Source organism: Pseudomonas sp. B8(2017), from assembly GCF_002113575.1.
Taxonomy (GTDB): domain Bacteria; phylum Pseudomonadota; class Gammaproteobacteria; order Pseudomonadales; family Pseudomonadaceae; genus Aquipseudomonas; species Aquipseudomonas putida_Z.
On the sequence record NZ_NEIO01000004.1, the window covers coordinates 112,206 to 225,076 of the forward strand.

The following is a 112,871-nucleotide window of genomic DNA, read 5'->3' on the forward strand; positions in this document are numbered from 1 at the left end:
GCCTGGCGGTGGCTGTTGTCCATGGCCCCGACCACTTCGCGGGTGCCGCTCTGCAAAGCCTCGATCACCTGGCGGGTTTCTTCCACCGATTCCTGGGTACGCTGGGCCAGGTTGCGCACCTCGTCCGCGACCACGGCAAAGCCACGGCCGGCTTCACCGGCACGGGCCGCCTCGATGGCGGCATTGAGCGCCAGCAGGTTGGTCTGCTCGGCGATCGAGCGGATCACCTCCAGCACCGAACCGATCTTCTCGCTGTTCTGCGCCAGGCCCTCCACCTCGGCCATGGCGTTGCTCATGTCGGCGGCCAGGGCATCGATGCTGTGGGTGGTGCGGTCGATCACCGCCAGGCCTTCGCGGGTGGCCTGGTCGGCGTCGCGGGCGGCCTGCGCGGCCTGGGCGGCGCTGCGGGCGACGTCCTGGGCGGTGGCACTCATCTCGTGCGAGGCAGTGGCCACCTGGTCGACCTGGCGGTACTGCTGCTCCATGCCGGCGCTGGTCTGGGTGGCAATTGCCGAAGACTGGTCGGCGGTGCCACGGGCAGCCTGCACCGAGCGTTTGACCTCGGCGATGGTCGGCTGCAGTTTGTCGAGGAAGCGGTTGAACCAGCCGGCCAGTTCGCCCAGTTCGTCCTGCTTCTGGTAGGTCAGGCGGCGGGTCAGGTCACCTTCGCCGCTGGCGATGTCCTTGAGCATGCTTGCCACGCCGAGGATCGGCCGGGTAACGCCGCGGGCCATCAGCCACACCATCAGCAGGCCGGCAATCGCCGCCGCCAGGCCCAGGCCAAGCTCCAGCAGGGTGCCGCTGGTGTTCAGCGCGTCCAGTTCCTGTTTCAGCGCTTCGGCCGGCCCGGTCAGGGCGTTTTCCGGCACATCCAGCAGCACGCCCCAGGGCTGGGCATCCGGAATCGGCCGGAACGCGGCCAGCACTTTCAGGCGCTGCTGGTCGTGCACGATGGTCATCTTGCCGTCGGCCAGCTTGCGCACCAGTTCGGCACCTTTGGCGGTATCGACCTGGTCGAAGCGCTGGGCCAGCTTGCTGGCGTCGGCGCTGTAGCCGGCCAGCAGGCCGACCGGGCTGAGGATGCCGACCGTGGTGCGGCCTTCGTACAGGCTGCGGCTGGCCTCCTGGCTCAGGGCCTGCAGGCTGTTGAGGTTGATGTCGATGGACAGGGTGGCGATCACTTTGCCGTCGACTGCCAGCGGGAAGACGATGCTGGTCATCAGCACCTGCTGGCCATCGATGTCGTAGAAGTAGGGCTCCACCACGCACACCTTGCCGGATGTGCGCGGGCACACCCACCAGGTATTGGCTGGCTGGCCGCTGGGGCCGATCTCGGTGTTGGCCATGTCATGCTCGGGCAGGGCCATGGCCGTCAGCTGGCCGACACGCGGCTGCGACCAGTACAGGGCGAAGCGCCCGGTTTCGTTGCTGCCCAGTTCCGGCTTGCCGGCGAACAGGCTGTCCTTGTTGTCCAGGGCGTTGGGCTCGAACACCAGCGACAGGCCGAGCAGCTCAGGGTTGGCCTGCAGGGCGGCGCGCACCTGGCGGGTCATGTCCTCGCGCAGGTCGAAGGCATCGAGAAAGCGCTTTTCCGCCTGCTCGCGCAGGAACAGCACCTGGCGGGCGAAACCGGCGCCGTACTGGTAGGCGTCCATGAACTGGCGGCGGATGTTCAGCGCCTGCACCTCGCCCTGCGACTCGATGCGCGACTGCGCCGACTCGGTCAGCATCTGCATGCTGCTGGCCTTGACCAGGTCCGAGCTGTGGTCCATGCGGTACAGCGACAGGCCGACGAGCAGGGTGACGATGCCGGCCAGGCAGAGACCGGCGAGCAGGGTGATCTTCCACTGGATGGAAAGTTGTCGCAAAGGCATGGGGGTGGGTCCCTTGTAATAAGAGTGTGGCTGACGAATGTGTCGGCTGGCGCGGGCTTTTCTTTATTCAAACGTTCAATTTAATCCGCAGGCCGCGCGAGGCGTTGGTAATCCGCCGCAACATGGCGCTTTTGACATCTGCTGCCCACTGCTTCAGAGTGCGCGCTTTTTTTCTGTCGCAATGAGGTAAGCCAACCATGAATGCAGTGATCGCCGCGGTCGGCATCATGCTGATACTCAGCCTGTCCCGCGTGCACGTGGTCATCGCCCTGATCATCGGGGCCCTGGCCGGTGGGCTGGTGGGCGGCCTGGGTATCGAGGGTACGCTCAAGGCCTTCAACGGCGGCCTCGGCGGCGGGGCCACGGTGGCCCTGTCCTATGCACTGTTGGGCGCCTTTGCCGTGGCCATCGCCAAGTCCGGCCTGGCCCATGCCCTGGCCGACCGCGCCCTGGCCATGATCGACCGCCAGGGCCATGCCAATGGCGGCAAGGTCAAATGGTTGCTGGTCGGCCTGATGCTGGTGGTGGCGGTGTCGTCGCAGAACATCCTGCCTATCCACATCGCCTTCATCCCCTTGCTGGTGCCACCGCTGCTGTACGTGCTGACCCGCCTGCGCATCGACCGCCGGCTGATCGCCTGCGTGATCACCTTCGGCCTGATCACCCCGTACATGTTCCTGCCGGTGGGCTTTGGCAACATCTTCCTCAACGAAATCCTGCTGGCCAACGTTGCCCGCGCGGGTGTCGACGTGAGTGGCGTGAATGTCACCCACGCCATGGCCATCCCGGCAGCCGGCATGCTGGCTGGCCTGTTGCTGGCGGTATTCATCAGTTACCGCAAGAAGCGTGACTACGACCTGGCGCGCATCGAGCAGGTGGAGCAGGTGAGCGTGCAGTACAACCCGCTGACCCTGCTGGTGGCCGGGCTGGCGATTGCCTCGGCGTTCATCGTCCAGTTGTGGCTGGATTCGATGATCATCGGCGCCATGGTCGGCTTCCTGATCTTCTCGCTGTCGGGCATCGTGCGCTGGAAGGACACTGACGACCTGTTCACCGAAGGCATGAAGATGATGGCCATGATCGGTTTCATCATGATTGCCGCCTCGGGCTTTGCCGACGTGATGAAGGCCACCGGTGAGGTGAAGAGCCTGGTGGAAACCTCGGCGCAGTGGATCGACCACAGCAAGGGCGTCGGTGCCTTGCTGATGCTGCTGGTGGGCCTGCTGGTGACCATGGGCATCGGCTCGTCGTTTTCCACCGTGCCGATCCTGGCCGCGATCTTCGTGCCGCTGTGCGTGCAGCTGGGCTTCGACCCGCTGGCCACCGTGTGCATCGTTGGTACCGCTGGTGCCCTGGGCGACGCCGGCTCGCCTGCCTCGGACTCGACCCTGGGCCCGACCTCGGGGTTGAACGTGGATGGCCAGCACCACCATATCTGGGACACCGTGGTGCCCACCTTCATCCACTACAACCTGCCACTGCTGGCGTTCGGCTGGTTGGCGGCGATGACGCTGTAGGGGGAGGGCGTCAGCCCTTGTCGGGCGGCGGTGAGATGCGGTTGAGCACGGTGCTGCCGTCCTTGCTGCGGGTCAGGTAGACCGGCAGCACCTTGGGCAGGTTGTTGACCAGGCGCCCCACCTCACGGGTGTTGTAGATACCGCTGATGCGGATGCGGCCGGTGCTGGCGTCGGCCAGCAACAGCGGTGCGTCGAGGTAGCGGTTGATAATTGGCAGGGCCTGTTCCAGGCTCAGGTTGTCGAGCACCAGCTTGCCGTCGCGCCAGGCCAGGCTGTTGCCGTAGTCGTCGCTCTGCTCCAGTTGCGGCTCGAAGTCGCCCTTGTGATAGCTGGCCTGCATCCCCGGGCCCAGGCGGTAGCCACCGGCGCTGCCGTCGCTGGATACCAGTACCGAACCCTCCACCAGGGTGACCTTGACCTGGTCCTGGTACTTCCACACGTTGAACTGGGTGCCGGTGACGCGGGTCTGGCCGCGACCGGCATGCACGATGAACGGGTGGCTGCTGTCGTGCTGCACCTTGAAGAACGCCTCGCCACGCTTGAGCGTGACCTGGCGCTGGTCCTTGTAGTTGAGGTAGGTGAACTCGGTGTTGAGGTTGAGCTGCACCGTGCTGCCGTCGCTCAGCTGCACGGTCTGCATGTGCGCGCCGGCTTCGAAGTGCTGGTAGTGGTTGGGCAGCCAGCCTTGTTCCCAGCCCACCCAGCCGGCCAGCGGCAGCACCGCCAGGGCGATCGCGGCAGCGGATGCCAGCGGCCGCCAGTTGCGCGGGCGCGCGGCCTTTTGCACGGGCGGGTTGAAGTCGATGACTGTGGCATTGCGCGGCAGCAGGTCGGCGGTTTGCCAGATTTCCAGCATCGCCTGGTATTCCTCGGCATGCCGCGGGTCGGCCGCCAGCCAGCGGGCGAACGCCTCGCGCTCGCCCGCCGTGCAATCTTCGGCGTGCAGGCGCATGCACCAGTGCGCGGCGGCGTCGGTGATGGCATCGTCTGGGCTGGGATTGAGGCGGTCGTGGTTCATTGCGGCTCCGGGTTTTGCGCATTCTACCCTTGCTGGAGGGCTCCCGAGAACCGAGGTAATGGCGAATGACTATCAGTTGTGCCGGTTTTCGTCGGATTGGTGATGGTTTTCCAGCGTTTGAGAACCCTTCGCGCAGGTAAAACAATGGCTGAAATCGTTGGGGCTGCCTTGCAGCCCATCGCGATACAAGGCCGCTCCCACAGGTACAGCGCTGCCCGATGGGTTGGTGCGATACCTGTGGGAGCGGCCTTGTGTCGCGAAAGGGGCGCACAGCGCCCCCAGCAGCTCATCAGAACTGCGCCGCCTCCAAACCATACAGGCTGCCACTACCCGCCCGGATACTGGCCTCCAACCCCAACCCCCGCGGCAAGACCCGCTGGAAGAAGAACTCCGCACACGCAAGCTTGGCCCCATGAAACGCGGCATCCTCGTCACGCCTGGCCAATGCCACCGCCGCCATCCGCGCCCACATGTAGGCATACGCAGTCAGCCCGAACAGCTGCAGGTATTCCACCGCCACCGCGCTGACCAGGTTGGCATCCTCGCCGGCCCGCGCCCGCAGCCAGGCGCTGGTGGCCTCCAGCCGCGCCAGGCTCGCTTGCAGGGCTTCACGGTGCAGCGGCGCATCCACGCTGAAGGCCCGCACCTCGGCGGCAAAGCTGGCCAGTGCCTGGCCACCGTCGGCCAGCACCTTGCGCCCGAGCAGGTCGAGGGCCTGGATGCCGTTGGTGCCTTCGTAGATCTGCGCGATGCGCACGTCGCGCACCCGCTGCTCCTGGCCCCATTCGCGAATGTAGCCATGGCCGCCATACACCTGCTGGCCGAGCACGCAGCTTTCCAGGCCGTTGTCGGTGAAGAACGCCTTGGCCACCGGCGTCAGCAGCGCCACCAGGCGCTGCGCATGCTCGCGCTCGCCAGCGTCTTCGGCGTAGCGCGCCAGGTCCAGTTGCTGGCCGACGTAGGCGGCAAACGCCCGCCCACCTTCGGTGAGGGTGCGCATGGTCAGCAGCATGCGCCGCACATCGCCGTGGTGGATGATCGGGTCGGCAGCCTTGTCCTGTGCCTGCGGGCCGCTGGCGGCGCGGCTTTGCAGGCGTTCGTTGGCGTAGCGGGCGGCGCTCTGGTAGGACGCCTCGGCACAACCGATGCCCTGGATGCCGATGGACAGGCGCTCGTAGTTCATCATGGTGAACATCGCCGCCAGGCCCTTGTTCGGTTCGCCCACCAGGTAGCCGACGGCACCATCGAAGTTCATCACGCAGGTGGCCGAGGCCTTGATGCCCATCTTGTGTTCGATCGAGCCGCAATGGGCGGCGTTGCGCGCGCCCAGGCGGCCATCGGCCTCGACCAGGTACTTGGGCACCAGGAACAGCGAGATGCCCTTGGCACCGGTGGGTGCATCCGGCAGCTTGGCCAGCACCAGGTGGACGATGTTCTCGGTCAGGTCCTGTTCGCCGCCGGTAATGAAGATCTTGCTGCCGCTGATGCGATAGCTGCCGTCGGCCTGGGGCTCGGCGCGGCTGCGGATCAGCCCCAGGTCGGTGCCGGCATGGGGTTCGGTGAGGCACATGGTGCCGGCCCAGCGGCCTTCGTACAGGGGCGGCAGGTAGGTGGCCTTGAGCGTTTCGCTGGCGTGGGCGTCTATCGCCAGGCAGCTGCCGGCGCTCAACGCCGAATACAGGCTGAAGCTGCAATCGGCGGCGTAGAGCATTTCTTCGAACAGCACACCGAGCATTTTCGGCATGCCCATGCCGCCATGTTCGGGGTTGCCGCCCAGGCCGACCCAACCGCCTTCGCGGTAGGTGTGCCAGGCCTCGCGGAAGCCGTCAGGGGTAGTGACTTCGCCTGCGGCAAAGCGCACGCCTTGCTCGTCACCGTTGCGGCTGAGCGGGGCAATCAGCTGGCCGGTGACTTTGGCTGCTTCCTCGAGGATGGCATCGGCGGTATCGGCGTCGATGCGCTCGGCCAGGGCAGGCAGGCGGGCCCACAGGGCCGGGGCGTTGAACACATCATGCAGGACGAAGCGCATGTCGCGCAGGGGGGCTGTGTAGGTGGTCATCGGGGGCTCTTGGAATAATGGAAACATGGGCTGGCCTCTTCGCGGGCACGCCCGCTCCCACAGGTAAAGCACAGGGTTCGAGGCCGGTGCAGTCCCTGTGGGAGCGGGCATGCCCGCGAAGAGGCCACCACTGGATCAGAGGGCTTTGGCCCGGTCGCGCAGCACGTACTTCTGGATCTTGCCGGTGGAGGTCTTGGGCAGTTCGCCGAACACCACGGTCTTCGGCACCTTGAACCCGGCCAGGTGCTCGCGGCACCAGCTGGTGATGTCGGCTTCGCGGGTGTCTTCGCGGCCCGGCTTGAGGGCAACGAAGGCGCACGGGGTTTCCCCCCATTTTTCATCCGGGCGCGCTACCACCGCGGCTTCCATCACCGCCGGGTGCTTGTACAGGGCGTCCTCGACCTCGATGGTGGAGATGTTCTCGCCACCGGAAATGATGATGTCCTTGAGCCGGTCCTTGATCTCGACATAGCCGTCGGCGTGCCACACGGCCAGGTCACCGGTGTGGAACCAGCCGCCACGGAAGGCTTCGACGGTGGCCTCGGGGTTCTTCAGGTAGCCCTTCATCACCGTGTTGCCGCGCATGAAGATCTCGCCCAGGGTGTCGCCGTCGCGCGGCACCGGCTCGAGGGTTTGCGGGTCGGCGACCATCAGGCCGTCGAGGGTCGGGTAGCGCACGCCCTGGCGGGACTTGATCCGTGCGCGCTCTTCCAGCGACAGCTCATCCCATTCGTCATGCCAGGCACACACGGTCACCGGGCCGTAGACTTCGGTCAGGCCGTAGGTGTGGGTGACCTGTATGCCCATCTCTTCCACGGCGCCGATGACCTTGGCGGGTGGCGCGGCGCCGGCGACCATGGCCTGCACCGGGTGCTCGATGGCCGCCTTGGCCGCCTCGGGCATGTTGACCAGGGCGTTGAGCACGATCGGCGCGCCGCACAGGTGGCTGACCCGGTGCTCGCGGATCAGGGTCAGGATCTTCTGCGGGTCGACCCGGCGCAGGAACACATGGGTGCCGGCCAGCGCGGTGATGGTCCACGGGTAGCACCAGCCGTTGCAGTGGAACATCGGCAGGGTCCACAGGTACACCGGGCGATGGCCCATGCCCCAGACCATCTGGTTGCCCAGGGCGTTCAGGTAAGCGCCACGGTGGTGGTAGACCACGCCCTTGGGGTTGCCGGTGGTGCCGGAGGTGTAGTTGAGCGAGATCGCCTGCCACTCGTAATCGGGCCATTCCCAGGCAAAGTCCGGGTCGCCTTCGGCGAGGAACGCCTCATAATCCAGTTCGCTGACCGCACGGCCTTCGCCGTACTCCGGGTCATCCACATCCACCACCAATGGCGGGTGCTCGAGCAAGGCCAGGGCCACCTCGATGACGCTGTGGAACTCGCGGTCGGTGATCAGTACCTTGGCCTCGCCATGCTGCAGCATGAAGGCGATGGCCTCGGCGTCCAGGCGTACGTTCAGGGTATTGAGCACGGCGCCGGTCATGGGCACGCCAAAATGGGCTTCGAGCATGGCCGGAATGTTGGGCAACATCACCGCCACGGTGTCGCCACGGCCGATACCCCGGCCCACCAGGGCGCTGGCCAGGCGTCGGCAGCGTTGGTAGGTCTGCTGCCAGTTGCGGCGGATGGCACCGTGGATCACCGCCGGATAATCGCCATATACGGCAGCGGTGCGTTCGATGAAACTCAGCGGGGTGAGGGCGACATGGTTGACGGCAGCGGGCATCAGGCCCTGGGCATAGATCGACATGCGGTAATCCTGTAGAGGAGGCAGGCACAACCTGTGCGCTTGACCCCCGGTGGCTGATTGTTAGCTCTGTTCAGGGTGCAGGGAGGCGGACGGTGGGCCGCTCCCCCTTGTCGCAGTTTTACGCGAGTCGCTATGGTATTAGGAATATCGACTATAGCAATATAGTAAAACTACTATAACAACGAGCCGCCTACCGTGGACAACACTGCCTATCCCTTGCTCGCCAAGGACCCGCAACCCAGCCTGATGCTGGCCGGCGACGCCAGGCCGCTGGCACTCAACCCGGCGCTGCAGGCCTGGGTCGATGAAGGCCCGGCACTGGCCAGCTGGCTGCCGGGCAACTGCGCCTCACTGGTGCGCGCCTGCCTGCGCCAGCGCCGGGCGATCGCCGATGTCGAGGTGCAGGTCGGCGAACGCATCGTGCTGTGGAGCTTCATCCCTGACGACCAGGGCCAGCAAGTGCTGGCGCGTGGCCGCGATGCCAGCGACGAGCGCCATGGCGCACGCGAGGCCAGCCGCGCCCGGCGCCTGTACCGGCTGATCATCGAGAACACCACCGACCTGATCTCCCGGCATAGCCCCGATGGCCGTTTCCTCGATGCCTCGCCGGCGGCATTCCGCCTGCTTGGCCTGTGGCCCGAGCAGCTGCGCGGCATGGCCGTGCATACCTTGCTGCACCCGCGCGAGCGCCGGCAGGTGCTGCGCCAGGCCGCCGCCGCGCTGGACCAGGACGGCTACCACACCATGACCTGCCGGGTGCGCCAGGCCGCAGGCGGCTACCGCTGGTTCGAGATCGCCAGCCGGGCCATCCGCGAAACCTACACCGGCGCGGTGGTGGAGGTGGTCAGCGTGTCCCGCGACATCACCCTGCGCATCGAAGCCCAGGAAAGCCTGGCGCACAGTGCCCGCTTGGCCACCTTGGGCGAGCTGGCTTCGGGCATTGCCCACGAGATCAACCAGCCGTTGGCCGCAGTGGTCAACTATGCCAACGCCAGCCAGCGCTACCTGCAGGGCCTGGAGCGCGACCCGCAGGCCCGCGAGCGGGTGGGGCAGGGCCTGCAACGCATCAGCGAACAGGCCACCCATGCCGCCGAAGTGATCCGCCGCCTGCGCGCCTTCCTGCGCAAAGGGCCACGCCGCCTGCAGGCGCTGGACGTGGCCGAGGTGGCCGGCGAAGCCATGCGCCTGTGCGCCTGGGAGGCCGCGCGTGACCAGGTGGTAGTCGAGTTGCGCATGAGCGCGCAGTTGCCCTTGGTGTATGCCGACCGGGTACTGCTGGAGCAGGTGCTGTTGAACCTGTTGCGCAACGCCATCGATGCCAACCGCGAGCAGCATGGCGAGCGGCCGTCACGTATCCTGCTGGGCGCCGCGCGCGATGGCGATGGCGTGCTGGTCGAGGTGGCCGACCAGGGCCCGGGCGTGGCGCCCGAGCGCCTGGATGAAATCTTCACGCCGTTCACCACCAGCAAGGCCGACGGCCTGGGCCTTGGCCTGAGCATGAGCCGCAGCCTGATCGAGGGCTTTGGCGGCAGCCTGTGGGCGCGAGCCGGTGACAATGGCGGTCTGGTACTGTGCTGCCGCCTGGCGGTCAGCAGGGGATAAGGGGAGATGGCGGTGCAAGCGAAAGTGTATGTGGTCGATGACGACCAGGGTATGCGCGACTCGACGGTGTGGCTGCTGCAGTCGGTGGGCTTGCAGGCCTTGCCGTTCGCCGGCGGGCAGGCGTTTCTCGATGCCTGCGTCGACGATGGGCCGGCCTGTGTGCTGCTGGATGTGCGCATGCCTGGGCTGGGCGGGTTGGCGGTGCAGCAGGCGATGCGCGAGCGTGGCCTGGGGTTGCCGGTGATCTTCGTCAGCGGCCATGCCGATGTGCCGATCGTGGTGCGGGCATTCAAGGCCGGCGCCTGCGACTTCATCGAAAAGCCCTACAACGACCAGTTGCTGCTCGACAGCGTACAGGCTGCGCTGGAGAGCGCCGGGCGGGCACGCCAGGACGACCAGGCGCTGGCCGAGGTGCAGCTGCGCATCGATGGCCTGACACCGCGCGAGCGCGATGTGTTCGTGCCGTTGGCCCAAGGGTTGAGCAACCGCGAGATTGCCGAGCGGCTGGGGGTGAGCGTGAAGACGGTGGACCTGTACCGGGGGCGGGTGATGAAGCGGTTGCAGGCCGATAGCCTGGCGGAGTTGGTGGGCATGGCCATAGCCTGCGGGGCGGTGGAGGCACTGGGCCTGCGATTGCGGCAGTGACAGCAGTCACAGTTCCCTGTGGGAGCGGGCGTGCCCGCGAAGCAGGCACCGCGGAGGATGGCACGGGCTTCGCCCGTGTTCGCGGGCATGCCCGCTCCCACAAGGGCGCGCAGGTTTTAGGTGTGCTTAAGCAATTCATGAAATTTTCCATAGCAACCTAATCAAAGCTTTGACATTCACTGCCTAGGCAGTAATATTTTTACACAATTACCCGAGCAGCCTCCGATGGCCCATTTCTCCCCCGAAAACTTCCAGACCTGCGCCATCGGCATGCTGCTTGGCCGCGCGGCGATCCTCAAGGACCGCATTCTCGACTGGCACCTCGAATCCGAAGGCGTCACCGCCGCGCAGTTCAAGGTGCTGATCATCGTCACCCAGTACCAGGTGGACACCCCGGCCGAGCTGTGCCGCTACCTGGGCCTGGACAGCGGGTCGATGACCCGCATGCTCGACCGCCTCGAGCAGAAGGAGCTGATCGTGCGCAACCGCTGCGCCGACGACCGTCGCCAGGTGCGCCTGGCCCTTACCGCCGATGGCCAGCGCCTGGCTGACCGCCTGCCGGAAATCGGCGCGGCGGCCATGAACGAGTTGTGCGGCGCGCTGGCAGCCGAAGAGCTCGAGACCCTGGAAGGCCTGCTGGCCAAGGTCCTGCTCGCTGCCGGCGACCCGTTGACGATCCGCCGCTTCGGCGATCGTTGAACCCTGTCACGAATTATCCAAGGTATTGTCATGGCCACTCCCGCAGACACCCCGACTCCCTCCGCCGCGCCCGAACCGTCGCGCAAGCGCAAGGCCTGGCTGCTTGGCCTGGTGTTGCTGCTGATCCTTGCCGGCGTCGGTGCCTGGGCCTGGTACAGCCTGGTCGGGCGCTGGCACGAAAGCACCGACGATGCCTACGTCAACGGCAACGTGGTAGAGATCACCCCGCTGGTCACCGGCACCGTCACCAGCATCGGTGCCGATGACGGCGACCTGGTCCACGCCGGCCAGGTATTGCTGCAATTCGACCCGGCCGACAGCCAGGTGGCCTTGCAGTCCGCCGAAGCCAAACTGGCGCGCAGCGTGCGCCAGGTGCGCGGGTTGTACAGCAACGTCGGCGCGCTCAAGGCGCAGCTGGAAACCCGCCAGGCCGAGCTGCGCAAGGCCCGCCAGGACTTCAACCGGCGCAAGGTGCTGGCCGACAGCGGTGCGATTGCCGCGGAAGAATTGTCCCATGCCCGCGATGACCTGAGCGTGGCCGAGGCTGCCGTCAACAGTGCGCGCCAGCAGCTCAGCACCAGCAGCGCGCTGGTCGACGACACCGTGGTGTCCTCGCACCCCGAGGTGATGGCCGCCGCCGCCGACCTGCGCCAGGCCTACCTCGACCATGCCCGCACCACCCTGGTGGCACCGGTCACCGGCTACGTCGCCAAGCGTACCGTGCAGCTGGGCCAGCGCCTGCAACCGGGCACCGCAACCATGGCGGTGATCCCGCTGGACCAGGTGTGGATCGACGCCAACTTCAAGGAAACCCAGCTGCGCGACATGCGTATCGGCCAGCCGGTGCAGATCAGCGCCGACCTGTACGGCAGCGAGGTCAGGTACAGCGGCACGGTCGACAGCCTTGGCGCCGGCACCGGCAGCGCCTTCGCCCTGTTGCCGGCGCAGAATGCCACCGGTAACTGGATCAAGATCGTCCAGCGCGTGCCAGTACGCATCCACCTCAGCCCCGACCAGCTCAAGGACCACCCGCTGCGCATCGGCCTGTCCACCGTGGTCGAGGTCGACCTGCACGACCAGAGCGGCCCGGCCCTGGCCCAGCAGCCACCGCAGCAGGCCAGCTACACCACCCAGGTGTATGACCGCCAGCTGGTCGAAGCCGACAACCTGATCGCCCGGCTGATCCACGAAAACAGCGCAACCGGCAAGACGGCCCAGCGATGAGCAACAACGCTGCTGCCCAGTTCACGCCACCGAGCCTGCTGCTGACCACCATCGGCCTGTCACTGGCGACGTTCATGCAGGTGCTCGACACCACCATCGCCAACGTGGCCTTGCCGACCATTTCCGGCAACCTGGGGGTGAGCTACGAGCAGGGCACCTGGGTCATCACTTCGTTCGCGGTGAGCAACGCCATCGCCTTGCCGCTGACCGGCTGGCTCAGCCGGCGGTTTGGCGAGGTGAAGCTGTTCATCTGGGCCACTCTGCTGTTCGTGCTGGCCTCGTTCCTGTGCGGTATCGCCCAGTCGATGCCGGAACTGGTCGGTTTTCGCGTGTTGCAGGGCGTGGTGGCCGGGCCGTTGTACCCGATGACCCAGACCTTGCTGATTGCCGTCTACCCGCCGGCCAAGCGCGGCATGGCCCTGGCGCTGCTGGCGATGGTCACGGTGGTGGCGCCGATTGCCGGGCCGATTCTCGGGGGCTGGATCACCGACAGCTACAGCTGGCCGTGGATCTTCTTCATCAACGTGCCCATCGGCCTGTTCGCCGCCGCCGTGGTGCGCCAGCAGATGCGCACCCGGCCGGTGGTCACCAGCCGCCAGCCGATGGACTACATCGGCCTGCTGACGCTGGTCATCGGCGTTGGCGCCTTGCAGGTGGTGCTGGACAAAGGCAATGACCTGGACTGGTTCGAGTCGTCGTTCATCATTGTCGGCAGCCTGATCTCGCTGGTGTTTTTGGCGGTGTTCGTGATCTGGGAACTGACCGACCGTCACCCGGTGGTCAACCTGCGCCTGTTCGCGCACCGCAACTTCCGCGTCGGCACCATCGTGTTGGTGGGGGGCTATGCCGGGTTCTTCGGCATCAACCTGATCCTGCCGCAGTGGCTGCAGACGCAGATGGGCTATACCGCTACCTGGGCCGGCCTGGCGGTGGCGCCGATCGGCCTGTTGCCGGTGCTCATGTCGCCGTTCGTGGGCAAGTACGCGCACCGCTTCGACCTGCGTGTGCTGGCCGGGCTGGCGTTCCTGGCGATCGGCAGCAGCTGCTACATGCGTGCCGGGTTCACCAGCGAGGTGGACTTCCAGCATGTGGCGCTGGTGCAGCTGTTCATGGGCATTGGCGTGGCGCTGTTCTTCATGCCGACCTTGAGCATCCTGCTGTCCGACCTGCCACCGCAGCAGATTGCCGATGGCTCGGGCCTGGCGACCTTCCTGCGTACCTTGGGCGGCAGTTTCGCGGCGTCGCTGACCACCTGGATCTGGATTCGCCGGGCGGACCAGCACCATGCCTACCTGAGCGAGCACATCAGCCAGTTCGACCCGGCCACGCGGCATACCCTGGAGCAGCTGGGCGGGGCCAGCCCGCAAAGCTATGCGCAGCTGGAGCAGATACTCAACGGGCAGGCGTACATGATGTCGACGGTGGACTACTTCACCCTGATGACCTGGGTGTTTGCCGCGCTGATCCTGCTGGTGTGGTTCGCCAAACCGCCCTTTACCGCCAAGGCGGGGCCGGCGTCGGCAGGGCATTGAGCCGGGCCAGAACAGGACCCAGGCTCTTGCCCTTGCCAAATGCCATGTCAGGCACTCGCTGCTGCGTACCAGGGCCGCTGCATGCGCAGCACCAACCGGTCGATTTGCGGCACCAGCAGGTTACCGGCCAGCACGGCGAAGCAGAGGCCATCGGCATACAGCCCGAATTCGCGAATCAGCTCGGTCAGCGTGCCGATGGTCACGCCGAAGAGGATGCGACCGGCGCGGGTATTGGGGCTGGTGACCGGATCGGTGGCGATGAAGAAGGCGGTGAAGAGGTAGCCGCCGAGGCTGAGGTTGTACACGGCTTCCTGCAGGCTGTGGCCGGCGGCCATGCACAGCAATACCGTGCTCGCGAGCATCGCCAGCGGAATCTCGATGCGGATCACCCGCAGCAAAGCCAGCAGCAAACCGCCGGCAATGTAGCCGTACCCCGACAGATTGTGGGTGATGTGGGTGAACTCGTTCTGCGCCAGTTGAGTGGCACCGGCGAACGCATCGAGATCCAGGCGTGGCGCCAACTGTAGCTGTTGCAGCAGAACCGCCTTGGCGTCCAGGGCTGCGGTCCAGGGGGCATGGTTCGATGGCGCGGGGTACAACTGCTGGTAGAAGCAGATGGCAACCACCCCCAGGCCAACCATGGCAGGGTTGAGGCGGTTGCGACCAAGGCCTCCACTGGCGTGCTTGCACAGTGCCAGAGCGGCAAAGCTGGCCAGGGCGATCATCCACAACGGCACCATCAGCGGCAATGCCCGAGCCAGTATCAGGCCCAGCACCAGCCAGCTGAGGTCGCTCAAACCCTTGCGTACGTCATGCCCGCGCAGGCGCAGCAGGGCGGCTTCGAAGCCCAGGGCGAACAGCACGCACCAGAACACCTGCAACCAGACCACGACGCCGAATTGCCAGGCATACAGGACGGTGCCCGGCAGCAGGCACAGGACGACCAGCAGCATCACCGTGCGCAGTCGTTGCGGGATGGGGTGGCGTATCAGGCTCATGCGCGGACCTCCGTCTTGCTCTGGCGGAAGCGTTCGCGCAGCGGGATATTGCTTGGGCAGATGCTGCTGCAGCTGCCGCATTCGATGCAGGCATCCAGGCGCAGCTCTTGCAGGCTGGCCTTGTCCAGGCGTTCGGCGGCAGCGTAGAGGTCCAGCGGCCTGAGCGACATCGGGCAGACATCCACGCAGCGCGTGCAGCGAATGCAACTGCTGGCGGGGCGAGCAGCCGGCAGGTAGCGCTCGGCGCCGAATATCAGGCAGCTGCTGGTCTTGCTGACGAAGGCGTTGGCGTTCGGTAGCGGCTGCCCCATCATCGGGCCGCCGACCTGGGTCAGCTGCCCAGTGGAGGACGCGCCAGCAATCGCGCGCAGTTCGCTGACCGGGTAACCCACCGGCACCCGCACATTGCCCGGGCGCTCGCAGTCACCGGTCAGTGTCAGCACGCGGCTGGTCAGTGGTTCGCCCTGGAAGACGGCCCGGCCCAGTGCGTAGAGGGTTGCGACATTCAGCGCCAGCACGCCGATATCGGCGGGGCGGCTCCCCGGGGCCAGGTTGCGGCCACTGAGGCTCTTGATCATCAACGGCTGCCCACCCGCCGGGTAACGCTCCGGAAGTGGACAAATCTCGACCCGGGTGCGCGCCTGGCGTGCGGCGGCACGTAACGTGGCCATCGCCTCCGGTTTGTTGGTTTCGATGCCGAAACGGGTTGCCGTTATTCCCAGCAGCGCGGCGACATAGTCGGCGGCCTCGATCAACGCTTCGGCATTTTCACGCATGAGGCGGTCATCGCAGGTAAGGAAGGGCTCGCATTCGGCACCGTTGATCAGCAGCAGGTCGGGCTGCTGTGCGTCGGCCAGCTTGAGGGCCGTGGGGAAACCCGCACCACCAAGGCCGACTATGCCCATCTGCAATGCGCGCTCGACCAGCGCCTCTGGCGTTTGCGGCAGGCCCCGTGCCGGGCGTTCGAACCACTCATCCAGGCCATCTGCGTTCAGGATGACGGCCATGACTGGCTCGGCCGAGTCGGCCGCGAAGACGTGATCGATCCGGTCCACGATGCCGGAGGTACTGGCATGCACCCAAGCGGTGGTGTTGTCGCCAATACCGATCACTTCGCCCTTGCGCACATGCTGCCCCGGCTGCACGCAAGGCTGGACAAACCGCCGACCCCGCCCGAGGGGAATCGCCAGCTGGATCTTACCGACCACGACCGGGGCAACCGGCGTGGCGTTGGATAGTTCCTTGTATCCCCTGAGCTCGATCCCTCCGTGCCAACTACGCTGAGAGGATGAGGCGATGGCCAGCAGACGGCGCCAGAAAGGTTTCTGTTGCGGCTGACGCTGGGCGCGGATGCGGCTCTGCAGGCGTTCGACGCTCTGCAACGAATGGCTAGACATTTACTGTCCTCCAATTTTTGGGCAAAGAACGCCCCTATGCGCTTATGCACATGATGGTTTTGTAACTTCCGGGACGTTAAGCGGAAAGGGAGGGGGGATGATTGATCACCCGCGCAGATCAGAGTGCTCAATGAGGATTTTGTTCGGTTTTTGACCAGGTTTGCTGATGAACGGTAGGCCAATTGCCATCTCGCAATTCTGGTGAAATAGCCTGCGCCGCGAACGGGCGGCCAGAGTCGGCGAGGTGTCGAATGATGCGCGCAAGCCTGCTGGTGATGCTGGTGACGTTGCTGTATGGCTGCGGCGAAAGGATCGAACGCTTTGGCGGGCCGACCATGGGCAGCACGTATTCGATCCAGTACGTACCCACTGCGCAGGCGCCCGGCGCGCAGCAGGTAAAGGCCGAAGTCGAGAGGATTCTCGAGGCGCTCGACAAGCAGTTTTCCAACTGGCGCGGCGATTCCGTGGTTGCCCGCTTCAACGCTCTGCCGGCCGGCGCCTGTCAGGCAGTGCCGGAAGAGATGCAGCATTTGCTGGTGTACGGTGTGTCCCTGTTCCGCGAGAGTGGCGGTGCTTTCGACCTGACGGTCTTGCCATTGATGAACCTCTGGGGCTTCGGCCCGCAGTCACGCGGCAGGCAGGTGCCGGACGCCAGCACGCTGGCGCGAGAACAGGCACGGGTAGGCCTGCAGCATTTGCACCTGGATGGAGAAAAGCTGTGCAAGGATGTGGCGGCGCAGCTGGATTTCGACAGCATGCTCGCCGGTTATGCAGTGGATCGGGTGGGTGACCGGCTTGCGGCCCTGGGTATCCAGGCCTATCTGGTGGAGATCACCGGCGAACTCAAGGGCGTCGGCCGCAAGCCGGATGGCTCGCCCTGGCGCATCGCCCTCGAGGTACCGAGTGGCGGGGGCGAGCAGCAAGTGGAGCGCGCCATCGCCCTGGATGGCTACGGCGTTGCCACCGCCGGCGATTACCGCAACTATTTCGAGGAAGGTGGCCAGCGCTATTCGCACACCTTCGACCCCCGTGTCGGCAGGCCGGTCAAGCACGCGCTGGCGGCAGTGTCGGTGGTCGACCCTTCGGTGCTGCGTGCCGATGCCCTCGATACACTGTTGATGGTGCTCGGCCCTGAGGAAGGCTATGCCTTCGCCGAGCGGCATGAAATCGCCGCCTACTTCATCATGCACCAGGGGCTGGGTTTCGTTGCGCGGGCGACGCCGCGATTCGAGACGTTGTTTCCCCAACAGGGCACGCCCAGGCAGTAACAGAAGGAAAGGTCATTCCCACGCGCAGCCTTTTCCCCTATTGTCGATGCTCCCTTTCCAAACGATTGGCAGACCCATGGAGAAAGTCATCGTCATCACCGGTGCCAGCCGCGGCATCGGCGCCGCCACGGCGCTGCTGGCCGCCCGCGCGGGCTACCGCATCTGCATCAACTACCACGCCGACGACCAGGCCGCCGAGCACATCCTCGGCCAGGTCCGCGCCCTGGGCGCCAAGGCCATCACCGTGCGCGCCGACGCCAGTGTCGAGGATGAGGTCATCCAGCTGTTCCAGCGCGTGGACGAAGAACTTGGCCCGGTCACCGCGCTGGTCAACAACGCAGGCACCATCGGCCAGCAAAGCCGGGTCGAGGACATGTCCGAATTCCGCCTGCTCAAGGTCATGAAGACCAACGTCGTCGGCCCCATGCTCTGCGCCAAGCACGCACTGAAGCGCATGGCACGCCGGTACGGCGGGCCGGGCGGGGCCATCGTCAACGTGTCGTCGGTGGCCGCACGCCTGGGCTCGCCCAACGAATACGTGGACTATGCCGCTTCCAAGGGCGCCCTCGACACCTTCACCATTGGCCTGGCAAAGGAAGTGGCAGGCGAGGACGTGCGGGTCAATGGTGTGCGGCCAGGCTACATCCATACCGGGTTCCACGCGCTGTCGGGCGACCCCGACCGGGTCAGCAAGCTCGAGCCCGGCTTGCCCATGGGCCGCGGCGGGCGCCCCGAGGAAGTGGCCGAGGCCATCCTCTGGCTGCTCTCGGACAAAGCCTCGTACTCCACCGGCAGCTTCATCGACCTGGGCGGCGGGCGCTGAGCGCGCCGGTCAATCCTCCAGCAGCATGCGTACCCGTTCGGCCAGCACTTCCAGCTCGAACGGCTTGGTCAGCACCTGAGTGCCTTGCAGCAACTGGCCGTCACTGAGCGCCGCGCTTTCGTCGTAGCCAGTGATGAACAGCACCCTGAGGTCGGGGTGGCGCTCGCGGCAACGTTCAGCCAACTGGCGGCCATTCAGGCCGCCGGGCAGGCCGATATCGCTCAACAGCAGGTCTGGCCGCTCGCCAGCTTGCAGGTGGGCGAGGGCGGCCGGGCCGTTCTCGAATGCATCGACCCGATAACCCAGTTCTTCCAGCACCTCGCAGACGACCACGCGCAAGGCGGCCTGGTCTTCGACCAGCAGGATACGCTGCGTGGCGCTGCTGCTTTTTTCCAGCAATGTGCGCGGTGGCCTGGGTGCCGGGGCTTCGGGGTGCTGGTGGTGGCGGGGAAGCAGCAGCTCGATGCGGGTGCCTTCGCCAAGTGTCGACAACACCCGTAGCTGCCCGCCCGACTGGCGCACGAAACCATAGGTCATCGACAAGCCCAGCCCAGTGCCGTGGCCCATCGGCTTGGTGGTGAAAAACGGGTCGACGGCGCGCTCGGCCACCTCCGCCGACATGCCATAGCCGTTGTCGCTGATGCTCAGCCGTACGTATTCGCCAGCTGGCAGTTCCAGTGTACGGGCTTGCTGGTCGTCGAGCAGCAGGTTGTCACCGAGGATATCGATCACGCCGCCGGCGGGCATGGCATCGCGGGCATTGATGCACACGTTGAGCAGGGCGCTTTCCAGTTGCGGCGGGTCGATGAAGGTCGGCCACAGCTGGCAGGGGAATTGGCTGGTCAGGGTGATGGAGGGGCCGATGGTGCGGCGCAGCAGCTCTTCCATGCCGCCCACCAGCGTGGCCACCTGCGTGGAGCAGGGCTGCAGGGTCTGCTGACGGGAGAATGCCAGCAGCCGGTGTACCAGCGAAGAGGCCCGCTGCGCCGAGTCGCTGGACAGCTTCAGCAACGGCTCCAGGGCGTCGAAACGGGATTGTTCCAGGCGCTGGCGCATCAGCTCCTGGGCACTGAGGATGCCGCCCAGCAGGTTGTTGAAGTCGTGGGCGATGCCGCCACTGAGCTGGCCGACCGCTTCCATCTTCTGTGCCTGGCGCAGGGCTTCCTCGGCCTTGGCCTGTTCTGCCAGTGCCGCATTCACCCGTTGTTCCAGTTCCTCGTTCAGGCGCTGCAGGGCCTGCTCTGCCCGTCGGCGTGCGGTGACGTCCTTGAACAGTACCGCCACCTGACGCTTTTCGGCCGGCTCTACGCGGAAGGTGGTCACCGACAACACATGGCCAGTGGCGACCAGTTCCTGCTCGAAATGCAACGGCTCGCCCGTGCGCAGCACCGCGCCATAACGAGCGACCCAATCGTCGGCCTCATCGGGCACCATCTCGCGCAGTTTCTGCCCGACCACGTTGGGGATGCCGGCGTGCTTGGCATAGGCCGCGTTGGCCAGCACATGCACATAGTCGCTCAGCGGGCCGTGCGGGCCGTCGAAGAACTCGATGATGCAGAAGCCCTCGTCCATGGTGTCGAAGAGCGAGCGGTAGAAGTCCTGGTCGTGTTGCTGATGGCTTGCCAGGCGGGCTTCCAGCAGCGCGTTCTGTTGCTGCAGGGCTTCGACTTGTTGGCGCAGTGAAAGCAGGTCGCGGGAGGGCATGCCGACGTCCGACAGTGGATGAAGCCCAGACTTTAGCGTGTTCGGCAACAGGCGAATAGCCAGTCAACGCGGGTGTGGCGCAATGCCCAGCAGCCGCTCGATCCGTTCGCCAAGGGTGCTCAGGTCGAAGGGTTTGTGCAGCAGTTCGGTGCGCCTGTCGGGCCGGGCAAAGTGCACCGTATCGGCAGCGTCGTAGCCGGTAATCAGCAATACCGGGGCATGCTCCACAAGGTTTTGGTAGGCCTCTGCAAGCTGGTAGCCGTCAACCCGCCCAGGCAGGCCGACATCGGTGATCAGCAAGTCCGGTGGCGGCCCTTCCTTCAACGATTCAAGCGCCGGGTGACCGCCCTCGAAAGCTTGCACCTGGTAGCCCAGCTCCGTCAGCACTTCGACCAGCACCAGGCGCAAGGCCGGTTGGTCCTCCACCAGCATGATCCGGCACCCGCGCGCATGCAGGGGCGCGGTGGCGGATGTGGCTGGCTCGTCGTTGCAGATTGCGGGAGCGCTCCGGTCTCGGGGCAGGTACACGTGAACGCAAGTGCCTTGCCCGGCGACGCTGTCGATCAGCAACTGCCCCCCGGACTGGCGAACAAAGCCATAGACCATGGACAATCCCAGGCCGGTGCCCTGGCCCAGTGGCTTGGTGGTGAAGAAGGGTTCGAGGGCGCGTTGCAGCACCTCACTGGACATGCCCACGCCGGTGTCCTCGACTCGAATGTGCAGGTAGTGGCCCGTCGGCAGGTCCAGGCGCTCGGCCTCGGCCGCTGCGAGATCGGCGTTCTCGCAACCGATGCGCAACGTGCCGCCCAGCGGCATGGCGTCACGGGCGTTGATGCACAGGTTGAGCAGGGCGTTCTCCAGCTGTTGCGGGTCGATGCGGATCGACCATTGCGCGGTCAGCGTGCGGTCCTGGAAGTCAATGTGCGGGCCGGTCGAGCTGCGGATCAGGTCATGCATGTCGGCGACCAGGCGCTGCACATCCACCGCTTGTGGCAGCAGCGTCTGCTGGCGCGAAAAGGCCAGCAACCGCTGCACCAGGGCTGAGGCGCGCAGTGCGTTGCTACGGCCGAGCTCGAGCATGCGGGCCGTGTCGGCAAAGCGTTGCTGGCCCAGGCGTTGCTCTGCCAGCTCCAGTGCGCCAAGCAGGCTGCCCAGCAAGTTGTTGAAGTCGTGGGCGATGCCACCGGTCAACTGGCCGACCGCCTCCATTTTCTGCGACTGGCGCAGGGCTTCTTCGGCCTGGCGCAGGCGTTCCTGCTCGGCCACGCGCTCGGTGATGTCATAGGCGAACAGGTACCCGCCCTGGACTTGCTGCTGCGCATCGTGCAACGGGTGGTAGCGAATCTCGTAATGGCGCGGGGCGTCAGGTGGGCCGAGGGTGATGGTGTCGATGAAGGCTTCGCCGGCCAGCACGCGTGGCCACACCGGTGCCAGGCGGCCCATGATGTCAGGCTGGTTGAGCAGGAACTGCGGCACGTAATCGCCGATCTGCGGCACGAAGCCACGGTAATGCGCGAAGGTTTCCCGGGCCATGCGGTTGATCGCTATCAGGCGCATGCTGCGGTCGGCAGCAAACACGTTGGCCAGGCTGTTGTCGAGCAATTCGCCCAGTAGCCGGTTGTGGGCCTGTGCTGTGTCGTCGCGCTCGGCCAGGCGAGCTTCCAGTTCTGCGACACGCGCTTGCAGCTGTGCCAGGGACGGGAGCGAATCTGCTTGCATGGCGAGGGCCCGGTGAGCGGATCGGGCAACTATAGTCGCCCACCGGGGTACCAGCCATCAGAACGAGCGGATGATCCGCCCCAGGGTTTCCATGGCCCGTTCGGCATCCTCGTGCCAGGGGCTGCCGTAGTTCAGGCGGATGCAGTTGCCGAAGCGCCGGGTGGGCGAGAAGATCGGCCCGGGGGCGATGCTGATGCCTTGGGCCAAGGCCATGTGGAACAGCTTGAGGGCGTCCATCTGTTCGGGCAGCTCCAGCCACAGGAAGTAGCCGCCGGACGGTTGGCTGACCCGCGTCTGCGCTGGGAAATGCCGGGCAATGGCCGCCAGCATGTTGGCCTGCTGGCCTTCCAGGGCATAGCGCAGCTTGCGCAGGTGGCGATCGTAGCCACCGTGCTGCAGGTAGTCGGCGATGGCCGCCTGGGCCGGCATCGAGGCACACAGCGAGGTCATCAGCTTGAGCCGTTCGATCTTCTGTGCAAAGCGCCCGGCTGCCACCCAGCCGATGCGGTAGCCGGGTGCCAGGCTCTTGGCGAACGAGCCGCAGTGCATCACCAGACCCTGGGTGTCGAAGGCCTTGGCCGGTTTGGGTGCCTGTTGCGAGTAGTACAGTTCGGCGTACACGTCGTCTTCGATCAATGGCACCTGATGACGCGCCAGCAGCTCTACCAGTGCCTGCTTTTTCGCTTCCGGCATGCTGGCGCCCACCGGGTTCTGGAAGTTGGTCATGCACCACACGGCCTTGACCGGGTGCTTTTCCAGCGTTTGCGCCAGCACGCCCAGGTCCATGCCTTCGCGCGGGTGCACAGGAATTTCCACGGCCTTGAGCTTGAGCCGCTCCAGTACCTGCAGGCAGGCATAGAAGGCGGGGGCTTCGATGGCCACCAGGTCACCGGGCTGGGTGACGGCCTGCAGGCACAGGTTCAGGGCTTCCAGCGCGCCGTTGGTGATCAGCAGCTCCTCCATCGGCAACATCAGCCCGCCAACCATGTAGCGCAGGGCAATCTGCCGGCGCAGCTGCGGGTTGCCGGGTGACAGGTCGGTCACCACCATGCGCGGGTCCATGCTGCGGCTGGCGCTGGCCAGCGAGCGCGACAGGCGTTGCAGCGGAAACAGCTCGGGGCTGGGGAAGGCCGAGCCGAACGGCACGGTGTTGGGGTCCTTGATCGAGTCGAGGATCGAGAACACCAGCGCGCTGACGTCGACATCGGTGGACTCGCTGACCGGCTGCAATGCCTGCGGTTCGCTGAACTGGCGCGGGGCGTGAGCGTTGACGAAATAGCCCGAGCGCGGCCGGGCGCGGATCAGCCCGCGCCGCTCCAGCAGGTAGTAGGCCTGGAACACGGTGGACGGGCTGACCCCGTGGGTCTGGCTGGCATAGCGCACCGAGGGCACGCGCTGGCCGGGGCCCAGCACCCCGGAGCGGATCAGTTCGGCGATGTCGTCGGCAAAGCGTTCGTAGCGTTTCATTCTGGCCTTCTGTCGAAGCCTGGCAGGCAAGGTGGAGTCAGTGTAAGGGATCAACGGTTCAGCGGTGCGACGAAGCGGCTGTGGGCCACGCTGCGGATGGCGGGGTCGTCGCGCTCGCTGATCTCGAAGCTCAGCGTCTGCGAGCTGCTGGCCGGGCGCTCGGCGAGCATCGCCACCGACACCGGCAGTTCACTCATTTCACCGGCCGGGATCATGAATGAGGTCTTGCCCTGCAGGCTGAAGCCGTCGGCGTCCAGCAGGCGCAGCTGGTAGTGCTGGGTGCTTTCGGTCTTGTTGATGACCTTGAGCAGGTAGATGTTCTCGATCTGGCCCTGGGCATTCTCGCGGAACAGGCCGCGGTCCTTGATCACATCCAGCGACACCATCGGGCGCAGCTGCAAGGCCACCACCAGCGCCGCGATCATCACCCCCAGCGCGGCGGCGTAGCCCAGCAGGCGCGGGCGCAGCCAATGGGTGCTGCCACCTTGCAGGCTGCGTTCGGACTTGTAGCCGATCAGGCCACGGGCATAGCCCATCTTGTCCATTACCCCGTCACAGGCATCGATGCACGCCGCGCAGCCGATGCACGCCATTTGCAGGCCATCGCGGATATCGATGCCGGTGGGGCACACCTGCACGCACAAGGTGCAGTCGATGCAGTCGCCCAGGCCCTGGGCGCGGAGGTCGCTGCCTTTCTTGCGCGGGCCACGGGCTTCGCCGCGACGCGGGTCATAGGCGACCGCCAGGGTGTCCTTGTCGAACATCACGCTCTGGAAGCGTGCATAGGGGCACATGTGCAGGCACACCGCTTCGCGCAGCAGGCCGGCATTGATGTAGGTGGCGGCGGTGAAGAACAGCACCCAGAACAGCGCCACGCCGCCCAGTTGCAAGGTGAACAGCTCCGCGGCCAGTGGGCGGATCGGGGTGAAGTAGCCGACGAAGGTCAGCCCGGTGAGCACGCCAATGGCCAGCCACAGGCTGTGCTTCAGCGTGCGCCGGGCCAGTTTGTTCAGGCTCCAGGGCGCGGAAGCCAGCTTGATGCGCTGGTTGCGGTCGCCCTCGGTGACCTTTTCGCACCACATGAACAGCCAGGTCCAGGTGCTTTGCGGGCAGCTGTAGCCGCACCACACGCGGCCGGCATACACGGTGATGGCGAACAGGCCAAAGGCGCAGATGATCAGCAGCGCCGACAGCAGGATGAAGTCCTGCGGCCAGAAGGTGGCGCCGAAGATATGGAATTTGCTGTTGCCCAGGTCCCACAGCACGGCCTGGCGGCCGTTCCAGTTCAGCCAGGCGGTGCCGAAGAACAGCACGAACAGGGCGCCGGCGAAGCCGATGCGCAGGTTGCGGTACAGCCCGGTGAAGCTGCGGGTATGGATGCCATTGTCGGCGCGGCGCGGCTGGGGGCTGGCTGGGGCGGTGGCGATCTCTGTGAAAGGGATTCTATCGTTCATGGCTCGGTGCTCATCAGGCCTCGATCAGGCATGAGCACTATGGCCCTGAGGCTGTTATCAGCACAGGCTCAGATTTTGCGATAAAAACCGTATCAGATTTTCGGGCAGGCCCCGCCAGGCCTCAGATTACCGAGCCTGGCGTGCTGGCCTTCAGATGCCTGCGGCTATCCACCGCACCCGCCACAGTCAGTGCATCGGCCTCGGCTTCGGTGATGGGCACACGCTGGCCGGCGAGCAGGGCCACGGACATGCGCAGCTGTTCGTCGGTGACGATTTCGATGGACGGGCCATCACCCTCGATGCGCAGGTCTTCGGCGATCAGGGTGCAGCGGCGGGTGGTTTCGTCGATTTCAATGGGCATGGGGTGGTCCTCCTGGGGGTGGTTACAGGGTGGACCGTGCTGAGGGGAGGGTTGCTGCATCAGCAGGCTGAACGGCACTTTGTCATTTGTTCGGGGGTCAACCCTTGCAGATGGCAGGCCTGGCCTCTTCGCGGGCACGCCCGCTCCCACAGGGATCTGAGAAACACCTGTGGGAGCGGGCGCGCCCGCGAAGAGGCCGGGCCTGACAACACAATGCTCAGCATGGGAAAAAAGCAATGGACCTCATCTGGCAAGCAATCCAGGCCGAATTCGCCGATATCACCGACGAGCGCGAGGTCACGCAAATCCTCGTACGCCTGCTGATGGCAGCCCTGCTCGGCGCCGTGCTGGGCTTCGAGCGCGAGCACAAGGGCAAGGCCGCCGGGGTGCGCACGCATATGCTGGTTTCGCTGGGCGCCGCGCTGTTCGTGCTGGCACCGAGCATGGCCGGGGCCGATGAGCAGGCGCTGAGCCGGGTGATCCAGGGCATTGTCGCCGGTATCGGTTTTCTGGGTGCGGGCACCATTCTCAAGGGTAACGGCCAGGACGCCAGCCATGTGAAGGGCCTGACCACTGCCGCCGGGCTGTGGATGACCGCCGCCATCGGTACGGCAGCCGGCATGGGCCGTGAAGCTACGGCGTTGATCAGCACGATACTGGCCCTGCTGGTGCTGGGCACGATGCCGTTGCTGGTGGACAAGCTCGAAGGGCAGGATGAGGGAAAGCAGGAGGAGGAAGAGGGCAGGAAGCACTGAGGGGAGCCGAAGCTCCCCTCAAAGCGTTGTTGCCTGCTCTTTTTTATTATTGGGACCGGCCTGTTGTTGTTTTTGTCAGCCTGTCCTGGTGTTGCGGGCGACCCCCATGCGGGGTCAAGAGCAAACGTATTTTTTTGAGCGCTGACCTGCCTTCATCATTGCTGATCCGAACCTGGCTGCCGCTACCTGGAGGTAGTTTTATTGTTCTGTGCCAGACCGCGGGGCGTACCCCTGAAAAGCGTGTCGACTCCAAAAAAATCTGCTTGCTACGCCTCTGCCGTGTTGTTCTTGTTATGTCAGAGCCGTTACCTGTTGTTTTTATTGGGTGTCACATTCTTTTTGTTGTTGTACCAAAGATATAGCAGGGTGCGTGCCAACTTTTGCAAATCCTTTAAAATCAAGCAGTTGGCGATTTCGGCCGAAATCGACCGGCCTGAAATTCTCCCGATTTGTTTCCCTGTTACCCGATTTTTTGCTGCAAAACGTGGGGGCGGTAACACTTCACCCACACCAATGTGACACCCGTATGACTTATTGCGCGCTGCGCGCCCGCGCTACCCGCGACCCGTTGTCGCGGCCCAGCACACTGCTGATGCGGCGGCCGGCGGCGATCAGCAGGTCCAGGTCGATGCCGGTTTCAATGCCCAGCCCCTGCAGCAGGTACACCACGTCTTCACTGGCGATATTGCCGGTAGCGCCTTTGGCATAGGGGCAGCCGCCCAGCCCGGCCACCGAGCTGTCGAACACGCTGATGCCTTCGAGCAGGCTGGCATACACGTTGGCCAGGGCCTGGCCATAGGTATCGTGGAAGTGCCCGGCCAGTTGCTCGCGCGGTACCTGTGCCGCGACCACCTCGAACAGGCGCCGGGTTTCGCCGGCGGTGCCGGTGCCGATGGTGTCGCCCAGCGATACCTCGTAGCAGCCCATGTCGTGCAGGGCACGGGCCACCGGGGCGACCTGCTCGGCGCTGACCTTGCCTTCATAGGGGCAGCCGAGCACGCACGACACATAGCCGCGCACGCGCACACCGTGGTTGCGCGCGGCTTCCATGATCGGCTCGAAGCGCTTGAGGCTGTCGCTGATCGAGCAGTTGATGTTGCGTTGCGAGAAGGCTTCGGAGGCGGCCGCGAACACCGCCACTTCCTTCACGCCGGCGGCCAGGGCGTCCTCGAAACCGCGCAGGTTGGGGGCCAGCGCCGCATAGGTGACACCCGGGCGCTGCTGGATGCCGGCGAACACTTCGGCGGAGCCGGCCATCTGCGGCACCCACTTGGGCGAGACGAAACTGCCCACTTCGATATAGGCCAGGCCCGCCTCGGTGAGGTCGTCCACCAGGCGCACCTTGTCGGCGACGCTGATGGGCTGGGCTTCGTTCTGCAGGCCGTCGCGGGGGCCTACTTCGACCAGGCGGACGTGTTTGGGCAAGGGCATGGCGGGTTTCCTGTGGCGTTCAGCGGTTGTCTTTGTTGTTCAGGGTGGCGGCCAGGGCTTGTTCGCAGCGCTCCTGGGCGGTGTCCAGCTCCAGCTGCATCTGGTGGATGTCGAGCATCTGCTGTTCCAGCTGGGCGCGGCGCTCGGCGATTTTTGCCAGCATGCTGTTGAGCTGCTTGAGGTTGCCGCTGGAGGGGTCGTACAGCTCGATCAGCTCGCGGCATTCGGCCAGCGAAAAGCCGATGCGCTTGCCGCGCAGGATGAGCTTCAGGCTGACCTTATCACGCGCCGAATAGATACGCTCCAGGCCACGACGCTCGGGGCTGAGCAGGCCCTGTTCCTCATAGAAACGGATGGCGCGGGTGGTGATGTCCAGCTCGCGGGACAGGTCGGAGATGCTGTAGGTCTGGGTGCTCATGCTGGGGCTCGGCGTGGGGTATGCGGGTATCCTGAGGGCAGGTTGACGTATACGTCAAGCAGGGGCGCGGGATGTGTGTTGCCTGTGCCGGCCTCTTCGCGGGTAAACCCGCTCCCACAGGAAGTGGACAGGCCTTGAGGGCACCGCCGTCCCTGTGGGAGCGGGTTCACCCGCGAAGAAGCCAGCACAGGCGAAAAAATTACTCAGACAACCCCAACCTGCGATACCCATTCGGTGTCTGCCCACTCAACCGCTTGAACCACCGGGCAAAATAGGTGGGGTCGGTAAACCCCAGGCTATCCGACAACTGCCCGATGCTCATCCGCGTATAGATCAGGTTGCGCCGCGCCTCCAGCAGCAACCGCTGGTGCACCACCTGCAGCGCGGTCTGCCCACTCAGCGCCCGGCACAGCTGGTTCAGCTGCAAACTCGGAATATTCAGCCGCGCGGCAAAGTCCTCCACCGACAGGTGCTCACGGTAATGCGCCTCGACCAGGCGCAGGTACTGCCCCAGCAACTGGCGGTCGCGTTCATCGCGGTTGCGCGGCGCCTGCCCCAACTGCTGGCGCCGGCTGATCCACACCATCAGCGCCGTCACCAGCGCCTCGAGCAGTGCCGCCCGCGCCGGGGCGTTGCCCTGGTACTCCTGCTGCAGGGTCTCGATCAGGCTGCGCAGGTGCACCCGGTCCCGGCCCAGCGGGTAACACGCCGCCTTCGCCAGCACCGCCAGCGGCGCGCCCAGGCGCTGCTCCAGGTTGGCCACCAGTGCCGTGCCGAAGGTCAGCACATGCCCCTGGATATCGGCGCTGAAGCGAAAGCCGTGCACGGTCATCGGCGGCACCACCTGGATCGCCGCTTCGCTGATGGCGCTGCGCACCCCCTCGACCTCCACCTCGGCCCGCCCGCGTTGCACATACAGCAACTGGAACAGCTCGGCATGCTGGTGCGGCTTGATTTCCCAGTGGTGCAAACGGCTACGCGCCGGGATCGACTCGCAGTGCAGCAGGTCGGTGCCGGGCCAGGCCTGGTTTTCGCCATACAGCTTGAACAAGGGGACGCCGGGGAGGGTGGATTTCATGCGAGCAGGCCTGTCCGTTAATCGAACGTTTTTTGTAAAAGTGCAGGTTATGCATGGAATAGCACACTTCAATGGCTGTTCTTGCCAGTAAAAATGCAAGGGCAAACCCTAACAGCAGATGCCGCCCCACTGCCAGTCCAGGGCCGGCATCGTCCGCACAGAGACAACAACAATGAAAACTCAGGTCGCAATTATTGGTGCAGGTCCGTCTGGCCTGCTGCTGGGCCAACTGCTGCACAAGGCTGGTATCGATACGGTCATCGTCGAACGCCAGACGCCCGAATACGTGCTTGGCCGCATCCGTGCCGGGGTGCTGGAGCAAGGCACGGTCGACCTGCTGCGTGAAGCCGGTGTGGCCGAGCGCATGGACCGTGAAGGCCTGGTGCACGAGGGTGTCGAACTGCTGGTCGGCGGGCGCCGCCAACGCCTGGACCTCAAGGCCCTGACCGGTGGCAAGACGGTGATGGTATACGGCCAGACCGAAGTCACTCGAGACCTGATGCAGGCACGTGAAGCCAGCGGCGCGCCGATCATCTATTCGGCAAGCAATGTCCAGCCGCACGAACTCAAGGGCGAACGGCCCTACCTGACCTATGAAAAAGACGGCCAGGTGCACCGGGTGGACTGCGACTACATTGCCGGCTGTGACGGCTTCCACGGTGTCTCGCGGCAGAGTATCCCCGAGGGCATCCTCAAGCAGTACGAGCGGGTCTACCCGTTTGGCTGGCTGGGCATGCTGTCAGACACGCCACCGGTCAACCACGAACTGATCTACGCCCACCACGAACGCGGTTTCGTGCTGTGCAGCCAGCGTTCGCACACCCGTAGCCGCTACTACCTGCAGGTACCGCTGGAAGAGCAGGTAGAGGCGTGGTCCGACGAGCGCTTCTGGGAGGAGCTGAAGGCACGCTTGCCCGAAGACGTGGCTGCACGCCTGGTCACCGGCCCGGCGCTGGAGAAGAGCATCGCGCCGCTGCGCAGCCTGGTGGTCGAGCCGATGCAGTATGGTCATCTGTTCCTGGTCGGGGATGCCGCGCATATCGTCCCGCCGACCGGCGCCAAGGGCCTGAACCTGGCGGCATCGGACGTCAACTACCTGTACCGCATCCTGGTCAAGGTGTACCGCGAAGGGCGCACCGACCTGCTGCAGCAGTATTCGCCGCTGGCCCTGCGCCGGGTGTGGAAAGGCGAGCGTTTCAGCTGGTTCATGACCCAGCTGCTGCATGACTTCGGCAGCCACAAGGACGCCTGGGACCAGAAGATGCAGGAGGCCGACCGCGAGTACTTCCTGACCTCGCCGGCGGGGTTGGTGAACATTGCCGAGAACTATGTAGGGCTGCCGTTCGAAGAAGTGGCCTGAGGTCCTGTGCTGCCTGCCCTGGCCTCATCGCCGGCAAGCCAGCTCCCACCTCGACCGCATCGGCCTCGAGCCAGGCGCTATCCCTGTGGGAGCTGGCTTGCCGGCGATGAGGCCAGGACAGGCAGCACAGGACAGTTGCTCCCACAGGGACCGCGTATAGCTTGGAGTCGATGCGGTCCTGGTGGGAGCTGGCTTGCCGGCGATCACGGGCGAAGCCCGTGCCATGCAACCTTGCCTAGCGGGCCAGTAACGCCTCCATCTCCTGATACCCCCGCTGCCGCGCATGCTCCAGCGCGGTCACCCCGTCCTTGTCGGCAATCTGCCGATCCGCCCCGGCCGCCAGTAGCCGGCGCACGATCTCCACATGCCGCGGCCCGCCGTCACCGAGGATCACCGCCTCCAGCAGCGCAGTCCAGTGCAGGCGGTTGAGATGGTTCACGTCCACCCCGGCATCGATCAGCAGCTGCACGGTCTCGACATGCCCGCGTTCGGCGGCGGGTATCAGCGCAGTGCCTCCATACCGGTTGGTGCTCTTGAGGTCGGCACCGTGGCTCAAGGTCAGCCGCAGGATGTCGTTCAGGCCACGCGCCCCGGCATACAGGTACGGGCTGTCGTCGATGTTGTCCTTGGCATTCACATCGGCACCGGCCTCGATCAGCGCTTTCGCGGCCGCAACCTGGTTGCCATGGGTGGCCACCAGCAGGGCAGTGCGCCCTTGCTCGTCACGGCTCTCCAGCTGCGCACCTTGTGCCAGCAGTTGTTGCAGGGTGCGCACATCATCGTGACGGGCAGCGTTGTGCAGGCGGTTGTCCATGGCAGTGCTCTCGGCGTGGGCGGCGAGGCTGGTGCACAGGGCGAACAGCATCGCAGCAAGTAGTGAACGCATGGGGGCAGGCTCCTCGATGACCTGCCCGCATCCTAGAAAAAACACGCCAGGGCTTGAAGTTAAGTTTGCGCATGACAGACAGTGCCTTGCTGAATAGGTAATGGCAGGAAGCACAACGATGACATTCTCCACCCCCCTGATGGGCGCCTTGTGCCTGGTAGCTGCCAGTGGCTGGGCCTGTGCCGACCAGGTGCTGCCCGCACCACCGGAACTGGCCTCCGGCTACCGCACCGGCCTGCAGCCGGTGCATGCCAGCCGGCACATGGCCGCAGCTGCCAACCCGCTGGCCAGCGAGGCGGGGCGGGCGATGCTGCGGGCCGGTGGCAGCGCCATCGACGCGGCCATCGCCATGCAGATGGTGCTGACCCTGGTCGAACCGCAATCCAGCGGCATTGGCGGCGGGGCGTTCATCCTCTACTGGGATGGGCAGCGCGTACAGGCGTTCGATGGCCGCGAGGCAGCCCCGGCGGCGGTGACGGAAAACCTGTTCCTGCAAGCCGATGGTTCACCGATGCCATTCAGGGCGGCGCAGATCGGCGGGCGTTCGGTGGGCGTACCGGGGGTTCTGCGTGCCCTGAAGCTGGCCCATGAGCAGCACGGCAAGCTGCCCTGGCGCGACCTGTTCGCCCCGGCCATTGCGCTGGCACGTAACGGTTTCGCGGTTTCCGAGCGCCTTCACACGCTGGTGGCGGGCGACCCGTTCATTGCCCGTTCACCCGCCATGGCCCGCTACTTCCTGGATGAACAGGGCAAGCCACTGGCGGTGGGGGCTACCTTGCGCAACCCCGAGCTTGCGCAAACCTTCGAGCAGATTGCCGCGCACGGCCCCGAAGTGTTCTACAGCGGCGAGATCGCCGAAGCCATCGTCGCCAAGGTGCGCAGCCATGCCAATGCCGGCTACCTGTCGTTGCAGGATATGCAGCAATACCGGGCCAAGATGCGCGAGCCGCTGTGCGGCCCCTACAAGGCCTGGCGCATCTGTGGCATGCCACCGCCGTCGTCGGGCGGGGTGACAGTGCTGCAGACCCTGGGCATCTTGGAGGCACTGCAACGGGCTTCGCCAAAGCGCGACCTTGCTGCCATGCGGCCGCTGCGCACTTCGTCGGTTGCCGGGCTGGAAGCCCCGCCGCTGGCCGTGCACCTGGTTGCCGAGGCCGAGCGCCTGGCCTATGCCGACCGCGCCCAGTACCTGGCCGACAGCGATTACGTGCCGGTGCCGCTCAAGGCCCTGACCGACTCCGCGTACCTGGCCAGCCGCGCTGCGCAGGTCGGCGAGTACAGCATGAAACGCGCCCGCCCGGGCCAGCCGCAGGGGGCCGACCTGGCCCTGGCGCCTGACCGCTCGCCGCTGCGCATATCCACCTCGCACCTCAGTGCGGTGGATGACCGCGGCCAGGCCCTGGCCATGACCACTTCGGTGGAAGCAGCGTTCGGCTCGCACCTGATGGTCAAGGGCTTTTTGCTCAACAACCACCTGACCGACTTCTCGTTCATCCCCCGGGAACAAGGCAAGCCTGTGGCCAACCGGGTGCAACCGGGCAAACGGCCACTGTCGGCCATGGCGCCGACCCTGGTGTTCTCGCAAGCTTCCGGCGAGCTGGTGGCCAGCCTGGGCTCGCCCGGCGGCTCGCAGATCATCGGCTACGTGAACAAGGCGCTGATCGGCCTGCTGGATTGGCAGCTCGACCCGCAGCAGGCCGCCGGCCTGCCCAACTTCGGCAGCCGCAATGCCGGCACCGAAGTAGAGGCGGGGTTGGCCAGCCCGGCACTGATCCGCCAGTTGGCAGCCTGGGGGCATGAGGTGACGCCGATGACCATGACCAGTGGCATGCAGATCATCCAGCGCAGTGGCGAGGGTTGGTCGGGTGGTGCCGACCCTCGGCGCGAAGGCGTGGCAGTCGGCGACTAGCGGTGCGCGTTGCGGTGCAGCAGGTGGCGTGGTAGAAGTCAGTCTTGCCATTCAGAAGTTGAATATCAAGATGTCCATCAGCGTGAAATCGAATAGGGCCCTGTTCGACCTCGACCTGTTGCGTGCCATTGTCGTGGTGGCCGATTGCGGCAGCTTCACCACGGCTGCTGCGCGCCTGCACTCCACTCAATCGACCATCAGCCAGAAGGTGCGCCGCCTGGAGGATATGGTTGGCCACCGTCTGCTGGTGCGTGGCAATCGCGACGTGCTGCCGACCGACGCCGGGCAGACCCTGCTCGGCTATGCCCGGCACATGCTGGCCCTCAACGACCAGATGCTCGAAGCCTTGGCCGGGGCGATGGTTGGCATGACCGTGCGCCTTGGCGTGCCCGAGGACTTCGTGGGCGGGCGTACTACCAATGCATTGTCGGCGTTCAGCCGGCTGCACCCGCAGGTGAAGCTGGAAGTAACCAGCGGCCTGTGCCGCGACCTCAGCCAGGCCTACGACAACGGTGAGCTCGACCTGGTGTTGCTCAAGCAGCGGCGCAACAGCCGCGAAGGCGTGGCCTGCTGGCCCGAACGCCTGCAGTGGATCGACAGCGCGCGCACGCCCGCCTTCGAACTGGACCCGATCCCGCTGGTGACCTTCCCGCCCCGTGGCCTGTACCGCGACGACATGATCACCGCCATCGAAGGCATGGGTCGGCGTTGGCGCATCAGCTTCACCAGCTCCAGCCTCAGCGGCATCCAGGCAGCGGTCGCCGATGGCATGGGTATCAGCCTGCTGCCGCCACGGGCGGCCACTGGCGAGCACCGGGTGCTGGGGGCAGGGCAAGGGCTGCCGGAGGTCGACAGCTATGAAATCGTCATCGTCCACCGGCCGACGGCGGATGTGATGGTCAAGGCGTTGGCCGAGGTGATGACGCAATTGCTTGCGGGTGGCGGGATCTGACAGGGTTGGGGCCGCTTTGCGGCCCATCGCCGGCAAGCCAGCTCCCACAGGGTTTGCGTATGGCATTGAGGCCAATGCGGTCACGGTGGGAGCAACTGTCTTGTGTTGCCTGTCCTGGCCTCATCGCCGGCAAGCCAGCTCCCACAGGGTTTGCGTATGGCATTGAGGCCAATGCGGTCACGGTGGGAGCAACTGTCTTGTGTTGCCTGTCCTGGCCTCATCGCCGGCAAGCCAGCTCCCACAGGGTTTGCGTATGGCATTGAGGCCAATGCGGTCACGGTGGGAGCAACTGTCTTGTGTTGCCTGTCCTGGCCTCATCGCCGGCAAGCCAGCTCCCACAGGGTTTGCGTATGGCATTGAGGCCAATGCGGTCACGGTGGGAGCAACTGTCTTGTGTTGCCTGTCCTGGCCTCATCGCCGGCAAGCCAGCTCCCACAGGGTTTGCGTATGGCTTGAGGCCAATGCGGTCGAGGTGGGAGCTGGCTTGCCTGCGATGGGCTGCGCAGCAGCCCCAAAAAATTGCAGCATCAACGCTAGCTTCTGGGCGACAAATGAATCCCGGCAATCATGCAGCGCACCGAGCCCCCTGCCATCTCGATGGTCGGCACATCGAGTGGCACCAGCCGCGCCGAGCGTTCGATGCGCTGGCGCTGTTCGCCGGTCAGGCTGTCGAAGGCCTTGCGTGACAGCGCCAGGATGCGCCCGTCACGCCCGGACAGTTCGATGGCATTGCCGGCGAACTGACTGATCTGCCGGTTGCTCAGGTCGATCACATCGCGGCCCGACTCAAGCAGGCGCATGCGCACTTCCTCGGCCCGCGCCTTGTTGGTGAAGGTGCCAAAGCCCACCAGCGCAAACTCCGTCGCCACGCACATCAGCACATTGGTGTGGTAGATCGGCGTGCCTTGTTCATCGGCGGTGTCGAACACCATCGGCTCGAAGTTGAAGTGCGTACTGAAGCGCTCCAGGGCAATCGGGTCGGCGCGGTTGGAGCGCGCGGTATAGGCCACCCGCGACAGGTGGTCGAAGACCATGGCGCCGGTCCCTTCAAGGAACAGTTCGTCCTGCTCCAGCCCCGAATAGTCGATCACATCCTGCACCCGGTACTCATGCTTGAGCATCTCGATCACATCGGCGCGCCGTTCGCGGCGGCGGTTGCGCGAGTACATCGAGTAGATCGCGATGTGCCCCCCGGGGTGGGTGGAGAACCAGTTGTTGGGGAATACCGAGTCGGGGGTGTTGTGCTCGCCGAAGTCGTCGAACAGATGCACCCGCACGCCCTCGGCCTCGAGCCTCCCGGCAGCCTGGGTGACCTCATCGCGTGCCACCTCGGCCAGGGCCTGGGCGGCGATGTCGGGGTTGCTGCGCTGGAACGAGTTGTCGGCTGCGGTTTCCGGGTTGGGGGTGAAGGCATGCGGCCTGACCATGACCACTGCTGCAGGTGCCTGAATGGAACGCGTTGGAAATGCCATGTGAAATACCAGGTTGGGAGCAGGGTTAGGCAACGCGTCGGATGCGGCTTTTGGCAGCGCGACCGCGGGTATGGCTGAACAGGTCCTTGGGGTCATCCTCCACCCAAGGCACCAGGTCGATCTTGCTGCCCATGCCGCGTTTTTCGGTCTGCTGTAGTACGTACCGTAGTACGGTGTAGTCCTCCAGGGCGAAGCCCACCGAGTCGAACACCGTGACCTGGGTGTCACTCTGGCGGCCCTCGGTCTCGCCGCACAGCACACGCCACAGGTCGACCACCGGGAAGTCCGCCGGCAACTGCTGGATATCACCTTCGATGCGGGTTTGCGGCTCGTACTCGACGAACACCCGGGCGCTGCGCAGCACATCGGCATGCAGTTCGGTCTTGCCCGGGCAGTCGCCACCCACGGCATTCAGGTGCATGCCGGGTTCGAGCATGTCGGGGGTGATGATGGTGGCGTAGGCCTTGTCGGCGGTCACCGTGGTGATGATGTCCACGCCTTTCACCGCTTCTGCCACCGAGCCGGCGCGGCGGATGGTCAGGCCGCTGTATTCCTTGAGGTTGGCGATCAGCTTGGCGGTGGCCTGCGGGTCGGTGTCGTAGGCGACGATTTCTTCGATGCCCAGGTGCTTGTGGAAGGCCAGTGCCTGGAATTCGCTTTGCGCACCGTTGCCGATCAGCGCCATCTTGCGCGAGTTCGGCCGGGCCAGCGCCTGCGCTGCCATCAGCGAGGTGGCCGCAGTGCGCAGGGCGGTGGCGATGGTCAGTTCGGACAGCAGCACCGGGTAGCCGGTATCGACATCGGCCAGCACGCCGAAGGCCATCACCGTATGCAGGTCGCGGGCGGTGTTGGCCGGGTGGCCATTGACGTATTTGAAGGCATAACGGCTGTTGTCGGCGACCGGCATCAGTTCGATCACGCCGACTTCCGAATGGCTGGCAACACGCGCGGATTTATCAAACTCCTGCCAGCGTTTGTAATCTTCGCGAATGGCTGCGGCCAGTTCGCCAATGAACGGCGCTACGCCAATGTCATGTACCAAGTCCGACATGGTTGGAACATCAATGAAATACGTCATGCTCTTGCACCTTATTATTGCGCTTTCACTCCAGTGGCCTGCGGGGTGAACGCTTGAGATTGTTGAAGTGGCGTGAACATTTTGATGAAAGGTTGCGTCAAGATGAAGAGAGCAGGTTGCCAGTTTCATCAACTTTCTAGACAATCTGCCACCCCAAAATAGCAATCTGATTATTTGGCAGGCATCCATGGATACTATCGATCGGGAACTGATTGCGCTGTTGCGGGACAACGCGCGCACCCCCGTGCTGACCCTGGCGAAGAAGCTCAAGGTAGCCAGGGCAACCGTGCAAAACCGCATCACCCGGCTCGAAGAGCAGGGCGTGATCATTGGCTACACGGTACGCCTGCGCTCCGATGCGCTGGAGCAGGGTGTGCGGGCCATCACCAGCATCGGCATCAGCGGCCACCACGCCGCAGAGGTCAAGCACGCGCTGCGTGGGCATCCCAACGTGGTGGCCATCCATACCACCAATGGCCGCTGGGACCTGATGGCAGAGCTGCGTGCCGACACCCTCGAGGCCTTCGACCGGGCGTTGAACACCATCCGCTCGATACCGCACATCGAAAACACCGAGACCAGCATCCTGCTCTCGACCTACAAGATGTGACCGCTGGGTCAGGCCTTGTGGCAGGTGCATTGTGCAAACTGTCACCCAGGCTTTTCACACTGCACAAAATCCCTTTGGCTGTGTGCATTCTGTAGCGTTCCGCTTGACCCGGGCCGCTGGCAGAATGAAACGGCTTTCGCGGGACTGTATCGGGCGCGCCACTCTGGTGCGTTTCAATAGAATAAGTAAGCCCGCTGCGAAGTTGCATCGGGAACTGTTCTTCATCTGTGTCAATACCCACGCTTCGACAGTCTTGAATGACTAAAAGCCTGCACTTGAGTACCAACTAACTGGTGCGGCGCGGGGCGCTGAGGTTTTACAAAAAAAGAATAAGAGGTCAACTATGCAGCAAACGTGCAACGCGCAAAGCGCAGTTCCGGAAGATGGCCGCGTGCTCAAGCGCCGGCTGGAAAACCGGCATATCCAGCTTATTTCGATCAGTGGCGCAATTGGCACCGGCCTGTTCATGGGCTCGGGCAAGATCATTGCGCTGTCCGGCACGTCGATCATCCTGGTGTACGCCATCATCGGCTTTTTCGTGTTCTGCGTCATGCGGGCCATGGGCGAGATGCTGCTGGCCAACCTGCAGATGGAATCGTTCGCCGACCTGGTGCACAACTACCTGGGGCCAAGGGCCGGTTACATCCTCAGTTGGTCGTACTGGCTGAGTTGGGTGGTCGCGGCGGTGGGCGATGTGGTGGTAGTGGCGGGGTTCGTGCAGTACTGGTACCCGGATGTACCCACCTGGCTACCGGCATTCGCCACCATGTTCCTGCTGCTGGGGCTGAACATGCTGGCGGTGAAAGCGTTTGGCGAGGTGGAGTTCTGGTTCGGCCTGATCAAGATCGTGGCCATCGTGCTGCTGGTGGTAACCGGCCTGGTGATGGTCGCCACCTCCTACACCTCGCCGGCCGGGGTGACCGCCTCGTTCAGCCACCTGGTGGCCCCGGGCGTGGTCATGCCGCATGGCATCCTCGGTTTCCTCGCCGGGTTCCAGATCGCCATATTCTCCTTTGTCGGTACCGAGCTGATCGGCACCGCAGCCGCGGAGGCCAAGGATCCGGAGCGGACCTTGCCCAAGGCCATCAACACCATCCCGGTGCGTATCCTGCTGTTCTACATCTGCTCGCTGGTGTGCATCATCAGTGTCATCTCCTGGGCCAATGTGCCGGCCAATCGCAGCCCGTTCGTCGAACTGTTCCTGCTGGGTGGGTTGCCCGCTGCCGCTGGCATCATCAACTTCGTGGTGCTGACCTCTGCGGCCTCGTCGGCCAACAGTGGCGTGTATTCTGGCTCGCGGATGCTCTACGGCCTGTCTCACCAGCAGCAGGCACCGCTGGCGTTCGGGCGGTTGTCGGGCTCGGGTACGCCGGTGCGCGCGCTGGTGTTCTCGGGGGTGTGCATGGCGATTGCACTGACGCTGCTGTTCGTGATCCCCGAGGTGATGACCGTGTTCACCCTGGTGTCGACCATTTCCGCGGTGATGATCATCGTTACCTGGTCGCTGATCCTGCTGTCCTACTTCGCCTATCGCCGGCAGGATCCGCAGGCGCATGAGCAGTCGAAGTTCAAGCTGCCTGGTGGCAAGGTCACAGCTGCGCTATCGCAGCTGTTTCTGATCTTCGTGCTGTGCCTGCTGGCGCTGGAGCCGGACACCCGTACCGCGCTGTACGTGATGCCGCTGTGGTACGCAGGCCTGTTGCTGGCCTATCGGCGCAGAGCCAGGGCCTGTGCTCGGCCGCAGGCAGCTACTGCCGCTTAGCACTTTGGGGCTGCTGTGCAGCCCATCGCCGGCAAGCCAGCTCCCACAGGTACTGCGCAGGTTTAAGGGCTGTGGTCCACCTGTGGGAGCTGGCTTGCCGGCGATGGGCCGCAAAGCGGCCCCAGTTACTTGTTCAGCTGGCAGGCAAAGTATCGCGCAGCCAGTCCACCAGCCCCAGAATGGTCGGGGTAGTGGTGCGCCCGTGAGGCACCACCAGGTAATAGGCCTCTCGCGGCCGCACCACCAGGTCGGTCAGGCGCACCAGTTCGCCGGACGCCAGCAGGTGGTCGAGCATGCGCCCCCAGCCCAGTGCCACGCCATGCCCATGCAGTGCGCCCTGGATGGTGTCGGTATACAGCTGGCAGCGCAGGTTGTAGTGCAGCTTCGGCGGGTTGCCGCCCAGTGCGCGGAACCAGGTGGGCCAGGTCATCCAGCCTTCGGTGGTGGCATCGGCATCCAGCAGGTCGGCCCGGTACAGCGCCTCCAGCGAGTCCGGCAGCGGGTTGTGCGCCAGCCAGGCCGGCGAGCACACCGGGAAGATCTCTTCATCGAACAGGTGCAGGGCAATGCCGTCTTCCCAGCGGCCATTGCCATAGCGCACTAGCAGGTCGACATCGTGGTTGCGCAGGTCGCCGGTGAACATCTGCGTGGCCAGGCGCAGGCGCACCTGGGGCAGGGCGCTGCGCAGGCTGCCCAGGCGCGGCATCACCCGCAACTGGGAGAAGGTGGCGGTGGAGCTGAGCACCAGTTCCTGTTCGCTGTCGCCTTCGCTGAGGCGGTCGAAGACCGAGGCGATCTTCTGCATGGAATCGGAAACCACCGCGTACAGCGCCTGGCCCTCGCTGGTCAGGCGGATGCCGCGGTGCAGGCGCTGGAACAGTTGGCGGCCGAGGTTTTCTTCAAGCTGCCTGACCTGCTTGCTGACCGCGGCCTGGGTGACGCCCAGCTCCTGGGCGGCCAGGGTGAAACTGGTGTGGCGGGCTACCGCTTCGAATTCGAGCAGCGCGGTCATCGACGGGATGATGCGCCGGTAGCCTTTATGCGTGTTGCCATTTTCTTGTGTTTTCATGTGACGTCCTGGCCAGGCGCGGCGCGCTGGTCCGCGCCGCGCGGGCACAGTGGCAGAAAAAGCGCGATGGCGGTAGCCCGAAAGGGCCGTTGGAGCAACTGTCTTGTGTTGCCTGTTCTGGCCTCATCGCTGGCAAGCCAGCTCCCACCTCGATTGCATCGACCTCGAGCTTTGCACAGTATCTGTGGGAGCAACTGTTGCGCATCAAATCCTGGGGCCGCGTTGCGGCCCTTTCGCGACACAAGGCCGCTCCCACAGGTACAGCGACAACCTCGAGAGCAACGCTGTACCTGTGGGAGCTGGCTTGCCGGCGATAGGGCCGCAAAGCGGCCCCCGTGCGCAGATCGATCAGGCGGTGCCGATCTCCCCGCCATCGATACGCTGGATCACCACCGTCGCAGCCCGCGGCCTTACCGTGGTTCCTGCCGGGGTGGCATCGGTGGCCTTGTCGGTATACGGCCAGTTATCCGGGTGCTGGATGTTGACGAACAGCGTCTTGTTGTCCGGGGTAAAGGTAATCCCGGTCACTTCGCAGCCATTCGGCCCGACGAAGAAGCGGCGCAGGTCCACCTGGTTCTGTGCGTTCACCGGCACCTGCTTGCCGCTGGCATCCACCAGGTTGGTGGGGATCACTGCCAGCAGCTGGTCGTTGGTGTAGTCGGTCACGGTGCTCTCGCCGTTGTCGGTCTCGAACCACAGCACGCCACGGCTATCGAAGCTCATGCCGTCCGGGCTGGCGAACTGGTTCAGTTCGGTCAGGCCGGAGCGGTTGATGTCGGCAGTGCCGGCAGCGTTGGCGCCGAACACGAAGATGTCCCAGGTGAAGCTCAGCTGGTCGTCGCTGTCGTGCCAGCGGATGATGTGGCCGTGACGGTTCGGGCCGCGTGGGTTGGCTGCATCGACCTTTTCTGGTGTGCGCGCGCTGTTGTTGGTCAGGGTCAGGTACACGTCGCCGTTGAGCGGGTTGACCGTGGTCCATTCCGGGCGGTCCATCGGCGTTGCGCCCACGGCATCGCCAGCACCACGGGTGTTGAGGATGATGCCCGGCAGGTCGCCATACAGTGCGCCCAGGGTACTGCCGCCAGTGGTGGCGGTGGCCACGTCCAGCAGCAGCCATACGCCAGTGCCGTCGGCATTGAAGCGGGCCACGTAGAGCTTGCCCTGGTCGAGGTACTTGGCACCGGTGGCCAGGCGGTCGGCCGGGTTGGCGTCGGCGGCGTCCCACACCGCGGTGGACACCCACTTGTACAGGTACTCGTTGTTCGAGTCGTCACCCATGTACCACACCAGCGGCTTGCCGGCGACGGGCAGGCCCGGGGCGCAGCCTTCGTGGCGGAAGCGGCCCAGCGCCGTGCGCTTGGTGGCCAGGGTGTTGCTGTTGTACGGATCGATTTCGACGATATAGCCGTAGGTGCTGGCTTCGTTGCGGTAGTCGTCGGTGGCGCTGGCGCCTTTGACGGTGACGTCGAAACGGGCGAATTCGTCGGCCACTTCGCTGCTGTCACCGGCCGCGGTTTCCCACTTGTACTGGCCGCTGGAGGTGCCCACGCCAATGCGGCGCTGGTCTTCGGGGCGGGTGCCCTTGTTGACGAAGATGCCTGGCCAGTTCTCTTCACAGGTCAGGTAGGTGCCCCACGGGGTGTAGCCGTTGCCGCAGTTGTTGTTGGTGCCGCGGCAGTGGGTGCCAGCGGTGGAGTACTTGGTCTTGACGTGTTCGGTACCCCGCAGCGGGCCGGTGATTTCCATGCGCGAGGCGGTAGTGAAGCGGCGGTTGAGCGGGTCGTTGTCGACCACCTGCCAGCGGCCGCCGATTTTCTGCAGGCGCACCACGCCGGCGCCGTGGGCGTTGATTTCCTTGCGCACTTCCTCGACCGGGCGCTTGCCGTTCACATCGGTGGTCGGGCCGGCCGGGTGCAGGGCGGCGGTGTCGATGTACTCGAAGTTGATCGCCAGCAGGCCGTCTTCGGAGCTGCCATTGATGGGGAAGAAGTGCATGCCGTCATGGTGCATGCCCATGGCGTTGGCCTGGTCGGTCGAGGTGTTGCTGCCGTCGGACTTCCACGGGTTGCCGTTGCTGTTGATCGGCGTGCCCCAGGGCGCCAGCACGTAGGCGCTGTAGCCGGCGGCAACCACGCAGGCGTCGGTGCGCGAGCCCGGGATGGACTGGAAGCCCAGTGCCAGTTTCGGCACTTCCGGCTCAGTCACGGGTGGCTCGGTGACCGGCGGCTCGGTGACCGGATCATCGTGATCGGAACCACCACCGTCGAAGCAGCCTGTCAGGCCGGTACCGGCAATCATGGCGATGGCGGCGCCCAGGCTGCCGCGCATCACGCTGCGGCGGCTCAGGTAGGCGTCCATGACGTTGGCCATCGGCAGGTTGCCGCTTTGGTTCCGGTCCAGGTTGTCGCCGGTATCTCGACTCATCAGGGTGTCCTTATGTTGGCTGAGTTAGAGGAAACCGCGACTTTAGTGCGCAAATATGATGATTCATTGGCAGAAATGTTAAGGGGGTTTTAAAACAACCTGCTCTTAGAAGCGTGCTGTACAGATCACTTTGGAATGGCTGTCGGATTTCTGCCATCAAACTGTAATGCCAACGCCGCAACATCCGGGGCCCTGAATGAACATGGATAAGGATGGCGGGTTCGATGGCAAGCAGTGTGCACAGGCGCGAAGTGATCGGCTGGATGGGTATCGGTGCTTTGGCTCCGTTGCTCGGCGCCTGCTCCGCCTTCCCTGGGCAGCAGGGCGGCAACGCCAGCCTCGACCTGCTGTATGTGGCCGATACCCTCGATGCCCGCCAGCCTGGCCAGGCGGTGGTGCCGGCAACCCGCCTGGGGCCGGTCAGCCACCTGGGCCGCGCCCCATGGATGACCGGCAGCAGTGCCAGCATCGCCTACCCGCAACTGGCGCCGCTGCTCGATACCAGCCAGGCTGCATCTGCCCAGCTGGGCGGCTACGCGGTGCTGGCGGCGTTGCTCGAGCAGCTGCGCGGCGAGGCTGGGGCGGGCAACAGCCTGACCCTGGAAAACGGCCAGGGCTGGAATGGCAGTGGCCTGGCCTACCTGACCCAAGGCGAAAGCGGCCTGCAGGGCAGCCAGCTGCTGGGCAGCGAAGCGCGGGTCAGCAGCGACGAGCGCGTGCTGTGGCCACAGCGCAGCCCGGCGCTGTATCGCCAGGCTGGCGCCGTTACCCTGGGCGCCGGGCTGGCAGACACGCAACGCCTGGCGTTGGGCCTGGAAGCCTTGCACGTCTTCGAACGCGGCGGTGCACGTATTGCCGTGGTCGGCGTGACCGACCCCTACGCCCAGGACCAGAAAGCCTCCCTTAAACAGTGGTACCAGTCATTGCAGCCGGTGTTCGAACAGGCCCGGCGCGAGGCCGACCTGGTGGTGGCCATGGCCGATGTCGGTACCGGGCCGGGCCTGTGGCTGGCCGAGCGGGTGCCGCAGATCGACGTGCTGCTGTGCGCCCGCGGCCAGGACCTGTGGCCAGCGCCGGTCGAGGTGAGCCAGGCCAGCGGCCGCCGCGTGCCGGTGCTGTTCGCCGGTTGCCGGGGCAGTGGCGCCTTCCGCCTGCGCTGTCAGCGCGTGGCCGGGCTGTGGCAGTTCGACGGGCGTTTCTTCCCGGCCTTTGAGCAACAGCTGGCACCCGCCGCGCAGCAGCGTGTCGGGGCATTACAGGCAGAATTGCGCCAGCAGCGCGCCGGCCACGCGGCCTGGCTCGATCAACCGCTGGCCCGCGCGCCCCAGGCGCTGTGGCGCCGCGATACCCGAGGCGGCAGCTGGGACCGCCTGCTGCATCAGGCCCTGGCCGACGACAGCAGCATGCCGGTGTTGCTGCCGGGCCTGCGTTACGACTACCCGCTGCCCGCCGGGGCGGCCATTACCCGCGAACACCTGATCAGCCTCACCGGTGGCTACCCGGCACCGGTGGTCGAAGCGCCGGCCCGGCAGGTCGAGCAAGTTTTGGAGAACGCCGCGGAGCAACTGTTCGGCGACCCGCTGCTGCTGGACAACAGCCAGGACCTGCCGCGCTGGCAGGGCCAGGCCTGGCGTGTCAGCTACAGCCCGCAAGGCAAGCGCATCAGTGGCCTGGAACCGGTGCAGGGCCTGTGCCGCACCTTTGGCCTGCAATTCGAAACCCAGGCCGGCGAGCCGCTGTGGCAACGGGTCGAAGCCTGGCTCGCCCGCCAGGCGAGCGACTGGCAACTGGCGCCGCTGCAACTGCCCGAAGTGCGCTATGTGCAGGGGCACCCGGGCTGGCACCCAAGGCAACTGGCCTCGTGATGCTCGCCCCGCGCCTGCTGACTGGCGCTGGCCTGACCCTGGCCGGCTGGCTGGCCGCCCAGTGCGTGCTGCAACTGGGCCGCCAGCCGCAACCGGCCACTGCGCCTGCCGCGCCCGACAAGCCGCTGCCTGGCTTGATGGTTGGCCATTGGCAGGTACCCGTCGACGACGGTGCCATCGCCATCACCCGCCTGCCGTTGCAATACCTGGGTGGCCTCAAGGCCCAGCCGCTGGCCTCCAGCGTGGTGGTGCTGCGCTATGGCGAGCAGGTGCGCACCTTGGCCCGCGGCCAGCGCCTGGCACCAGGGATCGTGCTGCAGGACATCGACAGCGATGGCCTGATTTTCAACAACCAGGGGCGGCGTGAACGCCTGCCCTGGCCGCCACGCTCCGCCGTGACCGGCTTCAAGCGGCAAGGATGAACGATGCCTGTTAGATATTGCGTGGCGGCCGCGCTGAGCCTGGCCCTGTCCATGGCCTGTGCTGAAGAGCCGGTGTTCGACGACAACGGCACGCCCATGTACGAGGTGAACTTCGTCGACACCGAACTGGGCGAGTTCATCGACAGCGTGTCGCGCATCACCGGCACCACCTTCATCGTCGACCCCCGGGTCAAGGGCAAGGTCACCGTGCGCACCGTCGACCTGCACGACGCCGATGCCATCTACGACATCTTCCTGGCCCAGCTGCGCGCCCAGGGCTACGCCACTGTCGACCTGCCCAACGGCAGCGTGAAGATCGTTCCCGACCAGGCCGCTCGCCTGGAGCCGGTGCCGGTGGAGGCGGGAGGGCAGCAGGGGGAAGGCAGCGACAGCGTGGCCACGCGGGTATTCAATGTGCGCAACGCCGCCAGCGAGCAGGTGCTGGGCATTCTCAAGCCCCTGATCGACCCACGGGTCGGTGTGATCACACCTTATCCGGCGGCGCACCAGTTGGTAGTTACCGACTGGCGCAGCAACCTGGAACGTATCGCCAGCTTGCTGCGCCAGCTTGACCGCCCCCAGGACGCACCAGGCAGCGGCAGTACCCAGGTCATCTACCTGCGCCATGCCAATGCTGGCGAAGTGGTCAAGGTGTTGCGCGGGCTCAGCCAGGAAGGCATGGCACCCTCTGAAGGTGCGGGCGAAGCAGAGGGCAAGGACAGGCCCGTAGTGCCTGTCGCCGGAGGCTCGGGCATCCGCCTGGAATACGAAGAAGGCACCAACGCCGTGGTCATGGTCGGCCCCGACAGCGAGCTGGCCGCTTACCGCGCCATCGTCGAGCAGCTGGACATCCGCCGTGCCCAGGTAGTGGTGGAAGCGATCATTGCCGAGGTATCCGACAGCAGCGCCCAGGAACTGGGCGTGCAGTGGCTGTTCGCTGACGAGAAGTTCGGTGCCGGTATCGTCAATTTCGGCAGCAACGGGGTAAACATCGCCAGCATCGCCGGGGCCGCAGCCAGCGGCGACAACGAGGCCCTTGGCGATTTGCTGTCCAGCACCACCGGCGCCATGGCGGGTATCGGCCATTTCGGCGGCGGCTTCAACTTCGCCATGCTGGTCAACGCGCTGAAGGGCAAGAGCGGCTTCAACCTGCTGTCCACGCCCACCTTGCTGACCCTGGACAACGCCGAGGCGTCGATCCTGGTCGGCCAGGAAGTGCCCTTCGTCACTGGATCGGTGACGCAGAACAATGCCAACCCGTACCAGACCATCGAGCGCAAGGAAGTCGGGGTGAAGCTGCGCATCAAGCCGCAGATCAACATCGACAACAGCGTGCGCCTGGACATCGTCCAGGAAGTGTCGTCGATTGCCGACACCACGGCTGCCAGCGACGTGATCACCAACAAGCGCGAGATCAAGACCAAGGTCATGGTCGAGGACAACGGCCTGGTGATCCTCGGCGGCCTGATCAGCGACGAACTGAGCACCAGCGACCAGCGCGTGCCGCTGCTTGGCGATATCCCTTACCTGGGCCGGCTGTTCCGCTCCGACGCCACCAAGAACACCAAGCAGAACCTGATGGTGTTCATCCGCCCGCGCATCCTGCGTGATGGGCCGAGCCTGGCCGGGCTCAGTGAAGACAAGTACCGCACCTTGCAGCAGACCACACCGCTGCAGTTGCCCGACCTTGCGGATGCGCAAAACGCTACGCCGTTGCTGCAGGTGTTCCCCTCCAGCCGCGCACGGCTGGAAGGCGGTGACTGGTGATGCTGCCTTATCGCCAGGCACGGCAGAGCGGGGTGGCCATGGCCCCTGCGGAGCAGGGCTGGCAGCTATGGTTGCGGCACGACGCCGATAGCGCCCAATTGCAGGAGCTGCTGCGCGTGCACGGCCAGCCCAGCCTGCTCGAATACCTGGAGCCTGCACTGTTCGACGAACGCCTCGGCCAGCTGTACCAGGCCGGCGATGCTGCCACCGAGGCGCTGATCGAAGGCATCGGCGACCAGGTCGACCTGGACAGCCTGATGAGCGAAATGCCGCGCATCGAGGACCTGCTGGAAAGCGACGACGAAGCCCCGGTGATCCGCCTGATCAACGGCCTGTTCGGCCAGGCCCTGCGCCTGCGTGCCTCGGACATCCACATAGAAACCTTCGAGCAGAGCCTGGTGGTGCGCCTGCGGGTCGATGGCCACCTGCGCGAAGTGTTGCGCCCACCGCGTGCGCTGTCGGCCATGCTGGTGTCGCGGATCAAGGTCATGGCCCGTCTGGACATCGCCGAAAAGCGCCAGCCACAGGATGGCCGCATCACCCTGCGTGCGGCGGGGCGCGAAGTGGATGTGCGGGTCTCGACACTGCCCGGCATCCACGGCGAACGGGTGGTGATGCGCGTGCTCGACAAGCAAGCCAGCCTGCTGGCGCTGGGCAACCTGGGCATGCCGGCGGCGGTGTTGCAGGGCCTGCGCAGTTGCCTGGCGCGGCCCAACGGCATTGTGCTGTCCACGGGGCCGACCGGTTCGGGCAAGACCACGACCCTGTATGCCAGCCTCAACAGCCTCAACGACGGCAGCCGCAACATCCTCACTGTCGAGGACCCGGTGGAATACGCTATCGCCGGCATCGGCCAGACCGCCATCAACCCGCGTGCCGGGCTGACCTTTGCCAGCGGCCTGCGCGCCATCCTGCGCCAGGACCCGGATGTGATCATGCTCGGCGAAATCCGTGACCAGGAGACCGCGCAGATCGCCGTGCAGGCCAGCCTCACCGGCCACCTGGTGTTGTCCACGCTGCACACCAACAGTGCGGTGGGCGCGGTGACCCGCCTGCGCGACATGGGCATCGAACCGTTCCTGATCGCCTCGTGCCTGCGCGGCGTACTGGCCCAGCGCCTGGTGCGGCGCCTGTGCAGTTGCGCCGTGGCGCACCCGCTGCAGCCGGCGGAACGCGACCTGTGGCCCGAGCTGGCGGCGCTGCGCAGCAGCTACCACGCGGTGGGCTGCGAGCAGTGCCAGGGCAGCGGGTATGTCGGGCGCCTAGGCCTGTATGAATTCATCGAGCTGGATGCCGGGCTGATCGGCCTGTTGTACGACGGCGCCAGTGAACTGGCCATGCAGGACTACCTGGCCGAGCGCCGGCAGAGCCTGGTGGCGATGGCCAGTGACTGCCTGAACCGTGGCGAGACCAGCCTGGCCGAAGTACTGCGCGTGGTGCAGGGCTGAGCCATGCCGACCTATCGCTACCAGGCCGTCGACCTCGCCGGCAAGACCCACAAGGCCAGCTTGCAGGCCGACAGCGAACGTCATGCCCGCCAGTTGTTGCGTGAGCAGGGCCTGTTCGCCCGCCGCTTGCAGCGTCACGAAGCCGGCACCCGGCAACCCCGGCGCCAGCGCCTGAGCCGCGCCCAGCTGTGCGAACTGACTCGGCAGCTGGCCACCCTGACCGGTGCCGGCATCCCTCTGGTCGACGCCCTGGCTACCCTGGAACGGCAACTGCGCCAGCCCGCCCTGCACAGTGTGCTGGTGGCCTTGCGCGGCTCGTTGGCCGAAGGCCTGGGCCTGGCCCGCAGCCTGGCGCGTCAGGGGGCGCCGTTTACCGGCCTGTACTGCGCGCTGGTCGAGGCCGGCGAGCGGTCCGGGCGCCTGCCCCAGGTGCTGACCCGCCTCGCCGACCACCTGGAGCAGGTACAACGACAACAGCACAAGGCACGTACCGCGCTGATCTACCCCACCGTGTTGATGGGGGTGTCGCTTGCCGTGGTGGTAGGCCTGATGACCTTCGTCGTACCCAAGCTCACCGAACAGTTTGCCCATGCCGGGCAGAGCCTGCCGCTCATTACATCGCTGCTGATCGGCCTGAGCCAAGGGCTGGTGCAGGCCGGGCCCTGGCTTTTGGGGCTGGCCCTGTTGCTCGGTGTGCTCGGCGGCTGGTTGCTGCGCAAGCCGCACTGGTGCCTGCGCCGCGACCAGTTGCTGCTACGCCTGCCACATATCGGCAGCCTGCTGCAGGTGCTGGAAAGCGCGCGCCTGGCACGCAGCCTGGCAATCCTCAGCGGCAGCGGCGTGGCCCTGCTCGAAGCCCTGCAAGTGGCCACCGAAACCGTCGGCAACCGGCGTGTCCGCCTGGCCATGGAGCAGGTGCGCCAGGAGGTGCAGGGCGGCACCAGCCTGCATCGCGCGCTGGATGCCAGCCAGCAGTTCCCGCCGCTGCTGGTGAACATGGTCGGCAGCGGCGAAGCCAGCGGCACTTTGGCCGACATGCTCGAGCGCGTGGCCGACGACCAGGAGCGCGGCTTCGCCCGCCAGGTCGATACTGCCATGGCGCTGTTCGAACCCCTGATGATCCTGGTGATGGGCGCCGTGGTGCTGTTCATCGTGCTGGCGGTGCTGTTGCCGATCATGCAACTCAACCAGGGCCTGCAACTGTGACGACAAGGAGTACTGCCATGCAGCATCGACGTAACCGCCAGCGCGGTTTCACCCTCATGGAAATCATGGTGGTGATCTTCATCATCGGCCTGCTGATCGCCGTGGTCGCGCCCAGCGTGCTGGGCAACCAGGACAAGGCCATGAAGCAGAAAGTGATGGCCGACCTGGCCACCCTGGAGCAGGCGCTGGACATGTACCGCCTGGACAACCTGCGCTTCCCCAGTAGCGAGCAGGGCCTGGCCGCGCTGGTGAAAAAGCCGGCCCAGGAACCGCTGCCACGGGCCTGGCGCAGCGACGGCTACGTGCGCCGCCTGCCGGAAGACCCGTGGGGCACCCCGTACCAGTACCGCATGCCCGGCGAGCATGGCCGGGTCGACGTGTACTCGCTGGGCGCCGACGGCCTGCCGGGCGGCGAAGGCCAGGATGCCGACCTGGGTAACTGGGAGCTGTAACGGGTGCGTCGTCAGCGGGGCTTCAGCCTGATCGAATTGCTGGTGGTGCTGGCCATCGCCGGGCTGATGACCGGATTGGCGGTGGCCGGGTTCGGCAACAGCCAGGCCAGTGTCGACCAGGCGCTGCAACGGCTGGCGAGCGAGACCCGGGCGCAGGCCGCGCTGGCCCGGCATGCCGGGCAGCTGCGCGGGCTGCGCTGGAATGGCCAGCGCCCGGAGTTCGTCCGGCGCGAGGGTAATGGCTGGGTGGTCGAAGCAGTTGCCCTTGGTGACTGGCCCAAGGGGCTGCGCCCGGACTGGCCGGCCAGCCCACAGCCGCGCCTGTTGTTCACCCCGCATGGCTGGGCGCAACCGGGCAACGTGCGCTGGCGCTGGGCTGATGGCAGCCAGCAATGGGCCTGGAGCCGCGATGGCCGCTTGCAGGTGGTGGTCGCCCCATGAAGCCGCATCAGCGTGGCTTTACCCTGCTGGAGGTGACCGTGGCCCTGGCGATCGCCGCGGTGCTGGCGGTGATCACCAGCCAGGTTTTGCGCCAGCGCCTGGCGGTGCAGGACAACCTGCAGCAACACCGCCTTGGCCTGCTATGCGCGCGAGAACTGCAAACCCGCTTTGCCGTAGAGCAGTACTGGCCAGCTGAAAACCAGGTTGGCGGTGAACTGAGCCAGGGCGGCCAGCGCTGCCACTGGCAACTGCAGCTGCGCCGCACCGGCGTACGCGACCTGCGCCGCGGCGAGCTGCTGCTGTTCGCCGACCGCGACCAGCGCCTGCCGCTAGGCCAGTACACCGTGTTCCTGGAGCGGCCATGAGTTACAGAAACCGTGAAGCTTGCGCGGCCCCTGTGGGAGCGGGCATGCCCGCGAAGCAGGCGACTCGGTGTATGGCACCGGCTGCGCCGGTGTTCGCGGGCGCGCCCGCTCCCACAGGGCGGGCGTATACCCGTCAGCCCAGTATCCAGCCTGTGAAGCAGCGACAGGCCGGCCTGCCCCTGGAGCGGCCATGAGTTACAGAGATTGTGAAGCTTGCGCGGTCCCTGTGGGAGCGGGCATGCCCGCGAAGCAGGCGACTCGGTGTATGGCACCGGCTTCGCCGGTGTTCGCGGGTGAACCCGCTCCCACAGAGGCCCGGCTCCACCCCGCGCAGGTGCCTGCCCCTGGATCAGCCGTGAGTGGCAGAGATCGTGAAGCTTGCGCGGTCCCTGTGGGAGCGGGCATGCCCGCGAAGCAGGCGACTCGGTGCATGGCACCGGCTTCGCCGGTGTTCGCGGGCGCGCCCGCTCCCACAGGGAGGGCGCATACCCGTCAGACCGGGACCCAGCCCAGCAAGCACCGCCAGGCCGGCCTTACCCTGATAGAGCTGATGGTCGCCCTGGCACTTACTGCTGTGCTCGGCATCATGCTCGCCGCCCTGGTCAACGGCTGGCTCAAGGTTCGCGAGCGCCTGCAGGTCACCACCCAGGAAACCTCGGTGCTGGATTTCTGCCTGGCCTTGGAGCGTCGCTTCGATAGCCCGGTAATGCGCCGTGTCTACGACCAGCGCCTGCCCTTGGCCAGCCGCTGGCTGGACTGGCAACCGGCAAGCAACCAGTTGCTCTGGGTCGCCATCACCGGCATGCCGGAAGCCGAGGGCGGCTCGCGCCTGCAGCGCCAGCGCCTGCGCTTCGAGGCCCGCGAGCAACGCCTGCTGCTGGAAAGCTCGGCCGATCTCTATGCCGCCGCCACCCCACGCTGGGTCCAGCGCGAGCGGCTCGACCGGGTCAGCGCCATGAATGTTCTTTATTACCAGGGCGGCCGCTGGCTGGCCTGGCCTTCCGACCAACCTGCGCACCCCGGCCGTGGCGTGCGTCTGGAACTGCAGCGTGACGGAGCACCCTATGTCTGCACCTTCGCCCTCCCGTGGGGGCGCTCATGAAGTTTGAATGGCGGCGGCGCAGCCCGGCCCAGTCGTGGTTGTTGCTGCGACCGGGCGTTGTCTGGCACTGGGCGCTGGCCGAGGGCGGCCTTGTGCAACGCCATGGGCAGGGCGAGCCCCCGGCGAACCTGCAGGCCCGTGTGGCGTTGATCCTGCCTGCCGAGGCCTGCAGCTACTTCCGCGTGCCGGCACCGCCGGGGCTCAAGCGTGAAGAATGGCCGTTGTTGCTCGAAGACCGATTGCTGCAGGCCATCGACGAGGTGACATGCGCCTGCCTGGCCCGCGAGCGCGGCCATCTTCGGTTACTGGTAGTGGCCCGTCAGCAACTGGAGGACTGGGGCGGGCAGTGCGCCGAATGGGGCTTGCAGGTGGCACGTTGCTGGGCAGAACTACAGCTGCTGCCGCCCCCCGAGGCGGGCCATGCCTGGCAATGGCAGCGCACACCCGGCATGTATTTGTACAAAGGGCTGGCCGAAGACAGGCAGGAGCACTGGCTAGCCTGGCCGGACGCATTGGGCGAGGTGCCACGGCAACCGTGGGCGGAGCTGCAAAAGGTTCCGCTGAGCGGCGACTGGCCCAGTACGCTGGCACCGCTCGATTCATTGCCCGGCCTGTTCGAGCGTACCCGCAAGGTGCGCTCGCTGCCGGTGGTGTCCCGGCTGCAGCAACGGCTGCTCGCTGCCTGCCTGGTACTGGCTGCCGTCTGGGGCGGGCTGTGGTTGAGCAAGCAATGGGCCCAGGCGCAATTCTGGCGCAGTCAGGTCATCGCCGTGACTGGTGAGCAGGCCAGCCCTCGGCACGCCGCGCAGGCCCTCAAGCGCCTGCGCGAAAGTGAACTGCAACAGCAGCTGCGCACGCGCCAGCTCGAAGACCTGCAGACGGCGTTGCAGGCCTGGCTGCGTGACCACCCCGGCTGGCGCCTGCAAGCGGTGCGCTTCGATGGCCAGCGCTGGCACTTGCGGCTGGAAGGCGAGGGCGGTGCGCCGCCATGGAGCGACATGGCGACAGCCGCCGGGGCCTCGGTCCAGGTGCAGGACGGCCAAGTGGTGTTCGACCTGGGAGCAGCCTCATGAACCGGGACTGGATACAGCGTCATCGCTTGAAGTTCGCCTGGGCACTGATTGCCCTGTTGCTGACCTTCCTGGCCCTGCGCGCAGGCCTTGCGCAATGGCGCGAGCTCAGCCAGTGGCGCGGGCTGGCCGAACAGGCCGCCAGCCTTCAAGGCGGCCCGGGGTTGAACCTGGAGCGGCTCCGACAGTCGGCCCAGGCGCGGCAGATCGAACTGGCCGAGGTCGATGCGCAGGGCAAGACCTGGCAACTGCGTGGGAATGTGGCCGACGAGCGAGTGCTGCAAGGCTGGTTGCAGACCCTGCGTGCAGAAGGCGTACAGCCATTGCAGTGGGGGCTGGAACAGCATGAAAAGAGATTGCGCTTCGACCTGGTGGTGCGGCCATGAGCCGAAGAAGTGTGGCGTGGGTGCTGCTGGTTTTCGCCGTGACATTGCTGGTGGAGCTGCCGGCCAGCTGGGTGGTGCGCGGGATCGGCCTGCCAGCGCGTGAGGTCAGCGGCAGCCTGTGGCAAGGCCAGGCGCAGCAACTGGGGCCGGTCGGGCCATTGCGTTGGGCGGTGCAGCCCTGGCGCTTGCAGGCGAACGCGCAGCTGGGCTTCCAGGGCCAGGCCTGGCAGTTGCGCGCCGAAGGCTGGCCATGGCGTTGGCGGCTGGAGGCGACGGCCATGGGGGCCCAGGCGACGGTGGCGACGGATTACCGCTTGGCCGGCCAGTGGCAGGGCACGTTGCGGGTGCAGGGGGCCGGGCGGCAATGCCGTGCCAGCGAAGGCCGCATGACGGTAACCGACCTTGCCCTGAGCGAGCCCTGGTCACTGGGGTTGGGGCAGGGCTGGCTGGAAATGGACTGCCGCAGCGGCTGGCATCTGCGCGGGCAGCTGGCGCAGCAGGGGCAGCATCAGTTGGCCGTGGATGCCGACCTGCCCGCGCGCCGGGCGCAGGTGGTGGTCGAGTTGCAGCCGGAGGCAGCGCTGACGCCTTTGCTGCGTGGGGTGCAGTGGCTTGGGCCACAGGCGCTTGCAGGGCAGCGGGATCTGCGCTGGTAGACAGGTGTTACCGCCGGCAAGCTGGCTCGGCGTTTGTAGGAGCGGCCTTGTGTCGCGAAAGGGCTGCAAAGCAGCCCCGGGGGTTCAGCGTGTATGCACAAATTGCTGGGGCTGCTTTGCAGCCCTTTCGCGACACAAGGCCGCTCCTACAACCAATCAACTGTCTGGCCCAAATGCTAAAAGAGGGCACGAAGCCCGTGCCCTCCAGCGCGGCGCCTGCTTCAGTTTTTCTTGCCCTGCACACTCGAAGCCCACTGCTCACTGCGATTGTGCCCACTGGTCCTCAACAATCCCAGGTCCAGTGCATTTTCCCCATCCGCCGCACCCTTGCCCTTGGTCAGCTCGGCCACTGCCGTGCCCAGGTCCACCGGTGAGTTGGACGCATCGATCGACACATCCCGGCGATAGTCGTTACCGCTCAGTGTTTCGCGGGTAACCGAGTTGGCGTCGAGCACCACATCGCCTTTGGCCGACTGCAAGCGTGCCCCCACCAGGTGAGCGTTGCCACCAACCTGCAGGTCGATACCGTCGCTACCTTTGAGCGTGGTCTGCTGGCCTACGCTGTCGCGCTGCGCGTGCGACACGTCGAGGCTGAAGGTAGGCGAGAGCCCCGGGTCTGCCTTGCTCAGGGCGGAGCCAGCTTTTTCATTCACCTTGCTCCCCAGCGGCCCTGCCACCGAAGTGGCCGCGTTGACGTAGCCTCGCGGGTTTTTCTCCTGGCTCAGCCGGGCATCGCCTTTCACGCTCAGGGTATTGACGTTGTCCTTGCGGCTGGCGATGCGCAGGTCGCCGTCGATCACTCCATCGATACGCCCCGTCTCCAGGGTGACGCCTTCGAGGCGGGTATCGCCACGGCTTTGCAGGTCGATGCGCTCGGCGCGCAGGTCGCTGGCGTTCCAGGTGAGGTTGTCGCGCTTGTCGAGCTCCACCTTGAGGCGGCCATGCAGGCCGCGGGTGTCGAGCGCGCCCTTGGCCATGTCGAAGCCGGCCCCGGCGGTGATGTCGAGGTTGTCACGTCGCTCCCGGCTGGAGGACGCTTCCACCAGCATGCCGCCATTCGATGCGTCGAGGGTTATCTGTTCGGCCGAGGCCTGCAGGCCTTCAAGGTGCAGGGCGATATCCTCGCGGGCGCTGCTGCCCAGGGTCACTGTGCCGTTGCTGGCGAACAGGGCATTCACCGCCTGGCGTGCCTCTTCGTCCTGCTTGCCGTGGCTGAAGTGGCCGCCGATGGCACCGCCCTTGGTGTTGCCAGCCTTGACCGCCAGCTCCACGCCGCCGCCCATCTTGGCGCCGGTAGCGTTCTGGGTGTCGCTGGCCGCCTTGACCTGCAGCCGACCGCCGCTTTGCAGTTGAATGTCGCCGGTCTTGGCCTCACGGCTGCCAATGCGGGTGCCTTCGAGCAACAGGTCGCCGCCACTGCTCAGCTGTACCTGGCCCTTGGCGTCGATCTGCGCCACCTGGGCCTTGCTCTGTGTGCTCTGGTTCTGGCCGTGGTCGAGGTAGCCCCGGCCATCGACGCCGGTGCTGCCCGGGCGGTTGCCGACCTTGGCCCAGGCATTGCCGTCGAGCTGGCGTGACTGCTGTTCGGTCTGGTCGTTTGCCTGTGGCAATGTCAGCGAACCGGCACTGCTGATGACCACGCTGCCTTCACCGCCATCGATGCGCGTCCCTTCATAATGGCCAGAGCTGCCCAGTTGCACCTGGATGCCCTGTTGCCCATACAGGCTGCCGGGGACGGCGCTGCTGGCGCTGTCCTTCTTGTCCAGCGAGCCGCCTTTGCCGGCGGCGCGTGCATTCAGGTCTTCGCCGGTGCTGGTGTCCAGGCGCACATCGCCGCCGTAGGCCAGGCGTTGCACGGTGTTTTCCTGGGTGTTCTCGGCCGCCTGCATCTGGTGTTGTCGGGCCTCGATCTGCAGCTTGTCGGCGTTGGCGCGCCAGGCGGTGCCCTGGTCGGTGATGTTGTCGGCCTTGACTTCGACCTTGGCCCCGGACAACTCGCTCACCTGGGCAAAGCCGCGGCGCTGGTTTTCCAGGCGCTTGAGGTGCTCCACGGTCATGTCGGCGCCAACGCTGGGCGGCGCCATGGCGTCTTCGGGGGAGGCTTGCTGGAAGCGCGCGGCTTCTTCGCCCAACACCAGGCGTTCGATGGGGCGGGTAAGGTCGCGGTACTCGACACTGGCGCCGAGGCTGCCCGACCAGTCGTCACGGCTTTGTTCACGTTCCTCGGTATCCTGCACCGCGCGGTTGTCGATGCGTTTGGCCGTTACCTGCAGGGTGTTGCCGGCCTTGACGCGTGCGGCCTCTGTGACCAGTTCATCGCCATTCAGCTTCAGGTCGCCGCTGGCCTGCAATGTGCTGCGTTGCACCTTGCTGTCGCGTTCGGTCTGCACCTGGCGGTTGTGATGGCCTTCGAACAAGCTGCCCAGCCGGTCGATGCCGCCGGTCACCGTCAGGCCACCGCCACTGTTGGTGGTGCTGGTGGTTTTGTCGCGGTCGTTGCGGGTTGCCCCCAGGGTCACCTTTTGGGCCTGCACATCGAGGTCGCCTGCGGCGGCCTTCACCGTGGAACCGTTGACTTGCAGGTGAGCCCCGCTGCCAAGGCTCACCGAAGCGCCCTCTAGCTCACTGGCAACCTGGCTGGTGGTGCGCTGCTTGCTGCTGGTGGTGGCGACGTCATAGGCAATGCCGGCCGAATACTGGCGGGACTCGGGCTTGCCATCCTCGGCCTCCTGGGTCTGCTTGGCGCTGGCGGTGAAACCACGTTGCTGGTTACGGGTTTCGCGCTCGTCAACCGCTTGCGCGCTGGTAATCAGCAGGTCGCCCTTGGCCTCTACCTGCAGGTGCCCGCCCGCTGCGACCTTGGCGCCCTGGATGCGCATTTCCTCGGCGCTGGCCAGGCGCAGATTGGTGGCCGAGCTGACGTCGCTGGTAAGTACCTGTTGCGTACGCTCGGTGTTCTCGTGGTCGCTGCCAATCAGGCCGAACAGCTTGCTGTCGCTGGTACGGTCGGTGGAGGTGGTGCGGCCATGGTCGGCTTCGATGGCCAGTGCACCTTTTGTGCTGTAGAGCACCGCGTCCTCCTTGCCGTGCACGGTACTGCCCTTGATGGCAACCTGGTCAGCTACCACGGCCAGCTTGCCATCCGCCGTGACACTGCTGCCGGCAACGGCCTGGCCTTCGCTGTCGTTACCCTTGCGGTCGCCAAAGAAGGTGCCGGATACCAGGTCGCCACGATAGTCGCGCCGGGTACCGCGCTCCTGCAGGGCGGTGGTACCGATGGTTGCGTCCTTGGCCTCGATCGCCATGTCGCCGCGGCTGTGCAGGCTGCTGCCTTTCACATCGACGGTATTCTTGGCCTTCAGCGTCATGCGCTGGGCCTGGAGCGCACTGCCTTGCGCGGTTTCCTTGTATTGGTCGGTATCGCTGTCACCGCGCCACAAGTCCTTGCGGTGGCGCACCTGCTCTTCGGTTTGCTGGCTGTCGATGCCGGCAGCGATAGCCAGGTTGGCGCCGCTGTCGAGGGTCAGCTCATTGCCAGCATCCACCTTGGCAGCCACCAGGCGCATGTCGTCAGCGGATTGCAGCAGCACGCCGTCCTTGCCTTGCAAGCTGCTGCCCTGTTGCTGCTGCTGGGTGGTGGTGGTTTCGCGGTTGTAGGTTTCGCGGGTGACGAACAGGAACTTCTTGTTCCAGCTGTCGCTGTCGCGCTCGATGTTCTCGCGGGTCGTGGCATCCAGCGTGAGCTTCTTGCCGGCCTTGGCCTCGATTCGTCGAGCTTGCCCATCGACGGTTTCGAGGGTCAGGTCATCGGCAGCGGTCAGCCGCAGATCACCCTGTTCGCTGTGCAGTTCGACGGGGTTGTCGGCCTTGCCGCTGACTTGCAGGGCGCCGGCCGACTGGATGTCGACCCCGTCGATACCCAGCAGCTGCGATGCCCCCACACGCACACCGGCACCTTCTGCGGTGCTCACCACGCGAATGCGCCCGGCGCGCATGGCGCCGAACAGGCTGGCATCGATGCTGGACGGGGTGGCGGGCAGGTGTTCGACAATTTCGCCGCTGGTGCTGTCGATGCGGTTGCGACCGACGGTGATATCGATCGAGTTGCGCGCCATCAGCAGCCCTTTGCCGTCCACGCGCGGGGCGATCAGCTCGAGGGCGCCGTTGGGGTTTCGCTGGCCGCCCTCGAGCACTTGCAGGGTACCGCTGGCGTTCAGCGTGTCGAGGTACTTCAGTTGCTGGCCCTCGAACTCGGGGCTGCCCACCACGAAGCCGGCGCGTGTGGTGTTGATGAAACTGCCGCCGTTGAGGGTGATGCCATTGGGGTTGGCCAGGATGTAGTCGGCCGGGCGGCCGAAGATTTCCTGCGGCCCTTCGATCAGCGAGGCGTTGCGGCTGACCACCTCGTTGAGGATGGTCGAGGCGGCCTGGCCCTGGAATTGCGGGTTGGCTGCCAAGGCGCCGGCCAGTTCCGACTGCCCGGCCTGGGTGGCATTGTTCAGCACCACCCCGGAGCGGTCGACGTTGTAATCGAGGAACTGGTTGTGCGACAGCCCGTTGGTGTTTGGCGCGACAATATCGATGACCGGGACGCCGTGGCCGTCGTTGATGACCGGTGTGCCGCCGGGGCCGCTGGTTGCGGTCAGGCCGCCCTGGGCCAGTGCGGCGCCGGGCCCGAGCAGGGCGAGGAAGATGGCCCAGCGCAAGGTATCTGGGCGGGAAGACGACTGCGAGAGTGTTTGCATGTTCTCGTTCTCTTTGTTGTGGGTGAATCAGATGTTCAGGGCCAGTTCCACTACCCAGAAGCCAGGTTCCAGCAGCGGGCGGGGCAGGTCGCTGGCGTACAGCGCGCGTTGGTAGCCCAGGCGCAGGTGGCTGCCGGGCAGGCTCAGTTCGGCACCGGCGGTGGCCCCGGCAAGGCGTTGCGAAGGCTTGCCTTCGGCAGTGCGGGTCCAGCCCAGGTCCAGGCCGATGTAGGGGCGTACTTGCAGGGGAGCGGTCCAGCCCTCCGGCAGCGGCTGACTGACGGTGTTGCGCCAGGCGGCGCTGCTGGCACCGGAGTAGGTACGCAGGCGAAACCCGCGCACGGCCGAATCGTCGCTGACCAGCAACTGCTCGACGGCGGGTAGCGGGTCATTGCTGAATTGCAGAGCCAGCTCGCTCTGCCAGCGCCATGGGCGGCTGGCCGGGCCCTGGCGCAGGTGCAGCAGGTTGGCGCGGTACTTGCGAAAATCCGGGCGCAGGCGTTCCGCCCCCAGCGGTGAGCGGTCAGCGCCGAAGGCGTCGATACCCTGGGCGACACCGAGGTAGCCATTCCACAGGCCTCCCTGGAGCCAAAGCAGGTTGATACCCGCCTCCACGGAGACCAGGGTGGGGCTCTGCTGGACGATCACCGCTCCGGCGCTGCGGTTGACCATTTGCTTGCGGTCCAGCCGGGCGCTGGCGCTGAGCATGCCTTGCTGGTTGCGCCACAGCACCCGCTCGACGCTCACGCCCTGGTAGCTGCTACTGCCGTCGGCTATCTGGCGGCTGTGGGGGAGCGGCGCCTCGTAGCGCAGCTCGCTGGCGCTGAGTGCGAAGGTCCAGGCGCCGTAGGGGATGCTGTAGTACAGCGAGATGCCTTGGCTTTGCCCGGGCGCATCGAGCACCGTGCCGTTCAGCGACAGGCGCAGGTCATCATTGAGGCCCAGCGGGCTGTCCAGGCCGAAGCCGAGGTTCAGGCGATGACGCCCGGTCAGGTCGCTGCCGCGGTTGTCGAGGCGGCTGTCCAGGTGCCCGCGCGAGGCCACCTTGCGCGGCTGCACGACAACCCGGGTGCCGCCCTGCAGTTCGCCGGGCAGCAATTCTGCGGACAGGTCATAAGCGCGCAGGCGGTTGAGCTGGTCGAGGCCTTGCTCCAGGGCTGGCAGGTACAGCGGCTGCCCGAGCAGGCCGGGAAAGGCGCTGGGGAGGGACAGGGGCAATTCGGGGCCGGCCATTTCGATGGACTCGACGAACCCCTCGACGATGACCAGGTTCAGCGGTGCGCCGTCTTGTGGCGGTTGCTGCAGGTAAGGCCGGCTGGTTGGGTATCCGGCTTGTACATAGCGCTGGGTGATGGCTTTCAGCAGCCCGTTGATTTCCGCAATGCCCATGCACGGGGTAATGAACCTGCGAAGGGTTGGCGTTAGCGCCGAGTCGGAAAGCTTGCGGTTGCCGGCCACGCGTACGCCGGTGATGGCCCAGCAGCGCTGGTCGTGCGAGAGGGGGGCGGTGGTGTCGTGGCTTTCAGCCGGGGCGGGCTGGCGCTGCCAGCGTTCCAGCCGCTGTTGCTGTTCCAGCTGTTGCAGCCCGCGCTGCTGATCGCGCAGTTGCTGGCTGGCGGGGTCGTCGGCCAGCGCCCGGGTCGCGGCCAGCAAACCGGACAGGCAGCAGGTGAGCGCCCAGCAGGTGGCGCGGTGAATGTGGAACGGCATTGAAGCACCCCGCAAATGATGTACGGATTTCGTACTCGTCTGCGTGGATGCTAAAAACTAAGGGGTTCGCCTGGATGCAGTACCCGGCCTAAGCGCTTGTAAGGCGCGTTCTTGCCTGGAGGTGGGAAGCTTCCTACAGCATCAGTTGAAAGGCCCGCTATCAGGGCCGAATTTCGATCAACGTGCCATCCCGCACCAGGTCCCACACTTCCTGCATGTCGCGGTTACGCATGGCAATACAGCCGTCCGTCCAGTCCAGGGTGTGGAAGTACCACTCCGGATACTCGTCGTTGATCGGTGTGCCATGGATCATGATCATGCTGCCGGCGCTCACCCCTTCGCGGGTGGCACGGGCGGCATCGGTGATGTTCGGGTAATTGATGTGCATGGCCAGGTTGAAGCGGTCGCTCTGCTTGCGCCAGTCCAGCCAGTACAGGCCCTCGGGGGTTTTCTTGTCGCCTTCGCGCTCCTTGGCGCCCTTTGGCTGCTTGCCCAGCGAGATACGGTAGGTTTTCAGCGGCTCGCCACGGCTGATCAGCTGCAGGCGGCGCTCGGACTTGATCACCAGTACCTTGTCGATCAGCGGTTGCATGGCCTGCTGCGAAGGCGATGGGGTTTGCGCTGCCGGCTGGGGCTTGCGGATGATGGTCTCGGTGAAGGCCGCCTGGGACACCGAGGTAACGCAAAGGCAGAAAAGGGCAAGCAACCAGCGCATGTAACGGTATCCCTGAAGGCTTCTAGGTAATGGGCGAGACGTTCATCGGCGGCAGGTATTCATGGCCTATGGGGTAGTGCTGCCCGATGCGATCGCGATAGTAGCATTCTAGTGTGCGAGTGACGGTGCGGAAAGCCAGCTCGCCCCACGGTATCTCATGTTCCTCGAACAGCCGCACCTCCAGGCTTTCGACACCGACCGCGAAATCAAGGTCCGCCAATTCGGCGCGGAAGAACACGTGCACCTGGTTGATGTGTGGCAAGTCGAACAGCTGGTACAGGTTCATGCTGCCGACCCGGGCGCAGGCCTCCTCGACGGTTTCGCGACGGGCGGCCTGATCGAGGGTTTCGCCGTTTTCCATGAAACCGGCAGGCAAGGTCCAGAAACCGCGGCGTGGCTCGATGGCGCGCCGGCACAGCAGCACCTGGCTGCCCCAGGTCGGCAACACGCCGGCGACGATGTTGGGGTTCTGGTAGTGGATGGTCTGGCAAGACTCGCAGACATACCGCAGGCGGCTGTCGCCCTCGGGGATCCGCTGAGTGACCGGCTGGCCGCACGCGCTGCAGAATTTCATGTGTCGTTCCTTTTGCTCTGGGCTATCTTGGCGCGCCGGCCGTGCTGCCGCAAGCGCACGGGGCTTGGGTGCTTCGCGCCTTTGGTGCATCATGCAAGGCAGGCCTTGGATACGAGCGTGCGCAATGCTGGACGAGCTACTTCGCCGAATGAGCAACCACCAACCCGCATCACTGGAAACCGACCGGCGGTTCCCCGAAGCGGCGGTCCTCTTGCCCATTACCCGCAGCGAAGCGCCCGAACTGGTCCTGACCCTGCGCGCCAAGGGCCTGTCCACCCACGGCGGCGAAGTGGCCTTTCCCGGTGGCCGCCGCGACCCGGAAGACCCGGACCTGGTGTTCACCGCGCTGCGTGAAGCGGAAGAAGAAATCGGCCTGCCGCCAGGCCTGGTGGAAGTGATCGGCCCACTCAGCCCGCTGATTTCGCTGCACGGCCTGAAAGTGACGCCATTCGTCGGGCTTATCCCCGATTTTGTCGAATACCGTGCCAATGATGCCGAGATCGCGGCAGTATTCACCGTGCCGCTGGAATTCTTCCGCCAGGACCCGCGCGACCATACCCACCGTATCGATTACCAGGGGCGCAGCTGGTATGTGCCCAGCTATCGCTATGGCGAATACAAGATCTGGGGGTTGTCGGCGATCATGATCGTCGAACTGGTCAACCTGCTGTTCGATGCCGGCATCAGCCTGCACCAGCCCCCTGAGCGTTACATCGAAAACTGAGCGGGGCCAACCCCGTCGTCTGCGTTGCAGCCTGAGGAGCAAGCATGAAATACCGCCTGGGCGACCTGCGGGTCGAGAGCCACCCCACCAGTTGGGCCGCACCCAACGCCACGCTGATCGGCAATGTTCGCCTGCAGGCCGATGCCAGCGTGTGGTTTGGCGCGGTGCTGCGCGGGGACAACGAGCTGATCGACATTGGTGAGGGCAGCAACGTGCAGGATGGCACGGTGATGCACACCGACATGGGCTCGCCGCTGACCTTGGGCAAGGGCGTGACCGTTGGCCACAACGCCATGCTGCATGGTTGCACGGTGGGCGACTACAGCCTGGTAGGCATCAATGCGGTGATCCTCAATGGAGCGCGCATCGGCAAGCATTGCATCATCGGCGCCAATGCGCTGATTGCAGAGGGCAAGGAGATCCCTGACGGTTCGCTGGTGATGGGCTCGCCGGGCAAGGTGGTGCGCGAGCTGACCGAACAGCAGAAGCGCATGCTCGAAGCCAGCGCCGCGCATTACGTGCACAATGCCCAGCGTTATGCACGGGAGTTGGTGGTTGACGATGAGTGATGTGGTGGAGCGGCCGGTGGCCTCGCCGTGCGTGAGTATCTGTGCGCTGGACGAGCAGGATATCTGCACCGGTTGCCAGCGAACCGTGGCCGAGATCGGCCGCTGGGGGCGGATGGACAATGACGAGCGCAGGGCGGTGCTCAAACTTTGCCATGAAAGGGCAGTAGCTGCCGGCCTCATCCTGTAGGCTGACGCGTACCCTGTGGGAGCGGGCGTGTCGAGGCGTCGAACCGCCGCGAAGCAAACACCGCGGTGCATGGCACCGGCTTCGCCGGTGTTCGCGGGCCCGCCCGCTCCCACAGGATGTGCGCCAGGCATGGATTGGTGCCGTACCTGCGGGTTTACCCGCGAACCAGCCAGCGGTAATCTGTGCGGCTTGCCCACAGACTACCCGCCATGTTCTATCTGATTGCCTACATCAGCAGCGTAGTGCTGATCAACTACGCCTTCTCCAGCGCGCCACACCTGGACATCATCTGGTCCGCCTGGGGCGGCCTGGTGTTCATCCTGCGCGACATGGTGCAGACCCGCTTCGGCCATGGCGCCCTGGTCGCCATGCTGGCGGCGCTGGTGCTGTCCTATGTCACTTCGGAACCGGCCATCGCCCTGGCCAGCGCCACCGCGTTCTTCATTTCCGAACTGATCGACTGGCTGGTGTTCAGCATCACCCGCCGGCCGCTGCGCGACCGCTTGTGGCTGAGTTCGGCGCTGAGCATCCCGGTGGACACCTTCATCTTCTTCGGCATGATCGGCGCCCTGACCCCAGCCGTGATCGGCACCGCCATGGCCTCGAAATTCGCCGGTGTCACCGCCGTGTGGCTGGCCATGGCATTTCGCGCCCGGCGGGCCGCCGTGGCGGGTTGATGGTGTAGAATAGCGGTCCTTTTTCAGCGGGCGGCGCCAAGCCTGGTGCGGCCCCGGACGCCTTCGAGGACCTGAAATGACCCGTATCGGAACCCCCTTGTCGCCCACCGCGACCCGTGTACTGCTCTGCGGCTGTGGCGAGCTGGGCAAGGAAGTGGTGATCGAGCTGCAGCGCCTGGGCGTCGAAGTGATCGCCGTCGACCGCTACGCCAATGCCCCGGCAATGCAGGTGGCGCACCGCAGCCACGTGGTCAACATGCTCGATGGCGTGGCCCTGCGCGCGGTGATCGAGGCCGAGAAGCCGCACTACATCGTCCCTGAAATCGAAGCCATCGCCACCGCCACCTTGGTCGAGCTGGAAAACGAAGGTTTCAACGTGGTGCCGACCGCCCGCGCCACCCAGCTCACCATGAACCGTGAAGGCATCCGCCGCCTGGCCGCCGAAGAGCTGGACCTGCCAACCTCGCCGTACCACTTCGCCGACACCTACGAAGACTACGCCAAGGCCGTGGCCGATGTCGGCTACCCGTGCGTGGTCAAGCCGGTGATGAGCTCGTCGGGCAAGGGCCAGAGCCTGCTGCGCAGCGATGCCGACCTGCAGAAGTCGTGGGACTACGCCCAGGAAGGCGGCCGCGCCGGCAAAGGCCGGGTCATCGTCGAGGGCTTCATCGACTTCGAATACGAAATCACCCTGCTGACCGTGCGCCATGTCGGCGGCACCACCTTCCTCGAGCCTGTCGGCCACCGCCAGGAGAAGGGCGACTACCAGGAATCGTGGCAGCCGCAGGCCATGAGCCCGAAGGCGCTGGCCGAGTCGCAGCGGGTGGCCAAGGCGGTCACCGATGCCCTGGGCGGTCGTGGCCTGTTTGGCGTGGAACTGTTCGTGAAGGGCGACCAGGTGTGGTTCAGCGAAGTCTCGCCACGCCCGCATGACACCGGCCTGGTGACCCTGATTTCCCAGGACCTGTCGCAGTTCGCCCTGCATGCCCGGGCCATTCTTGGCCTGCCGATTCCGGTAGTGCGCCAGTTCGGCCCTTCGGCTTCGGCGGTGATCTTGCCCGAGGGGCAGTCGCAGCAGACCAGCTTTGCCAACCTGGGTGCGGCGCTGAGCGAGCCGGATACCGCCATTCGCCTGTTCGGCAAGCCGGAAATCAACGGTACCCGCCGCATGGGCGTGTGCCTGGCGCGTGACGAGTCGGTCGAAGCGGCGCGTGCCAAGGCGACCCGTGCTTCGCAGGCGGTCAAGATCGAGTTCTGATCCGATTGGGGCTGCGTTGCGGCCCCAATTACTTACAGCTGCGTATTGCGGGTCTCTTTCAGGCACAGCACGGCAATCAAGCTGATCACCGCCGCCACCGACACATAACCCCCCACCCAGCTCAACCCACCCATGCTCACCAGCTTCTGGGCAAAGAACGGTGCCGCCGAGGCGCCGACGATGCCGCCCAGGTTATACGCCGCCGAAGCGCCGGTATAACGCACGTGGGTCGGGAACAGTTCAGGCAGCAGTGCCCCCATCGGCGCAAAGGTCACGCCCATCAGGAACAGTTCGATGGCCAGGAACAGCGCCACGCCTGCGGTCGACCCCGAAGTCAGCAGCGGTTCCATGGCAAAGCCTGATGCCACCGCCAGCAGGCCGCCGACGATCAGCACCGGTTTGCGCCCGTAGCGGTCGCTGAGCCAGGCCGACAGTGGTGTGGCCAGGGCCATGAACACCACCGCGAAGCACAGCAGGCCAAGGAACGTCTCGCGGCTGTAGCCCAGCGTGGTCACGCCATAGCTCAACGAGAACACCGTGGAGATGTAGAACAGCGCGTAGCACACCACCATCGCCGCTGCGCCCAGCAGGGTCGGCAGCCAGTATCTGGAAAACAGGTCGACCACCGGCATTTTCACCCGCTCGTGGCGGGCGACGGCCTTGGCGAATACCGGGCTTTCTTCAAGCTTCAGGCGCACATACAGGCCCACCAGTACCAGCGCGGCGCTGAGCAGGAACGGAATGCGCCAGCCCCACTCGCGGAACTGCTCGTCGCTGAGCACCAGGGCCAGGGTCAGGAACAGGCCGTTGGCGGCCAAAAAGCCGATCGACGGGCCCAGCTGCGGGAACATACCGAACCAGGCGCGCTTGCCTTCCGGCGCGTTCTCGGTGGCCAGCAAGGCCGCGCCACCCCATTCGCCACCCAGGCCCAGGCCTTGGCCAAAGCGCAGCAGGCAGAGGATGATCGGCGCCCATACACCAATGCTGTCATAGCCCGGCAGCACGCCGATGGCCGTGGTGGACACGCCCATCAGCAGCAGCGAGGCGACCAGGGTCGACTTGCGGCCGATACGGTCGCCAAAGTGGCCGAACAGTGCCGAGCCCAGCGGGCGCGCCAGGAAGGCGATACCGAAGGTGAGGAAGGCCGCCAGCATCTGCGCGGTGCCCGACCCGGACGGGAAGAACACCGGGCCGATCACCAGGGCGGCGGCAGTGGCGTAGACGTAGAAATCGTAGAACTCGATGGCGGTGCCGATGAAGCTGGCGGTGGCTACCCGCGCGGGCGAGTTGACCGGTGCGGCAGGCGCTTCGGCATAGGTGCTGCTGGTTGTCATTGAATAGGTCCCTGACAGTCTGGTCCGGCTCCATTGGGATAAGCCCCGCGGCGTGCAATGCAAAAGGGCAGGCACGGTGGCACGGGCGCCGGAGCGTTTTGTTGTTGTGTGCGCCCGACTGACGATAGCCCAAGGGGGATAGGGGCGGGGGCGGGCACTGTTCGGGGTGTTGAAGCAGGACCGCAGGGCGTGTCAGTGGAGCGGACTGGCCGTGGAGCGCCGGGTGCGGGTAGCAGGCGGGACGGCGGGGCTGGGTAAGCGTGACCCGAGTATAGCTATCGGGTCACGGTCCACACCAGTACCTTGCTGGCACAATTGTCCTCTGTTTCGAGGATTTCCAGGCGATAGCGGCCGATCTTCAGGCAAACGGCGCTTTCCGGGATGCTTTCCAGCGCTTCGGTGACCAGCCCGTTGAGGGTCTTCGGCCCGCCGTCGCAGGGCAGGTGCCAGCCCAGGCTGCGGTTGATCTCGCGCAGCGAAGCAGTGCCGTCGATGACGAAGGTGCCATCGGGCTGCGGGTGCACGTGAGGGTTGTCCAGGCTGTGTTCATCCTCGAACTCGCCAACGATCTCCTCGAGGATGTCTTCCAGGGTGACGATGCCCAGCACTTCGCCGTACTCGTCCACCACCACGCCCATGCGGCGCTGCTGTTTGTGGAAGTTCAGCAGCTGCATTTGCAGGGGCGTGCTCTCGGGCACGAAATAGGGCTCGTAGCAGGCGCCGAGCAGCATCTCCAAGGTCAGTTCGGCCTTGGGCAGCAGGTGGCTGATCAGCTTGGTATTGAGGATTGCTTCAACCTGGTTGATGTCGCTGTGGTACACCGGCAGGCGGGTGTGGCGGCTGACGATCAGTTGTTCGATGATGCGCTCGATCGGCTCGTCGAGGCTGATGCCGTCCACTTCGTTGCGCGGTACCAGGATGTCGTTGACGGTCATCTTGTCCAGTGACTGCAGGCCGTCGAGCAGGCCGTGACGCGGTGCTTCGTGTTCCTCATCCTCGTCGAACTCGTCGGCTTCCTGCGGGTGCAGGGCCACGGCCGTGGGTTGCACGCGGAACGGACGCAGGATCAGCTTGGCAATGCCATCCAGCAGGTAGGCCAGCGGTTGCAACAGGGCGAGGGGTACTTTCAGCAGGCTGGTGCCGAGGCTGACGAACGCCTGCGGGTTGCGCCGGGCCAGACGCCGCGGCAGGTATTCGGCAAACACCAGCAGGACGAGGGTGGCGGCCAAACCGGCCAGCCAGAAGCCGTGCTCGCCGCTATGGCGCTGGCCAACCAGGCAGGCCAGGCCCAGCACCAGCAGCTTGCCCAGGCTGGCGCACAGCACCAGGGCCTGGGCCGGCAGCACGGGCTGGCCGTCCTCGCCGGTGCGCGGCGCGCCATTGAGTTGCAGGCGGGCGGCATCCACTGCGGTAAACAGCGCCGACCACAACAGCGCCAGTGCCAGGGTGCCGAATAGCGGTGCGTACGGCAGGGTATCCATGGGCGGCCGTCAGATATGCAGGATGAATTCGCGAACCAGCTTGCTGCCGAAATAGGCCAGCATCAGCAGGCAGAAACCGGCCAGCGTCCAGCGGATGGCCTTGTGGCCACGCCAGCCCAGGCGGGTGCGGCCCCACAGCAGCACGCTGAATACCACCCAGGCGACACAGGCCAGCAGGGTCTTGTGTGCCAGGTGCTGGGCGAACAGGTTGTCGAGGAACAGCCAGCCGGAGATCAGCGACAGCGACAGCAGGCACCAGCCGGCCCAGAGGAAGCCGAACAGCAGGCTTTCCATGGTTTGCAGCGGCGGGAAGTTGCGGATCAGCCCGGACGGGTGCTTGTTCTTCAGCTGGCGGTCCTGCAGCAGCAACAGCAGTGCCTGGAACACCGCGATGGTGAACAGCCCGTAGGCCAGGATCGACAGCAGGATATGCGCGAGGATGCCCGGCTCTTCGTTGACCAGCGGCACCGTGCCGGGGGGCGCGAACTGGGCCAGCAGTGCGGTCACCGCGCCCAGCGGGAACAGCAGCACCAGCAGGTTTTCCACGGGTATGCGCAAGCAGGCCAGCAGAGTCAGGGCGATGACCGCCACGGCGATCAGGCTGGCGGCACTGAAGAAATCCAGGCTCAGGCCCAGCGGGGTGATCAGCTGGAAGAACAGCGCTCCGGCCTGGGCGAGTACCGCGAAGGCACCCAGCAGGGCAAGCAGGCGCTTGTCGGCCTTGCGGTTCTGGGCAAGGTAAGAGCCCTGGTAGATTGCCGCAGCTATATATAGGCCGGCGGCGATCAGGTTGGGGATGAGGCTGGGTGAGGAGAACATAAGTCCTGGTTGGCGAGCCTTAAAGAGACGGAGTTTGGCATAGATCCCGCCGCTCTAGGAAGACTGCACGCTTGTGTCGGGGCATTCGCGGGCACGCCCGCTCCCACAGGGATCGCGCCGCTCTTCAGGGTGGTGGTGTACCTGTGGGAGCGGGCTTGCCCGCGAAGAGGCCGGCACAGCCACCGAATATCTACCAGGCCGCCAGCAAGGTGTGCGCCGCCGCCGCACTTCGCTATAATCGCCGCCTTGCTGCGCCCGGCGGGTATGCATTCCCCCCTGGGCGCCTGACAAACCTCGGCTTTTACTGGGCCTGAAAGGATCACCATGTTCGAAAACCTGACCGACCGCCTGTCACAGACGCTGCGCCATGTCACCGGCAAGGCCAAGCTGACCGAAGACAACATCAAGGACACGCTGCGCGAAGTGCGCATGGCCCTGCTCGAGGCCGACGTTGCCCTGCCGGTGGTCAAGGATTTCGTCAACAGCGTCAAGGACCGTGCAGTCGGCACCGAAGTGTCGCGCAGCCTGACCCCGGGCCAGGCGTTCGTGAAGATCGTCCAGGCCGAGCTGGAAAGCCTGATGGGCGCGGCCAACGAAGACCTCGCGCTGAACGCCGCCCCGCCCGCCGTGGTGCTGATGGCCGGCCTGCAGGGCGCCGGTAAGACCACCACCGCCGGCAAGCTGGCGCGCTTCCTCAAGGAGCGCAAGAAAAAGAGCGTGATGGTGGTGTCCGCCGACGTCTACCGCCCGGCGGCGATCAAGCAGCTGGAAACCCTGGCCAACGACATCGGCGTCACCTTCTTCCCGTCCGACATCAGCCAGAAGCCGGTGGCCATCGCCGAAGCGGCCATCCGCGAAGCCAAGCTGAAGTTCATCGACGTGGTCATCGTCGACACCGCCGGCCGTCTGCACATCGACGCCGACATGATGGACGAGATCAAGGCGCTGCATGCCGCGGTCAAGCCGATCGAGACCCTGTTCGTGGTCGACGCCATGACCGGCCAGGACGCCGCCAACACCGCCAAGGCCTTTGGCGAGGCGCTGCCACTGACCGGCGTGGTGCTGACCAAGGTCGACGGTGACGCCCGTGGCGGTGCCGCGCTGTCGGTGCGTGCCATCACCGGCAAGCCGATCAAGTTCATCGGTATGGGCGAGAAGACCGAAGCCCTCGAACCGTTCCACCCCGACCGCGTCGCCTCGCGCATCCTCGGCATGGGTGACGTGCTCAGCCTGATCGAGCAGGCCGAGCAGAACATCGACAAGGCCAAGGCCGACAAGCTGGCCAAGAAGCTGAAGAAGGGCAAGGGCTTCGACCTCGAAGACTTCCGCGACCAGCTGCAGCAGATGAAGAACATGGGCGGCCTCGGCGGCCTGATGGACAAGCTGCCGAGCATCGGCGGGGTCAACCTGTCGCAGATGGGCAACGCCCAGGGCGCCGCCGAGAAGCAGTTCAAGCAGATGGAAGCGATCATCAACTCCATGACCCCGGCCGAGCGCCGTGATCCGGAGCTGATCAGCGGCTCGCGCAAGCGCCGTATCGCCATCGGCTCCGGCACCCAGGTGCAGGACGTCGGCCGCCTGATCAAGCAGCACAAGCAAATGCAGAAGATGATGAAGAAATTCTCCGCCAAGGGCGGCATGGCCAAGATGATGCGCGGCCTGGGCGGGATGCTGCCGGGCGGCGGCATGCCGAAGCTGTAAACCCTATTCCGGGGGCCTGCCGTTTGTCCGGCAGGCGCCCAGAACCCCCGCCGTGGCGGGGCAATGGCCGCGGATTTCGCGGCTCAACCGGCAGATCTGGACGGCAGGGCAGGGCCTTGCCGAAAAAGTCATTTGCAAATGTCCGTGTATTCCCCGAGAATATGCGGCCTTTTGGGCACCCGTGTGCCTATTTGGCATTCAGATTTGCAGTACCAGCTGCTGTATCAACTGCAGCACCGACTATAGGAACGATGTTCACATGGTAACCATTCGTCTGGCCCGTGGCGGCTCGAAAAAGCGCCCATTCTACCACCTGACCGTGACCAACTCGCGTAACGCCCGTGACGGCCGTTTCGTTGAGCGCGTAGGTTTCTTCAACCCGATCGCTGCTGGCGCCGAAGTCAAGCTGTCGGTCAACCAAGAGCGCGTCAACTACTGGCTGAGCCAGGGTGCACAGCCGTCTGAGCGCGTTGCTCAGCTGCTGAAGGACGCTGCCAAGGCTGCTGCCTGAGTAGTATGAACGCGACGCCAGAAAAGGCTGACGACCTCATCGTCGTTGGCAAGATTTTTTCGGTTCACGGCGTTCGCGGCGAGGTGAAGGTGTATTCCTTTACCGATCCGATTGAAAACCTGTTGGATTATCCACGCTGGACGCTTCGGCACGAAGGCAAGGTAAAGCAGGTCGAGCTGGTCAACGGTCGTGGCTCCCAGAAGGGCCTGGTCGTGAAACTGAAAGGCCTCGATGATCGTGATGAAGCCCGTCTTCTGAGCGGTTACGAAATCTGCATTCCGCGGAGCCTTTTGCCCAACCTGGCTGCTGACGAGTACTACTGGTACCAGTTGGTGGGCCTGAAGGTCATCAACCAGGACGAACAACTGTTCGGCAAGGTCGATCACCTGTTGGAGACCGGTGCGAACGATGTAATGGTGGTCAAGCCCTGCGCAGGCAGCCTGGATGATCGCGAGCGTCTGTTGCCCTATACGGCGCAATGCGTGCTCGACATCGACCTGGAAGCGGGCGTGATGCGGGTTGAATGGGACGCGGACTTCTAAACGATGGGTAACCTTCGCGTAGACGTCATCACGTTGTTCCCCGAGATGTTCTCGGCCATCACGGAGTACGGCATTACCAGCCGCGCGGTGAAACAGGGGTTGCTTCAGGTGACTTGCTGGAACCCGCGGGACTACACCACAGATCGTCACCACACGGTGGATGATCGGCCGTTTGGCGGTGGTCCGGGCATGGTGATGAAAATCAAGCCTCTGGAAGACGCCCTGGTTAGCGCCAGGCAAGCGACCGGAGCAGCGGCGAAGGTGATCTACCTTTCGCCACAAGGCCGCAAGCTGACTCAGCAGGCGGTCAAAGGCCTGGCCGAACAGGAATCGTTGATCCTGATCGCCGGTCGTTATGAAGGCATCGACGAGCGCTTTATCGAGGCTCATGTCGATGAGGAGTGGTCGATTGGCGACTATGTGCTTTCCGGTGGCGAGCTGCCGGCCATGGTACTGATCGATGCGGTTACACGGCTGCTGCCCGGAGCTTTAGGGCATGTGGACTCGGCGGAAGAGGATTCCTTCACCGACGGTCTGCTCGATTGCCCGCACTACACCCGGCCTGAGGTGTATGCGGATCAGCGTGTTCCCGACGTGTTGCTAAGTGGCAACCATGCACACATCCGGCGTTGGAGAATGAAGCAGTCCCTTGGTAGGACCTTCGAACGACGCGCCGATCTTCTGGAAAGTCGCTCGCTTTCTGGAGAAGAGAAGAAGCTGCTCGAGGAATATCTCCGCGAGCGGGACGATAGTTAAACGTATCGATGGTGGATCACGTATCCATCTTAGGAGCACAGCATGACCAACAAGATCATCCAGCAGCTCGAAGCCGAGCAGATGAGCAAGGAAATCCCGACCTTCGCACCAGGCGACACCGTTGTCGTTCAGGTTAAAGTGAAGGAAGGTGAGCGTTCCCGTCTGCAGGCGTTCGAAGGCGTCGTTATCGCCAAGCGTAACCGCGGTCTGAACAGCGCCTTCACCGTGCGCAAGATCTCCAGCGGCGTTGGCGTAGAGCGTACCTTCCAGACCTACAGCCCGCAAATCGACAGCCTGGCCGTGAAACGTCGTGGTGACGTGCGTAAAGCCAAGCTGTACTACCTGCGCGACCTGTCCGGCAAAGCCGCTCGCATCAAGGAAAAACTGTCCTGAGTGCAGTTTGCCCGGTGGCCAAGGCCGCCTAGCGAGAAAAAAGCAGCCTTCGGGCTGCTTTTTTGCGTTTTGAACCCCCGAAGATGTGATTGCCATGAATACCCGAGACCAGGAAATCCTGCGCCGCACCGAGCTGTCGGTGACCCGCGTGACCAAGGCGGTGTTCCCCAACACCACCAACCACCACAACACCCTGTTCGGCGGCACCGCCCTGGCCTGGATGGACGAAGTGTCGTTCATCGCCGCCACGCGCTTCTGCCGCCTGCCGCTGGTGACCGTGTCCACTGATCGCATCGACTTCAAGCACCCGATCCCGGCGGGCTCGATCGTCGAGTTGGTGGGGTCGGTCATCAAGGTGGGTAATACCAGCTTGCAGGTGCAGGTGGATGTGTTCGTCGAGAACATGTACCTGGATGGCCGCGAGCGAGCGATTCATGGGGTGTTCAGCTTCGTCGCCATCGACGAGGACAAGCGCCCGGTGCCGGTTTTGCCCCAGGCCTGAGTTCTCCTGCACTGGCCCTTTCGCGGGCGCGCCCGCTCCCACAAGTACTGCAAAGCATTCAAAGCCTGTGGAGGTCCTGTGGGAGCGGGCGTGCCCGCGAAGAGGCCGGTACAGACAACCCCCAAGGTGCTGTGAAACACTAGCCCCACCTCCAACACCCAGCAGCCCCGAATGCCCGCCCTAGACCACCCCCTGATCGACCAGTTCCTCGACGCCCTGTGGCTTGAAAAGGGCCTGTCCGACAACACCCGCATGTCCTACCGCAGCGACCTGGCTCTGTTCAACGGCTGGCTGCAGGAACACGGCGTCAGCTTGCCCGACGCCGGCCGCGACCTGATTCTCGACCACCTGGCCTGGCGCCTCGACCAGGGCTACAAGCCGCGCTCCACGGCACGCTTCCTGTCCGGCCTGCGCGGCTTCTTCCGCTACCTGCTGCGGGAAAAGCTGGTGGCCATCGACCCGACCCTGCAAGTGGACATGCCGCAACTGGGCAAGCCGCTGCCCAAGTCGTTGTCCGAAGCCGACGTCGAAGCCTTGCTGCAGGCCCCGGACCTGAGCGAAGCCATCGGCCAGCGTGACCGCGCCATGCTCGAAGTGCTTTACGCCTGTGGCCTGCGGGTCACCGAACTGGTCAGCCTGGCCCTCGACCAGGTCAACCTGCGCCAGGGCGTGCTGCGGGTGATGGGCAAGGGCAGCAAGGAGCGCCTGGTGCCCATGGGCGAAGAGGCGGTGGTGTGGCTGCAACGCTACCTGCGCGATGGCCGCGCCGAACTGCTCAATGGCCGCCCCAGCGATGTCTTGTTCCCCAGCCAGCGTGGCGAGCAGATGACCCGCCAGACCTTCTGGCATCGCATCAAGCACCATGCCCGGGTCGCCGGCATCGACAAACCGCTGTCGCCGCACACCCTGCGCCATGCCTTCGCTACTCATCTGCTCAACCATGGCGCCGACCTGCGCGTGGTGCAGATGCTGCTGGGCCACAGTGATCTGTCGACCACGCAGATCTACACCCATGTCGCCAAGGCCCGCCTGCAGCAATTGCACGCCCAGCACCACCCGCGTGGATGAATGTTTTTCATGTTCCGCCGACCGGTCCTTGCAAGGCCCTTCACCGGCGGTGTGATGTGGTAGGCTTGGGCGGTTTGCACCAAGGGCCGCACGGTCACCGCGTATTTTCCGCAGGTGGCGCCCTCCGGCCCCTGTCCGCCTTCAGGAGTTCCCATGCGCGTGACCCAGTTTTTCGCCGCCGCCGCGTTGGCGCTGGCCAGTACCTTTGCCGTTGCTGCGGCAACCGACAGCAATGCCACTGCCGAGCAGGCCATCCGTAAGTCGTTGCAGAACCTCGAGCTGGAAGTGCCCGTCGAAAGCGTGGCCAGCAGCCCGGTCAGTGGCCTGTATGAAGTCAAGCTGCAGGGCGGCCGCGTGCTTTATGCCAGCGGCGACGGCCAGTTCGTGATGCAGGGCTACCTGTTCCAGATCCAGGACGGCAAGCCGGTCAACCTCACCGAGAAGACCGAGCGCCTGGGCATTGCCAAGCTCATCAACGGCATTCCAGCCGCCGAGATGGTGGTTTATCCTGCCAAGGGCGAGACCAAGTCGCACATCACGGTATTCACCGACACCACCTGCCCGTACTGCCACAAGCTGCACGCCGAGGTGCCCGAGCTCAACCGCCGCGGTATCGAAGTGCGCTATGTCGCCTTCCCGCGTCAGGGCCTCGGTTCGCCGGGTGACCAGCAGTTGCAGGCCGTCTGGTGTTCCAGCGACCGCCGTGCGGCGATGGACAAGATGGTCGAGGGTGAGGAAATCAAGGCCGCCAAGTGCGCCAACCCGGTCAGCAAGCAGTTCCAGCTGGGCCAGTCGATCGGCGTCAACGGCACGCCGGCGATCGTCCTTGAAAGCGGCCAGGTCATTCCGGGCTACCAGCCGGCACCGCAGGTCGCCAAGCTGGCACTGGCCAAGTAATCCAATTCAGTACGCCGTCGTCATGGGGTGACGGCATGTTTCACGGTCGGCATAGGTGTCGGCCGTTCAATGGGGAGTTCACAGTGAAACCGGTCAAAGTAGGCATCTGTGGGTTGGGGACCGTCGGTGGCGGAACCTTCAATGTACTTCAGCGCAACGCCGAGGAGATCGCCCGCCGTGCCGGGCGCGGTATTGAAGTGGCACAGATTGCCATGCGCTCGCAGAACCCGAACTGCCAGATTACCGGTACCCCCATTACCGCTGATGTGTTCGAAGTTGCGAGCAACCCGGAGATCGACATTGTCATCGAGCTGATCGGTGGCTACACCGTGGCCCGCGAACTGGTGCTCAAGGCCATCGAAAACGGCAAGCACGTGGTCACCGCCAACAAGGCGCTGATTGCCGTGCACGGCAATGAAATCTTCGCCAAGGCCCGCGAGAAGGGCGTGATCGTCGCCTTCGAGGCGGCCGTGGCCGGTGGCATCCCGGTGATCAAGGCCATCCGCGAAGGCCTGTCGGCCAACCACATCAACTGGCTGGCCGGCATCATCAACGGCACCGGCAACTTCATCCTCACCGAAATGCGTGAGAAGGGCCGCGCCTTCCCGGACGTGCTGGCCGAAGCCCAGGCGCTGGGTTACGCCGAAGCCGACCCAACTTTCGACGTTGAAGGCATCGATGCCGCGCACAAGTTGACCATCCTGGCTTCGATCGCTTTCGGCATCCCGCTGCAATTCGACAAGGCCTACACCGAAGGCATTACCCAGCTGACCACTGCTGACGTGAATTATGCCGAGGCCCTGGGCTACCGCATCAAGCACCTGGGTGTGGCCCGCCGCACTGCCGAAGGTATCGAGCTGCGCGTACACCCGACGCTTATCCCGGCCGACCGCCTGATCGCCAACGTCAACGGCGTGATGAACGCCGTCATGGTCAATGGCGACGCCGCCGGTTCCACCCTGTACTACGGCGCCGGTGCCGGCATGGAGCCTACCGCTTCGTCGGTGGTCGGCGATCTGGTCGATGTGGTCCGTGCCATGACCTCCGACCCGGAAAACCGCGTGCCGCACCTGGCCTTCCAGCCGGATTCGCTGTCGGCCCACCCGATCCTGCCGATCGAGGCCTGTGAAAGCGCCTACTACTTGCGCATCCAGGCCAAGGATCACCCTGGCGTACTGGCCCAGGTGGCCAGCATCCTCTCGGAGCGTGGCATCAACATCGAGTCGATCATGCAGAAGGAAGCCGAGGAACAGGACGGCCTGGTGCCGATGATCCTGCTGACCCATCGCGTGGTCGAGCAGCGTATCAACGACGCCATCGTCGCCCTGGAAGCCCTGCAGGACGTGGTCGGCAAGGTCGTGCGCATTCGCGTCGAGCAGCTCAACTAACAATAGTGCCGGCGGGCCGCCAGTGCGGCCCCGGCCCCAGCATCGAAGGTTTGCACCCATGCGCTATATCAGTACCCGCGGCCAGGCTCCGGCCCTCAATTTCGAAGACGTCCTGCTGGCTGGCCTGGCCAGCGACGGCGGCCTGTACGTCCCGGAAAACCTGCCACGCTTCACCCAGGAAGAAATCGCCTCGTGGGCCGGCCTGCCGTACCACGAACTTGCCTTCCGGGTGATGCGCCCGTTCGTCGAAGGCAGCATCGCCGACGCCGACTTCAAGAAGATCCTCGAAGAAACCTACGGCGAGTTCGCCCACGCCGCGGTTGCCCCGCTGCGTCAGCTGAACAGCAACGAGTGGGTGCTGGAGCTGTTCCACGGCCCGACCCTGGCGTTCAAGGACTTCGCCCTGCAACTGCTCGGCCGCCTGCTGGACCACGTGCTGGCCAAGCGCAACGAGCGCGTGGTGATCATTGGCGCCACCAGCGGTGACACCGGTTCCGCCGCCATCGAAGGTTGCCGCCGTTGCGACAACGTCGACATCTTCATCCTGCACCCGCACCAGCGCGTGTCGGAAGTGCAGCGCCGGCAGATGACCACCATCTTCGGCGACAACATCCATAACATCGCCATCGAAGGCAACTTCGACGACTGCCAGGAAATGGTCAAGGCCAGCTTCGCCGACCAGTCGTTCCTCAAGGGCACCCGCCTGGTTGCGGTCAACTCGATCAACTGGGCGCGGATCATGGCCCAGATCGTCTACTACTTCCACGCGGCCCTGCAACTGGGTGGCCCGGCGCGTTCCGTGGCGTTCTCGGTGCCGACCGGCAACTTCGGCGACATCTTCGCTGGCTACCTGGCACGTAACATGGGCCTGCCGGTCAGCCAGCTGATCGTCGCCACCAACCGCAACGACATCCTGCATCGCTTCATGAGCGGCAACCAGTACGTCAAGGAAACCCTGCACGCGACCCTGTCGCCGTCGATGGACATCATGGTCTCGTCCAACTTCGAGCGCCTGCTGTTCGACCTGCACGGCCGCAACGGCGGCGCCATTGCCGAACTGATGGCCAACTTCAAGCAAGGTGGCGGCTTCAGCGTCGAGCAAGACCGCTGGACCGAAGCGCGCAAGCTGTTCGACTCGCTGGCAGTGAGTGACGAGCAGACCTGCGAAACCATCGCCGAAGTGTTCGCCGCTACCGGCGAAGTGCTCGACCCGCACACCGCAATCGGCGTCAAGGCCGCCCGCGAGTGCCGCCGCAGCCTGGACACGCCGATGGTGGTGCTGGGTACCGCGCACCCGGTCAAGTTCCCGGAAGCGGTGGAGAAGGCCGGTGTTGGCAAGGCGCTGGAGCTGCCGGCGCACCTCAGCGACCTGTTCAGCCGTGAGGAGCGTTGCACGGTGCTGGCCAATGACCTGAAGGCTGTGCAGGGCTTTGTCAGCCAGCATGGCAACCGCGGCAAGCCGCTGTAAACATCGGGGCCGCACTGCGGCCCATCGCCGGCAAGCCAGCTCCCACCCCGACCGCATAGGCCCAAGGTCATGTGCAATCCCTGTGGGAGCTGGCTTGCCGGCGATGGGCTGCGGAGCAGCCCTAATTGTCCGAATCTTCCCACTGCTCCATCAGAAACATCCTATTCAGGCCGCCCAGCGCAACGCCTAATTTAGCCGGTCCTCCCATCAGGAGCGGCTCATGTACCAGCCCTACGTGTTGATCCACCAGGCTCGCCCATCCCATCAGATCCTCCTGCACCAGGCCCTCAATGCCCAAGGCATGTTCCATGTGCGCATCAGCGAAACCAGCGCAGACCTCGACGCCTGCCTGAACGCCGATCACCGCCCCGATCTGTTGATCCTTGACCACGCCATGCCAACCCGGGCCGGCCTTGCCTTGCTCGAACACCAGCACCGAACCCGCGCTTTGCTGTTCGTCGGCCAGGCTACCCCCAAGCGCCACAACCTTGCCCAAGAGGCCAGAAACCGGGGCCTGTGGGTGCTCGCCGAACTGCCCTGGCCGCTGTCGATGCCAAGCCTGCAGCGTGCCCTGCAAGCACTGCAGGCGCGCCCGTGGCGGCGTATTCAAACTGTCACGTCCGCCCCGCATGCTCACTGAAGCAGCCGCGGTGTAACGAACTTTCCGCTGCGTCTGTTGGTCAGTTCCTCTATATCCCACCACGCAGCGAGTGATCCGGATGGAAAGAATCTGCAGACTGCTCAACGAAGCCCTGACCCCCTATCAGACCCACCTCGGCGTCGCCGATGCCCAGGGTAATCGCCAATTGACCGTTCATGACCGCCTCGCCGGCATCACCCTGCGGCGCACGGTCAGCGAGCGCCAGTTGCAGGAACAAAGCCTGTTGATCGACCTGGTGGATGGCCTGCACCGCGACCTGCAGATCGCCGAAGGGCGTTTGCAGCCCTGTGTGATCGCGGCATTGCAGCAGCGCCAGCAACCCCATGGAACCTTTGCCTGAGTGGTTTATCAGACACTGTAGGGGCAGCCGGGCCAGTGCTTTGCTCCGGCGCTGGCAAGGCTGTCACGGGAAGCCCCCAAGGGCTTTCGCTTGGCCCCGGGCGTGTTTCCCCAGCGCCCGGGGTTTCTTTTTTGGGTTGCCTGCACCGGCCCTATCGCCGGCAAGCCAGCTCCCACAGATACTGCACATGGCTTGAGGTTGATTCGGTCGAGGTGGGAGCTGGCTTGCCGGCGATAGGGCCGGTGCAGGCAATCAGTGGTCTTCGAAGAAGCGCTTGCTCTCTTCCAGGTAGTCTTCCTGCAACGCCGGGTCCAGCCAGCGTGCATACAACCTCGGCAACACATCCCGGCGCAAGGCAGGCAGCAGTTGGTCGATGTGCGCAATCGCTTCACGCCCAAGCTCGCTATTCGAACAACCTACATGCAGAAACTGGTAGCGGTTCACCCCTTGCACAGGATGAAACCGGTAGTCAGTCAGTGCCCCGCCTTGCTGCTCCACCAGGTAGCGCACTTCGGGCCAGTAGCCGAGCACCATGCGCAGGCGCCCGAGCTGTTGCATCTGTAGCAGGTTGGCGGTGGCGTCGTTGCCGTAGTGGCGGCTGAACGCGGTGTCGGGCAACTGGCGCAGGATGGCGTCGATCTGCGTGCCATAGCTGCGCTCGGCGACAACCCCCAGCTTCAGCGGGGTCTTGCTCAGCAGGGCATGCAGGTCTACCTCCTGGCCGTCGAGGTAAGGCGCCACCAGCGCCTCGCTGTCCTTGCGCAGCACCAGGCCGCCACTGAGCACGCCCAGGGAGGGCACGGAAAACCGCACATATTCGGCGCGCTCCGGCGTCCACAGCAGGGTCGGGTCGCAGGTGAAGCTATTCAGGTCCTGCAGCATCTGGATGCCGCGGGCGCGGTTGACCCGCAGGATGCTGTGGTCGTACTCGGGCATCTGCCTGATCAGCAGGGGCAACAGCTGGTCGATCACCCCTTGGCCTTTTTCCGGCCCTTCCAGAATGGTGAACGGCGGCAGGTCGCGCACCAGCCAGAAGATGCGCTCCTTGGCAGTGGCAGGCTGCAACAGCAATGCGGGCAGCAGCCCGCACAGCAGGACCAGGTGACGTAGGCAACGGGCAGCGCGCATGGACCAGGGCCGCGCCAGGGTCAGACCGTGCCTGCTGCGCGCAGGCTGGCGATGGCCGCCGCGTCGTAGCCCAGGTTGCCGAGCAGCGCCTCGGTGTGTTCGCCCAGCGCCGGGCCTACCCACTCGGTGGAGCCGGGGGTGTCCGACAGCTTGGGCACGATGCCCGGCATGCGGAATGGCTTGCCGTCCGGCAGCTTGGCCTGCAGGAACATTTCGCGTGCCAGGTACTGCGGGTCGTTGAACATGTCCTCGGCCGAATAGATGCGGCTGGCCGGCACTTCGGCGGTGTTCAGCACCTGTATCAGTTGCTCCAGCGGCAGGCTGTTGGCCCAGCGGTCGATTACCCCGTACAGCTCGTCACGGCGCAGGTCGCGGCCATCGTTGGTGGCCAGGGTCGGGTCGTCGGCCAGGTCGGTGCGGCCAATGGCCTGCATGAAGCGCTTGAAGATCGCATCGCCGTTGGCGCCGATCTGCACATGCTTGCCGTCGGCGCTGGTGTGAATGGAGGAGGGCGTGATGCCGGGCATGATGTTGCCGGTGCGTTCGCGGATAAAGCCGAACACATCGAACTCCGGGACCATGCTTTCCATCATGGCGAAGATCGCTTCGTACAGGGCTACGTCCACCACCTGGCCCTGGCCGCCGTTGACTTCCCGGTGTCGCAGCGCCATCAGTGCGCCGATCACCCCCCACAGGGCAGCAATCGAGTCACCGATGGAAATGCCCGTGCGCACCGGTGGGCGGTCGTCGAAGCCGGTGATGTAGCGCAGGCCGCCCATCGACTCGCCCACGGCGCCGAAGCCCGGCTGGTCCTTCATCGGCCCGGTCTGGCCGAAGCCCGACAGGCGCACCATTACCAGGCGCGGGTTGAGCGCGTGCAACACGTCCCAGCCCAGGCCGAGTTTTTCCAGCACGCCCGGGCGGAAGTTCTCGATCAGGATGTCGGCGTCGGCCAGCAGGCGCTTGAGAATCTCGCGGCCCTCTGGGTGCTTGAGGTTGAGGGTGAGCGACTGCTTGTTGCGAGCCTGCACGAACCACCACAGCGAGGTGCCTTCGTACAGCTTGCGCCATTTGCGCAACGGGTCGCCGCCATCGGGCGATTCGACCTTGACCACCTCGGCGCCGAATTCGGCACAGATGCGCGAGGCGAACGGGCCAGCGATAAGGGTGCCGAGTTCGACAACCTTGAGACCGGCGAGGGGTTTGCTGGGCGTAGTCATGGGGCATCCGTGGCAGCTGGGCAGATGCGTGGTTTTATCATAGGTCCGAAGCGGCAGATACTGCTGCGGGGCAACGAAGGGCAGTATCGGTTAGACTGTGTCACTTTTTCTCTGCGCAAGAAGCCCGTCGACCATGGCCCAGCCGTCCACCACCTACAAATTCGAACTGAACCTGACCGACCTCGACCGCGGCGTGTACGAAAACGTCCGTCAGACCATCGCCCGCCACCCTTCGGAAACCGAAGAGCGCATGGCCGTACGCCTGCTGGCCTACGCCCTGTGGTACAACGAGAACCTGTCGTTCGGCCGTGGCCTGTCCGATGTGGATGAAGCGGCGCTTTGGGAAAAGAGCCTGGACGATCGCATCCTGCACTGGATCGAAGTGGGCCAGCCGGACGCCGACCGACTGACTTGGTGCTCGCGCCGCACCGAGCGTACCAGCCTGCTGGCCTACGGCAGCCTGCGCGTATGGCAGAACAAGGTGGTGGACGCGGTCAAGGGCTTGAAGAACCTGAGCATTGCCGCCGTGCCGCAGGAGGTGCTGGAAACCCTCGCCACCGACATGCCCCGCACCATCAAGTGGGACGTGATGATCAGTGAAGGCACCTTGTTCGTCACCGACGACCGTGGCCAGCACGAAGTGCAGCTGGAGTGGCTGCTTGGTGAGCGCGGCTGAAGCACCCCATGCGTATCGAACCTCGCCCGCTGCCGCCGACCCTGCCATTCCTGGGTAACCTGCCACCCTTGCTGACCCGCCTGTACGCCGCGCGCGGCGTGCAGAGCGAGGCCGAGCTGGACAAAAGCCTCGCGCGCCTGCTGCCGTACCAGCAGCTCAAGGGCATCGAGGCCGGTGTGGATCTGCTGGTCGAGGCTATCGACCAGCGCCAGCGCATTCTCATCGTCGGCGACTTCGATGCCGACGGCGCCACTGCCAGTACTGTCGGCGTGCTGGGCCTGCGCCTGCTGGGCGCGGCCCACGTCGACTACCTTGTGCCCAACCGCTTCGAGTACGGCTATGGCCTGACCCCGGAAATCGTCGAGGTGGCGCTGCAACGCCAGCCGCAGCTGCTGATCACCGTGGACAACGGCATTTCCAGCGTCGACGGTGTGGCAGCCGCCAAGGCCGCCGGGCTCAAGGTGCTGGTCACCGACCACCACCTGCCGGGTGCGGAGTTGCCCGACGCCGACGCCATCATCAATCCCAACCAGCCGGGTTGCAGTTTCCCGAGCAAGGCGCTGGCCGGGGTAGGGGTGATCTTCTACGTGCTGATGGCCCTGCGTGCGCGCCTGCGCAGCCTGGGGCGCTACGAAACGCAGCCGCAGCCGAACATCGGCGAATTGCTCGACCTGGTTGCCCTGGGCAGCGTCGCCGACGTGGTGCCATTGGATGCCAACAACCGCATCCTGGTGCACCAGGGCCTCGAGCGCATTCGCGCCGGCCGCGCCCGGCCGGGGCTCAAGGCCATTCTTGAAGTGGCCCGTCGCGATCACCGGCGCATCACTTCGACCGACCTTGGCTTTATCCTGGGCCCGCGGCTGAACGCTGCCGGGCGCCTGGACGACATGAGCCTGGGCATCGAATGCCTGCTGTGTGAAGACGCGGCCCTGGCCCAGGACATGGCCCAGCAGCTGGACGACCTGAACCAGGACCGCAAGTCGATCGAACAGGGCATGCAGCGCGAGGCCCTGGCCCAGCTCAAGGACCTGCCTGTCGAGTCGATGCCATATGGCCTGTGCCTGTTCGATGCCGACTGGCACCAGGGGGTTATCGGTATTCTGGCTTCGCGCTTGAAGGAGCGTTACCACCGGCCGACCATCGCTTTCGCCGACGCTGGCGAGGGCATGCTCAAAGGGTCGGCGCGTTCGGTGCCGGGGTTCCATATTCGCGATGCGCTGGATGCTGTGGCGGCGCGCCACCCGCAACTGATCAGCAAGTTCGGCGGCCACGCGATGGCGGCGGGGTTGTCGTTGCCCGAGGCCAATTTCCCGGCATTTGCCGAGGCGTTCGACGAAGAAGTGCGACGCCAGCTGCGCGAAGAGGACCTGACCGGTCGGCTGTTGTCCGACGGCAGCCTGGCGGTGGAGGAGTTCCACCTCGACCTGGCCAAGGCCCTGCGCCATGCCGGGCCCTGGGGGCAGCACTTCCCCGAGCCGCTGTTCCATGGCGTGTTCCAGTTGGTGGAGCAGCGCGTGGTGGGCGAGCGGCACCTGAAGGTGGTGCTCAAGAGCGAGTGCGGCTCGGTGCGGCTGGACGGCATTGCCTTTGGCATTGACCGCGAAGTGTGGCCGAACCCGACGGTGCGTTGGGTCGAGTTGGCGTACAAGCTGGATGTGAACGAGTTCCGTGGCAATGAAAGTGTGCAGTTGATGATTGCCCACATGGAGCCGCGCTGACTCCAATTCCGGGGCAGCGTTGCAGCCCATCGCCGGTGAACCAAGCGCGATCCCTGTGGGAGCTGGCTTGCCGGCGATCACCGGCGAAGCCGGTGCCATCCACTGAGTCGCCTTCTTCGCGGGCACGCCCGCTCCCACAGGGCCTGCGGCGGGCTTGAGACTTGCGCTGTACCTGTGGGAGCTGGCTTGCCGGCGATCACCGGCGAAGCCGGTGCCATCCACCGCGTCGCCTGCTTCGCGGGTAAACCCGCTCCCACAAGGCTCTGCGGCGGGCTGGCTAATGTGCTCCATGTGCGATCGATGATCACATCAAACTCAGCGCGCCATACCTAACTCGGCATCATCCATCAGCGCCTTGGCCATCGCACTGAGATAGTGCGCAGCCCAGATCATCATGGGTTTCTCATCCATCAGCCCGACGATGGTCAACTCCCGCACATAGCCCATCAATTCCGAAGCCTGATCGCGGGCGTCTTGGCACGGAATGCCCGCTTCGATGCGAAATAATGGGTGGGTCTGGTTCTCACCCTGAAAGAAAGTGGTCTTGCCGACGGTGAATTGGGTGTCGTCTGTCTTCATTGATTCCTCTCCTGATCATTCTGAGCGCTTTGTCGAAGGAGAAGAAATGAGGGGGATCAGGGACTGTCATTTTCATATCAATCACTCGTATGGTTGCTGATTGACCGCCTCTCCGATTCCACACGAAGGGTGGCAGTTGTACGCGGTGTGGAATCCAGGCTACGAGTAAACCCGGTAGGCTTTGCGGCCTTCCGCGCACAACTGCCATGACGACAGCTACTCGGTAATTGATCGGGATTCCACCCCCGGCCGCTTAATGCCAGCGACCAGCAAAGGCTAGAGAGTCAGGATTCCAGTAACAATCAGACGCGAGTCGACAGGACTTGTAGGTTATTTCTTCAACCTAGGCTTCACCATATCTGGGCCGTAAGGGATATCTGAAACTCTGATCAGACATGGGGCTGGTAACGCAGAGCCGTTCAACCTCTACCAAATCCCATGGAACCTCCCCCCCAACCATTCTGGTCTAGTCTGAAGTTATGACCGGACCTGGGCCAGGGACGTGCAATTGAGTGTCCGGGCCGGATCACCATTGGAGTCCTTGGGAGGTGCCCTCATGAGCCTGCTGCTCGAGCCTTACACCCTGCGTCAGCTGACCCTGCCCAACCGCATCGCCGTTTCGCCGATGTGCCAGTATTCCGCCGTCGATGGCCTGGCCAACGATTGGCACCTCGTCCATTTAGGCAGCCGCGCCGTGGGTGGCGCTGGCCTGGTAATCACTGAAGCCGTGGCGGTGACCGCCGATGGCCGCATCACCGCTGAAGACCTCGGCCTATGGGACGACGCTCAGATCGCCCCGCTGCAACGCATCACCCGTTTCATCACCGCCCAGGGGAGCGTGCCCGGCATCCAGCTGGCTCACGCCGGGCGCAAGGCCAGCACCTATCGCCCGTGGCTGGGCAAGCAAGGCAGCGTCAAGCTCGAAGAGGGCGGCTGGCAGCCGGTAGGGCCGTCGAAAATCGCCTTCGACCCGCAGCACACCGCGCCGCGGGAATTGAACAAGGATGAAATCGAGCAGGTGATCGCCGCCTTCGTCGCCTCCACCGAGCGCGCCCTGAAGGCCGGTTTCAAAGTGGTCGAGATCCACGCCGCCCACGGCTACCTGTTGCACCAGTTCCTGTCGCCGCTGAGCAACCAGCGTCGCGACGAGTACGGCAGTTGCTTCGAAAACCGCATCCGCCTGACCCTGGAGGTGGTCGAGGCCGTGCGCAAGGTCTGGCCTGCCGAGTTACCGCTGTTCGTGCGGGTATCGGCGACCGACTGGGTCGAGGACGGCTGGAACCCGGATGAAACCGTCGAACTGGCCCGCCGCCTGCGTGGTTTGGGCGTCGACCTGATCGACGTGTCCTCCGGCGGCACCTCGGTCAACGCCGAAATCCCCACCGGCCCGGGCTACCAGACACGCTTCGCCGAGCGTGTGCGCAAGGAATCGGAAATCGCCACCGGCACCGTGGGCATGATCACCGAACCGGCCCAGGCCGAGCACATTCTGCGCACCGGCCAGGCCGACATCATCTTCCTCGCCCGCGAACTGCTGCGCGACCCGTACTGGCCGCTGCATGCCGACGACGACCTGGGCGGCAACAAAGCTACCTGGCCTGCGCAATACCAGCGTGCCACCAGCCGGGCCAACCCGATTCACGAGTCGGACCTGCGGGATTGACCTGACCCAAGCATTACGCGGTCGTTGTAGGAGCGGCCTTGTGTCGCGAAAGGGCTGCGAAGCGGCCCCAGGTTTCCAGCTCCGCCGCTGATATTACCGGGGCCGCTTTGCGGCCCTTTCGCGACACAAGGCCGCTCCTACACAGTATTGCACCGCCTTTGAATGCGATGCGGTATCTGTGGGAGCGGGCATGCCCGCGAAGAAGGCGACTCGGTGTATGGCACCGGCTTTGCCGGTGTTCGCGGGTGAACCCGCTCCCACAGAGGTCGCGCAAAATCAGGCGTTGATACTTGCTCCTGTTCTATTGGCTACTTTGCAGGAAAGCTCCTGGGCTGAGGTGCCAGTCTCAACCCAGGCTTTACCCTCAATGCTTGATCATCACATGCCGCACACAGGTGTAGTCCTCCAGCCCATACATCGACATGTCCTTGCCATACCCCGAATGCTTCTGCCCGCCATGGGGCATTTCGCTGACCAGCATGAAGTGGGTGTTCACCCACGTGCAGCCATACTGCAGGCGCGCCGCCAGGCGGTGGGCGCGGCCGGTGTCGCGGGTCCAGACCGATGAGGCCAGGCCGTAGTTGGAGTCGTTGGCCCATTCCAGTGCCTGCGCTTCGTCGTTGAAGCGGGTCACCGACACTACCGGGCCGAACACTTCGTTACGCACGATTTCGTCGTCCTGCAGGGTGTCGGCCAGCACGGTCGGTTCGAAGAAGAAACCGTCGCCATCAATCGCCTTGCCACCGGTAATCAGGCGAATGTGCGGCTGGTCGATGGCCCGTTGCACCAGCCCTGCGACCTTGTCGCGGTGCTGGGCACTGATCAGTGGCCCCAGTTCGGTGTCCTCGGCTTCCTGCAGGCCTGGCTTTAGGCTGGCCACTGCGGCCCCCAGGCGTTCGACGAAACGATCATAGATGCCATCTTGCACGTACAGCCGACAGGCGGCGGTGCAGTCCTGGCCGGCGTTGTAGAAGCCGAAGGTACGGATGCCGTCGATGGCAGCATCGATGTCGGCATCGTCGAACACCAGCACCGGGGCCTTGCCGCCCAGTTCCATGTGCATGCGTTTCACGCTGTCGGCAGTGGCGCTGATGATGTGAGCGCCGGTGGGGATCGAGCCAGTCAGCGACACCATGCGCACCTTGGGGTGGTTGACCAGCGGGTTGCCGACCGTCTGGCCACGGCCGAAGAGGATGTTCAGCACACCCGGTGGCAGCAGGTCCTGGGCCAGTTCGCCGAGGCGCAGGGCGGTCAGCGGGGTCAGCTCGGAGGGCTTGATCACCACCGTGTTGCCGGCAGCCAGGGCTGGGGCGATCTTCCAAGCCAGCATCATCAACGGGTAGTTCCACGGTGCGATCGAGGCCACCACGCCCAGCGGGTCGCGGCGGATCATCGAAGTATGCCCCGGCAGGTACTCGCCGGCTGCCGAGCCGCCCAGGCAGCGCGCCGCACCGGCGAAGTAGCGGAACACGTCGGCAATTGCCGGGATCTCGTCATTCAGCGCGGCGCTCAGCGGCTTGCCGCAGTTCTGCGATTCCAGTCGGGCCAGTTCATCGCCATGGGCTTCGATAGCGTCGGCCAGCGCCAGCAAGGCTTGCGAGCGTTCCTTGGGGGTGTTTTGCGACCAGCTGTCGAAGGCCTGGTCGGCGGCGCGTACGGCGCTGTCCACCTGGGCCTCGCTGGCTTCGTTGATCTGCGCCAGGGCACTGCCCAGCGCCGGGTTGAGCACGGTCCAGGCCGGGCCTTCGCCAGCGACCAGCTGGCCATTGATCAGCATCTGCGTTTGCATCGGGGACTCCTCCAGGGTCATTTGCCACTGCCCGCGACGCTTTCACCGCCACGGGTCAGGTAATAGGCGCCAAGGATCGGCAGCATGGTCACCAGCATCACCAGCATGGCGACCACGTTGGTCACCGGCACGTCGCGCGGGCGGCTGAGCTGGTTGAGCAGCCAGATCGGCAGGGTGCGTTCGTGGCCGGCAGTGAAGGTGGTGACGATGATTTCGTCGAACGACAGGGCAAAGGCCAGCATGCCACCGGCCAGCAGCGCCGAGCCGAGGTTGGGCAGGATGATGTAGCGGAAGGTCTGCCAGCCATCGGCGCCCAGGTCCATCGAGGCTTCGATCAGGCTCTGCGAAGTACGCCGCAGGCGAGCGATCACGTTGTTGTAGACGATCACCACGCAGAACGTGGCATGGCCGACCACGATGGTGAAAACCCCGGGCTCGATCCCCAAGGTCTTGAACGCCGAAAGCAGGGCGATACCGGTGATGATGCCGGGCAGGGCGATGGGCAGGATCAGCATCAGCGAAATGCTCTCCTTGCCGAAAAAGCTGCGCCGGTACAGCGCCGCCGAGGCCAGCGTGCCGAGCACCAGGGCGATCAGCGTTGCCAGGCAGGCCACTTGCAGTGACAGCTTGATCGCTTCCAGCACATCGGGCCGGGCGAAGGCCACGGCGAACCACTTCAGGGTAAAGCCCTTGGGCGGGAAGCTGAACGCCGCGTCTTCGGTGTTGAAGGCATACAGGAAGATGATCAGGATCGGGAAGTGCAGGAACAGCAACCCGCCCCAGGCAGCCAGGCGCAGCCCGGTCGAGGCTTTTTCAGAGTGCATCGAAGGCCCCCAGTCGCTTGACAATGGACAGGTACACCGCGATCAGCACGATCGGCACCAGGGTGAACGCGGCGGCCATCGGCATGTTGCCGATCGCCCCTTGCTGGGCATAGACCATGCTGCCGATGAAGTAGCCGGGCGGGCCGATCAGCTGCGGCACGATGAAGTCGCCCAGGGTCAGCGAGAAGGTGAAGATCGAGCCGGCGGCAATGCCCGGGATCGACAGCGGCAGTATCACCTGCACGAAGGTTTGCCCGGGCCGGGCGCCGAGGTCTGCCGAGGCTTGCAGCAGCGACGGCGGCAAGCGTTCCAGCGAGGCCTGGATCGGCAGGATCATGAACGGCAGCCAGATGTACACGAACACCATGAAGCGCCCCAGGTGCGAAGTCGACAGCGTGCTGCCGCCCACGCCCGGTACCGTCAGCACTGTTTGCAGCAGGGCATCAAGGTGCAGTTGCTGGACGAACCATTGGGCCACGCCGCCCTTGGCCAGCAGCAGGGTCCAGGCGTAGGTCTTGACGATGTAGCTGGCCCACATCGGCATCATCACCGCGATATAGAAAAACGCCTTGGTCTTGCCGCTGGTGTAGCGCGCCATGTAGTAGGCGATGGGGAAGGCCAGCACCGCGCTGGCCAGCGACACCGCCAGCGCCATGCCCAGGGTGCGCAGGATGATGTCGAAGTTCGACGGGTTGAACAGCGCGGCGAAATTGCCCAGGGTCAGGTCCGGCGTCACCGCCATGGTGAAATCGTCGAAGGTATAGAAGCCCTGCCACAGCAGGTTCAGCAGCGAACCCAGGTAGATCGCGCCGAACCAGGTCAGCGGTGGGACCAGCAGCAGGGCCAGGTACAGGTTGGGGCGCCGGTACAGCAGATTGGACAGGCCGCGCAGTGTGCTCATGTCAGCGGCCCTCGGTTTCCTGCAGCACCGTCATGGCTTCGCGGGGCCAGTGCGCCTGTACCCGTTGCCCGGGTTGCCAGGCCTGTGCCTGCGCCTGCCAGCGGTCGTTGGCCTGGCTCACCGCCAGCAGCTGGCCGCTGTCCAGTTGCAGCTCGTAGCGGGTGGCACTGCCCTGGTACTGGATATCGCGCAGCTGGCCGCTGACCTGGACGTGCTGGCCGGCTGTGGCCGGGTCGCCGAGGCGGATGTGTTCGGGGCGGATGGAGAAGGGCGCCGGGCTGCCATTGAGCAACGTGGCCAGTTCGCCGCGCACAACGTTGGAGGTGCCGACGAATTCGGCGACGAAGGTGGTGGCCGGCTGCATGTACAGGTTGCGCGGGGGGTCGACCTGCTCGATACGGCCGCGGTTGAACACTGCGACGCGATCGGACATCGACAGCGCCTCGGTCTGGTCGTGGGTGACGAAGATGAAGGTGATGCCCAGCTGGCGCTGCAGCTTTTTCAGCTCGCCCTGCATCTGTTCGCGCAACTTAAGGTCCAGCGCGCCAAGCGGCTCGTCCAGCAGCAGTACCCTTGGCCGGTTGACCAGCGCGCGGGCCAGGGCCACGCGCTGGCGCTGGCCCCCGGACAACTGCGCCGGTTTGCGCGCGCCGTAGCCGGCCAGGGCCACCATCGCCAGGGCTTCTTCGGCACGGCTGTGGCGTTCGGCCTTGGCCACGCCTTTTACCTTCAGGCCGTAGGCGATGTTGTCCAGTACGTTCATGTGCGGGAACAGGGCGTAGTCCTGGAATACGGTGTTGACGTCGCGCTGGTAGGGCGGTACGCCCGCAGCCTCGACACCGTGGATGCGGATCGAACCGCTGCTGGGTTGCTCGAAGCCTGCGATCAGGCGCAGGCAGGTGGTCTTGCCCGAACCAGAGGGGCCGAGCATGGAGAAGAATTCGCCATCGATGATGTCGATGCTGACCTGGTCGACGGCCTTGACCTCGCCGAAGGTGCGGGAAACCTGGGTGAACTGGACGGCTAGGGGCATAGGCGGTACTCGGTTGTTCTTGTATTGCCTGTACCGGCCCTAACGCCGGCAAGCCAGCTCCCACAGGTACTGTGCAGGCCTCAAGGCCTATGCGGGCCCTGTGGGAGCCGGCTTGCCGGCGATAGGGCCGGTACAGGTGAAGAAACCCTCAGCGCCCGCCCATGATCGCAATGTAATCCTGGGTCCAGCGGCTATACGGCACGAACTTGCCGCCCTGGGCCTGCGGGGTTTTCCAGAAGGCGATCTTGTCGAAGTTGTCGAAACCGTTGGTCTTGCAGCCCTCGGCCCCCAGCAGCTCGCTGCCGGTGCAGGCCGCCGGCACCGCCGGCAACGAACCGAACCAGGCCGCCACGTCACCCTGTACTTTCGGCTGCAGCGACCAGTCCATCCATTTGTAGGCACAGTTGGGGTGCTTGGCCTCGCTGTGCAGCATGGTGGTGTCGGCCCAGCCGGTCGCGCCTTCCTTGGGAATGGTCGAGGCCACGGGCTGCTTCTCGGCCTTGAGGCCATTGACCATGTAGCCCCAGGAGCTGGAGGCAACCACGCCTTCGTTCTTCACGTCGCTCATCTGCACCGTGGCGTCATGCCAGTAGCGGTGGATCAGCGGTTGCTGCTGGCGCAGCAGCTCCAGCACGGCCTTGTACTGCGCTTCGCTCAGCTCGTACGGGTCCTGGATGCCCAGCTCCGGCTTGGCCGCCTTCAGGTACAACGCCGCATCGGCGATGTAGATCGGCCCATCGTAGGCCTGCACGCGGCCCTTGTTCGGCTTGCCGTCGGGCAGGTTCTGCGGCTCGAACAGCACGCCCCAGCTGGTGGGCGCCTGCTTGAACACGTCGGTGTTGTACAGCAGCACGTTCGGCCCCCATTGGTACGGGGTGCCGTAGACCTGCTTGTCGACCACGTACCAGCCACCGTTCTGCAGCCGTGGGTCGATGTTCTTCCAGTTGGGGATCAAGGCGGTGTTGATCGGCTGTACCCGCTTGCCCGCGATCAGCCGCAGCGAGGCATCGCCCGAGGCGGTGACCAGGTCGTAGCCGCCCTTGGTCATCAGGCTGACCATCTCGTCCGAGGTGGCGGCGGTCTTGACGCTGACCTTGCAGCCGGTTTCCTTCTCGAAGCCGGTCACCCAGTCGTAGGCCTTGTCGCTTTCACCGCGCTCGATGTAGCCGGGCCAGGCGACGATGTCCAGGCGGCCCTCGCCGGGCCCCAGGGCCTTGGGCGGTTCGGCAGCCTGCAGGCTGGCGCTGGCCAGCACGGCGCAGGCGGTTGCGCCGAGCAATGCGGTCTTGTGCACTGACATGGTGTTCCCTCTTCTTGGAGATTTTGGTCGGGGCAGTCATCAAGCAAGCCGTGAAGCGATCGTCATGAACGTGGTGCGGTTAGCGCGGTATTGGCGATATCGAGTCTAGTTGGCTTTTTGCCAGCCAATGCAACATCCGGAAGCAAATCCCCCCATGGCGATCCGGCGGGCAGGGCTTAACCTGACGGCTCCCTTGGCCAACGTGGAGACCGTTTGATGAATACCCGGGGATTGCTCGATCAGTTGCTCAAGTCCGGCCAGGACTTGCTCGCCAGCCAGGCCGGCAAGGGCAGCTCTGGCAAGCCAGGCGCCAGTGCCGGCGGCCTTGGCAGCCTGCTTTCCGGTGCCGGTGGCGGCGCCCTGGCGGCGGGTGCCATGGGCTTGCTGCTGGGCAACAAGAAGGCCCGAAAATATGGCGGCAAGGCCCTTACCTATGGCGGCCTGGCCGCGCTCGGTGTGCTGGCCTACAAGGCCTACGGCAACTGGCAGGCGCGCCAGCAGGTGGCCGCCACCGAGCCACAGACCGTCGACCGCCTGCCGCCGGCCCAGGCCGAGCTGCACAGCCAGGCGGTACTGCGGGCGCTGGTGGCGGCGGCCAAGTCCGATGGCCATATCGACGAACGCGAGCGTGCGCTGATCGAGGGCGAATTCACCCGCCTGGACAACGACCGCGAGTTGCAGCACTGGCTGCATGCCGAGCTGAACAAGCCGCTGGACCCGGCCGAAGTGGCCCGTGCCGCGCAAACGCCGGAAATGGCCGCCGAGATGTACCTGGCCAGCGTGATGATGGTCGACCAGGAAAACTTCATGGAGCGCGCCTACCTGGACGAACTGGCCCGCCAGCTGCGCCTGGACCCGGCCCTGCGTCAGGAACTGGAAAGCCAGGCAAGGCTTGCCGCCGGCCAGTGATGGGGGCTGCGTTGCAGCCGATCGCCGGCAAGCCGGCTCCCACAGGGATCGCACATGGCTTGCCGGCGATGGGCCGCACAGCGGCCCCAATGGCGTTGGGCACAAATGACCGGTCTGTCGGCAAGGTTACCCGGTTACCCCACATTTCAGCCGCATGAGCACTGGGCGCCTGGGCTATACTTCGGCGATTTTTCCCGCTCGTTGTGAATTCCTGAGGGCTGAATGTGAAGAACTGGACCTTGCGCCAACGGATCCTGGCAAGTTTCGCCGTGATCATCGCCATCATGCTGCTGATGATCGTGGCCGCCTACTCGCGGTTGGTGACCATCGCATCCGCCGAGCAGGCAGTGGGGACCGACAGCATTCCCGGCCTCTACTACAGCTCGATGATCCGCAGTGCCTGGGTCGACAGTTACGTCACCAGCCAGCAGCTGGTGGGGCTGTCCAATCACCGCGAATTCACCTCGGCCGACGCAGAGCTGTTCAAGAGCTTCCAGGACCGCCTGAAAGAGCACATGGACAGCTACCAGGGCACCATTCAGGACGATGACGACCAGGCGCGCTTCGACACCTTCATCCAGATGAAAGATGCCTACCTCAAGATCGTCGACCAGGTGCTGGAAGCCTATCGACAGCGCAACTACGCGGAAGCCCAGCGGCTGATCACCGATGTGCTGACCCCGGCCTGGGTGGACGGTCGCAAGCTCCTGAACGAAGTGATCGAGCACAACCGGGCCTCCGCCGACACCGACACCAACGAGATCGTCGGCGCCGTGAGCACGGCCAAGGGCAGCATGATAGTTTCGCTGCTGCTGGCGATCATCGCCGCCGGTATCTGCGGCCTGTTGCTGATGCGCGCCATCACCGCGCCCATGCAGCGCATTGTCCATGCCCTCGACAAACTGCGCTCGGGCGACCTGAGCATGCGCCTGAGCCTGGACCGCAAGGACGAATTCGGCGCCATCGAAAGCGGCTTCAACGAAATGGCCGAGGCCCTGGCCAACCTGGTGGCCCAGGCCCAGCGTTCGTCGGTGCAGGTGACCACCTCGGTGACCGAAATTGCCGCAACCTCCAAGCAACAGCAGGCCACCGCCACCGAAACGGCCGCCACCACCACCGAAATCGGCGCCACCTCGCGGGAAATCGCCGCCACTTCGCGTGACCTGGTGCGCACCATGACCGAAGTCACCTCGGCCGCCGACCAGGCCTCCAGCCTGGCCGGTTCCGGCCAGCAGGGCCTGGCACGCATGGAAGAAACCATGCACCAGGTGATGGGCGCCGCCGACCTGGTCAACGCCAAGCTGGGCATCCTCAACGAAAAGGCCAGCAACATCACCCAGATGGTGGTGACCATCGTCAAGGTCGCCGACCAGACCAACCTGCTGTCGCTCAACGCTGCCATCGAAGCGGAAAAGGCCGGCGAGTACGGCCGCGGCTTTGCCGTGGTAGCCACCGAAGTGCGCCGCCTGGCCGACCAGACCGCCGTGGCCACCTACGATATCGAGCAGATGGTGCGCGAGATCCAGTCGGCGGTGTCGGCCGGGGTCATGGGCATGGACAAGTTTTCCGAAGAAGTGCGCCGCGGCATGTTCGAGGTGCAGCAGGTGGGCGAACAGCTCAGCCAGATCATTCACCAGGTGCAGGCCCTGGCCCCACGCGTGCTGATGGTCAACGAAGGCATGCAGGCCCAGGCCACCGGTGCCGAGCAGATCAACCAGGCGCTGGCCCAGCTCAGCGATGCCAGCACCCAGACGGTCGAATCGCTGCGCCAGGCCAGTTTCGCCATCGATGAGCTGAGCCAGGTGGCCGCTGGCCTGCGTGGCGGCGTGTCGCGCTTCAAAGTCTGACTGCGATGAACGACTTGCAACCGCGCGCCGCGCGGGCGGTCAACGCCAAGGGGGCGTTGTACCTGCAGTTTCGCATCCGGGAGCAACGCTTTGCCCTGAGCGTGCACGAGGTGATCGAGGTGCTGCCGCGCCAGCCTCTCAAGCCGATCGCCAAGGCGCCTGCCTGGGTCGCAGGCATCCTTGCACACCGGGGCCTGCTGGTACCGGTGGTCGACCTGGCGGCATTGAGCTTCGGCCAGCCGGCGGCGCAGCGCACCAGTACCCGCCTGGTGCTGGTGCACTACCGAGGTGGCCTGCAGCTTGGCCTGATCCTGGAGCAGGCCACCGAAACCCTGCGTTGCCACCCTGACGAGTTCCAGCCGTATGGCGTGGAGAGCGGTGAAGCCCCGTACCTGGGGCCGGTGCGTCAGGACGAGCAGGGCTTGTTGCAGCGCATCGAAGTCAACGATCTGCTGCCCGATGCCGTGCACGAGTTGCTGTACGCGGATGATCCGACAGGGATGCCGACATGAACGAACAGCATTTTTTCCGCTTCCTGCGTGAACGCATCGGCCTGGACGTGGAGTCGGTGGGCGCGCCCATGGTCGAGCGTGCGCTGCGCCAGCGCTGCGTGGCCGTGAACGCTGCGGACCTGGATGATTACTGGCTTCACCTGCAGCAGTCGATGGATGAGCAACAGGCGCTGATCGAAGCGGTCATCGTCCCGGAAACCTGGTTCTTCCGTTACCCCGAGTCCTTCACGGCCTTGGCCAGCCTGGCGCACAAGCGCCTGGCCGAGCTGGCCGGGGCGCGCCCGCTGCGTTTGCTCAGCCTGCCTTGCTCGACCGGCGAGGAACCCTATTCGCTGGCCATGGCCTTGCTCGATGCCGGTATCGCGCCGGGAGCGTTCATGATCGACGGCATGGACATCAGCCCCAGTTCCGTGGCCAAGGCCGGGCAGGCCGTGTACGGGCGCAATGCCTTCCGTGGCAGCGACCTGGCCTTTCGCGAGCGTTACTTCGATGCCCTCGACGAAGGCCACCTCCTGCATGAGCGGGTGCGCGAGCAAGTCAGCCTGCAGGTGGGCAATGTGCTCGACCCGGCGCTGGCCAGCCGCGATGGCCTGTACGACTTCGTGTTCTGCCGCAACCTGCTGATCTATTTCGACGTGTCGACCCAACAACGGGTGTTCGAAGTGCTCAAGCGCTTGTTGCACCCACAGGGTGTGCTGTTCATCGGCCCGGCCGAAGGCAGCTTGCTGGCGCGATTGGGCATGCGCCCGCTGGGGATTGCCCAGTCGTTCGCCTACGTGCGCCAGGAGGGTGGCGGCGCTGCGCTGGCTACGCCCCCGGTCCAGCCCTTGCGGCGCACATCGCCAGTACCGGCCAAGCCAGGCTATCCGTTACCGAGCGCAGCGTCGCCGCGCCCACTGCGGGTGCTGCCCGTGGCCGCCAAGCCAGCGCCGGCGCGCGAGCACAAGCGCGAGGAGGCAAGCGAGCTGCTGGCCAGCATCGCCCGGCTTGCCAATGCCGGCGCCAGCGAGCAGGCCCGTGCCGAATGCCAGCGCTACCTGGGCCAGTTCGCGCCTTCGGCGCAGGTTTACTACTGGCTGGGGCTGCTCAGCGATACCGAAGGCGATGCGCAGCAGGCACTGACCCACTATCGCAAAGCCCTGTACCTGGAACCGCAGCACCCCGAGGCGCTGGTGCACCTGGCGGCCTTGCTGGCGGCCCAGGGCGACCTGGCCGGTGCCCGGCGCCTTCAGGAACGCGCCGCGCGGGTTGGTCGGGAGTCTGAACGATGAAGGAATCCGCGATGCAATTGCTCGCTGAGGATGACGCGCACATCGACGACTGCTGGAACCGCATTGGCGTGCACGGCGACAAGCAGTGCCCGCTGCTGGAACGTCACGTTCACTGCCGCAACTGCGAGGTATATGCCGCAGCGGCCACACGCCTGCTCGACCGCTACGCGCTGATGCAGGACCACCAGGCTGCCGTGGCGCCACCGGTCGAGGAAAACACCGGCCGCTCCATGCTGCTGTTCCGCCTGGGCGAAGAGTGGCTGGCGCTGGCCACCGCCTGCCTGGCCGAAATTGCCCCGCTGCAGGCGGTGCATTCGCTGCCGCACCAGCGCTCGCGGGTGTTGCAGGGGGTGGCCAACGTCCGCGGTGCGCTGGTGCCGTGCCTGTCACTGGCCGACCTGCTGGGTGTGCAGGCCAGCGCTGCCGAGCAACGGGGCGGCCGGGCGATGCCACGCATGCTGATCCTGGCTGCGGATGGCGGGCCGGTGGTGATGGCGGTCGAGGAAATCGACGGCATTCACCGGCTCGACCCGCTGTTGCTGGGCAGCGGCCAGGACGCCTCCCACTTCACCGCAGCGGTCCTGCAATGGCGTGGCCGCAGCGTGCGGGTGCTGGACGATCAACACTTACTGTCTGCCGTGCAGCGGAGCCTGTCATGACCCCAGAGCAAATGCGCGACGCATCGTTGCTCGAACTGTTCAGCCTGGAGGCCGAGGCGCAGACCCAGGTGCTCAGCGTCGGCCTGATGGCGCTGGAGCGTAATCCCACGCAGGCCGACCAGCTCGAGGCTTGCATGCGCGCGGCCCATTCGCTGAAGGGCGCGGCGCGGATTGTCGGGGTGGACGCTGGCGTCAGCGTCGCCCACGTCATGGAGGACTGCCTGGTGGCCGCCCAGGAGGGCCGCCTGCGGCTGAGCGCCGAGCATATCGATGCCCTGTTGCAAGGCACCGACCTGTTGATGCGCATCGCCACGCCTGGCGATGCCGGGGCGCAGGCGACCGTGCCGGTGTTCCTTGCGCAAATGGCCAACCTGCTCGACCCGGGGGCGGCAGCCGTGCCCCCCGCGCCACCAGCCGTGCCAGCGCTGCCGGAAGCGCCGGTGCAAACCGTGCAAGCCGAACCTTTGCCGCTGCCTGTCGAACCCTTGGAGCCTGAGCCCGAGCCCGAGCTGGCCCCACGTCGCAAGGCCGGCAAGCGCACCGGCGAAGGTACGGAGCGGGTGCTGCGGGTCACCGCCGACCGCCTCAACAGCCTGCTCGACCTGTCCAGCAAGTCGCTGGTGGAAACCCAGCGGCTCAAGCCTTACCTGGCCACCCTGCAGCGCCTCAAGCGCATGCACGGCCAGGGCATGCAGGCGCTTGATGGCCTGCGCATGCAACTGGAGGACAGTGGCCAGAGCAGCGAGGTGCTCGAAGCCCTGGCACAGACCCAGCGCCTGCTGGCGGAAACCCAGCAGATCCTGCAGCAGCAGGCTGCCGATCTGGACGAGTTCGGCTGGCAGGCCAGCCAGCGCGCACAACTGCTGTACGACACCGCGCTGGCCTGCCGGATGCGGCCGTTTGCCGATGTGCTGACCGGCCAGAGCCGCATGGTGCGCGACCTTGGGCGGTCGCTGGGCAAGCCGGTGCGGCTGTTGGTGGAAGGGGACAAGACCCAGGTCGACCGCGATGTGCTGGAAAAGCTCGAAGCACCGCTGACCCACCTGTTGCGCAATGCGGTCGACCACGGCATCGAGCTGCCCGAGCGGCGCCTGCTGGCGGGCAAGGCGGAGGAGGGGGTGATCCGCCTGCGGGCCTCGCACCAGGCCGGAATGCTCAGCCTGGAACTGATCGACGACGGTGCCGGCATCGACCTCGAGCGCCTGCGCAGCAGCATTGTCGGGCGTGCCCTGTCGCCCGCCGACACGGTGGCGCGGATGAGCGAGCAAGAGTTGCTGACGTTCCTGTTCTTGCCCGGTTTCAGCCTGCGCGACAAGGTCACCGAGGTGTCCGGGCGCGGCGTGGGCCTGGATGCGGTGCAGCACATGATCCGTGAACTGCGCGGTTCGATCGAGTTGACCCAGCTGGCCGGGCAGGGCTGCCGTTTCCACCTGCAGGTGCCACTGACCCTGTCGGTGGTGCGCAGCCTGGTGGTCGAGGTGGGCGGCGAGGCCTATGCCTTCCCGCTCGCTCATATCGAACGCACGCTGGAAGTGAGTGCCGAAGAGATCGTGCAGATCGAGGGGCGCCAGCACTTCTGGCACGAAGGCCGGCACATCGGCCTGGTGGCGGCCAGCCAACTGCTCAACCGCCCGGCCGGGCAAACGCAGGAGAGCAGCCTGCGGGTAGTGGTGATCCGCGAGCGCGAGCAACTGTACGGCGTGGCCGTGGAGCGGCTGGTGGGCGAGCGGGTGCTGGTGGTGATGCCGCTCGACCCACGGCTGGGCAAGGTGCAGGACATTTCTTCCGGCGCCTTGCTCGACGATGGCTCGGTGGTGCTGATCGTCGATGTCGAGGACCTGCTGCGCTCGGTGGAGAAACTGCTCAGCACCGGCAGCCTGGAACGCATCGAGCGCGGCAGCAGCGGCGCCCGTGGCGTGGCGCGCCAGCGCATCCTGGTGGTCGACGATTCGCTGACCGTGCGTGAACTGCAGCGCAAGCTGCTCGGCAACCGTGGCTATGACGTGGCCGTGGCGGTGGACGGCATGGACGGCTGGAACGCCTTGCGTGGCGAGGACTTCGACCTGCTGATCACCGACATCGACATGCCGCGCATGGACGGCATCGAGCTGGTCACCCTGGTGCGCCGCGACCAGCGCCTGCAATCGCTGCCGGTGATGGTGGTGTCCTACAAGGACCGTGAGGAAGACCGACGGCGTGGCCTGGATGCCGGCGCCGACTACTATTTGGCAAAGGCCAGTTTCCATGACGATGCGTTGCTGGATGCTGTGGTTGAGCTGATCGGAGGTGCTCAGGGATGAAGATCGCCATCGTCAACGACATGCCCATGGCCGTGGAGGCGCTGCGCCGGGCGGTCGCCCTGGAGCCGGCGCACGAGGTGGTATGGGTGGCCAGCAATGGCGCCGAGGCGGTGCAGCGCTGCACCGAGCAGCAGCCAGACCTGATCCTCATGGACCTGATAATGCCGGTCATGGATGGCGTCGAGGCCACCCGGCGGATCATGGCCGAAACCCCATGCGCCATCGTCATCGTCACAGTCGACCGCAAGCAGAACGTGCACCGGGTGTTCGAGGCCATGGGCTACGGCGCACTCGACGTGGTGGATACGCCGGCGCTGGGCGCGGGCGATCCCCGTGAAGCGGCGGCGCCACTGCTGCGCAAAATCCTCAATATCGGCTGGCTGATCGGCCAGCAACGTTCGCCTGCCGCTCGCCCGGTGGCCACGCCGCTGCGCGAGGCTTCTCAGCGCCGCGGCCTGGTGGCGATCGGCTCGTCGGCAGGTGGCCCGGCGGCGCTGGAAGTGTTGCTGCAGGGCCTGCCGGCGGCGTTTCCGGCGGCCATCGTGCTGGTCCAGCATGTGGACCAGGTGTTTGCCGCGGGCATGGCCGAATGGCTCAGCAGCGCTGCCGGGCTGCCGGTGCGCCTGGCCCGTGAAGGCGAGCCGCCGCAGCCGGGGCAGGTGTTGCTGGCAGGCACCAATCACCACATCCGCCTGCTACAGAACGGCCAACTGGCCTACACTGCCGAACCTGTCAATGAAATCTACCGGCCCTCGATCGATGTGTTCTTCGAGAGTGTGGCGCGCTATTGGACCGGCGATGCGGTGGGCGTGTTGCTTACCGGCATGGGCCGCGATGGTGCCCAGGGCCTGAAGCTGATGCGCCAGCAGGGCTTCCTGACCATTGCCCAGGACCAGGCCAGCAGTGCGGTGTACGGGATGCCCAAGGCCGCTGCGGCCATCGATGCCGCAGTGGAAATCCGCCCGCTGGAACGCATAGCCGGGCGCTTGATGGAATTTTTCGCAAAATGACGAAGTGTATTGAATCACGCCGCCAGGCCGGCAGTGATCGGGTGAACAGGTATGAATGATTTACCGATCGAAGGTTTCACGACCCCCAACGAGAACTCGGCGATGGTGCTGCTGGTCGACGACCAGGCCATGATCGGCGAGGCGGTGCGGCGTGGCCTGGCCCATGAAGAGAACATCGACTTCCACTTCTGCGCCGACCCGCACCAGGCGGTGGCCCAGGCCGTGCGCATCAAGCCCACGGTGATCCTGCAGGACCTGATCATGCCTGGCCTGGACGGGCTGACCCTGGTGCGTGAATACCGCAACAACCCGGCGACCCAGGACATCCCGATCATCGTCCTGTCGACCAAGGAAGACCCGCTGGTCAAGAGCGCAGCCTTTGCTGCCGGGGCCAACGATTACCTGGTCAAGCTGCCGGATACCATCGAGCTGGTGGCGCGCATCCGCTATCACTCGCGTTCCTACCTTACCCTGTTGCAGCGCGACGAGGCCTACCGCGCCCTGCGCGTCAGCCAGCAGCAACTGCTCGATACCAACCTGATGCTGCAGCGGCTGATGAACTCCGATGGCCTGACCGGGTTGTCCAACCGCCGCCACTTCGACGAGTACCTGGAACTGGAGTGGCGCCGGGCCATGCGTGAGCAGCAGCAGTTGTCGCTGCTGATGATCGACGTGGACTACTTCAAGGCCTACAACGACAGCTTTGGCCACCTGGCCGGTGACGAGGCCTTGCGCCAGGTGGCCGAGGCGATCCGCGGCTCGTGCTCGCGGCCGACCGACCTGCCGGCGCGCTATGGTGGCGAGGAATTCGTCCTGGTATTGCCCAACACCACGCCGGGCGGGGCACGCCTGGTGGCCGAGAAGCTGCGCCAGACCGTGCTCGGCCTGGGCATCCCGCACACCGCGCCGGTGCCCGACTCGTATCTGACCGTGAGCATTGGCCTGGCCACCCAGACTCCGCCCATCGGCAGCCATAGCCGGCAACTGATCTCGGCTGCGGACAAAGGCCTGTACCAGGCCAAGAATGGCGGGCGCAACCAGGTTGGTATCGCCTGACAGGGCCTCATCGCCGGCAAGCCAGCTCCCACAGGTACAGCGTATGCCTGAGACCTGCGCTGTACCTGTGGGAGCTGGCTTGCCGGCGATAGGCCGGGGCAGGCGTTCACCTCATTCTGCCGACACCACTTCTACCGCCCGGCGGGTCTGCCGCCCTGCGGCGGACTCGGTTATACTCGCAGGCTTTTCACCGAATTCGTGCGAGTAGCCAGCCCATGGAAATCCAACCGATCCTGAACACCATCAAGGACCTCACCGAGCGTTCCCAGTCCATTCGGGGGTATCTTTGACTACGATCACAAGCATGACCGCCTGATCGAAGTCAACCGCGAGCTGGAAGACCCCAACGTCTGGAACAAGCCCGAGTACGCCCAGGCCCTGGGCCGCGAGCGTGCCATGCTGGCACAGGTCGTCGAGACCCTGGACAAGCTGTCCGGTGGCCTGGCCGACTGCCAGGACCTGCTCGACATGGCCGTCGAAGAAAATGACGAAGGCGCCGTCGGCGACGTCGTGACCGAACTGGAAGGCCTGGAAGAAAAACTGGCCCAGCTCGAGTTCCGTCGCATGTTCAGCGGCGAGATGGACATGAACAACGCCTACCTGGACATCCAGGCCGGCTCCGGTGGTACCGAGGCGCAGGACTGGGCCAACATCCTGCTGCGCATGTACCTGCGCTGGGCCGACAAGCGTGGTTTCGATGCCACCATCATCGAGCTTTCCGAAGGTGAAGTCGCCGGCATCAAGGGCGCCACCGTGCATATCAAGGGCGAGTACGCCTTCGGCTGGCTGCGCACCGAGATCGGCGTGCACCGCCTGGTACGCAAGAGCCCGTTCGACTCCGGTGCCCGTCGCCACACCTCGTTCTCGGCGGTGTTCGTGTCGCCCGAGATCGACGACAAGGTCGAGATCGAGATCAACCCGGCCGACCTGCGTATCGACACCTACCGTTCCTCCGGTGCCGGTGGTCAGCACGTTAACACCACCGACTCGGCGGTGCGTATTACCCACGTACCGACCAACACCGTGGTGGCTTGCCAGAACGAACGCTCCCAGCACGCCAACAAGGACACCGCCATGAAAATGCTGCGGGCCAAGTTGTACGAGCTGGAAATGCAGAAGCGCAACGCCGCCTCGCAGGCGCTGGAAGACAGCAAGTCGGACATCGGCTGGGGCCACCAGATCCGCTCCTACGTGCTGGATGACTCGCGTATCAAGGACCTGCGTACCGGTGTCGAGCGCAGCGACTGCCAGAAGGTGCTGGACGGCGACCTCGACCAGTACCTGGAAGCGAGCCTCAAGCAGGGGCTGTAAACCGCACACAACCGCCGCGGTACCTGGCCTGGGGCCGGTATCGCGTGCCCTGCCCGAAAGGGGCACCGAACACCTGATGGAAAGAATGACGAAATGAGCGACCTCAAGACCGAAGCGCAAGACCTGCAACAGGAAGAAAACGCCCTGATCGCCCTGCGCAAGGAAAAGCTTGCCGCCGAGCGCGCCAAGGGCAATGCCTTCCCCAATGACTTCCGTCGCGACAGCTACTGCAACGACCTGCAGAAGCAGTATGCGGACAAGACCAAGGAAGAACTGGAAGCTGCAGCGATTCCGGTCAAGGTTGCCGGCCGCATCATGCTCAACCGCGGCTCGTTCATGGTCATTCAGGACATGACCGGCCGTATCCAGGTCTACGTCAACCGCAAGACCCTGCCGGAAGAAACCCTGGCCGCGGTCAAGACCTGGGACCTGGGCGACATCATCAGCGCCGAAGGCACCCTGGCCCGTTCCGGCAAGGGCGACCTGTACGTCGAAATGACCAACGTGCGCCTGCTGACCAAGTCGCTGCGCCCGCTGCCCGACAAGCACCACGGCCTGACCGACACCGAGCAGCGCTACCGCCAGCGTTACGTCGACCTGATGGTCAATGAAGAAACCCGCCACACCTTCCGTGTGCGTTCGCAGGTGATCTCGCACATCCGCAAGTTCCTCATCGAGCGCGACTTCCTCGAAGTCGAGACACCGATGCTGCAAACCATCCCGGGCGGCGCTGCGGCCAAGCCGTTCGAAACCCACCACAACGCCCTGGACATGGCCATGTTCCTGCGTATCGCGCCGGAGCTGTACCTCAAGCGCCTGGTGGTTGGTGGCTTCGAGAAGGTGTTCGAGATCAACCGCAACTTCCGTAACGAAGGCGTTTCGACTCGTCACAACCCTGAATTCACCATGCTCGAGTTCTACCAGGCCTACGCCGACTACCGCGACAACATGGACCTCACCGAGGAACTGTTCCGCGAGCTGGCGCAGCTGGTACTTGGCACTACCGACGTGCCGTACGGCGACAAGGTGTTCCACTTCGGCGAGCCGTTCGCCCGCCTGTCGGTATTCGACTCGATCCTCAAGTACAACCCGGAGCTGACCGCTGCCGACCTGCAGGACGTCGACCGTGCCCGCGACATCGCCAAAAAGGCCGGTGCCAAGGTGCTGGGCCACGAAGGCCTGGGCAAGCTGCAGGTGATGATTTTCGAAGAGCTGGTCGAGCACAAGCTGGAGCAGCCGCACTTCATCACCGAGTACCCGTTCGAAGTGTCGCCGCTGGCCCGTCGCAACGATGACAACCCGGCTGTTACCGACCGTTTCGAGCTGTTCATCGGTGGCCGCGAGATCGCCAACGCCTACTCCGAGCTCAACGATGCCGAAGACCAGGCCGAGCGCTTCCTGGCCCAGGTGGCCGAGAAGGACGCCGGTGACGACGAAGCCATGCACTACGACGCCGACTTCGTTCGCGCCCTGGAGTACGGCATGCCGCCGACTGCTGGTGAAGGCATCGGCATCGACCGCCTGGTGATGCTGCTGACCAACTCGCCGTCGATCCGCGACGTGATCCTGTTCCCGCACATGCGTCCGCAGGCCTGAGTGAATTGAACGAGCCGCCTTTCGAGGCGGCTTTTTCTTGCCTGAAGCTTTATGTTGTCAGTACCGGCCCTATCGCCGGCAAGCCAGCTCCCACAGGTACTGCACAAGTCCTGAAGGTTGTGGGACCCCTATGGGTGCCAGCTCCCACAGGTACTGCGCAAGTCCTGAAGATTGTGGGCCCCCTGTGGGAGCTGGCTTGCCGGCGATTGGGCCGGTACAGGCTGCAGATGACTTGAACCATGAGGTACACCCCGTGACACCCGCAATGCCTCACCAGGGCGCCGCCGGCATCGCCACCGCCGTCGCCGAAAGCGTGCAATACCAAGGCCGCAAGACTGCCCGCCAGGGCAGCGAGCAGCGTCGCCAACTGATCCTCGACGCCGCCATGCGCATTGTCGTGCGCGATGGCGTACGCGGTGTGCGCCATCGCGCCGTCGCCGCCGAGGCCGGTGTGCCACTGTCGGCCACTACCTACTACTTCAAGGATATCGAGGACCTGCTCACCGATACCTTTGCCCAGTACGTCGAACGCAGCGCCGCCTACATGGCCAAGCTGTGGGCCAATACCGAGGTGGTGTTGCGCCAGTTGCTGGCCGAGGGTGACGGCAGCCCGCAGGCGCGGGCACGCCTGGCTGACGAGGTAGCGCGCATGACAGCCGACTACGTACAGCGGCAACTGTTGAACCGCCGCGACTTCCTGATGGCCGAGCAGGCCTTCCGCCAGGAGGCGCTGCTGTGCCCGCGCCTGGCTCAACTGGTGTGCGCCCATGAACAGATCCTGCTGCATGGCACCCGCCAATTGCTGCAGGTGGTGGGCTCGCAGCAACCGGAACAGGACGCCCAAATGTTGACGGCGATTATCGAGCAGATGGAATATCAGGGCCTGCTCAAGGATGCGAACGCGCAAGCCGATGGGCAGATGCTCGCTATGCTTAGCCGATACCTGCAGCTGGTGCTGGCATCGGCCTGAGCCGAGACCGACTTTTCAAGGAGAACCTGATGAAAGCCTGGCGTGTGGTGTTGTTGACTTTGTCATTCCTGCTGCTGGGCGGTTGTCTGGTGACCTTCCACGAGCCCTTGCCGAGCAACCAGGCGGCGCCCAAGGCCCTGCTCGGCAAGTGGAGCAGCAAGGACGCATGGGGCGAGCCGCTGAAGCTGGTGATCAGCCGTAGCGGCGGCGATGCCTACAAGGCAGTGGCCACGGCCAAGGGCAAGGCCCCCGAGGAATACGTGTTCACCGTGTCGCGCCACGGCAACCGCTGGTACCTGTCGGCTGGCGTGCCGAAGCGCTTGGGTGGCAACTTCCTGATCGGCGGTTTCGATATCGTCGATGGCAAGGAACTGGTGGTCTACAACCTGGATGTCGAGCAGGTGCAGCAGGCGGTGGACAAGAAGGAGCTGACCGGGCGCAGCACCGAGGTGCCGGAAGACAACGGCGACGGCGTGCTGATCGACAGCCCGTCGGCGCGGGTGCTGGCGTACCTGGATGACCCGGCCAACTCCGACCTGTTCGTTGAAGTGGCGCGGTTCCAGCGCTCCGGCAAGTAATTACCTGTGCCGGCCTCTTCGCGGGCTTGCCCGCTCCCACAGGTACAGCGCTGCTCTCGACTGTGGCGCCGCTCCTGTGGGAGCGGGCGAGCCCGCGAAGAGGCCGGTACAGGTTTCCTGTACTAGAAAGGAGTCCCCGGTGGACGAATACCAGCAAACCATCCGTGCCCTGTCCGACCGCATCGTTGCGGCACAGACCCCGATCCGGGTTCTGGACGCGGTGAAGTGGGACGACAATATCCGCCAGGGTTTCCTCAAGGCCAAGGGCAAGGAGCCGCCGGCGGTCGACCGTGCCTACTACCAGTCGCGCCCGCTGGCGTTCGACTCCAGCGCGGTCAAGGCCGAGTTCCAGGGCATCGAGCGCGACATCATTCGCCAGCTCGGCCAGTTCAACCCGGTCGGGCAGATCATGAAGCGCATGTGCCGCGAATACCGCATGGTGGTGCGCATGCTCGAAGCGCGCGGCACCGAGGATTTCGGGCTGATCTCCCAGGAACTGTACGGCGCTGCCTCGGATGCCTTCCACGCTGGTGATCCGACCTTGGCCGACCTCGGCCTGATGCTGTCGGACTACCTGAACAACATCGATGGCCGTGGCGACCTCAAGGACGAACCGAAGAACCTCACTGCCAAGGAGGCCGTGGAAATCCTCCAGCACCGGCTGAACAAGGTGTTCGGCGAGGCAGAGGGGACCATCCGTGTGTTCGAGTCCGACGGCATCGTCGCTGATGCCGCGGCCGGGGCCGACTACATCAAGGTGCGTGCCGACGCCATGTTCAACGCCCGTGACGTGCGCGCCCTGGAGGTGCACGAAGGGCTGGTGCATGTCGGCACCACGCTCAACGGTCTGAACCAGCCGATCTGTACCTTCCTGGCCAAGGGCCCGCCCTCGTCGACGGTGACCCAGGAAGGCCTGGCCATCCTCATGGAGGTGATCGCCTTCGCCTCCTACCCCAGCCGCCTGCGCAAGCTCACCAATCGCACCCGCGCCATCCACATGGTCGAGGAGGGTGCCGATTTCATGCAGATCTACAACTTCTTCCGCGAGCAGGGGTTCGAGATGGCGCAGAGCTACAGCAACGCCAGCCGGGTGTTCCGTGGGTCGGTGCCCAATGGCCTGCCATTTACCAAGGACTTGTCCTACCTCAAAGGCTTCATCATGGTTTACAACTACATTCAGTTGGCCGTGAAGAAGGGCAAGCTCGAACAGATCCCGTTGCTGTTCTGCGGCAAGACCACCCTGGAAGACATGCGTACCCTGCGACAGCTGGTCGAGGAAGGCCTGGTCGAGCCGCCCAAGTACCTGCCCGAGCAGTTCCGCGACCTCAACGCGCTGTCGGCCTGGATGTGCTTCTCCAACTTCCTCAACCACCTGAGCCTGGACCGCATTGAAGCCGATTACGCGAACATTCTCTGAGTGCTGCCGCCTGCTGGCCCTGGGTTTGATCCTGCTGGGCCTGGGCGGTTGCAGCAGCCTGCTGTTCTATCCCGAGCGCGGCCAGCCGTTCACGCCCGAGCGGGCCAAGCTCGAGTACCGCGATGTCACCTTGACCACTGCTGATGGCATCCGCCTGCACGGCTGGTGGCTGCCGGCCAAGGCCGGGGTCGAGGTCAAGGGCACGGTGCTGCACCTGCATGGCAATGGCGGCAACCTGCCTGGGCACCTGGGCGGCAGCTACTGGCTGCCGGAGCAGGGTTACCAGGTGTTGATGATCGATTACCGCGGCTATGGCCTCTCCCAGGGCGAGCCGAGCCTGCCCGAGGTGTACGAGGACATCGCCGCGGCCATGGCCTGGCTGGAGCAGGCCCCCGAGGTCAAGGGCAAGCCGCTGGTACTGCTGGGGCAGAGCCTTGGCGGGGCCATGGCCATTCACTACCTGGCGGCCCACCCGGAGCAGCGCCAGCGTTTCAGTGCCCTGGTGTTCGACGGTGTGCCGGCCAGTTACCGTGCGGTCGGGCGCTTTGCCCTAAGCACCTCGTGGATGACCTGGCCGCTGCAGGTGCCGCTGTCGTGGCTGGTGCCGGACGGTGACAGCGCGATCCGCTCGATCGAGCAGCTGAGCAGCCCGCCCAAGCTGTTCTTCCACAGCATCGACGACACCCTGGTGCCGATGGACAACGGCATCCGCCTGTACCAGCACGCGCCAGCGCCGCGGGTGCTGCAACTGACCCGCGGTGGCCACGTGCAGACCTTCGCCGACCCGACCTGGCGCCAGGTGATGCTGCGTTTCCTTGACGACCCCAGCCATTTCAACGGCCTGCGGCGGCTGGCCGAAGTACCCAATTACCCTGACGAGAAGAACAAGCAATGAGTGAAGAACGCAACGCCATCCCGCTGATCCTGACCGGTGTCGGCAGCATCATCGTGACGGTGGGGGCCTTGTGGTACTACGGTTACCTGCATTTCGCCAAGCCCGAGGATGCCCTGTTGTTGCAGGACTTCACCATGCTCAAGACCATCCCTGGCGAGGACTACAAGGTCTCGCTGGACCCGGCACCACAAGTGGCCCAATGCGTCGATGGCGTGCTGGTGCTGTTCGACACCCAGCAGAAAGGCCTGACCGGGGTGCTGGTGGACAACCGCAAGCGCGCGGTGCGTTGCATGGGCGAGGAAACCCCGCAGCAGGTGCAGTGAGCCATTATCTCTGCTGCCTGTGCTGGCCCTTTCGCGGCTAAAGCCGCTCCCACAGGGACTGTGCAAAGCTCAAGATATCTGCTGCCTGAACTGGCCTCTTCGCGGGCACGCCCGCTCCCACAGGGATTGCGCAAAGCTCGAAACTGGCGCCGTACCTGTGGGAGCGGGCAAGCCCGCGAAGAGGCCGGAACAGGCAAAAGAAAGCCCCGCTTCGATCGCGGGGCTTGTCAGTTCAGCTAGCCAGCCTTACTGCTGTACCTGGCTCACCGAGCGCGGCGCCACCGGCTGGTTGTCGTTGGAGATGGTCACCTCCACCCGACGGTTCTGCGCACGCCCCGAATTGCTCGAGTTGTCCGCTACCGGGTACTCCTTGCCATAGCCCTGGGCGACGATGCGCGCCGGGTCGACGCCGGCACGTACCAGTGCCATGCGCACGCTGTTGGCGCGGCGCTCCGACAGGCCCTGGTTGTAGTTGGCCGAGCCGACGCTGTCGGTGTAACCCTCGACGATCACCTTGCGTTCCGGGTTCTCCTGGAGGAACTGCGCCAGCTTGGTGACGTTCGGGTAGGCGTTGCTCTTGAGTTCGGCCTTGTTGAAGTCGAACAGCACGTCACCGAAGGTGACCAGCGTGCCGCGGTCGGTCTGCTTGGCGTTGAGGCTGTCCTGCAGCTTGGCGATCTGTGCGTCGCGGGCGTCCAGCTTGGCCTGGGCGCGCTGGGCCGAGGCGTTCTTCAGTTCGCCTTCGGCGGTGCGCAGGGCGATGGTCTGCTTGGCCACCTCGACGCGCTGGTTGGTCAGGTAGGCCAAATGGTCGACCTTCTTCTCGTCTTCACGGTCCATGTAGGCCTTGTCGGCCTTGTTCAGCCAGTCCTGGGCGTCCTTGGTCTCCAGCGCGGCAACCTTGCTCGATTGCGGGTCGCTCTGCAGAGAGGAGAAGTTGGTGCGGGCCGATTCGAGGTTGGCGTTAGGGTCGTGCGAGCAGGCAGCAAGGCCGACGCTCAGGGCCAGCAGGGCGGGAATCATGACGTAGTTGCGCATAGTGTTCATCCTTTGATCGTGTGCGAAGGCCGAGGTGGGCGGGGCAGGGCTCACTGAGCGCTGCGCAGGCCTTCCTCACGTACGTCCTGAACGCCCTGGCGGGCATCCTGCACGGCCTTCTGGGCCTTGGCCGCCTGGGCCTTGCGTTCGGCGAGGCGGGCGTCCCACTCGGCCTGTTCGGCCAGGCGCCTGGCGTCGTCGTACTTCTTGTCATGCATGGCGATCTCGGCCTGCTTGAACTTGTCCTGTGCCGCTTTCATTTCCACGGCGGCGAACTCGGTGCCGCCAGCGCTGACGGCGGAGTTCACGGCGGACTGGGTGACTGCATACTGCTCGGTGGGCGGGTTGCCCGCACAGCCGGCCAGGACCAGGCTGCTGCCCAGGGCCAGCGCTGCCAGCTTGAACCCGCGCACATGAGTGGATGAGGGTTTGTAGATGCGGGTGTTCTTGGTGGTCAGTTCCATTGGATCACTCCTGTTTACGACGTTGTCCGTAGCAGTCCATCGCTCGTTCCCTGACACGTGCACGCGCTTCAGCTCAACGGTGCACAACGGCAGGTGTGCAGGGTTTTAGCGTGATGGCTATTGGCTGTGACTGGCGCGTTTTTCGGATAGTTCAGAAAAAATCATCCTGAGCGGATAACTATTTCTGACTAATCGGTCAGTGCGATTCGCCCGGAACTTTCGCGGGGCGTATCGGTATTCCGGGCCTTTGCCAGGCCCGGAGCGGGGGCGGCGGGTTACTTCTCGCTGTCGGCTGCTGGGTTGCTCAGGGCGTGCAGATGCTGTCGCGAAAGTGACAGAAAGCGCGGAGTAGGGCCGATGTCCTCGTACAGCGGGTCGCCTTCCTCGTCGGTGGCAATGACCTGACGGCCTTGCACATAGGGGAAGCTGGCTTCCAGTTCCTCGAGGGCTGCCGCGACCAGCTCACCGAGCAGTTCCTCGGCGGTGCGCTTGGGGTACATGTCGATCAGCGCGGCCAGGCGCGCTTCGGACTCAAGGTCCAGATGCAGGACATGGCCCGTGGGGCTGAGGGTACCGGCGGCATTCTGTTCCCAGTGCTGGGCGAGTTCACGGATTTTCATGATGACCTCTGTTGACGCCTGAAAGGGCTGCATTGCATGGGAGTGTCGTGCTTTCACTTTAGTTTGCTTTGGCCGATCACGGCTTGCCATCGGCGCCTGGCTGTGGGCACTCTTGGGGCGAATACCGCGCACCCCTGTGGGAGCGGGTTCACCCGCGAACACCGGCGCAGCCGGTGCCAGGCACCGCGCTGGATGCTTCGCGGGTGAACCCGCTCCCACAGGGGCTCGCGTAAAGGCTGAAAAGGGATGCAATGCGCCAGAGCCGCGCCGGAGAGAGGGCCAATGACCGATATCGATGTGCGTTTGCGTGAAGATGTCCATGTGTTGGGTGAACTGCTTGGCGATACCATTCGCCAGCAGCATGGCGAGGCGTTCCTGCAGAAGATCGAGGACATCCGCCACAGTGCCAAGGCCGACCGCCGTAGCGCCGGCGAGCAACTGAGCTCGACCCTGGCGGACCTGGCCGATGAAGACTTGCTGCCCGTGGCCAGGGCCTTCAACCAGTTCCTCAACCTGGCCAACATGGCCGAGCAGTACCAGTTGATCCGCCGCCGCGACGCCGACCAGCCCGAGCCGTTCGAGGCCCGGGTGCTGCCCGAGCTGCTGGCGCGCCTGAAGCAGGCCGGGCACAGCAATGATGCCCTGGCCCGGCAATTGGCCAAGCTCGACATCCAGCTGGTGCTCACCGCTCACCCCACCGAAGTGGCCCGCCGCACCCTGATCCAGAAGTACGACGCCATCGCCGGCCAACTGGCAGCCCAGGACCACCGCGACCTGACCCCGGCCGAACGCCAGCAGGTGCGCGAGCGCCTGCGCCGGCTGATCGCCGAGGCCTGGCACACCGAAGAAATCCGCCGCACCCGACCGACGCCGGTGGACGAAGCCAAGTGGGGCTTCGCGGTGATCGAGCATTCGCTGTGGCACGCCATCCCCAGCCATTTACGCAAGGTCGACAAGGCCCTCCTGGAGGCTACCGGCCTGCGCCTGCCGCTGGAGGCGGCGCCGATCCGCTTCGCCTCGTGGATGGGCGGTGACCGTGATGGCAACCCCAACGTGACCGCAGCGGTCACCCGCGAAGTCCTGCTGCTGGCGCGCTGGATGGCTGCCGACCTGTTCCTGCGCGACATCGATGCGCTGGCGTCCGAGTTGTCCATGCAGCAGGCCGACGATGCCCTGCGCGAGCGGGTCGGCGACAGTGCCGAACCCTACCGTTCCCTGCTCAAGCAACTGCGCGATCGCCTGCGGGCGACGCGCGCCTGGGCGCATTCGGCATTGACCAGCAGCCAGCCGGCCAGCGCCGAGGTGCTGGTGGACAACCGCGACCTGATCGCGCCGCTGGAGCTGTGCTACCAGTCCCTGCACGCCTGCGGCATGGGTGTGATCGCCGAAGGCCCGTTGCTCGACTGCCTGCGCCGCGCCGTGACCTTCGGCCTGTTCCTGGGCCGCCTGGACGTGCGCCAGGACGCCGCCCGCCACCGTGATGCGTTGAGCGAGATTACCGACTACCTGGGCCTGGGGCGCTATGCCGACTGGGATGAAGAGCAGCGCATCGAGTTCCTCCAGGCCGAGCTGAAAAACCGCCGGCCACTGCTGCCCGCGCACTTCAAGCCGCAGGCCGATACCGCCGAGGTACTGGCCACCTGCCGGGAAATTGCTGCCGCACCGGCCGCCTCGCTGGGTTCTTACGTCATTTCCATGGCCGGTGCTGCCTCGGATGTGCTGGCGGTGCAGCTGCTGCTGAAGGAGGCCGGCCTGACTCGGCCCATGCGCGTGGTGCCGCTATTCGAGACCCTGGCCGACCTCGACAATGCCGGCCCGGTGATGCAGCGCCTGCTCGGCCTGCCAGGCTACCGCGCCAACCTGCGCGGCCCGCAGGAAGTGATGATCGGCTATTCCGACTCGGCCAAGGACGCTGGTACCACGGCTGCAGCCTGGGCGCAGTACCGGGCCCAGGAAAACCTGGTGCGTATCTGCGCCGAGCACCAAGTCGAGTTGCTGCTGTTCCACGGCCGTGGCGGCACGGTAGGCCGCGGCGGTGGCCCGGCCCACGCGGCGATCCTGTCGCAGCCACCGGGTTCGGTGGCCGGACGCTTCCGCACTACCGAGCAGGGCGAGATGATCCGCTTCAAGTTCGGCTTGCCGGGCATCGCCGAGCAGAACCTGAACCTCTACCTGGCCGCCGTGCTCGAAGCCACCTTGTTGCCACCGCCACCACCGCAGCCGGCCTGGCGCGAGGTGATGGACCAACTGGCCGCCGATGGCGTCAAGGCCTACCGCGGCGTGGTGCGGGAGAACCCCGATTTTGTCGAGTACTTCCGCCAGTCCACCCCGGAGCAGGAACTGGGGCGCCTGCCGCTGGGCAGCCGCCCGGCCAAGCGTCGCGCCGGTGGCATCGAAAGCCTGCGGGCCATCCCCTGGATCTTCGGCTGGACCCAGACCCGCCTGATGCTGCCGGCCTGGCTTGGCTGGGAAACGGCATTGAACAATGCCCTGGCCCGTGGCCAGGGTGAACTGCTGGCGCAGATGCGCGAGCAATGGCCGTTCTTCCGCACCCGCATCGACATGCTCGAGATGGTGCTGGCCAAGGCCGATGCGCAGATCGCCGAGGCCTACGACGAACGTCTAGTGCAACCGCACCTGCTGCCTTTGGGTGCGCACCTGCGCGACCTATTGTCGCAGTCGTGCCAGGTGGTACTGGGCCTTACCGGGCAGCCGGTGCTACTGGCGCACAGCCCCGAGAC

The 112,871-nt window shown here is 65.1% G+C and carries 99 protein-coding genes and 1 pseudogene (2 of these 100 cut by a window edge); 62 read left to right on the forward strand and 38 right to left on the reverse strand.

Translation table 11 applies throughout. The features are described 5' to 3' along the window. Positions 1–485, reverse strand: the 5' portion of a protein-coding gene (locus CAG22_RS28950; RefSeq protein ID WP_371916851.1) for a methyl-accepting chemotaxis protein. Its footprint begins 271 nt before the window's first position; the window shows 485 of its 756 coding nt (coding positions 1–485); it begins with the start codon at positions 483–485; the stop codon falls past the left edge of the window. Positions 486–587: 102 nt separating this feature from the next. Then, positions 588–1,874: pseudogene (locus tag CAG22_RS28955) on the reverse strand (HAMP domain-containing protein); the annotation flags it as partial. A gap of 197 nt (positions 1,875–2,071) precedes the next feature. Here CAG22_RS28955 and CAG22_RS08585 point away from each other — a divergent pair. Next, complete coding sequence (locus tag CAG22_RS08585) at positions 2,072–3,391, forward strand: Na+/H+ antiporter family protein (protein WP_025338869.1); 1,320 nt, start codon at positions 2,072–2,074, stop codon at positions 3,389–3,391. Positions 3,392–3,401: 10 nt separating this feature from the next. Here CAG22_RS08585 and CAG22_RS08590 read toward each other — a convergent pair whose 3' ends face one another. The 3 genes from CAG22_RS08590 to CAG22_RS08600 all read right to left on the reverse strand — a co-directional run bounded on the left by CAG22_RS08590 (position 3,402) and on the right by CAG22_RS08600 (position 8,226). After that, entirely contained in the window at positions 3,402–4,409 is a 1,008-nt protein-coding gene (locus CAG22_RS08590) for a FecR family protein (RefSeq protein WP_085705261.1), read from the reverse strand. A gap of 289 nt (positions 4,410–4,698) precedes the next feature. Then, on the reverse strand, positions 4,699–6,468 hold the full coding sequence (locus CAG22_RS08595) for an acyl-CoA dehydrogenase C-terminal domain-containing protein (protein WP_085591477.1): 1,770 nt from the start codon (positions 6,466–6,468) through the stop codon (positions 4,699–4,701). Positions 6,469–6,603: 135 nt separating this feature from the next. Beyond that, positions 6,604–8,226: an acyl-CoA synthetase gene (locus tag CAG22_RS08600; RefSeq protein ID WP_085705263.1), complete on the reverse strand. Its 1,623-nt coding sequence runs from the start codon at positions 8,224–8,226 to the stop codon at positions 6,604–6,606. A gap of 195 nt (positions 8,227–8,421) precedes the next feature. On the opposite strand from CAG22_RS08600, the gene CAG22_RS08605 reads away from it, so the two are divergent. The 5 genes from CAG22_RS08605 to CAG22_RS08625 all read left to right on the forward strand — a co-directional run bounded on the left by CAG22_RS08605 (position 8,422) and on the right by CAG22_RS08625 (position 13,928). Continuing rightward, complete coding sequence (locus CAG22_RS08605; protein WP_085591473.1) at positions 8,422–9,828, forward strand: sensor histidine kinase; 1,407 nt, start codon at positions 8,422–8,424, stop codon at positions 9,826–9,828. A 6-nt stretch (positions 9,829–9,834) separates the two neighbouring features. Further along, positions 9,835–10,473, forward strand: a complete 639-nt coding sequence (locus CAG22_RS08610) for a response regulator transcription factor (RefSeq protein WP_085591471.1) — start codon at positions 9,835–9,837, stop codon at positions 10,471–10,473. 225 nt (positions 10,474–10,698) lie between these two features. After that, a complete protein-coding gene (locus CAG22_RS08615) occupies positions 10,699–11,172 on the forward strand; it encodes a MarR family winged helix-turn-helix transcriptional regulator (RefSeq protein ID WP_025338875.1) in 474 nt (157 codons plus the stop codon). Positions 11,173–11,202: 30 nt separating this feature from the next. After that, positions 11,203–12,396: an HlyD family efflux transporter periplasmic adaptor subunit gene (locus tag CAG22_RS08620; protein ID WP_085705265.1), complete on the forward strand. Its 1,194-nt coding sequence runs from the start codon at positions 11,203–11,205 to the stop codon at positions 12,394–12,396. Beyond that, positions 12,393–13,928, forward strand: a complete 1,536-nt coding sequence (locus tag CAG22_RS08625; RefSeq protein ID WP_085705267.1) for a DHA2 family efflux MFS transporter permease subunit — start codon at positions 12,393–12,395, stop codon at positions 13,926–13,928. The genes CAG22_RS08620 and CAG22_RS08625 overlap by 4 nt, the downstream gene beginning before the upstream one ends. 47 nt (positions 13,929–13,975) lie before the next feature. On the opposite strand, the gene CAG22_RS08630 is transcribed toward CAG22_RS08625, so the two are convergent. Then, the gene (locus CAG22_RS08630) at positions 13,976–14,926 is read right to left on the reverse strand and encodes an RnfABCDGE type electron transport complex subunit D (RefSeq protein WP_085705269.1); all 951 of its coding nucleotides are present in this window, start codon (positions 14,924–14,926) and stop codon (positions 13,976–13,978) included. Then, positions 14,923–16,323 carry an electron transport complex subunit RsxC gene (gene rsxC, locus CAG22_RS08635; protein WP_085705271.1) on the reverse strand — a complete coding sequence of 467 codons (1,401 nt, stop codon included), beginning with the start codon at positions 16,321–16,323 and terminating at the stop codon, positions 14,923–14,925. Before rsxC ends, CAG22_RS08630 begins: the two co-directional genes overlap by 4 nt. A 251-nt stretch (positions 16,324–16,574) precedes the next feature. On the opposite strand from rsxC, the gene CAG22_RS08640 reads away from it, so the two are divergent. Continuing rightward, positions 16,575–17,591, forward strand: coding sequence for an FAD:protein FMN transferase (locus CAG22_RS08640; protein WP_085591464.1), 1,017 nt, complete (start codon positions 16,575–16,577; stop codon positions 17,589–17,591). Positions 17,592–17,667: 76 nt separating this feature from the next. Beyond that, positions 17,668–18,414: an SDR family oxidoreductase gene (locus CAG22_RS08645; RefSeq protein WP_085705273.1), complete on the forward strand. Its 747-nt coding sequence runs from the start codon at positions 17,668–17,670 to the stop codon at positions 18,412–18,414. A 9-nt stretch (positions 18,415–18,423) separates the two neighbouring features. Here the strand turns inward: CAG22_RS08645 and CAG22_RS08650 are convergent, their stop codons facing one another. From CAG22_RS08650 to CAG22_RS08670, 5 genes are all read right to left on the reverse strand, one after another. Further along, positions 18,424–20,118 (reverse strand): response regulator, encoded by a 1,695-nt coding sequence (locus tag CAG22_RS08650; protein WP_085705275.1) that lies wholly within the window; start codon positions 20,116–20,118, stop codon positions 18,424–18,426. A 63-nt stretch (positions 20,119–20,181) separates the two neighbouring features. After that, positions 20,182–21,837: a PAS domain-containing sensor histidine kinase gene (locus tag CAG22_RS08655; RefSeq protein ID WP_085705277.1), complete on the reverse strand. Its 1,656-nt coding sequence runs from the start codon at positions 21,835–21,837 to the stop codon at positions 20,182–20,184. Positions 21,838–21,894: 57 nt separating this feature from the next. Beyond that, a complete protein-coding gene (mapR, locus tag CAG22_RS08660; RefSeq protein WP_025338884.1) occupies positions 21,895–23,304 on the reverse strand; it encodes a GntR family transcriptional regulator MpaR in 1,410 nt (469 codons plus the stop codon). Between the two features lie 50 nt (positions 23,305–23,354). After that, positions 23,355–24,758, reverse strand: coding sequence for a cytochrome c oxidase accessory protein CcoG (gene ccoG / locus CAG22_RS08665; protein ID WP_085693169.1), 1,404 nt, complete (start codon positions 24,756–24,758; stop codon positions 23,355–23,357). A 121-nt stretch (positions 24,759–24,879) separates the two neighbouring features. After that, positions 24,880–25,119, reverse strand: coding sequence for a DUF3203 family protein (locus CAG22_RS08670; protein ID WP_013972933.1), 240 nt, complete (start codon positions 25,117–25,119; stop codon positions 24,880–24,882). 236 nt (positions 25,120–25,355) lie between these two features. Between CAG22_RS08670 and CAG22_RS08675 the strand changes: the two genes are divergently transcribed. Continuing rightward, positions 25,356–25,874, forward strand: a complete 519-nt coding sequence (locus tag CAG22_RS08675; RefSeq protein WP_013972932.1) for an MgtC/SapB family protein — start codon at positions 25,356–25,358, stop codon at positions 25,872–25,874. A gap of 531 nt (positions 25,875–26,405) precedes the next feature. Here the strand turns inward: CAG22_RS08675 and CAG22_RS08685 are convergent. The 3 genes from CAG22_RS08685 to CAG22_RS08700 all read right to left on the reverse strand — a co-directional run bounded on the left by CAG22_RS08685 (position 26,406) and on the right by CAG22_RS08700 (position 28,801). After that, positions 26,406–27,305 carry a hydroxymethylglutaryl-CoA lyase gene (locus CAG22_RS08685; RefSeq protein WP_085705279.1) on the reverse strand — a complete coding sequence of 300 codons (900 nt, stop codon included), beginning with the start codon at positions 27,303–27,305 and terminating at the stop codon, positions 26,406–26,408. A 19-nt stretch (positions 27,306–27,324) separates the two neighbouring features. Beyond that, positions 27,325–27,723 (reverse strand): MerR family DNA-binding transcriptional regulator, encoded by a 399-nt coding sequence (locus CAG22_RS08690; RefSeq protein ID WP_013972930.1) that lies wholly within the window; start codon positions 27,721–27,723, stop codon positions 27,325–27,327. 199 nt (positions 27,724–27,922) lie between these two features. Then, a complete protein-coding gene (locus CAG22_RS08700) occupies positions 27,923–28,801 on the reverse strand; it encodes a helix-turn-helix domain-containing protein (protein WP_025338888.1) in 879 nt (292 codons plus the stop codon). Between the two features lie 172 nt (positions 28,802–28,973). Between CAG22_RS08700 and pobA the strand changes: the two genes are divergently transcribed. Further along, positions 28,974–30,161, forward strand: coding sequence for a 4-hydroxybenzoate 3-monooxygenase (pobA, locus tag CAG22_RS08705; RefSeq protein WP_085693166.1), 1,188 nt, complete (start codon positions 28,974–28,976; stop codon positions 30,159–30,161). 235 nt (positions 30,162–30,396) lie between these two features. On the opposite strand, the gene CAG22_RS08710 is transcribed toward pobA, so the two are convergent. Further along, on the reverse strand, positions 30,397–31,047 hold the full coding sequence (locus CAG22_RS08710) for an ankyrin repeat domain-containing protein (protein WP_085705283.1): 651 nt from the start codon (positions 31,045–31,047) through the stop codon (positions 30,397–30,399). Between the two features lie 118 nt (positions 31,048–31,165). Here CAG22_RS08710 and ggt point away from each other — a divergent pair, with 118 nt between their 5' ends. After that, positions 31,166–32,956, forward strand: coding sequence for a gamma-glutamyltransferase (gene ggt, locus CAG22_RS08715; protein WP_085705285.1), 1,791 nt, complete (start codon positions 31,166–31,168; stop codon positions 32,954–32,956). A gap of 70 nt (positions 32,957–33,026) precedes the next feature. After that, positions 33,027–33,908, forward strand: a complete 882-nt coding sequence (locus CAG22_RS08720) for a LysR substrate-binding domain-containing protein (RefSeq protein WP_085591441.1) — start codon at positions 33,027–33,029, stop codon at positions 33,906–33,908. 533 nt (positions 33,909–34,441) lie between these two features. Here the strand turns inward: CAG22_RS08720 and ctlX are convergent. Together ctlX and CAG22_RS08730 are read right to left on the reverse strand one after the other, a co-directional pair. Beyond that, positions 34,442–35,380, reverse strand: a complete 939-nt coding sequence (gene ctlX, locus CAG22_RS08725; protein WP_170929283.1) for a citrulline utilization hydrolase CtlX — start codon at positions 35,378–35,380, stop codon at positions 34,442–34,444. Between the two features lie 25 nt (positions 35,381–35,405). Further along, positions 35,406–36,458 (reverse strand): ornithine cyclodeaminase, encoded by a 1,053-nt coding sequence (locus tag CAG22_RS08730; protein WP_085705289.1) that lies wholly within the window; start codon positions 36,456–36,458, stop codon positions 35,406–35,408. 187 nt (positions 36,459–36,645) lie between these two features. Between CAG22_RS08730 and CAG22_RS08735 the strand changes: the two genes are divergently transcribed. Both CAG22_RS08735 and CAG22_RS08740 read left to right on the forward strand, forming a co-directional pair. Beyond that, entirely contained in the window at positions 36,646–37,068 is a 423-nt protein-coding gene (locus tag CAG22_RS08735) for an Lrp/AsnC family transcriptional regulator (RefSeq protein ID WP_012272037.1), read from the forward strand. Positions 37,069–37,411: 343 nt separating this feature from the next. Continuing rightward, positions 37,412–38,830: an amino acid permease gene (locus CAG22_RS08740; protein WP_085705291.1), complete on the forward strand. Its 1,419-nt coding sequence runs from the start codon at positions 37,412–37,414 to the stop codon at positions 38,828–38,830. Positions 38,831–38,963: 133 nt separating this feature from the next. Here the strand turns inward: CAG22_RS08740 and CAG22_RS08745 are convergent, their stop codons facing one another. Both CAG22_RS08745 and CAG22_RS08750 read right to left on the reverse strand, forming a co-directional pair. After that, entirely contained in the window at positions 38,964–39,899 is a 936-nt protein-coding gene (locus CAG22_RS08745) for a LysR substrate-binding domain-containing protein (RefSeq protein ID WP_085591433.1), read from the reverse strand. 348 nt (positions 39,900–40,247) lie between these two features. Beyond that, positions 40,248–42,323 carry a PhoX family phosphatase gene (locus tag CAG22_RS08750; RefSeq protein WP_085705293.1) on the reverse strand — a complete coding sequence of 692 codons (2,076 nt, stop codon included), beginning with the start codon at positions 42,321–42,323 and terminating at the stop codon, positions 40,248–40,250. 224 nt (positions 42,324–42,547) lie between these two features. On the opposite strand from CAG22_RS08750, the gene CAG22_RS08755 reads away from it, so the two are divergent. From CAG22_RS08755 to CAG22_RS08815, 12 genes are all read left to right on the forward strand, one after another. Continuing rightward, positions 42,548–44,188: a lipoprotein UxpA gene (locus tag CAG22_RS08755; protein WP_085705295.1), complete on the forward strand. Its 1,641-nt coding sequence runs from the start codon at positions 42,548–42,550 to the stop codon at positions 44,186–44,188. Continuing rightward, on the forward strand, positions 44,188–44,610 hold the full coding sequence (locus CAG22_RS08760) for a pilus assembly protein PilZ (RefSeq protein WP_085705297.1): 423 nt from the start codon (positions 44,188–44,190) through the stop codon (positions 44,608–44,610). The genes CAG22_RS08755 and CAG22_RS08760 overlap by 1 nt, the downstream gene beginning before the upstream one ends. Before the next feature lie 3 nt (positions 44,611–44,613). Next, positions 44,614–46,377, forward strand: a complete 1,764-nt coding sequence (gene gspD, locus CAG22_RS08765; RefSeq protein ID WP_170929285.1) for a type II secretion system secretin GspD — start codon at positions 44,614–44,616, stop codon at positions 46,375–46,377. Further along, entirely contained in the window at positions 46,377–47,825 is a 1,449-nt protein-coding gene (locus CAG22_RS08770) for a GspE/PulE family protein (RefSeq protein ID WP_085705299.1), read from the forward strand. The genes gspD and CAG22_RS08770 overlap by 1 nt, the downstream gene beginning before the upstream one ends. Positions 47,826–47,828: 3 nt before the next feature. Beyond that, positions 47,829–49,031: a type II secretion system inner membrane protein GspF gene (gspF, locus tag CAG22_RS08775; protein ID WP_085705300.1), complete on the forward strand. Its 1,203-nt coding sequence runs from the start codon at positions 47,829–47,831 to the stop codon at positions 49,029–49,031. A 17-nt stretch (positions 49,032–49,048) separates the two neighbouring features. Further along, a complete protein-coding gene (gene gspG, locus CAG22_RS08780; RefSeq protein WP_013971171.1) occupies positions 49,049–49,483 on the forward strand; it encodes a type II secretion system major pseudopilin GspG in 435 nt (144 codons plus the stop codon). Positions 49,484–49,486: 3 nt separating this feature from the next. Further along, entirely contained in the window at positions 49,487–49,924 is a 438-nt protein-coding gene (gene gspH, locus CAG22_RS08785) for a type II secretion system minor pseudopilin GspH (RefSeq protein WP_085587583.1), read from the forward strand. Beyond that, positions 49,921–50,289: a type II secretion system protein GspI gene (locus CAG22_RS08790; RefSeq protein ID WP_085705302.1), complete on the forward strand. Its 369-nt coding sequence runs from the start codon at positions 49,921–49,923 to the stop codon at positions 50,287–50,289. Before gspH ends, CAG22_RS08790 begins: the two co-directional genes overlap by 4 nt. Before the next feature lie 430 nt (positions 50,290–50,719). Then, a complete protein-coding gene (locus CAG22_RS08800; protein ID WP_085705367.1) occupies positions 50,720–51,391 on the forward strand; it encodes a prepilin-type N-terminal cleavage/methylation domain-containing protein in 672 nt (223 codons plus the stop codon). Next, on the forward strand, positions 51,388–52,464 hold the full coding sequence (gene gspL / locus CAG22_RS08805) for a type II secretion system protein GspL (RefSeq protein WP_085705304.1): 1,077 nt from the start codon (positions 51,388–51,390) through the stop codon (positions 52,462–52,464). The genes CAG22_RS08800 and gspL overlap by 4 nt, the downstream gene beginning before the upstream one ends. Further along, a complete protein-coding gene (gspM, locus tag CAG22_RS08810) occupies positions 52,461–52,847 on the forward strand; it encodes a type II secretion system protein GspM (RefSeq protein ID WP_085705306.1) in 387 nt (128 codons plus the stop codon). Before gspL ends, gspM begins: the two co-directional genes overlap by 4 nt. Further along, entirely contained in the window at positions 52,844–53,503 is a 660-nt protein-coding gene (locus CAG22_RS08815; RefSeq protein WP_085705308.1) for a general secretion pathway protein GspN, read from the forward strand. Before gspM ends, CAG22_RS08815 begins: the two co-directional genes overlap by 4 nt. Positions 53,504–53,724: 221 nt before the next feature. Here the strand turns inward: CAG22_RS08815 and CAG22_RS08820 are convergent, their stop codons facing one another. The 4 genes from CAG22_RS08820 to CAG22_RS08835 all read right to left on the reverse strand — a co-directional run bounded on the left by CAG22_RS08820 (position 53,725) and on the right by CAG22_RS08835 (position 61,247). Further along, positions 53,725–58,248 carry a hemagglutinin repeat-containing protein gene (locus CAG22_RS08820; RefSeq protein WP_085705310.1) on the reverse strand — a complete coding sequence of 1,508 codons (4,524 nt, stop codon included), beginning with the start codon at positions 58,246–58,248 and terminating at the stop codon, positions 53,725–53,727. 27 nt (positions 58,249–58,275) lie between these two features. Beyond that, positions 58,276–59,958 carry a ShlB/FhaC/HecB family hemolysin secretion/activation protein gene (locus CAG22_RS08825; protein WP_085705312.1) on the reverse strand — a complete coding sequence of 561 codons (1,683 nt, stop codon included), beginning with the start codon at positions 59,956–59,958 and terminating at the stop codon, positions 58,276–58,278. Between the two features lie 160 nt (positions 59,959–60,118). Continuing rightward, positions 60,119–60,673 carry a murein L,D-transpeptidase family protein gene (locus CAG22_RS08830; RefSeq protein WP_025337906.1) on the reverse strand — a complete coding sequence of 185 codons (555 nt, stop codon included), beginning with the start codon at positions 60,671–60,673 and terminating at the stop codon, positions 60,119–60,121. A 22-nt stretch (positions 60,674–60,695) separates the two neighbouring features. Continuing rightward, a complete protein-coding gene (locus tag CAG22_RS08835) occupies positions 60,696–61,247 on the reverse strand; it encodes an NUDIX hydrolase (RefSeq protein WP_085587598.1) in 552 nt (183 codons plus the stop codon). 124 nt (positions 61,248–61,371) lie between these two features. Between CAG22_RS08835 and CAG22_RS08840 the strand changes: the two genes are divergently transcribed. From CAG22_RS08840 to purT, 5 genes are all read left to right on the forward strand, one after another. Further along, positions 61,372–61,971, forward strand: coding sequence for a CoA pyrophosphatase (locus CAG22_RS08840; protein WP_003252125.1), 600 nt, complete (start codon positions 61,372–61,374; stop codon positions 61,969–61,971). A gap of 44 nt (positions 61,972–62,015) precedes the next feature. Then, positions 62,016–62,540, forward strand: coding sequence for a gamma carbonic anhydrase family protein (locus tag CAG22_RS08845; protein ID WP_060483639.1), 525 nt, complete (start codon positions 62,016–62,018; stop codon positions 62,538–62,540). Position 62,541: 1 nt separating this feature from the next. Beyond that, positions 62,542–62,727, forward strand: coding sequence for a DUF1289 domain-containing protein (locus CAG22_RS08850; protein ID WP_170929286.1), 186 nt, complete (start codon positions 62,542–62,544; stop codon positions 62,725–62,727). Between the two features lie 209 nt (positions 62,728–62,936). Beyond that, on the forward strand, positions 62,937–63,404 hold the full coding sequence (locus CAG22_RS08855; RefSeq protein ID WP_003252131.1) for a VUT family protein: 468 nt from the start codon (positions 62,937–62,939) through the stop codon (positions 63,402–63,404). Between the two features lie 76 nt (positions 63,405–63,480). Then, a complete protein-coding gene (gene purT / locus CAG22_RS08860) occupies positions 63,481–64,662 on the forward strand; it encodes a formate-dependent phosphoribosylglycinamide formyltransferase (protein ID WP_085705314.1) in 1,182 nt (393 codons plus the stop codon). 32 nt (positions 64,663–64,694) lie between these two features. Here purT and CAG22_RS08865 read toward each other — a convergent pair whose 3' ends face one another. From CAG22_RS08865 to CAG22_RS08875, 3 genes are all read right to left on the reverse strand, one after another. Then, positions 64,695–65,996, reverse strand: a complete 1,302-nt coding sequence (locus CAG22_RS08865; protein ID WP_085705316.1) for an MFS transporter — start codon at positions 65,994–65,996, stop codon at positions 64,695–64,697. A gap of 275 nt (positions 65,997–66,271) precedes the next feature. Beyond that, positions 66,272–67,477 carry a transporter associated domain-containing protein gene (locus tag CAG22_RS08870; protein WP_085705317.1) on the reverse strand — a complete coding sequence of 402 codons (1,206 nt, stop codon included), beginning with the start codon at positions 67,475–67,477 and terminating at the stop codon, positions 66,272–66,274. A 9-nt stretch (positions 67,478–67,486) separates the two neighbouring features. Then, complete coding sequence (locus CAG22_RS08875; RefSeq protein WP_025337912.1) at positions 67,487–68,296, reverse strand: inner membrane protein YpjD; 810 nt, start codon at positions 68,294–68,296, stop codon at positions 67,487–67,489. Between the two features lie 324 nt (positions 68,297–68,620). Here CAG22_RS08875 and ffh point away from each other — a divergent pair, with 324 nt between their 5' ends. The 12 genes from ffh (at position 68,621) to CAG22_RS08935 (ending at position 78,523) form a co-directional block, all read left to right on the forward strand. Then, positions 68,621–69,997 (forward strand): signal recognition particle protein, encoded by a 1,377-nt coding sequence (ffh, locus tag CAG22_RS08880; RefSeq protein WP_013971189.1) that lies wholly within the window; start codon positions 68,621–68,623, stop codon positions 69,995–69,997. 259 nt (positions 69,998–70,256) lie between these two features. Beyond that, the gene (gene rpsP, locus CAG22_RS08885) at positions 70,257–70,508 is read left to right on the forward strand and encodes a 30S ribosomal protein S16 (protein WP_003259424.1); all 252 of its coding nucleotides are present in this window, start codon (positions 70,257–70,259) and stop codon (positions 70,506–70,508) included. Positions 70,509–70,513: 5 nt separating this feature from the next. Further along, positions 70,514–71,050 (forward strand): ribosome maturation factor RimM, encoded by a 537-nt coding sequence (gene rimM / locus CAG22_RS08890; RefSeq protein WP_025337913.1) that lies wholly within the window; start codon positions 70,514–70,516, stop codon positions 71,048–71,050. Positions 71,051–71,053: 3 nt separating this feature from the next. Then, positions 71,054–71,806 carry a tRNA (guanosine(37)-N1)-methyltransferase TrmD gene (trmD, locus tag CAG22_RS08895; protein WP_003252146.1) on the forward strand — a complete coding sequence of 251 codons (753 nt, stop codon included), beginning with the start codon at positions 71,054–71,056 and terminating at the stop codon, positions 71,804–71,806. A gap of 42 nt (positions 71,807–71,848) precedes the next feature. Then, positions 71,849–72,199 (forward strand): 50S ribosomal protein L19, encoded by a 351-nt coding sequence (rplS, locus tag CAG22_RS08900; RefSeq protein WP_003252148.1) that lies wholly within the window; start codon positions 71,849–71,851, stop codon positions 72,197–72,199. A 94-nt stretch (positions 72,200–72,293) separates the two neighbouring features. Next, positions 72,294–72,701, forward strand: coding sequence for an acyl-CoA thioesterase (locus tag CAG22_RS08905; protein WP_085705319.1), 408 nt, complete (start codon positions 72,294–72,296; stop codon positions 72,699–72,701). 171 nt (positions 72,702–72,872) lie between these two features. Next, positions 72,873–73,769, forward strand: coding sequence for a site-specific tyrosine recombinase XerD (gene xerD, locus CAG22_RS08910; protein ID WP_085587602.1), 897 nt, complete (start codon positions 72,873–72,875; stop codon positions 73,767–73,769). Positions 73,770–73,922: 153 nt separating this feature from the next. Then, on the forward strand, positions 73,923–74,666 hold the full coding sequence (locus tag CAG22_RS08915) for a thioredoxin fold domain-containing protein (RefSeq protein WP_025337916.1): 744 nt from the start codon (positions 73,923–73,925) through the stop codon (positions 74,664–74,666). Positions 74,667–74,749: 83 nt separating this feature from the next. Continuing rightward, positions 74,750–76,054 carry a homoserine dehydrogenase gene (locus tag CAG22_RS08920; protein WP_046616085.1) on the forward strand — a complete coding sequence of 435 codons (1,305 nt, stop codon included), beginning with the start codon at positions 74,750–74,752 and terminating at the stop codon, positions 76,052–76,054. Between the two features lie 58 nt (positions 76,055–76,112). Further along, entirely contained in the window at positions 76,113–77,522 is a 1,410-nt protein-coding gene (thrC, locus tag CAG22_RS08925; RefSeq protein ID WP_010952565.1) for a threonine synthase, read from the forward strand. 220 nt (positions 77,523–77,742) lie between these two features. After that, on the forward strand, positions 77,743–78,162 hold the full coding sequence (locus CAG22_RS08930; RefSeq protein WP_085587604.1) for a response regulator: 420 nt from the start codon (positions 77,743–77,745) through the stop codon (positions 78,160–78,162). A 79-nt stretch (positions 78,163–78,241) separates the two neighbouring features. Beyond that, entirely contained in the window at positions 78,242–78,523 is a 282-nt protein-coding gene (locus CAG22_RS08935; protein ID WP_061303183.1) for a DUF3509 domain-containing protein, read from the forward strand. A 252-nt stretch (positions 78,524–78,775) separates the two neighbouring features. On the opposite strand, the gene CAG22_RS08940 is transcribed toward CAG22_RS08935, so the two are convergent. Both CAG22_RS08940 and CAG22_RS08945 read right to left on the reverse strand, forming a co-directional pair. Continuing rightward, positions 78,776–79,651: a TIGR02285 family protein gene (locus CAG22_RS08940; protein ID WP_085587606.1), complete on the reverse strand. Its 876-nt coding sequence runs from the start codon at positions 79,649–79,651 to the stop codon at positions 78,776–78,778. Positions 79,652–79,671: 20 nt separating this feature from the next. Beyond that, positions 79,672–80,871, reverse strand: coding sequence for a CaiB/BaiF CoA-transferase family protein (locus tag CAG22_RS08945; protein WP_085587608.1), 1,200 nt, complete (start codon positions 80,869–80,871; stop codon positions 79,672–79,674). A 133-nt stretch (positions 80,872–81,004) separates the two neighbouring features. Between CAG22_RS08945 and CAG22_RS08950 the strand changes: the two genes are divergently transcribed. Together CAG22_RS08950 and recJ are read left to right on the forward strand one after the other, a co-directional pair. Further along, a complete protein-coding gene (locus CAG22_RS08950; protein WP_013971198.1) occupies positions 81,005–81,547 on the forward strand; it encodes a YaeQ family protein in 543 nt (180 codons plus the stop codon). Positions 81,548–81,555: 8 nt separating this feature from the next. After that, positions 81,556–83,265: a single-stranded-DNA-specific exonuclease RecJ gene (gene recJ / locus CAG22_RS08955; RefSeq protein ID WP_085601932.1), complete on the forward strand. Its 1,710-nt coding sequence runs from the start codon at positions 81,556–81,558 to the stop codon at positions 83,263–83,265. A 315-nt stretch (positions 83,266–83,580) separates the two neighbouring features. On the opposite strand, the gene CAG22_RS08965 is transcribed toward recJ, so the two are convergent. Continuing rightward, the gene (locus CAG22_RS08965) at positions 83,581–83,844 is read right to left on the reverse strand and encodes a DUF3077 domain-containing protein (RefSeq protein ID WP_085691717.1); all 264 of its coding nucleotides are present in this window, start codon (positions 83,842–83,844) and stop codon (positions 83,581–83,583) included. A 556-nt stretch (positions 83,845–84,400) separates the two neighbouring features. Between CAG22_RS08965 and CAG22_RS08970 the strand changes: the two genes are divergently transcribed. Next, the gene (locus tag CAG22_RS08970) at positions 84,401–85,507 is read left to right on the forward strand and encodes an NADH:flavin oxidoreductase/NADH oxidase (RefSeq protein ID WP_085691716.1); all 1,107 of its coding nucleotides are present in this window, start codon (positions 84,401–84,403) and stop codon (positions 85,505–85,507) included. Between the two features lie 364 nt (positions 85,508–85,871). On the opposite strand, the gene CAG22_RS08975 is transcribed toward CAG22_RS08970, so the two are convergent. The 5 genes from CAG22_RS08975 to ydcS form a co-directional block, all read right to left on the reverse strand. Then, positions 85,872–87,296, reverse strand: a complete 1,425-nt coding sequence (locus tag CAG22_RS08975; RefSeq protein WP_085691715.1) for a gamma-aminobutyraldehyde dehydrogenase — start codon at positions 87,294–87,296, stop codon at positions 85,872–85,874. Positions 87,297–87,313: 17 nt separating this feature from the next. Continuing rightward, positions 87,314–88,120 carry an ABC transporter permease gene (locus CAG22_RS08980; RefSeq protein ID WP_025337926.1) on the reverse strand — a complete coding sequence of 269 codons (807 nt, stop codon included), beginning with the start codon at positions 88,118–88,120 and terminating at the stop codon, positions 87,314–87,316. Next, positions 88,110–89,021, reverse strand: coding sequence for an ABC transporter permease (locus CAG22_RS08985; RefSeq protein WP_085691714.1), 912 nt, complete (start codon positions 89,019–89,021; stop codon positions 88,110–88,112). Before CAG22_RS08985 ends, CAG22_RS08980 begins: the two co-directional genes overlap by 11 nt. Position 89,022: 1 nt before the next feature. Next, a complete protein-coding gene (locus CAG22_RS08990; RefSeq protein WP_085705321.1) occupies positions 89,023–90,054 on the reverse strand; it encodes an ABC transporter ATP-binding protein in 1,032 nt (343 codons plus the stop codon). A 148-nt stretch (positions 90,055–90,202) separates the two neighbouring features. Beyond that, positions 90,203–91,354 carry a putative ABC transporter substrate-binding protein YdcS gene (ydcS, locus tag CAG22_RS08995; protein WP_075043954.1) on the reverse strand — a complete coding sequence of 384 codons (1,152 nt, stop codon included), beginning with the start codon at positions 91,352–91,354 and terminating at the stop codon, positions 90,203–90,205. 216 nt (positions 91,355–91,570) lie between these two features. Here ydcS and CAG22_RS09000 point away from each other — a divergent pair, with 216 nt between their 5' ends. The 15 genes from CAG22_RS09000 to CAG22_RS09065 all read left to right on the forward strand — a co-directional run bounded on the left by CAG22_RS09000 (position 91,571) and on the right by CAG22_RS09065 (position 108,008). Continuing rightward, positions 91,571–92,263 (forward strand): tellurite resistance TerB family protein, encoded by a 693-nt coding sequence (locus tag CAG22_RS09000; protein WP_013971209.1) that lies wholly within the window; start codon positions 91,571–91,573, stop codon positions 92,261–92,263. A 224-nt stretch (positions 92,264–92,487) separates the two neighbouring features. Next, on the forward strand, positions 92,488–94,110 hold the full coding sequence (locus CAG22_RS09005; protein WP_085691713.1) for a methyl-accepting chemotaxis protein: 1,623 nt from the start codon (positions 92,488–92,490) through the stop codon (positions 94,108–94,110). Between the two features lie 5 nt (positions 94,111–94,115). Next, positions 94,116–94,622 (forward strand): chemotaxis protein CheW, encoded by a 507-nt coding sequence (locus CAG22_RS09010; protein WP_085691712.1) that lies wholly within the window; start codon positions 94,116–94,118, stop codon positions 94,620–94,622. Then, positions 94,619–95,893 (forward strand): protein-glutamate O-methyltransferase CheR, encoded by a 1,275-nt coding sequence (locus CAG22_RS09015; RefSeq protein WP_085691711.1) that lies wholly within the window; start codon positions 94,619–94,621, stop codon positions 95,891–95,893. The genes CAG22_RS09010 and CAG22_RS09015 overlap by 4 nt, the downstream gene beginning before the upstream one ends. Before the next feature lie 11 nt (positions 95,894–95,904). Continuing rightward, entirely contained in the window at positions 95,905–96,552 is a 648-nt protein-coding gene (locus CAG22_RS09020; protein WP_075043958.1) for a chemotaxis protein CheW, read from the forward strand. Further along, entirely contained in the window at positions 96,549–98,852 is a 2,304-nt protein-coding gene (locus CAG22_RS09025) for a hybrid sensor histidine kinase/response regulator (RefSeq protein WP_085705324.1), read from the forward strand. Before CAG22_RS09020 ends, CAG22_RS09025 begins: the two co-directional genes overlap by 4 nt. After that, a complete protein-coding gene (wspF, locus tag CAG22_RS09030; protein WP_025337935.1) occupies positions 98,849–99,862 on the forward strand; it encodes a Wsp signal transduction system protein-glutamate methylesterase WspF in 1,014 nt (337 codons plus the stop codon). Before CAG22_RS09025 ends, wspF begins: the two co-directional genes overlap by 4 nt. Positions 99,863–99,913: 51 nt before the next feature. Continuing rightward, the gene (gene wspR / locus CAG22_RS09035) at positions 99,914–100,918 is read left to right on the forward strand and encodes a Wsp signal transduction system regulator diguanylate cyclase WspR (protein WP_085587634.1); all 1,005 of its coding nucleotides are present in this window, start codon (positions 99,914–99,916) and stop codon (positions 100,916–100,918) included. 215 nt (positions 100,919–101,133) lie between these two features. After that, positions 101,134–102,229 (forward strand): peptide chain release factor 2 gene (prfB, locus tag CAG22_RS27460; RefSeq protein ID WP_108480361.1). Its coding sequence is split into 2 segments (ribosomal slippage): positions 101,134–101,205 and positions 101,207–102,229, totalling 1,095 coding nucleotides; the frame shifts between segments, so codons are not numbered across the junction. 93 nt (positions 102,230–102,322) lie between these two features. Then, on the forward strand, positions 102,323–103,825 hold the full coding sequence (gene lysS, locus CAG22_RS09040; protein WP_013971217.1) for a lysine--tRNA ligase: 1,503 nt from the start codon (positions 102,323–102,325) through the stop codon (positions 103,823–103,825). Between the two features lie 265 nt (positions 103,826–104,090). Further along, positions 104,091–104,795 carry a TetR/AcrR family transcriptional regulator gene (locus tag CAG22_RS09045; RefSeq protein ID WP_025337938.1) on the forward strand — a complete coding sequence of 235 codons (705 nt, stop codon included), beginning with the start codon at positions 104,091–104,093 and terminating at the stop codon, positions 104,793–104,795. 29 nt (positions 104,796–104,824) lie between these two features. Next, the gene (locus tag CAG22_RS09050) at positions 104,825–105,373 is read left to right on the forward strand and encodes a hypothetical protein (RefSeq protein ID WP_003258915.1); all 549 of its coding nucleotides are present in this window, start codon (positions 104,825–104,827) and stop codon (positions 105,371–105,373) included. Positions 105,374–105,512: 139 nt separating this feature from the next. After that, positions 105,513–106,790 carry a flavohemoglobin expression-modulating QEGLA motif protein gene (locus CAG22_RS09055; RefSeq protein ID WP_085618263.1) on the forward strand — a complete coding sequence of 426 codons (1,278 nt, stop codon included), beginning with the start codon at positions 105,513–105,515 and terminating at the stop codon, positions 106,788–106,790. Next, positions 106,762–107,685, forward strand: a complete 924-nt coding sequence (locus CAG22_RS09060) for an alpha/beta hydrolase (protein ID WP_085692900.1) — start codon at positions 106,762–106,764, stop codon at positions 107,683–107,685. Before CAG22_RS09055 ends, CAG22_RS09060 begins: the two co-directional genes overlap by 29 nt. Beyond that, positions 107,682–108,008: a hypothetical protein gene (locus CAG22_RS09065; RefSeq protein ID WP_003252219.1), complete on the forward strand. Its 327-nt coding sequence runs from the start codon at positions 107,682–107,684 to the stop codon at positions 108,006–108,008. The genes CAG22_RS09060 and CAG22_RS09065 overlap by 4 nt, the downstream gene beginning before the upstream one ends. Before the next feature lie 246 nt (positions 108,009–108,254). Here CAG22_RS09065 and CAG22_RS09070 read toward each other — a convergent pair whose 3' ends face one another. The 3 genes from CAG22_RS09070 to CAG22_RS09080 all read right to left on the reverse strand — a co-directional run bounded on the left by CAG22_RS09070 (position 108,255) and on the right by CAG22_RS09080 (position 110,130). Then, positions 108,255–109,046 carry an OmpA family protein gene (locus CAG22_RS09070; protein WP_085705326.1) on the reverse strand — a complete coding sequence of 264 codons (792 nt, stop codon included), beginning with the start codon at positions 109,044–109,046 and terminating at the stop codon, positions 108,255–108,257. Positions 109,047–109,096: 50 nt separating this feature from the next. Next, complete coding sequence (locus tag CAG22_RS09075) at positions 109,097–109,510, reverse strand: DUF4398 domain-containing protein (RefSeq protein WP_003258911.1); 414 nt, start codon at positions 109,508–109,510, stop codon at positions 109,097–109,099. A 275-nt stretch (positions 109,511–109,785) separates the two neighbouring features. Further along, positions 109,786–110,130 (reverse strand): type 1 pili tip component, encoded by a 345-nt coding sequence (locus CAG22_RS09080; protein ID WP_013971223.1) that lies wholly within the window; start codon positions 110,128–110,130, stop codon positions 109,786–109,788. A 282-nt stretch (positions 110,131–110,412) separates the two neighbouring features. Here CAG22_RS09080 and ppc point away from each other — a divergent pair, with 282 nt between their 5' ends. Then, a protein-coding gene (gene ppc, locus CAG22_RS09090; RefSeq protein WP_085587638.1) for a phosphoenolpyruvate carboxylase crosses the window boundary here: on the forward strand, positions 110,413–112,871 show its 5' portion. It continues 169 nt past the right edge of the window; only the first 2,459 of its 2,628 coding nucleotides appear in the window; it begins with the start codon at positions 110,413–110,415; the stop codon falls past the right edge of the window.

What these genes read in the sequence shown, in the direction of transcription:
- CAG22_RS08950 (WP_013971198.1), top strand. Translation starts at nt 81,005, where the DNA reads ATGGCCCAGCCGTCCACCACCTACAAATTCGAACTGAACCTGACCGAC.
- CAG22_RS09000 (WP_013971209.1), top strand. Translation starts at nt 91,571, where the DNA reads ATGAATACCCGGGGATTGCTCGATCAGTTGCTCAAGTCCGGCCAGGAC.
- CAG22_RS08790 (WP_085705302.1), top strand. Translation starts at nt 49,921, where the DNA reads ATGAAGCCGCATCAGCGTGGCTTTACCCTGCTGGAGGTGACCGTGGCC.
- CAG22_RS08625 (WP_085705267.1), top strand. Translation starts at nt 12,393, where the DNA reads ATGAGCAACAACGCTGCTGCCCAGTTCACGCCACCGAGCCTGCTGCTG.
- CAG22_RS08965 (WP_085691717.1), bottom strand. Translation starts at nt 83,844, where the DNA reads ATGAAGACAGACGACACCCAATTCACCGTCGGCAAGACCACTTTCTTT.
- CAG22_RS09075 (WP_003258911.1), bottom strand. Translation starts at nt 109,510, where the DNA reads ATGGAACTGACCACCAAGAACACCCGCATCTACAAACCCTCATCCACT.
- CAG22_RS08875 (WP_025337912.1), bottom strand. Translation starts at nt 68,296, where the DNA reads ATGTTCTCCTCACCCAGCCTCATCCCCAACCTGATCGCCGCCGGCCTA.
- CAG22_RS08655 (WP_085705277.1), bottom strand. Translation starts at nt 21,837, where the DNA reads ATGCAAGCAGATTCGCTCCCGTCCCTGGCACAGCTGCAAGCGCGTGTC.
- CAG22_RS08595 (WP_085591477.1), bottom strand. Translation starts at nt 6,468, where the DNA reads ATGACCACCTACACAGCCCCCCTGCGCGACATGCGCTTCGTCCTGCAT.
- CAG22_RS08815 (WP_085705308.1), top strand. Translation starts at nt 52,844, where the DNA reads ATGAGCCGAAGAAGTGTGGCGTGGGTGCTGCTGGTTTTCGCCGTGACA.
- CAG22_RS09015 (WP_085691711.1), top strand. Translation starts at nt 94,619, where the DNA reads ATGAACGAACAGCATTTTTTCCGCTTCCTGCGTGAACGCATCGGCCTG.
- CAG22_RS08915 (WP_025337916.1), top strand. Translation starts at nt 73,923, where the DNA reads ATGCGCGTGACCCAGTTTTTCGCCGCCGCCGCGTTGGCGCTGGCCAGT.
- gspD (WP_170929285.1), top strand. Translation starts at nt 44,614, where the DNA reads ATGCCTGTTAGATATTGCGTGGCGGCCGCGCTGAGCCTGGCCCTGTCC.
- CAG22_RS08750 (WP_085705293.1), bottom strand. Translation starts at nt 42,323, where the DNA reads ATGAGTCGAGATACCGGCGACAACCTGGACCGGAACCAAAGCGGCAAC.
- CAG22_RS08700 (WP_025338888.1), bottom strand. Translation starts at nt 28,801, where the DNA reads ATGAAATCCACCCTCCCCGGCGTCCCCTTGTTCAAGCTGTATGGCGAA.
- CAG22_RS08600 (WP_085705263.1), bottom strand. Translation starts at nt 8,226, where the DNA reads ATGTCGATCTATGCCCAGGGCCTGATGCCCGCTGCCGTCAACCATGTC.
- CAG22_RS08640 (WP_085591464.1), top strand. Translation starts at nt 16,575, where the DNA reads ATGATGCGCGCAAGCCTGCTGGTGATGCTGGTGACGTTGCTGTATGGC.
- gspF (WP_085705300.1), top strand. Translation starts at nt 47,829, where the DNA reads ATGCCGACCTATCGCTACCAGGCCGTCGACCTCGCCGGCAAGACCCAC.
- CAG22_RS08615 (WP_025338875.1), top strand. Translation starts at nt 10,699, where the DNA reads ATGGCCCATTTCTCCCCCGAAAACTTCCAGACCTGCGCCATCGGCATG.
- CAG22_RS08720 (WP_085591441.1), top strand. Translation starts at nt 33,027, where the DNA reads ATGTCCATCAGCGTGAAATCGAATAGGGCCCTGTTCGACCTCGACCTG.
- rimM (WP_025337913.1), top strand. Translation starts at nt 70,514, where the DNA reads ATGAACGCGACGCCAGAAAAGGCTGACGACCTCATCGTCGTTGGCAAG.
- CAG22_RS08870 (WP_085705317.1), bottom strand. Translation starts at nt 67,477, where the DNA reads ATGGATACCCTGCCGTACGCACCGCTATTCGGCACCCTGGCACTGGCG.
- gspL (WP_085705304.1), top strand. Translation starts at nt 51,388, where the DNA reads ATGAAGTTTGAATGGCGGCGGCGCAGCCCGGCCCAGTCGTGGTTGTTG.
- CAG22_RS08740 (WP_085705291.1), top strand. Translation starts at nt 37,412, where the DNA reads ATGCAGCAAACGTGCAACGCGCAAAGCGCAGTTCCGGAAGATGGCCGC.
- recJ (WP_085601932.1), top strand. Translation starts at nt 81,556, where the DNA reads ATGCGTATCGAACCTCGCCCGCTGCCGCCGACCCTGCCATTCCTGGGT.
- CAG22_RS08735 (WP_012272037.1), top strand. Translation starts at nt 36,646, where the DNA reads ATGGATACTATCGATCGGGAACTGATTGCGCTGTTGCGGGACAACGCG.
- ccoG (WP_085693169.1), bottom strand. Translation starts at nt 24,758, where the DNA reads ATGAACGATAGAATCCCTTTCACAGAGATCGCCACCGCCCCAGCCAGC.
- CAG22_RS08590 (WP_085705261.1), bottom strand. Translation starts at nt 4,409, where the DNA reads ATGAACCACGACCGCCTCAATCCCAGCCCAGACGATGCCATCACCGAC.
- purT (WP_085705314.1), top strand. Translation starts at nt 63,481, where the DNA reads ATGACCCGTATCGGAACCCCCTTGTCGCCCACCGCGACCCGTGTACTG.
- CAG22_RS09080 (WP_013971223.1), bottom strand. Translation starts at nt 110,130, where the DNA reads ATGAAAATCCGTGAACTCGCCCAGCACTGGGAACAGAATGCCGCCGGT.
- pobA (WP_085693166.1), top strand. Translation starts at nt 28,974, where the DNA reads ATGAAAACTCAGGTCGCAATTATTGGTGCAGGTCCGTCTGGCCTGCTG.
- CAG22_RS08645 (WP_085705273.1), top strand. Translation starts at nt 17,668, where the DNA reads ATGGAGAAAGTCATCGTCATCACCGGTGCCAGCCGCGGCATCGGCGCC.
- CAG22_RS08835 (WP_085587598.1), bottom strand. Translation starts at nt 61,247, where the DNA reads ATGAAATTCTGCAGCGCGTGCGGCCAGCCGGTCACTCAGCGGATCCCC.
- CAG22_RS08975 (WP_085691715.1), bottom strand. Translation starts at nt 87,296, where the DNA reads ATGCAAACGCAGATGCTGATCAATGGCCAGCTGGTCGCTGGCGAAGGC.
- CAG22_RS08825 (WP_085705312.1), bottom strand. Translation starts at nt 59,958, where the DNA reads ATGCCGTTCCACATTCACCGCGCCACCTGCTGGGCGCTCACCTGCTGC.
- wspF (WP_025337935.1), top strand. Translation starts at nt 98,849, where the DNA reads ATGAAGATCGCCATCGTCAACGACATGCCCATGGCCGTGGAGGCGCTG.
- CAG22_RS08670 (WP_013972933.1), bottom strand. Translation starts at nt 25,119, where the DNA reads ATGCCCATTGAAATCGACGAAACCACCCGCCGCTGCACCCTGATCGCC.
- CAG22_RS08855 (WP_003252131.1), top strand. Translation starts at nt 62,937, where the DNA reads ATGTTCTATCTGATTGCCTACATCAGCAGCGTAGTGCTGATCAACTAC.
- rsxC (WP_085705271.1), bottom strand. Translation starts at nt 16,323, where the DNA reads ATGTCTAGCCATTCGTTGCAGAGCGTCGAACGCCTGCAGAGCCGCATC.
- ggt (WP_085705285.1), top strand. Translation starts at nt 31,166, where the DNA reads ATGACATTCTCCACCCCCCTGATGGGCGCCTTGTGCCTGGTAGCTGCC.
- CAG22_RS08945 (WP_085587608.1), bottom strand. Translation starts at nt 80,871, where the DNA reads ATGACTACGCCCAGCAAACCCCTCGCCGGTCTCAAGGTTGTCGAACTC.
- CAG22_RS08755 (WP_085705295.1), top strand. Translation starts at nt 42,548, where the DNA reads ATGGCAAGCAGTGTGCACAGGCGCGAAGTGATCGGCTGGATGGGTATC.
- CAG22_RS08675 (WP_013972932.1), top strand. Translation starts at nt 25,356, where the DNA reads ATGGACCTCATCTGGCAAGCAATCCAGGCCGAATTCGCCGATATCACC.
- CAG22_RS08930 (WP_085587604.1), top strand. Translation starts at nt 77,743, where the DNA reads ATGTACCAGCCCTACGTGTTGATCCACCAGGCTCGCCCATCCCATCAG.
- mapR (WP_025338884.1), bottom strand. Translation starts at nt 23,304, where the DNA reads ATGAAACGCTACGAACGCTTTGCCGACGACATCGCCGAACTGATCCGC.
- CAG22_RS08940 (WP_085587606.1), bottom strand. Translation starts at nt 79,651, where the DNA reads ATGCGCGCTGCCCGTTGCCTACGTCACCTGGTCCTGCTGTGCGGGCTG.
- CAG22_RS08585 (WP_025338869.1), top strand. Translation starts at nt 2,072, where the DNA reads ATGAATGCAGTGATCGCCGCGGTCGGCATCATGCTGATACTCAGCCTG.
- CAG22_RS08760 (WP_085705297.1), top strand. Translation starts at nt 44,188, where the DNA reads ATGCTCGCCCCGCGCCTGCTGACTGGCGCTGGCCTGACCCTGGCCGGC.
- CAG22_RS08800 (WP_085705367.1), top strand. Translation starts at nt 50,720, where the DNA reads ATGGCACCGGCTTCGCCGGTGTTCGCGGGCGCGCCCGCTCCCACAGGG.
- CAG22_RS08610 (WP_085591471.1), top strand. Translation starts at nt 9,835, where the DNA reads ATGGCGGTGCAAGCGAAAGTGTATGTGGTCGATGACGACCAGGGTATG.
- rplS (WP_003252148.1), top strand. Translation starts at nt 71,849, where the DNA reads ATGACCAACAAGATCATCCAGCAGCTCGAAGCCGAGCAGATGAGCAAG.
- CAG22_RS09065 (WP_003252219.1), top strand. Translation starts at nt 107,682, where the DNA reads ATGAGTGAAGAACGCAACGCCATCCCGCTGATCCTGACCGGTGTCGGC.
- CAG22_RS08685 (WP_085705279.1), bottom strand. Translation starts at nt 27,305, where the DNA reads ATGCCCTTGCCCAAACACGTCCGCCTGGTCGAAGTAGGCCCCCGCGAC.
- CAG22_RS08905 (WP_085705319.1), top strand. Translation starts at nt 72,294, where the DNA reads ATGAATACCCGAGACCAGGAAATCCTGCGCCGCACCGAGCTGTCGGTG.
- CAG22_RS08730 (WP_085705289.1), bottom strand. Translation starts at nt 36,458, where the DNA reads ATGACGTATTTCATTGATGTTCCAACCATGTCGGACTTGGTACATGAC.
- ffh (WP_013971189.1), top strand. Translation starts at nt 68,621, where the DNA reads ATGTTCGAAAACCTGACCGACCGCCTGTCACAGACGCTGCGCCATGTC.
- CAG22_RS08745 (WP_085591433.1), bottom strand. Translation starts at nt 39,899, where the DNA reads ATGAAAACACAAGAAAATGGCAACACGCATAAAGGCTACCGGCGCATC.
- CAG22_RS09070 (WP_085705326.1), bottom strand. Translation starts at nt 109,046, where the DNA reads ATGCGCAACTACGTCATGATTCCCGCCCTGCTGGCCCTGAGCGTCGGC.
- CAG22_RS08630 (WP_085705269.1), bottom strand. Translation starts at nt 14,926, where the DNA reads ATGAGCCTGATACGCCACCCCATCCCGCAACGACTGCGCACGGTGATG.
- CAG22_RS09050 (WP_003258915.1), top strand. Translation starts at nt 104,825, where the DNA reads ATGAAAGCCTGGCGTGTGGTGTTGTTGACTTTGTCATTCCTGCTGCTG.
- CAG22_RS08980 (WP_025337926.1), bottom strand. Translation starts at nt 88,120, where the DNA reads ATGCACTCTGAAAAAGCCTCGACCGGGCTGCGCCTGGCTGCCTGGGGC.
- CAG22_RS08990 (WP_085705321.1), bottom strand. Translation starts at nt 90,054, where the DNA reads ATGCCCCTAGCCGTCCAGTTCACCCAGGTTTCCCGCACCTTCGGCGAG.
- CAG22_RS09045 (WP_025337938.1), top strand. Translation starts at nt 104,091, where the DNA reads ATGCCTCACCAGGGCGCCGCCGGCATCGCCACCGCCGTCGCCGAAAGC.
- CAG22_RS08985 (WP_085691714.1), bottom strand. Translation starts at nt 89,021, where the DNA reads ATGAGCACACTGCGCGGCCTGTCCAATCTGCTGTACCGGCGCCCCAAC.
- CAG22_RS08650 (WP_085705275.1), bottom strand. Translation starts at nt 20,118, where the DNA reads ATGCCCTCCCGCGACCTGCTTTCACTGCGCCAACAAGTCGAAGCCCTG.
- ydcS (WP_075043954.1), bottom strand. Translation starts at nt 91,354, where the DNA reads ATGTCAGTGCACAAGACCGCATTGCTCGGCGCAACCGCCTGCGCCGTG.
- CAG22_RS09020 (WP_075043958.1), top strand. Translation starts at nt 95,905, where the DNA reads ATGCAATTGCTCGCTGAGGATGACGCGCACATCGACGACTGCTGGAAC.
- gspM (WP_085705306.1), top strand. Translation starts at nt 52,461, where the DNA reads ATGAACCGGGACTGGATACAGCGTCATCGCTTGAAGTTCGCCTGGGCA.
- CAG22_RS08710 (WP_085705283.1), bottom strand. Translation starts at nt 31,047, where the DNA reads ATGCGTTCACTACTTGCTGCGATGCTGTTCGCCCTGTGCACCAGCCTC.
- CAG22_RS08690 (WP_013972930.1), bottom strand. Translation starts at nt 27,723, where the DNA reads ATGAGCACCCAGACCTACAGCATCTCCGACCTGTCCCGCGAGCTGGAC.
- CAG22_RS08830 (WP_025337906.1), bottom strand. Translation starts at nt 60,673, where the DNA reads ATGCGCTGGTTGCTTGCCCTTTTCTGCCTTTGCGTTACCTCGGTGTCC.
- gspG (WP_013971171.1), top strand. Translation starts at nt 49,049, where the DNA reads ATGCAGCATCGACGTAACCGCCAGCGCGGTTTCACCCTCATGGAAATC.
- CAG22_RS09010 (WP_085691712.1), top strand. Translation starts at nt 94,116, where the DNA reads ATGAACGACTTGCAACCGCGCGCCGCGCGGGCGGTCAACGCCAAGGGG.
- CAG22_RS08865 (WP_085705316.1), bottom strand. Translation starts at nt 65,996, where the DNA reads ATGACAACCAGCAGCACCTATGCCGAAGCGCCTGCCGCACCGGTCAAC.
- CAG22_RS08970 (WP_085691716.1), top strand. Translation starts at nt 84,401, where the DNA reads ATGAGCCTGCTGCTCGAGCCTTACACCCTGCGTCAGCTGACCCTGCCC.
- ctlX (WP_170929283.1), bottom strand. Translation starts at nt 35,380, where the DNA reads ATGGCATTTCCAACGCGTTCCATTCAGGCACCTGCAGCAGTGGTCATG.
- CAG22_RS08820 (WP_085705310.1), bottom strand. Translation starts at nt 58,248, where the DNA reads ATGCAAACACTCTCGCAGTCGTCTTCCCGCCCAGATACCTTGCGCTGG.
- CAG22_RS08620 (WP_085705265.1), top strand. Translation starts at nt 11,203, where the DNA reads ATGGCCACTCCCGCAGACACCCCGACTCCCTCCGCCGCGCCCGAACCG.
- xerD (WP_085587602.1), top strand. Translation starts at nt 72,873, where the DNA reads ATGCCCGCCCTAGACCACCCCCTGATCGACCAGTTCCTCGACGCCCTG.
- CAG22_RS09025 (WP_085705324.1), top strand. Translation starts at nt 96,549, where the DNA reads ATGACCCCAGAGCAAATGCGCGACGCATCGTTGCTCGAACTGTTCAGC.
- rpsP (WP_003259424.1), top strand. Translation starts at nt 70,257, where the DNA reads ATGGTAACCATTCGTCTGGCCCGTGGCGGCTCGAAAAAGCGCCCATTC.
- CAG22_RS08840 (WP_003252125.1), top strand. Translation starts at nt 61,372, where the DNA reads ATGCTGGACGAGCTACTTCGCCGAATGAGCAACCACCAACCCGCATCA.
- CAG22_RS08845 (WP_060483639.1), top strand. Translation starts at nt 62,016, where the DNA reads ATGAAATACCGCCTGGGCGACCTGCGGGTCGAGAGCCACCCCACCAGT.
- CAG22_RS08770 (WP_085705299.1), top strand. Translation starts at nt 46,377, where the DNA reads ATGCTGCCTTATCGCCAGGCACGGCAGAGCGGGGTGGCCATGGCCCCT.
- thrC (WP_010952565.1), top strand. Translation starts at nt 76,113, where the DNA reads ATGCGCTATATCAGTACCCGCGGCCAGGCTCCGGCCCTCAATTTCGAA.
- CAG22_RS08935 (WP_061303183.1), top strand. Translation starts at nt 78,242, where the DNA reads ATGGAAAGAATCTGCAGACTGCTCAACGAAGCCCTGACCCCCTATCAG.
- wspR (WP_085587634.1), top strand. Translation starts at nt 99,914, where the DNA reads ATGAATGATTTACCGATCGAAGGTTTCACGACCCCCAACGAGAACTCG.
- trmD (WP_003252146.1), top strand. Translation starts at nt 71,054, where the DNA reads ATGGGTAACCTTCGCGTAGACGTCATCACGTTGTTCCCCGAGATGTTC.
- lysS (WP_013971217.1), top strand. Translation starts at nt 102,323, where the DNA reads ATGAGCGACCTCAAGACCGAAGCGCAAGACCTGCAACAGGAAGAAAAC.